The following is a 108,837-nucleotide window of genomic DNA, read 5'->3' as shown; positions in this document are numbered from 1 at the left end:
CTTCGTTCAGTTCAGATTTGGGTGTTTAACCGTTTTCGCATTTATCGTGAAACGCTTTCGCGTTTTTCGTGCGCCGCTTCACCGCGGAGCACAGCAGCGCTATCGACGCCGCCGCCACGTCGGAATACTAGTATTTTTGTTCTTTGCCCCGAATACGAGGACACGCCTAAGAAACGTGCTGTGGATCACTTTCGCCGGAGCTGGGGTGTGGATTGGCGACTTCGGGCTCTGCAGCGATCGCTTCGGAGGCAGTGGAATCGGATTCGTTCGCTTCCACCGACTAGGGCTGGATCGCTTTGACCAGCTCATACACCGCTCGTCCTACTGGAACGATCGGGAGCGGCTTCTTCTCCGAAGAAGCAATTTTCGCGCAGGGCCTGCTTCATCAAGACGGCTTTTCCAGGTTATTGACAACCACTTGATCTGGACGCTCGCAGTCAGCGGAGTGGTCGGTCTCGTGGGAATGGTCGGAGTATTTGCGATGTCCTGGTTGAGTCGAAACCGTCTCGGCAGAGCAAATCGCGTTAATGCTGACGATGTCGTTCTCCTTCGATCTGCTGACGTGGCTCGTGTCGGCATCGCTGTTCGTCGCAGTCGCTCCCCTCGCGACCTGGTCAAAAGCGCGGACATCGTCCCAACCTCGACGAGTCCTCACTGAGCAGCAAGCGAATTCATCAATCATTCGTGAATCATCGCGAACCCGACACCCATGGCGGCACCGTCAAGTGAATGCCCCGCCACTGAATCGCGCGACCGCTACACGTGGGAAAACTAACCGCACCCGCCGAAAGGCCGTCTGATGCCCTTTGGGAAAGATGCCGAAGTTTTTGTAATTGGCGACTCCATCAAAACGAATTCGCTCGGCCGCGCACTCAGCATGGCGATTACCGCGACACTGGTCGGTACTGTCAACGTGCTAGCTTTCGACGACGGCCCACAGTGGGCAGGCGCGCAGCAGTTCGGCTTTGAGGTCCGCCCTTTCCAAGAGCGCCATTTCGCTCACGATAGAGTCCGAGGTCCGTTCTGCCGCGGCAAGTCGGAGAGTCGTCATTTGGATCTCGAAGAGCACTGATCAATGCCGCAACTAGCACGTAGGCTCGCCGGTATTACGAACGTTACCCTCATCGCGGACTTCGACGACGACGATGTGTCGATCATGCAATCCTTCGTCTCGGAGTCACGCGTCAACGCTCTGAAAATGAACGTCATGCGTCCGGAAGTCTCCGCAGCGCCTGCGTCGGAGTCAAAGCAAAAATTGCCGCCATCGCTGACATCACCACCTTTTCAAGCAGCGGATTGCGTGGGGTCTGGCGCAGGTTCGGGTAGCTCGGACCATCGGCGATTGTTCCGCACACGCGCATAGAGTCCTCCGGGACCGAACTTACTCCTGCCGCCGATGAGCCGATCCGACTGGGCTTCATCGGCACCGTTCGTCGTTATAAAGGAGCCGACGCCCTCGTCGCAATACTTCGTGCTGATCCGTCCTCACTGTTGATCACGTTCTCGCAGAACTGGAGTCCGCCGGAGGACGTCTCAGATGGATCACCTACCCGTCGAACACTCCCCTTGGCGAGCTCTACGGCAAGATCGATATCCTCCTTCTTCCCATGGACTCCAGCGATGCGGCAGCCCGATATCAGCTTCCCGCCAAGCTGGTCGATGCGGCAGTATACGGAAAGGCAGGGCCAGCCTTGCATACAGAGCCGATTGAGGAGTTCGCCGCTGCCGCATATCTGCCCGTGGCCGACTGGACCAAACCTCCAGGTGGTGCTCGAAGCAATCCGTACTGCAGACCGGCAAGCGCTTGGCCGCGCGTTGCGGAGCCGTTTACGACCTCACCTTCTCCCCAGAAGCCACGGCAAGTCAGCTCAAAGAGATCCTGCGCGCAGGGCACACCCCCGCTAGACGAAGGAGAGCCGAATGATTGATGTACCTGCGGGAATCAACGTGCCCGTTTAGGGCGTTGTGACGCCTGACAGCCGAGAACGTGGCGGAGCTCGTTTCCCGGCCAGCCATCGCAGGCGACCCTCGTTCTCAACATAATCTTCACAGTACGTATTTCCACTATAAGCACGAGTGGTTCGGGAGTTTTATGCTGAGGGCCGCATCGTCGTCATTGATGGATGGCCAGTTCTCGCCCTTGCATCACTGCGCGCGAAGCTCGCTCCTGTCGTGCGTATCGGCTCCACCGACTGGATTCAAGCGTTATGGGAGCGGAAGGAATCCCAGCCGCTTCGGGTCTTCATTTTGGGCGGCTCCGTCCAGGTGAACGCGCGAGCTGTCAACGCTTGGCGGCAGGTTCGGCCATCGGATCGGGTCGCCGGCAGATCCGGATGCTTCTCTGCCTCGGACGAAGCGGATATCCTGCAATCGATTGTCTGATCACAATCCGACGCTCGTGCTGATTGGACTCGGTATGCCAAAGCAGAGGCCTTCCTTGACGGGTAGTGGGAGCGTCTCCCCACCGCTTACATTGCGACAGTTGGAGGTGCGATTGACTATCTGGCTGGCGCTGTGTCGCTAAGCCCTCGATGACTCGAATCCGAAGTCGGACTCGAAGGTGGGCTTGGCGGTTCATTCATGATCCCCGACGCCTCTTCACGCGCTATTTCATCGAGCCGTTCGGCCTTGCCATGATGATCGCGAAACGACGGACCGAATGGGTCGCAAATGACGCCGCAACACTCCGTGGGCAGTTGTGATCCCTACGCTCGGGCGGGATGGCCTTCGCAGGGCACTGGCCTCTCCAGTTCGCCGTCAAACGCACCCAGCGCGATCGACGATAGTGGTGCTCGACGACGCCTCACGAGTAGAAGCCGTTCGAGGGCTCCTCGCATCGAGGAGCTCGCGCCTAGCTCGTCACGAGCGGTGGTACCTGGCGCTGCAGAACGCACGCAACCTGGGAAGTGGCCAAAAGCTCGGAGCGACTTCGTCGCTTTCCTCGACGATGACGACTGGTGGGAGCCGGAGAAGCTGGCGCTGCAGATCTCTGACCTGCTTGCGGCCCGGAGGCGATGTTTCCTACACCGAGACCGTTTTCCATGAGACCGACGGAGATGTACGCGTACTGCCCGTCCGCCAGCGCCGTCGATTGGAATCCATCGCCAGTTATCTAGTCACTCGCCCCCGGCTGAAGCACGAGGACCGGCTACATCCAGACGGAGCGCGCTACTGGCGAGGACCGAACTTCTCCGGACACAGGGTTGGGATCCGGCGCTCGGTGAAAACATCAGGACTGGGATTTGATTGCCGAGGCTTCAGCCGCTCGAGGTCACTCCCCTTCGCGTTCTTGCCTCGGCCCAGCGAGGTGCATGTCCAGCAGGGCTCGGTGGGTTCGAGTCTCTAAATCAGCTGATTGGCGAGCGAGCAAGGTCACGGCTCGAGCGTCACCCGGGTTCGCCCTCGACAGGAGGTCCGAGGCGATTTCGCTGCCACGCAGTTGCTTTCGTAGCGCGGCTTCGACCTCGGGACGGTGCGGGGAGTTGCCGTCGTGGACGCTCAATGAGGTGGTCCGTCGCCCTCCTCACCTGGCTGCGGTCCTCGTCGGCCTTCACGGTTTCCTAGAGCGTTGATGCGAAGCAATCGCGGCCGTTCGACGCCTTCCGGTGCCGTGGCGCGGTTAGTCGGCTTCGCACTCATTCCGCTGGCAAGTGCCCTGAGCCCGTTGGTCGTCATCCCGGCGCTAACGGCCACCTTCGGCGCAGAAACGTGGGGTACGGTGGCGCTTGCTCAGTCCATCGGCTCCGCCGCAGCCGTCGTGATCGAACTCGGCTGGGGTCTGAACGGACCGCAACGGGTCGCGCGGGCCTCGGAGCGGGCCAGGCCACAGCTATACGCTCTCGCGTTGTCGACCAAATTGCTGATCTTCGTTCCGGTCGTCGTGCCAGCGGTTGTTCTCTGCGGTTCTTCTCGCGCAGACGGATCCGGTGGTTGCTGCGTTTATTGATACCAGCTTTGGCGACGGCCTTGAGCACCTTGTCGCCAAACTGGTTCTTCATCGGCACAGGCCAGCCACGCCGGACTCTACTCCTCGCGACGCCCCCACCGAAACTGCTCACGAACGTCGTCGCCTTCCTTTGCGATCAGTTTCGCGGGAGCTCCCCTGCTCGTGTATCCCGCTCTGCTATTCATTGGGACTGCGCTCCCTCCAGTTCTCGGGCGGGCGGCGGTCGGTTCTAGTGCGTCGATGGTTCGCTCTCCGTGGGTTTGAAGCGGGTAGTGCGTTGTATACGAGCGCAGAGCGTCGCACTGCAGGGACGACTGGCGAGCGCTTGTCCTACATCGCGCTTCCTATCTGCGATCGATCGGGGCGGCCTCGCCGTCCGCTCTCGTCTTGTTTTCCGCCGCCGAGAGGCTGCAGCGTCTCGTCCTCGCTCTGCTTGTCCGCGTTTCCAAATGCCATGCAGGGCTGGGTGGGAAGTTCTGACTCTCCAGTCGAGCCGACGTCGTCGGCTCACGGTCGCCTCCGTCTCAACATCGCTCTTGGACTTGTCGCTGGACTCGCCTTCTGGGCCTTTGGAGGACTGGCGTCCAGAATCCTTTTCAGCGGTGAAATCGATCTTCCACGTAGATCATATAGCTGCGCTGCGCGGTGGAGTAATCGCAATTACCCGCGTTTTCGCGGGCCACAGGCGGACTGGGCTTGAGTGGCAGTCCGCCGAATAGGCCGCACTCCGCAACAGTGCGCTCTGTCGGTGCGATGGTCGGGCCACTCGCGATCTGGGTTCTTGCAGCTTCTTTCGGGTCGACCGGCGGACTACTCGCAGAACTACTCACGGAGTCAATCGTGCTATCGGTGCAAGCGGTCATTCTGTATCGAGCGTTGCGACGGACGAGTAACGAGATGGATAGGATGACGTCGTACAGTCAAACGTTGGCTCGGCCTATGACTTCGGGTAGATAGAAATTGGAAAATAAAGCCTCCCGGCTTCTCGCAACAAAAAACGAACCGCCGCCTGGAGCGGCCAGCTCTGCGGGGCCCGACGTCGATGACACTATGCGGGCAAAAGACACTAATGCCGCCCAAGAAGCTGCCGACGGCCAATCCCTCTTGCGTACCTCCCGCCGGGGAACGCCTAAGCGTCGGCCAGTCGACCCGACCGCCCGCGGACTCGTTGCTTCTAGCACGGACACCGAATGACCGCCCCCGACCGAACATGGGTGCCGCCGGCGCTTGGCCCAAGCAGGACGACGCGTCGCTCCAAAGTCATCCGCCACCCGCGCTGCGCCCATAGCAGTGCTGAGGAGCGAGGGCGTGCTGGAGCTGCCGAGGACCAGGAAATGCGCTGGGTCTAGCGCGGACTCCCGTCGGTGACCTACAGCCTCCTGATTGCGCCGCCTCCACGGCTCGTTAGCGTTGAACCACCATGAGCTTGCAGGCGGCAAGTGATCGTCGTTGCAGGACCATCAGCAGCCTGACATCTCGGAAGCGGTCCGCCAGCCGGCGCCGGTCGACTCGCAGACGACGCTCACCCTCGGCGCGGAGCTTCGGGGTGCTGCAGCTTCACTGACACCCGTCCAGGGGAGGCAGCGTGCGGGGCATCTTCGGGCGCCTCGATGGAACCGATTGATTATGTACCGACTCGTGCGCCGACAATCGTCTTCTACCAGCCCACGAGAGCCGTCCATGAAGAGCATGCCCTCGTGTGATCGAGAAGCGAAGAAGAAACCACTTCGCCCGCTTGGTGAACTCGCTCAGCAAGCTACTTTTTGCGCCGGGGTGCAGTTCTCGTAGCAGCTGTTCTCGTGCTGGGAATCGTCTCGCCGATGTCAGCAAACGCGGCGGAGGTTGCGGTGCCCAGGGCAGCCTGATGTCCGGACCGACCACCCTGCACTGGGGCTGGATCAGCAGCGAGTCGCGGCGTTGAAGGCAGACATCGTCCGAGACCCAACTGGCGAAGGCCATCTACGAACGTGTTCGAGTGGAAGCCGACAAGCTCCTCGTCAAGCCAGTTCTCACCAAGTCCTCTCCCTGACGGAATCCGCATCCTCGATACAGCGCAGACGCTGACTCCGCAGGTCGAACGTCCCCGGGCTGGCATACCTACTCTCAGGCAATGGGAAGTATGCTGATCGTCTTTGGCAGGATCTTAAATGCGGCTACTCGTTTCTCGATAACTGGAATCCCGGATCACTTCCTCGATGCCGCCGAGATGACGCAGGTGCGCAGCAACCGGCTACGACTGGCTGTACGACAGATGGACTCCCGAGCAAAGAGGACGACTGACGGGCGCAACTCAGCGCTTCGGCCTCGAGCCCGCCCCTTCCCGTCTACTCTGCCCCGGCAGGCTCTTCTGGCCCGTACAAGTACGGCGGCAACTGGGCGAGAGTCGGCAACAACTGGAATGTCGTGGTGACTGGCGGCATGATTTCTGGGGCTCTGGCGATCGCGCGCGACAATCCTACGCTCTCGGACAAGATTCTGGCCTTCGCCGTCCCCAGCATGGCGGGATCGGACTCGCGAAATTCGCTCCCGACGGCGGATGCCGCCGAGGGCCCCCCTTTATTGGGGAGTACGCCACTCCGATACCTCGCATCATCCCTTAGTAGCCTCGATGTGGCAACTGGGAAGGATTGGCAGGACTGTCCTCGTTGCCCGGAATTAGCCAGACCGGATATTTTCCTTTCAACATGAAGGGCGCATCCGGATTGATGTACAACTTCGGGGACAGCGACCGCGAATCCTCATAGGAACTCCCCTTCCCAGGTATACTTGGCTAGGAAGTTCAACAATGCGGACTTCGTGCGGACCGACGCGATTCCGACAGGCAACGATGCGCAGCGTCTGATCTGGCTGGCAGCTCCGATCTCTCCCCTGCCACGTACTTTTAGTGCGGCTCGCGATCGTACCTACACAGCGGCCGGTGTCAGCACCATGCGAGTCCTCGTGGGATTCCGGACGCCTCGTCCGTTGCCTTCTCGCTCATCGAATACGCCGATGGAAGGACAATCCGGCATCTTGATGCGGGTTCGTTCATATTTGATGGCACTTGGACAGAGGTGGTCGTCGGACTCTGGAAGAGACAACTACAACCTCGACGGCTATTTCGATCAGAGCACCCGATGGGACATCTACCGCAATCGCTCAGAGGCCCACAGTACCCTCGTTCTTGACCCGATAGGTGCAGCGAAGGTGCGGAGCTACTGCCAAAGCATCGCCCGGGTCTCCGCGACGAATCCAACGCATCATCTGCTCTGGCGGTTGGCGACTTTTCAAGTCTCTCGACGCCGGGGACGTCTTGGAAGCGGGGCGTGAAACTGTTCGACGGACGACAGCAACTCCTCGTACAGGACGAGGTCCGCCGCCCCGGTCCTTTCGTTGGGATGTGGTCAATGAACACAGAAGCTCACATCAACGTCTCAGCGAGGACGGACGAAGCGCGGTCCTCTCCTCCGGCGGCAAGCAACTTCTCGCGAGAATCACCTCTGCGGATTCACACCACTTCACAATTGCTCCTGCGTCGCCTTTGGCGTCCTCTCCCAGTCCTGCAAGGAGCAGGCATCCAATGAGGGAAGCCAGAAGCTGACAATTTCGGCCTCCGCCATCGACTCCCTCACGATCGGGGTGCAACTCACCCCGCTGCACCAGGAGCCAGAGCCTCGGGGTCTCGAACCGCACATCGAACTCCAAAACTGGCACCTCGACCCCGCCGGAACATCGCGCGCTGCCAGCATCAAAATCGGCGGTTCCACGCTCAAAGATTTTGATCCATCGCGCGTCACATACCTTTGCAAGCGTCGATCCATCAGCACCAATTCCCTCAGTCGTCGCGCTCGGATCGACGAATGCGGTCGTGCAATCGACAACGCCCGCTCAGCTTCCGGTTGGGCGACGACGATGCGATAGCCGAGCCCGGTCAGACCCCGACCACGTATCGGGTGCTCATGACGAAGGGGTCTCTCACCATCTCCGGTGCGACAGCGTCCGGACGACCGGGCTGGGCCCCTGCTCTCACCTTCGACGGAGTGAACGGACCGTACTGGTCGACACGGGGGGAATGAACTCCATCACTCTGGGCAGCTGGCTCGTGCAAGCCCTGTCCAACGCGTGGCGATCTCATGGGTAGCCAATCCGAAGAACCTCACCTCCAACACGATCTACTCCAGTTCAGCTGACGGCTCGACGTGGGTTCCGCGGCATTCGGGGTCTTACACGGGTACTGGCGGATGGAGTACCGCGCGCGTCGTCCTCGATGCCGAGCGATACCTCCTTCGTACGACTGGTCGGGAATGGCGATGGCGCGACTGACGTATGGACTGCGCCGCGAGAAGCTGAGCTGTACAGCCACCTCGTCCGAGAGACCACAGACCCCCACCCAGCAAGGCCTTGCGACCGTGACTCTACCGTTTCTAGTGCAAGACGCTCAACGGCGGGCGAACGCGCTCAAGCTCGACGTTACGGGCAAAAAGCTCCGCAGGAATCACCGTTGCTGGTTCTCAAATGGGGCTCAATTGGGGTTCGTCGAATCCCGCGATCGCGAGTGTCGACGACAACGGTGTAGTGACAGCGCACGCTTCGGGAGAAGCGACAATTGAGCTCTCGGCGTCCTATGGCACCCAGACCAGATCGGCTGCGACCGCAGTGACGGTCGTGGACATGACGAAGGCGCGGCTTTTCCCGATGGCGGACACTCTACGTTCAGGGTGGCCTCGCTTGCCAACACCAACTACGGCTCGATCACGGGCGCGCTCGTGAAAACCAGTGCTTCCAACTCCACCGATGAAACGTATACGCGAATCGGATACATGCAGTTCGACCCCGGTCAGCCGAAGGGCAGAAATGTCACAGGAGCGACATTGACAACGACAGCCGCCATCACCGACGGAGGGACCAGCGTCCTTCGCGACGGCCACGACACAGCGACAAGCTGGACAGAAAAGACCCTGACCTTCGCGAACAAACTCCGCGCTCGGCAACATCCTCGGCAGCACCCTCGTCGACACGAACAAAACCACCCGCACCACCGACCTGACCACCGCGATTCGCCGCGAAAGCGGCCAGCATCCACACCCACGCTGTTCCCTCTGAGGTCAACCAGTCCCACCTCCCCGCCGGCAAACCTGGCAACATGGTCCGCATCGAAACCCGCGAATCCGAGACCATACCGCCCCATACCTCGACATCACGTTCGACAACCCGATCTCGACGGGGGCGGAGGCCGTTATCCCGGAAGTGTCGCCGTTTCTACCGGCTCCTAGCAACTTGAATGTCGGTGCGAAAGTTCAGCTGACTCCAGAAGTCAAAGACACCACTGCCTCCCTGCTTGCCGCAGGTGACACCGCATCCCTACACGTCGTCGAATCCGCTCGTTCTCGCCACCACGGCAACAGGAGAGCTCAGCGGTATCGCAACCGAGCACGGAGCACCCTCACTGTCAAAGCAACTCTCAATGGAGTGACTGCAACCCAGGCATACTCGAGCGACAGTGGTCGACGCGTCTCGGATGCGGCTTTTCCCGACGGCGGACACCACGTGTTCAGGGTGGCTCGTTTGCCACCACCAACTACGGCTCGATCACGGGCGCGCTCTCGTGAAACCGGATGCTTCCAACTCCACCGATGAAACGCGTACACGCGCGCGAATTCGGATACGTGCAGTTCGACCTCGGTCAGCTGAAGGGCAGAAATGTCGCAGGAGCGACATCGACCCGGCCAGCGACAGCCGCCATCACCGACGGAGGAACCAGCGTCCTTCTCGACTTCCACGACACAGCGACAAGCTGGACAGAAAGAGACCCTGACCTTCGCGAACAAACTCCGCGCTCGGCAACATCCTCGGCAGCACCCTCGTCGACACGAACAAAACCACCCGCACCACCGACCCGACCACCGCGATCGCCGCGAAAGCGACAGCATCCACACCCACGCTGTCCCTGGGAATCAACCAGGCCCCACCTCCCCGCCGGCAAACCTCGGCAACATGGTCCGCATCGAAACCCGCGAATCCACCCACCACCCCACGCCTCGACATCACGTTCTCGGGCCCCAGGTATCGGAGCCGTCGGCGCCCGTGCAACGCGACAGGCTTCTCGAAGAGGGCCTCGAGGAGGGCGCTCGCGGCTCACTGGGCGAAATTGAGCTACTGCGCTTCGACAGCGCAGGATCGGCAAACAGGTGTGCCAGACGGGGCGCTCGTCGGCGCCGGTCGATGTACGCCGTTCGAGTGCACCGCCACCGTCGAGCTCGATCCCGTCCCGTCAGGTCCCGCTGCGCCGTCGCCCCCCGCCACCCGTCCGCCGTCAGCAGCTCCCGGACTCGCCGCCCTGCAGCTCTCCGTGCTCGATCACGAGCACTTCTCCCGGCCGCAGCAGCCGTCGAGCAGTCATGGACGGCGGGCGCACCCTGCATCGAGCCCGTCACTCTCCTCCGTACAGCGCCGCCGGCGGGTCGTAGAGCCGCACCTCGGGGTCCCGCGGATCGCCGCTGGCCGGATATGCCGCGGCGGATCGACACGACGACCGGCACCGTCCCGTCGAGCTCAGCGGCAGCAGCGTCCTGCCAGATCCACGAACACGATCCGCGCGTGCCCGAGCCCGAGTCGATCGCGGTTCCCGCGCGCCCAGATGAACGCCTCCACCGAGTTCTCGACCGCGATGACGCGGGCGTGAGGGACCTCGTGCGCCAATGCGAGCGCGAGCGCGCCGCTGCTCGGTGCCCAGGTCGACCGCGAGGGTGACGGGTCGGCGACCGACCGCAGTGCGTCGATCGCGAGCAGTTGCGACGCCCTCCGTCTCCGGGCGCGGCACGAAGACGCCGGGGCCGACCGCGAGCTCGATGCTGCGGAACGGGGCGACTCCGCGTGATGTGCTGGAGCGGCTCGCGGGCCGAGCGGCGCTCGATGAAGCGGTCGAACGCGCTCGACCGTCGTCTCGTCGAGGGAGGAAGGCCGGTGATCGAAGGCGCGCCTGCAGTTCGCCTCGGCCGAGGCCGCAGGAGGTGGCCCAGCAGGAGCTCGGCGTCGATGTCGGGGTTGGGGACGTGCGCGCGGGTCAGACGCGAGACCGCGTCGAGCGAGCGGGAGGCGCGAGGCGGCCACGACGAGGTGGTCACCGCGGTCACGACTCCTCGGAGCCGATCTCGGCCAGGCGGGCCTCCTCGTCGGCCTGGATGGCGCTCTTCGACCACGGGGTCGAGCCGCTCCGTTCATGACGCCGCCGAGGTTGTACGCCTTGTAGCCGGTGCGGTGGTCGGCGATGCGGTTCTCGGGGAAGTTGTAGGTGCGGATGCGCTCGGAGCGGTCCATGGTGCGGATCTGCGTCTTGCGGGCGTCGGAGGCGGCCGCGGCGATCTCCTCCTTGCCGGCGGGCGAGGATGCGGGCGCGCAGCACGCGCATGCCGGCCTCGCGGTTCTGCAGGCCGGTCTCTTCTCGCTCTGCATCGAGACGACGATGCCGGTCAGGAGCAGTGGGTGATGCGCACCGCGGAGTCGGTCGCGTTGACCGGACTGGCCGCCGGGGCCGGACGAGCGGGAAGACGTCGATCTTGAGGTCGTTCTGGTTGATCGCGACCTCCTCGGGGGCGTCGACCTCGGGGAACACGAGCACACCGGTCGTCGAGGTGGTGGATGCGGCCCTGCGACTCCGCCACGGGCACGCGCTGCACGCGGCGCACCCCGCCCTCGTACATCGCCGAGGTGCGCCCACGCTCCATGCGAGGTGGTCGGTGGCGTTGCCCTTGATCGCGACCTGCACGTTCTTGTAGCCGCCGAGGTCGGACTCGTCGCGGTCGAGGATCTCGGTCTTCTCCGGCCCTTCGCCTCGGCGTAGTGCAGGCACGGGATGCGGAGCAGGTCGGCGGCGAACAGCGCGTCTCTCGGCTCCGCCCTCGCCGCCCTTGATCTCCATGATCACGTCGCGGCCGTCGCCGGGGCCTTGCGGGATCGGCGAGGCGGCGGAGCTTCTCCTGGGCGACGCGGAAGGCCTCCTCGGGCTCGGGACCTCCTCGGCGAACGCCTCGTCCTCGCGGGCGAAGCTCGCGGCCGGCCTCGAGGTCCTCTCCCGCCTGGATCCACGCGGCGTGGGCCGCCTTGACCTGGCTCAGCTCGGCGTAGCGGCGGTTGACCTTCTTCGCGCGAGCCGCAGTCGAGCGTGCGAGTGCCGGCTCGGAGAGCTGCGTCTGCAGATCCTCGTGCTCGGCGAGGAGGACGCCGACGGATTCGAACATGAAAGGGCCTGGCTTCCGGAGTGTGGCGGGAGAGGTGGGTCTCGATATCGCCGCCTTCGGCGCGGCTACTCGGCCAGCACGGTCGAGGGATGCGGTCGGCTGTTCATGGACGGGGGGGTCTCGATGCGCCGCCTTCGGCGGCTACTCGACCAGCAGGGTCGGGGTTGCGGTCGGCTGTTGAGGACGGTGTGATGCTTCGATATACGTCCGCTTCGCGGACCACGCCGACCAGCAGGGACGGGGCGAGGAGGCCCGCGGAGCCGGATCTACTCGACCAGCAGGGATGGGGCGAGAGGCCCGCGGAACGGGCTTCTCGACCAGCAGGGGGCTCAGACGGACACGTCCGCGTATCGCCCTGGCCGCCCGGGCGACCCGCGGACGTCGGGGCGCTAGTGCGTGGCCGTTGCCGCTGACCGGCGGTGGTCGGGCCGACGGCGGACTTCGAGACCCGCATCAGGAACTCGATCGTCCGAGGACGTCCCTTCCAGGCGGGACAGGCCGATCTCGGAGAGCCACTGCTGCTGGTCGAGGGAGCCGGCGAGGGCGCGACGGCAGCTTCCAGGTGACCTTGACCTCGTCCTGGCTGAGCGCATCTCCCTCGCGGCGGGTGCTGACCGACGCCGACGTCGGCCAGCCGGGAAGATCCGCTTGTCGGCGAGGTGGCGCAGGCAGGCGCAGCTCCATGTTGCGCGGTGCCCTTGAACTCCTCGAAGATCACCTCGTCCATCTTCGACCCGGTCTCGACGAGGCGCCGTGGCGAGGATGGTGAGCGAGCCGCCGTTCTCGATGCTGCGCGCCGCCGCCGAAGAACTTCTTGGGCGGGTACAGCGCCGAGGCGCTCGACACCACCCCGAGAGCACGCGGCCCGAGGGCGGCGCGGTAGGCGTTGCAGGCACGCCGAGGCGGGTGATCAGGGTCGAGCAGCACGACGACGTCGTGGCCCAGCTCGACGAGGCGCTTCGCACGCTCGATGGCGAGCTCGGCGACGGTCGTGTGGTCCTCGGCCGGGCGGTCGAAGGTGGAGGCGACCACGCTGCGCATCGGTGCTGCAAGGCCGCCGCCGCGCCAGGCCATGTCGGTGACCTCCTCCGGACGCTTCGTCGACCAGGACGACCATGGGGTGCCACCTCGGGGTTGTTCTGCACGATCGCGTTGGCGATCTGCTGCAGGACGATGGTCTTGCCGGCCGTGGGCGGCGCGACGATCAGGGCGCGCTGTCCCCCGCGGTCGGAGCGACGAGGTCGATGATCCGCCGGGTCAGCTTGCCCGGCTCGGTCTCGAGGCGCAGGCGCTCGGTCGGGTACAGCGGCGTGAGCTTCTGGAACTCGACGCGCGCGGCGGCCTCCTCGACGGTCTGGCCGTTGATCGAGTCGACGCGGACGATCGCGTTGTACTTCGGCGGCCGCCGCCCTCGCCCTCGCGGGGCTGGCGGATGGCGCCGACCACCGCGTCGCCCTTGCGCAGGTTGTACTTCTTGACCTGGCCGAGCGAGACGTAGACGTCGCTGACACCGGGCAGGTAGCCGGTCGTGCGCACGAAGGCGTAGTTGTCGAGCACGTCGAGGATGCCGGCGACGGGGATGAGGACGTCGTCCTCGCCGATCTCGGGCTCGAAGTCGTCTCCGACGGTGGTACCGCGGCGCTTGCGGTCGCGGTAGCGGCTGCGGCGGCCGTCCTCGCCCTCCGCCTGCTGGCCGTTCTGCGAGTTCTGGGCCGGGCCGTTCGACTGCGCGGGAGCGGCCTGGTTGCCCTGGCCGCCGTTCTGCGGCTGGTTGCCGCCCTGGCCGTTCTGGCCCTGCTGGTCGGCGCCCTGGCGGTCCTCGCCGCGGTTGCGGTTGCGGTTGCGGCGGTTGCGGCCGCGGCCGGTGCCCTGCTGGTCGCCGTTCTGCTGGTCGCCCTGGTTCTGATCGGAGTCGCCCTGCACGTTGGTCGATTCGTCGGAGGACGACTCGGCGGCGTCGGACTGCTCCGGCTGCTCGTTCTGCTCGGCGCTGCCACCGCGGCTGCGGCGACGGCCGCGACGCTCGCGCTGACCGCCCTCGCGGTTCGAGTCGTCGGACTCGGGCCCGTTGGGGAGCTCGATCTCGATGACCGGCTTCGCGGCCTGCTCGGCCTCGGTGGCCGGCTCGATCCTGAGGAGGTCCGGGATGAGCGACTCGACGCCGGTGCCGCCGGGGATGTTCACGTGCTCGCCCGCGGCGACCGTGCCGCTGGACGCGCGACGCGAGCTGCGGCGGCGAGGGTGCGCTCGGCGGGCTCGGCGACCGGCTCGGCGGCCGCGGGCAGCTCGATCTCGACCGGAGCCGACTCGACGACGGGCGCCGGCGCCTCGTCGGCGGTGGGAGCGGCCTGCTCGAGCACGTCGGCCGTGTCGGCCTCGGTCGCTCTCGACGGGCGGCTCGAGCTCGGCCAGGGCCTCGACGACCGGAGCGGCCTGCTCGGCCAGGTCGGCGGGCTCGGCCTCGACGCTGGTGGCGCACGACCGGCTCATCGGCCGCCGCGGCGGCGCGGAGGTCGGTGATCGCCTGGACGAAGACTCGCCCTTGCGGGCTGGAGGCTCCGCCGAGACCGAGGCTCGTGGCGAGCGCCCGGAGCTCCGCGACGCGGAGTGCCGACAGGTCGGCATTGAGTTCCACGGTGGAGCCGTGGGTGTTGACATCTGTCACTGGAGAGGGTTCCTTCCCCCGGGAACGACTGCTCACCGGGAGAGCTCATCGACCGTGCGGTTCCATCGCGTGTTCTGATCCACGCGATGCTCTCGGTCGAACGCGCGAACCCCCTCGGTACTCGCAGAGGGCACGATCGACCGGACGCTCAACTGCAAGAGAAGCAGGAGGACGCCCTTCACGATGGATGGCCGTGATTATCGGGACGATCCCTCGGACAGATTCCGCTCGTTACGCGGTTCCTCGGGATGCAATGCCCACTGCCAGCACCCTTGAAGTCGACGGCCAGCATGTGGGCGCGCCACGGCGAGTGCGCCTCCTTCTCGACCAGTTCGGCCGCCTCGGGCCTTGCGCGGGGTCGCTGCAGAGCACGAGGACGCTCGGGCCTGCACCCGAGACGACGGCGGCGTAGCCGTGCGAGCGGAGGAGCGCGATGAGCTCGGACGTCTGCGGCATCGCGGCGGCGCGGTAGTTCTGGTGCAGCTTGTCCTCGGTGGCCGCGAACAGCAGCTCGGGGCTCTGGATCAGCGCGGCGATCAGGAGCGACGAGCGCGACACGTTGAAGACCGCGTCCTCGTGCGGCACGCTCTGCGGCTGCAGGCTGCGGGCGAGCCGGGTCGACATCTGGTGCTCGGGCACGAAGACGACGGGCGACACTCCGCGGTGCACCATGAGTCGCTTCGAGCGCGGCCGCAGCGGGGCGTCGTCCGCGCCCGAGGGCTCGACCCACGCGATCGTCGAGACCGCCGAAGAGGGCGGGCGCGACGTTGTCGGGGTGCCCCTCCATCTCGGTCGCGATGCGGAGGAGGTCGTCGGCGTCGAGCTCGACGACACCGTCGAGCAGGCCCTTGGCGGCCATGATGCCCGAGACGATCGCGGCGCCCGAGGCCCATCCCGCGACCGTGCGGGATGATGTCCCGCGCCGTCACGTCGATGCCGGGCATCTCCTGCTGCTGGTCCTTGAACGTGTAGGCGATCGCCTGCACCACGAGGTTCGTCTCGTCGGTCGGGACCTCCCCCTCGCCGACACCGTGGACAGTCACCCGTGCGCCGGTGGCGGAGACCGCCGTCACGTCGAGCTCGTCGTACGCGACGAGCGCCAGCCCGAGCGTGTCGAAGCCCGGCCCCAGGTTCGCGGAGGTCGCCGGGACCTTGACGTGGACGGTGCGGCCGACGGGAACCGCCGAGGTCATGCGCCGGCCAGCCCCAGCACGTCCGCGATCGCGGCGGTGTCCACCGGCACGACGGTCGGGGTGATGTCGGAGCCGTCGGCGGTGCGGAGGGCCCACTGCGGGTCCTTGAGTCCGTGGCCCGTGACGGTGAGGACGACGGTCGCGTCCTTCGGGATCGCTCCGGCCTCGGCGCGCTCGAGGAGGCCCGCGACGCTGATGGCGGAGGCCGGCTCGACGAAGATCCCGACCTCGCCCGCGAGCAGGCGGTAGGCCTCGAGGATCTTCTCGTCGCTGATGGCGCCGAAGTAGCCGTCGCTGACGCTGCGCGCGTTCAGCGCGAGCTCCACGAGGCCGGGTTGCCGATGCGGATCGCGCTGGCGATGGTCTCGGGGTGGCGCGCAGGCGCGCCGTGCACGATCGGCGCGGAGCCCTCGGCCTGGAAGCCGAACATGCGGGGCAGCTTCGTCGCCTCGCCGCGCTCGAGCTCCTCGGGGTAGCCGCGGAAGTACGCGGTGTAGTTGCCGGCGTTGCCGACGGGGACGATGTGAAGTCAGGCGCGTCGCCCAGGACCTCGACGACCTCGTACGCGGCGGTCTTCTGACCGGCGATGCGGTCGGGGTTCACCGAGTTGACCAGGTGCACGGGGTAGTTCTTCGCGAGGTCGCGCGCGATGTCGAGGCAGTCGTCGAAGTTGCCCTGCACCTGGAGCAGCTGCGCGTTGTGCGCGATCGCCTGGCTGAGCTTGCCGAGCGCGATCTTGCCCTCGGGCACGAGCACCGCGGCGGTGATGCCGGCATGGGTCGCGTACGCGGCCGCGGACGCGGACGTGTTGCCGGTCGAGGCGCAGATGACAGCCTTCGCACCGTGCTCGACGGCCTTCGAGATCGCCATGGTCATGCCGCGGTCGCGGCTGAGGCCGGTGGGGTTCATGCCCTCGTACTTGACCCAGACCTTCGCGCCCGTGCGAGCCGAGAAGCCGCTGCCGGGATGAGGGGCGTGCCGCCCTCGCCGAGCGTGATGACGGGGGTCGCCTCGGTCACATCGAGGCGGTCCGCGTACTCGTGCAGGACTCCGCGCCACTGCTTCGCCATCTCAGGCTCCTTCAACTCGTAGAACTGACGTCACGGCGCCGACGAACCCGTGGGACTGCAGCGCGGTGACGGTGGCCGCGAGATCGGACTCTGCCGCCGCGTGCGTGCCGATGACCAGGGTAGCGGTCGGCTCGATGCGCTCCGCACCGGCCGGCGCCTCCTCGAGCGGATCGCTCGTGGGCGGGGTCTGCACGAGGGTCTCGACCGACACTCCGTGGTCGGCGAACACGCCGGCGATCTGGGCGAGCACTCCGGGGCGATCGAGCACCTCGAGCGTCACCTGGTAGCGCGTCGTGACGTGCCCGATGGGGAGGACGGGCGGCCCGGGCTCGCACTCGTGACCAACCCCGGGCCGCCGACGACGTGGCGGCGCGCGGCCGAGACGACGTCGCCGAGGACGGCCGAGGCGGTCTCGATGCCGCCGGCTCCGGCTCCGTAGAACATCAGGCTGCCCGCGGCCTCGGCCTCGACGAAGACGGCGTTGTTCGCGCCGTGGACGGCGGCGAGGGGTGCGAGCGGTGCACGAGCGCCGGGTAGACCCGGGCCGAGACGCCCTCCTCCCCCGTCTTCGCATCGATGAGGCGCTCGCAGATGGCGAGCAGCTCGACGACGTAGCCGGAGTCGCGGGCCTGATCGACCTGCTGCTTCGTGATGCCGGTGATGCCCTCGCGGTGCACCATCGTGACCGGCACGTCGGTGTGGAAGGCGAGGCGCGCGAGGATCGCCGCCTTCTGCGCGGCGTCGTAGCCCTCGATGTCGGCCGTGGGGTCGGCCTCCGCGTAGCCGAGCTCGGTGGCGCGCGCCAGCGACTCCTCGAGCGTGGCGTGCTCGGTGTCCATCCGGTCGAGGATGTAGTTCGTCGTGCCGTTGACGATGCCGAGGATGCGGTGGACGCGGTCTCCGGCCAGGCTGTCGCGCAGCGGGCGGATGATCGGGATCGCTCCGCCGACGGCCGCCTCGTAGTTGAGCTGCGCCCCCACCTGGTCGGCCGCCTCGAAGAGCTCGTTGCCGTGCGCGGCGAGCAGCGCCTTGTTGGCGGTGATGACGTCGGCTCCGGACGAGATCGCCTTGAGGATGTAGCTGCGCGCGGGCTCGGGCCGCCCATCAGCTCGACGACGATGTCGGCGCCGAGGATCAGCGCTTCGGCGTCGGTCGTCAGGTACTCGCGCGGGATGTCGGCGGTGCGGGGTGCGTCGAGGTCGCGCACGGCCACTCGGCGAGCTCCAGCGGAGCGCCCACGCGCTGGGCGAGCTCGTCGCCGTGGTCGAGAGGAGGCGCGCGACCTGGGCACCGACGGACCCGGCACCCAGGAGGGCGACCCGCAGGCTGCGGTCACTCGATCATCGGGTGGTGGCCTTTCGTTCGATGCCGGCATCGCGGCGGAGGAGGTCCTCCTCGGTCTCGCCGCGCACGATGACGCGGGCCTCCCCGTCGCGCACGGCGACGACGGGAGGGCGGCCGAGGTAGTTGTAGTTGCTCGGAGCGACCAGCGGTAGGCACCGGTCGCGGCGACGGCGAGCAGGTCGCCGGGGTGCACGTCGGCCGGCAGGTACTCGTCGTGCACGACGATGTCGCCCGACTCGCAGTGCTTGCCTGCCACGCGCACGAGCGCGGGCTCCGCGTCGGAGGCGCGGTTCGCGACGCGGGCGGAGTAGTCGGCGCCGTAGAGCGCGGGGCGGGCGTTGTCGCTCATCCCGCCGTCGATGCTGACGTAGCGGCGGACGCTCGTGGAGTGCTCGCCGCCGACGACGACGTCCTTGATGGTGCCGACCTCGTAGAGGGTGAGGCCGGCGGGGCCGATCAGCGAGCGGCCGGGCTCGATCGCGATGTGCGGCACGGGGATCCCGCGGGTGGCGCACTGCTCGGCCACCGCATCGGCGATGGCGGCGGCGATCTCCTCGATGGGGGTGGGGTCGTCGGCGCTCGTGTAGGCGATGCCGAAACCGCCGCCCAGATTCAGCTCCGGCACGGGACCGTCGGCGAGCAGCGCCGCGTGCACCTCGAGGAGCCGCGAGGCCGACTCCGCGAACCCGGCGGAGCCGAAGATCTGCGAGCCGATGTGGCAGTGCAGGCCCAGGAAGCGCAGGCTCGCGTGGGCGCGGATCCGGGCGACGACGGCGGGGCAGTCGGCGAGCGAGACGCCTGAACTTCTGGTCCTCATGCGCGGTGGCGAGGAACTCGTGGGTGTGCGCGTGCACGCCGCTGTTCACCCGGAGGCGCACGTTCTGCACGCGGCCGTGCCGCTCCGCCGCCGCAGCGATGCGCTCGATCTCGATGAGGCTGTCGATGACGATCGTGCCGATGCCCGCCGCGACCACGCGGTCGATGTCGGCGACGGACTTGTTGTTCCCGTGCAGACCCATGCGGGCGGGGTCGACACCCGCGGCCTGGGCGACGGCGAACTCGCCGACGCTGCAGGCGTCGATGTTCAGGCCCTCCTCGCGCATCCAGCGCGCGACCTCGGTCGAGAGGAAGGCCTTGCCCGCGTAGTAGACCGTGACATCGGTGCCGATGCGGCCGAGCTCGCGCTCGAAGGCCTCGCGCGTCCGCACCGCTCGACGGCGGGCGTCGGCCTCGTCGACGACGTAGAGGGGCGTGCCGAACTCCTCGGCGAGCCGATCGGCCGTGACTCCCGCGACCTCGAGGACACCGTCGGAGCGGCGCCGCGCGTTGTCGGACCAGACCGCCGGCGCGAGCGCATTCGCATCGTCCGGCTGCTCGAGCCACTCGGGCGCGAGCGGATGACGCGGGGCACGGACGTGCGCGTCGTCGTTTTCCACGGGTGAGACCTCACAGGAGAGAGTGGGAGCGTCACTGCGTGGCGAGCGAGTCCGGATTGACCCCTGAAGCCAGCAAGTTCGTTGAGTGCTGTCGGTGTTCGCCCGCAGGAGACGCGGGCACAGGGCTCCGATCCTACCGGGCGGGTGCGCCCGCCCGAGTGCGACCGAGCCGTCCGCTCAGGGGCAGACGCCGTTCTCCTGCTGCTCCGGGTCGCTGAGGAAGGTCGGAGCGAGCGCGAAGTCGGCGTTCAGCGACTCCGCAGCGACCTGCACGCCCGTGAGGGTGAGCCCCTGCGGCACGGAGTCGGCGATGCAGACGGAGCGAGGACCGAGGAGGCCGTCGGCCACTCCCCGAAACGCTGCTCGACATCGGCGGCGGTCAGCGTGGTGCCCGCGACGGTCACCTCGGACGGAGTGAGCTCGATCGCCCCGTCCGCCACGCCGAGCTCGATGCCCACTCCGGCCGCCAGCGAGAGTCCGAGCACCTCGACCGAGGTGTTCACCCGCACGAGCGGTGCATCGAGGGTCACGGAATCGATCGGCACCTCGCTGCGCGCGGAGACGAGGGAGGTGACGGAGGCGGCATCGAGCGCGACGGTCGCGGTGCCGGAATCGAGCGCACCGGTGCCGCTCGCGGGCACACCCTCGAGGGTCACGTCGATGTCCCCGTTCAGCTCGCCGAAGGCGACGCCGTCGCTGCGGACGTCGAGGCGGTCGAGCGTTCCGGGACGAGCTGCGGCAGCACCGCCCATCCGGCGACGTCGACCTCGACCGGGTGGTCGGCCGGCAGCGACAGCGCATCGCGGATGCTCGCCGCCGCGGTGTCGGCGACCGCGCGGCGGGCGAGCGCGTCGCCCAGCGACCGCCGCGACGACGAAGCAGCATGTAGCACGACGGCCACGACGACGACCGGTGATGAGTCCCCGACGTCGTCGGCGGGAGCTCTCCGAGGCGCTCACATGCGGTCCGGAGCGGTGACGCCCAGGGCGAGCCCGTTGCGCAGGACCTGGCCCGTGGCCTCGTTCAGGCGCAGCCGCGTGGAGTGCACGGCCTCGATCGGGTCCTCGCCCTGGGGCACCACGCGGCAGTTGTCGTACCAGCGGTGGTAGAGCCCGGCGATCTCCTCGAGGTAGCGGGCGATGCGGTGGGGTTCGCGCAGCTCTGCGGCGTGCGCGACGATGCGCGGGAACTCCTGCAGGCCGCCGAGCAGGGCCGACTCGGTCGCGTGCACCAGCGTCTCGGGAGAGAAGGGCTCGCGCGGCACTCCGGACGCCTCCGCCTTGGCGGCTACCTGGCGGGTGCGCGCGTGGGCGTACTGCACGTAGTAGACGGGGTTGTCATTGCTCCGCTTGGTCAGCAGATCGAGGTCGATGTCGAGCGTCGAGTCGGCGGAGGAGCGCACGAGCGAGTAGCGCGCGGCGTCGACGCCGACGGCCTCGACCAGGTCCTCCATCGTGACGACGGTGCCCGCGCGCTTGGACATCCCGCATCGCCTGCCCCTCGCGCAGCAGGTTGACGAGCTGGCCGATCAGGATCTCGAGGTTGACGCCCGGAGTGTCACCGAAGGCCGCGCACATCGCCATCATGCGGCCGATGTAGCCGTGGTGGTCGGCGCCGAGCATGATGATGGCCCGGTCGTAGCCCGCGCTCGCGCTTGTCGAGGTAGTAGGCAAGGTCGCCAGCGATGTAGGCCGCCTCGCCGTCGCTCTTGATGATGACCCGGTCGCGGTCGTCGCCGAAGTCCGTGGTGCGCAGCCACGTCGCTCCGTCGGCCTCGTAGATGTGGCCGAGGCCGCGCAGCCGCTCGATCGCGCGCTCGACGGCGCGCGACTCGTGCAGGGAGTTCTCGTGGAAGTAGACGTCGAAGTCGACGCCGAACTCGTGCAGGCTCTGCTTGATCTCGCCGAACATCAGCTCGACGCCGATGGAGCGGAACGTCTCGTGCAGCTCCTCCTCGGGCAGGACCGAGGTCGCCCGGGTAGGCGGCGACCACGCGGTCGGCGATGTCCCGCGATGTACGCGCCGCCGTAGCCGTCCTCGGGGGTGGGCTCTCCGCGGTGCGCGGCGAGGAGGCTGCGGGTGAAGCGGTCGATCTGCGCGCCGTGGTCGTTGAAGTAGTACTCGCGGGTCACCTCGGCGCCCTGCGCGAGCAGGACGCGGGCCAGGCTGTCGCCGACCGCGGCCCAGCGGGTGCCGCCGATGTGGATCGGGCCGGTGGGGTTCGCCGAGACGAACTCGAGGTTCATCTTCACGCCGGAGTAGAGGGAGCCGGTGCCGTAGGACTCCGCGGCGTCGACGATGACGCCGGCGAGGGCGCCGGCCGCAGCGGCGTCGAGCCGCACGTTGAGGAAGCCCGGTCCGGCGACCTCGACGGTGGCGACGCCGTCGACGGCTCCGAGCCCCTCGGCGAGCTCGGCGGCAGCTCGCGCGGGTTCGCTCCGAGCTTCTTCGCGAGCTTCATCGCGATGTTCGACGCCCAGTCGCCGTGGTCGCGGTTCTTCGGGCGCTCGAGGACGACGTCCGAGAGGGCGACCTCGGCGTCGCTCCCTCGTCGCTGCACGGCGTCGAGGACGAGGGCGTGCAGGGAGGCGGCGAGCTGTTCGGGAGTCACGGGGGTCGATTCTACCGGCCGGGTCCCGGGCCGACGGGGCGCCCCCGGCCCCGCCCGGCGAGCGCTTGCTAGGGTGCGACCCATGCGCCGCCCCGCCGCCCTCCTCCTCGCCGCCGCCGTCGGCGTCCTGGCGGGCTGCTCGGGAGCGCCCGAGCCCGCGCCGAGCGCCTCGACCGCGATCAGCGGCACTCCGGTCCCCCTGACCTGCGAGGAGCTCGTTCCCTCCTCGGCCCGCACCGGTCTCTGGTCAGGATTCGCGCCCGACGACTCCGTCGAGCGGACGGACGTCTCGACCGAGATCGCGGGCTACGACGGTCTGGTCTGCGGATGGTCCGACGATGCGGGGCCGCCTTCCAGCTGGCCGTGGCGCACCTCGACGCCTCGCTCGTCGAAGCGCTCAAGAACGAGTTCTTCCGCACGAGCAACGGCCGTCCCGACCTACGGCAAGCCGCCCGCTGTCGAGGGCTACTACGAAGTCGCGTCCGGCCGCGGAGTGGCGGACGTGCTGCTCGACGAGCACTGGATCGAGGCCTCGAGCGCCTCGTTCATCGAGCCGGGCGATCCAGGAGCCGCTCGTCCGCGCGGCGGTCGCCGCGCTCGCCGGCTGAGCTCAGCCCAGCCGGACGGGCGAGACGTGGTCGTCCTCGACGATCACGTCGCACTCGGCGTCGACGCTCCATCGCCGTGAGGGAGGGTCGGTGAGGTAGCTGCTGAGGAACGCGGTGTCGGCCGTGTCGCGGCCCGACGAGATCCGGAGCATCGAGCCGCGCGGAGCGAGCCGCGTCGCGTCGATCACGTGCCAGGCGCCGCCGACCCAGGCCTCGGTGACGGCGTGGAAGTCGCGCGGCTCGGGCCGGGAGCGTAGACGGCGGTGACGCGCGCCGGGATGTCGAGGGCACGAAGCAGCCCCGCGCAGGTGTGCGCGAAGTCGCGGCACACGCCCTGACCGCTCTCGATCACCTGGGCCGCTCCCCGGTGGCCACCGTCGAGCCGTAGACGTAGGAGAGGTGCCCGTTGACCCACGCCTCGACCGCGGTGAGCGCGTCGAAGCCTTTGGCCCGCCCGAACTCGCGCCGCGCGACGCCGCCGAGCGCATCGGCCTCGGCGTAGCGGCTGGGCCGCAGGTACTCGACCAGCTCGAGCTCGCTCGGCTCGTCGGGGGCGCCCCGGCCGGTCACGCTCGCGCGGTACGCGACCCGCATCTCGCCCTTGTTCGCCTCGACCCGGTGCACGCGGGCGCCGTGCCGCCCAGGGAACTCGCGGACGGGAAGCTCCTCGCCGTCGAGGCGGACCGAGAAGGAGTCGTCGAACGACTCGCCCGTCGCCGTCGCGGCGGCGGAAGATCAGGTCGGTCGGCCCGTTCAGAGCGCAGGTCCATCGAGGCGGAGACGGTGCGCAGCATGGCTCCATCGTGGCACGTCGTGCGGCACGTTCCGGCGTCGGATCGGCCCACGCCCGGGTGCTAATGTGGTCAGGCACTCTGGCCCCCATAGCTCAGGGGATAGAGCACTGCCCTCCGGAGGCAGGGGGCGTAGGTTCGAATCCTACTGGGGGCACCACTACGCCACGAACAGATGGCAGCGCTGGGCCCGAGTGACATCTCCGTGCTTGCGGTGCAGTGTGAGGTCGCTTCGCATGACCTCCAGCAATGAGCTGCTTGATGCAGGGAGAGCTCATTGCTTGTCTAATTCATCATTGGTGCGGTCGAGGAAGCGTGCGAGAACCGTGCATAGACGCGGTGTGGGGCGGGCAGACCGTTCTCGGACTTCGCCTAGCTGGAGACCCGGATAGCGAAAGCGCCATGACACGCAGAGGTCTACGAGCTCAGGCGCTTTCTCGCCATCCCATGTTTCACCTGCCCACGAAACGACCCGCAGAGATCGGCGGCCGCGGCTGCGTTCGCCTGAAGCACGCCAAGGAGCGGATCGCAGCGAAGCAGAGCACTAGAGGTGCTAGGAGTAGCCAGACGACGCCGGACAAGGCGACACGAGCCCAAATAGAAAGATTGATGCGCATTATTGTCCCGCCTTCGGGTGACGGCAATGAGTACTGTGGTGAATGTATCAGGGGCGCCTCGCAAGGGACAGAGCTGTCGCGACCTGCTGTCCGTCAGGCGCGACCCGAAACAAACAGCGACTTCTGGGAAAACATCAGATGCGTCCTCAGGAACCGCCGTTCCTGGAGAGCCGAGACCGTAGGGTGATCGGCGTGAAGATCCTTGTCGTGGAAGATGATCCGGCCATGGGCGAAGCTCTCGTGGGAGGCCTTGGCGACGCCGGCTACGAAGCCGTGCTCACCACGAACGGGGTGGACGCGCTCGTCGCGTTCACGAACGCCGAGTTCTCGGCGGCCATCGTCGATGTGATGCTGCCCGCGATGTCGGGCTTCGAGATCTGCCGCCGAATCCGTGAGCTCGGCCGGTCGACTCCGATCATGCTGCTCACCGCCCGGGACGCGATCGAGGACCGGGTGTTCGGCCTCGACGCAGGCGCCGACGACTACCTCACCAAGCCGTTCGCCTTCACGGAGCTCAACGCCCGGCTGCGCGCGCTGCTGCGTCGCAGCCCCTCGCTGATGTCGACGTCGATCGAGGTCGGCCGCATCACGGTCGACGGCTCGAGCATCAGGCGCACCGCCGACGGCAGCCGCATCCACGTCAGCCCGAAGGAGCTCGAGCTCCTGAAGCTCCTCATCACCCCGGTCGGGTCGGTCGTCACGCGCCAGCGCATCCTGTCCGAGATCTGGGGCGGCGGGGAGATCGTCGACAACAACATCGTCGACCAGTACGTCAGCTATCTGCGCAAGAAGCTGCCGACGGAGGAGACCGGAGTCGGCATCGTGACGGTGCGCGGCAAGGGCTACTTCCTCCGCCCGGTCGAGTAGCCGTGACCGCACCGGCGCAGCCCGCGGGCCTCGCCAGACCGCCCTCTCGATCCGTGCGCGCATCACGATCGGCAGCGTGGCGGTCGCCACGGTGCTCTTCGCTCTCGCGGCGCTCCTCTTCTACCAGGTCGTGTCGGGGATCGTGGAGCGCAGCGAGCGGACGATCCTGACCTCGATCGAGGACGAGATCCGCCGCGACATCTCAGCGGGGAACGTGCCCCGGGTGGAGGGCTCCTCCACCGGGCAGCTCTACCTCGCGCTCGATCCCGACGGGACGGTGAACGCGTCGACGATGCCCACCACCCTCGGCGACGCCGTCGTCGACGATCTGCGCGAGACGGGCGCTGACGCGACCGCCCGCTACACGAGCATCACGACGGGCAGCACGAGCTACCTCGTCCGCGTGGCCGCGGTCGACGACGACGGAGCGACGTGGTCGGTCGTCACCGCGCGCGACCAGGCCGCCTCGCAGCTGGTCCTCGACGACTTCGCGCACGTGCTCGTCTACGCCGCGATCTTCCTCGTCGTGACCTTCGGCCTCGCCTCGTGGATCCTGACCGGCACTGCACTGGCTCCGGTGCGGCGGATGCGCGCCCGGGCCGACGAGATCGCGGCCGACCCGGGTCAGGGTGATCAGCTGCCCGTCGTCGGCACGCGCGACGAGATCGACGAGCTGGCCGAGACGCTCAACGCGTTCCTGCAGAAGCAGACCGCCTCCCTCGCCCGCGAGAAGCAGATGGTGTCGGACGCGAGCCACGAGCTGCGGACGCCCCTGGCCGCGCTCTCGGCGCAGCTCGAGATCGCGCACCACCGCGTCGAGGACCCGGCGGCGGTCGATCGGGTGATCCTGGATGCGCGCAAGAGCGTCGACCGCCTCGTGCGCCTCGCCTCGGCGCTGCTCGACATCTCGCGGATCGAGAGCAGGTCGGTGCGGCCGACGTCCGCCTTCGCCGATCTCGTCGACGAGCTGGTCGGCGCGGTCGACCGCACCCGGCTGCTCGCCTCCGAGTCGGACGTCGAGATCGACTACGAGATCGACGAGCGGGAGCCCGCCCGCCTCTACGGAGTCGCGGCGCAGGACTTCGGGCGCGTGATCGACAACCTGGTCCGGAACGCGATCCAGGCGCTGCCCCGCGGCGGGATGGTCGTCGCAGCGCTCTCGCAGCAGGACGGACGGCTGCTCCTGTCGGTGGCGGACGACGGGCCGGGCATGCCGGACGAGTTCATCCCGGTGGCGTTCGACCGGTTCTCGCGGCCCGACGACTCCCGCACCCTCGCCTCGGGTGGCAGCGGCCTCGGGCTCGCCCTCGTCCACACGACGGTGCTGTCGGCGGGCGGCACGGCGGGTCTGCGGAACCGTCAGCCGCCACGGGCTGGTCGTGGAGATCGTGCTGCCGCCGGTGGGGTCGGCGGCGAAGTAGAGCGCCCCCTGCTGATCGAGTAGGCCCGCGGAGCGCTGCGAGTACGCAAGGCGCGGGGTCTCGATACGCCCTACGGGGCTACTCGACCAGCAAGGGGAAGACGGGCAGCACGCCTCCGCCCGCTGATCGAGTAGCCCGCACCGCGGGCGTGTCGAGATCCGCAGCCATCCGCAGACCCGGGGTCTCGACACGCCCCTGTGGGGCTACTCGACCAGCAGGGGGAAGAGGAGCTGCACGCCGCCCTCAGCTGATCGAGTGGCCCGCACCGCGGGCGTATCGAGATCCGCAGCACCACGAGACGCGGGGTCTCGATCGCCCCTGCGGGGCTACTCGACCAGCAAGGGGGAGGCGGGGGACGACGAACGCCCCCGGCCGGAGCCGGGGGCGTTCGAGGTGGATCAGCGTTGGTCGTCCTCGGGGCGGACGGGCACCGGGTCGCCGGCGTTGGCGGGTGGCGGCGCCCAGCTCGCCTGAGGCGCCTCGGCGGCGGCGCCCTGCCCGTCGAGCAGGTTGCGGCCGCGGTTCACGACCTCGGGGTCGGCGAGCACGGAGTAGCTGGTCGCGATGACCTGCATCGTCGACGTGAAATCGCGGCGCCGGCGGTTGACCGCGTACGACGCGAGACCGAACAGCATGCCGAAACCGGCGCCGAGCAGCACGGCCGCGATCAGGAACGAGAACTGCGTGGTCGGGGAGAAGATGATCAGGAGCAGGCCCAGGAAGATTCCGAACCAGGCTCCCGAGGCGGCTCCCGCCAGCGCCACGCGCCCCCAGGTGAGCTTGCCGGTGACGCGCTCGACGCTCTTGAGCTCGTTGCCGATGATCGCGAGCTGCTTCACCGGGAAGTCGGCACGGGCCAGCACGTCGACGGCGGCCTGCGCCTCCTGGTACGTGTCGAAGATCGCGAGGATCTCGCCGCGCGGGATGGTCGGGAAGACCGCCTTGCGGCCGTTGAACGGCGTCTGCTGAGTCACCCGCTCCAGACTGGCACAGGGTCTTGGAGGACTCTGGGCGGCGATGGTGAGCACGCCGAACGTCGGTCGGGAACGCTCGGCGGACATCCCGGTGGGCGGCACTAGGTTTGTAGCCGTGAGTTCCGCCAGAGTCTTCGTCGCGCGCTTGGTCGGATGCACCGTCTTCGACCCCGCCGGCGACCGCGTCGGCAAGGTCCGCGACGTGCTCCTGGTCTACCGCCAGAACGATCCGCCCCGCGTCGTCGGGCTCGTCGTCGAGATCCCCGGACGCCGCCGCGTGTTCGTGTCGATCGGACGCGTCACGAGCATCGGCAGCGGCCAGATCATCACCACCGGTCTGATCAACGTGCGCCGCTTCGAGCAGCGCGGCGGCGAGTCCCGCGTCATCGCCGAGCTGCTCGGCCGCCGCATGACGTTCGTCGACGGATCCGGCGACGCCGTCGTCGAGGATGTCGCGATCGAGGAGGTCGGACCCGGGGAGTGGCAGCTCGCGCAGCTGTTCGTCCGCCGTCCCAAGACGAGCCCTCCCCTTCGCCAAGGGCGCGACCGCGTTCGCCGGCTGGCGCGAGGTCCGCGAGACCGTCTCGGGCGAGGCGCAGTCGGCCGAGCAGTACGTCGCGAGCCTCGCCGAGCTCCAAGCCCGCCGACCTCGCGAGCACCCTGCTCGACCTGCCGACCCAGCGCATGCTCGAGGTCGCGGGCGAGCTCTCGGACGACCGGCTCGCGGACGTTCTCGAGGAGATGCCCGAGAGCGAGCAGGTCGAGATCCTCGGTCAGCTCGACGACGACCGCGCCGCCGACGTGCTCGACCAGATGCAGCCCGACGACGCGGCCGACCTGATCGCCCAGCTCTCGGACGAGCGCGGCGAGGCCCTCCTGGGCCTGATGGAGCCGGAGGAGGCGGACGACGTCCGCATGCTCCTCAGCTACGCACCCGAGTTCTGCCGGCGGCCTGATGACGACCGAGCCGATCATCGTGTCGTCCGAGGCGACCGTGGCCGAGGGCCTCGCCCTCATCCGCCGTCACGAGCTCGCTCCCGCCCTCGGAGCCGCGGTCTGCGTCACCCTGCCGCCGTACGAGCCGCCGACCGGCCGCTTCCTCGGCATGGTGCACTTCCAGCGGATGCTCCGCTACCCGCCGCACGAGCGCCTGGGCACCCTGCTCGATCAGAGCTTCGACCCGATCACGCCGGACACGTCCGCCGCCGAGAGTCGCCCGCATCCTCGCGAGCTACAACCTCGTGTCGGTGCCCGTGGTCGACGAGACGCACCGGCTGGTCGGCGTCGTCACCATCGACGACGTGCTCGACTACCTGCTCCCCGAGGACTGGCGCAGCCACGACGGCGACGACGAGCCCCGCTCACCGGTGAGCACGACCACGCGGGGCATCCCGCTGGTGCCGCCGCCCGCGAAGGCGGCGAACGGCGGACGACGACGAGGATGGAGGGGCGCGCGTGGCTAAGGACGCGAAGCAGGATCGGCGGCTCGACGCCCCGAAGGGACTCCGCACGCGCGTGCTGCCCCTGCGCAACCGCCAGAGCAGCGACCGCTTCGGGCGACTGACCGAGTCGTTCGCCCGCGGAATGGGAACCCCGTGGTTCCTGTTCGGCATGACGATCTTCTGCGTGTTCTGGCTCGTCTTCAACACCTACGGACCCGAGGACGCGCGCTTCGACTCGCAGGCCCTGGGCTTCACCGTGCTGACGCTGATCCTCTCGCTGCAGGCCTCCTACGCCGCTCCCCTGCTCCTGCTCGCGCAGAACCGGCAGGACGACCGCGACCGCGTGCAGATCGAGCAGGACCGCCAGCGCGCCGAGCGCAACCTGGCCGACACCGAGTACCTCGCCCGAGAGGTCGTGGCCCTGCGGCTCGCGATCCGCGACATGGCGAGCAAGGACTTCATCCGCTCGGAGCTGCGCAGCCTCGTCGAGGAGCTCGAGAAGGACCGGACGGAGACGAGCAGGTCCTCTTCGAGCGCGGCGATGTTCGGACCCGACTCCCCTCGGGAAGAGCGCGGTCCTCGCGTCGCTCGCGCGGGTCGTCCGATCCCGAGATCCGCAAGCCCATCACCGGGCTCGACATGGTCGAGTCCGTGACCTCGGCCGCGGACGGCTCGGTGGACGTCGCGATCCGGCTGACCATCGTGGGCTGCCCGGCGGCGTCCGCGATCGAGCGGGACGTGACGGAGGCGGTCGCCGGCACCCCCGGGGCGACCGGTGTCCGCGTCTCGGTCGGCGGGATGACCCCGCCCAGCGCACCGCGCTCACGAGAGCGGCTCCGCGGCCAGCGCAAGCATGCCCTTCGGGCCGGACTCGCTCACCCGCGTCTACGCCGTCACCAGCGGCAAGGGCGGAGCGGGCAAGTCGACGGTCACCGCGAACCTCGCCGTCGCCCTGGCGCAGCAGGGGCTCGCTGGTCGGGCTGATCGACGCCGACGTGCACGGGTTCTCGATCCCCGGGCTCCTCGGCCTGATGCACGACGGGCACGTCGACGGCCCCACCCGGGTGGGCTTGAGCCGATGTCTCCCGCCCGTGGCGCACGTGGGTCAAGGTCATCTCGATCGGGATGTTCCTCGAGGGCGACACGCGCGGAGCGGCCGTCTCCCTGGCGCGGTCCGATGCTGCACCGGACGATCTCGCGGTTCCTCACCGACGTCTACTTCGGCGATCTGGACGTGCTGCTGCTCGACCTGCCCCCGGGCACGGGCGATGTCGCGATCTCGATCGGCCAGCTCCTCCCGCACGCGGAGGTGCTGATCGTCACGACGCCGCAGCCCGCGGCCGCCGATGTGGCCGAGCGCAGCGGCGGCTGCTGGCGCGCCAGTCGGGTCGAGACTGATCATCGGCGTCGTCGAGAGACATGGCGGGTCTGCCGCAGCCCGACGGGTCCGTGCTCGACCTGTTCGGCACCGGTGGCGGGGCCGAGGTGGCGCGCCGTCTGGAGCGCCTCGGGGAGCGAGGTGCCCGTGATCGCGTCCCTGCCGATCAGCGACGCGCTGCGCTCCGGCGGAGACATCGGCGTCCCGGTCGTCGTCGGGGCACCGGAGGATCCGGCCGCGGTGGCGATCACCGGCGCTGGCGAGGACGCCAGCGGCTCGGCCGCGGGCCTCGACGGGGCGACGACTGCCGATGAGCGTCGGCTGACCCTCTGGCGGGACCGGCCCCGCTCACCCGTCGCCGACAGGGAGCCGCCCGGGTCAGGTCGCCTCGGAGTCGATGGGCGGCGGAGCGACGGTCGAGCGCCGCCTCGCCGTGCGAGCGCTTCATCGTCGTGTAACAGCTGTCCTGCGTCGAGGCCCGGCTGCCGGGTAGCCCCGTCGTGATGGGCGCGCCGACCTTCGTCGGAGGCTTCACGGTGGGCACGGGGTCGTCCTCGAGGAGGGCGTCGCGGATGATCCGGTGAGGGGTCGGTACTGGCGCGGATCGAGCTTCCGCCAATCGACCTCGTTGAACTCCTCGCCCATCTCGTCCTTGACCCGCTCGCGCGCCTGCGTGGCGAATCCGCGCACCTTGCGCACGAGCTGACCCAGCTGCGCGGCGTGGTGCGGGAGGCGATCAGGGCCCAGCACGAAGACAGCGATCACTCCGATGATGAGGGGCTCGTCGAACGTCGAACTCGAACACGGGACAAGAGTAACCCGCCGCGCCTGCGGCACCGACCCCGCGCGCCACCGTAGCCTTCGCCCTGCGCGGACGCGATCCGTCCACCGCACCGGACAAGAGGAAGCTCGGACCGTGTCCGACAAGGATGCCAACCGGAAGTACGCCGAGGACGCGGTCGTCGAGCCCGAGGCCATCGCCTCTCGCCCGCCGCCTCTCGGTCGAGCTGGGCATCGGCGCCGTCTCGCCGTCCATCGGGGCTAGCGTCCTCGCTCATCGCGGCCGCGGCGCGCGCCTCGCAAGATCATCGAGATCGGCACCGGCACCGGAGTGAGCGGCCCGTGGCCGCTCGGACGGGCGCCCCCGAGGCGATGCTGACCTCGATCGACTCGGAGGCGGTGCACCAGCAGCACGCGCGAGCGCAGTTCCACGAGGCCGGCGTGTCCCCCAACCGCCTCCGCCTCATCCCGGGACGAGCGCTCGAGGTGCTGCCCCGGATGAACGAGAACTCGCACGACATCGTCTTCGTCGACGGCGATCCGCTCCAGGTCATCGAGAACGTCGAGCACGCGCTGCGGCTCGTGCGCCCGGGCGGCACCGTGCTGATCCCTCACGCCCTCTGGCGGGGACGGGTCTCGAACCCGGCTCAGCGCGACGAGATCGCGTCGGCGTTCCTGCACCCTGGTCGCCGAGATCAGCGCGTCCCCCGCCGTGGTGAGCATCCTCTCCCCCATCGGAGACGGACTGCTCCAGGCCAACAAGCGCCGAGCCTGACGCGCCGATCCGTCCTGGAACGAGGGAACGCCCGCCGCACGGTGTGCGACGGGCGTTCTCGACGGTGCTGGTGGTGCCGCCGTCGGGCGGGGGTCACCACCGATGCGAGAGCATCGTGCAGCTCTTTCGCCTCTGCATCGTTGACCGAGACGACGAGTCGTCCGCCTCCTTCGAGCGGAACGCGCACGACGATGAGTCGACCCTCCTTAACAGCCTCCATCGGTCCGTCTCCCGGTCCTGGGCTTCATGGCCGCCATAGAGTTCCCCTTTCGTGACGTATCCCCCCTATTATCGTGCATCCGCGGTGTTCGAGAAATCGCGCTCTCCGGCGAGCCCGCGGGACGTCGATCACGGGGGGCGTCCAGTCGTAGCCGTCGACGGCCCAGCAGGCCGAGATCCAGAGGATCTGACCGCCGATCCCGGCCAGGACCAGTGCGACCCGGAAGAGCGGCGATCGGGGCGCGGCGAGTGCTCCGACCAGCGGGAACATCGGCCCGAGCAGCCGGAACGTGCTCGACTGCGGGAAGAAGAACGCGAACAGGTACACCGCGTAGCCCAGCGATCCACGCGCGGCTGACGAGGTCGAGCCGGCGCACCCACGGCGAGGCCATGACGCCGATGAAGGCGGCCACGAGCAGCACCACCAGGACGATGCCGATGGCCGGCGGCTGGAACCACCACTGGCCCCACCACGCCCCGCCCTGGAACCACGAGGTGAAGGGGAAGAGCTCCTGGTAGCCGATGTAGGAGGAGCGCCAGGCGAGCTCGGTGTCGGTGTAGGCGGTGATCGACCCGGTGACCGCCCAGGCCGCGATCGGCCAGAGGAAGCCGACCACGGAGGCCCCAGACCGTCAGCGCCACGGTGGGCAGCCAGTCGCTGCGCTCGAAGGGCTCGCGCGAGCGTCGGAGGAAGCGGACGAGGACGTAGAGCCCCATCGCCGCGGCGAAGGCCAGCCCGCTCGGCCGGGTGAGGCCCAGCAGCAGGACGACCGGGAAGACGAGCGCGTACCGCCCGCGCACGAGCAGCAGCAGGGTGATCGCGGTCAGCATCATCGCCGCAGACTCGGCGTAGGCCAGCTGCAGCAGCGGCGAGGTGGGAGCGACGCAGAAGAGCAGCACCGCGACCAGCGACTGCGTCTCGCTGAGCGAGTGCCGGAGGAGGCGGTAGAGGACCAGGGAGGTGACCGCTCCGGCAGGCGACCGAGACGGTGACGGCGGCGGGCGCCCATCCGAGGCCCGTGACCAGCATGAGTAGGCGGACCACCGCTGGGTAGAGCGGCATGAACGCCCAGGCGTTCTCGCCGATCTCGCCCGCCTCGGTGACCGGGAGGGTGGAGGGGTAGCCGGAGAGGGCGATGATCTCGTACCAGCGCCCGTCCCACATCGAGGCGAAGGCGGAGTAGGAGGACGGGCCGGTCCAGGTTGGCGGCCTGGTTCGCGGCGAACTGCAGCAGGATCACGGTGGTGACCAGGCGCGTGAGCACGAAGGCGGCGAGCACCCGCGCCCACCACGGGACGAGTCGGAGCCGGGCCCGTCGACGCGCCGTCGACGCCGGAGCGACGGCGGTCACGCGGGGGTGCTCAACCAGCCGCGGAGACCGTCGGCGCAGGCCGCGATCTCGTGCACCGCGACGCGCTCGTCGTCGGCGTGGGCCTTGAGGGGGTCGCCGGGGCCGTAGTTCACGGCCGGCACCCCATCGCCGAGAAGCGCGCGACGTCCGTCCATCCGTACTTCGGCTTCGCCTCGGCGCCGACGGAGGAGAGGAAGGCCTGAGCGAGCGGCGCGTCGAGGCCGGGGCGGGCGCCCTCGGCGAGGTCGACGACCTCGACCTCGAAGCCGTGGAAGAGCTCGCGGAGGTGCTCGACGGCCTCGGCACCGGTGCGGTTCGGAGCGAAGCGGTAGTTGACGTGGACCGTGCAGAGGTCGGGGATGACGTTGCCGGCCACTCCTCCCGAGATCCGCACGGCGTTGACGCCCTCGCGGTAGACGGAGGCCCTCGACCTCGACCTCGCGCGGCTCGTAGGCGGCGAGCCGATCGAGGATCGGTGCGGCCGCGTGGATGGCGTTCTCGCCGACCCAGCTTGCGGGCGGAGTGGGCGCGGAGTCCGCGGGTCACGACGTCGACGCGCAGGGTGCCGTTGCAGCCGCCCTCGACCTCGCTGCTCGTCGGCTCGCCCAGAACGGCGAAATCGGCGGCGAAGAGGTCGGGGCGGTGGCGGGCCAGCCGTCCGGGGCCGTTGAGGTCGGAGGCGACCTCCTCGTTGTCGTACCAGATCCAGGTGACGTCGACCGCGGGCTCGACGAGCTCGGCGGCGAGGACGAGCTGCACGGCGACCCCCGCCTTCATGTCGACGGTGCCGCGCCCGACCAGGTACTCGACTCCGTCGATGCTCTCGTCGACGACGGGCAGGTTGCCGTTGATCGGGACGGTGTCGAGGTGACCGGCGATGACGACGCGCTGCGCTCGGCCGAGCGAGGTGCGCGCGACGACCGTGTCCCCGTCGCGGATCACCTCGAGGTGATCGCAGGCGGACAGCGCCGCCTCGACCGCGTCGGCCAGTGCCGACTCCTCCCCCGAGACGGACGGGATGTCGCACAGCACCCGCGTCAGCGCGATCGGATCGGACGCGAGATCCAGCCTCACGAGGGGCGGAGCGGCGGGGTCCGGAGCGGCCATGGCACCCAGGGTAGCGGCCGCGGGCCGCCGCGCTACCCTGGGTGCCATGACCCCGAGCACTCCGCCGACTCCTCCGCGCCCGCACCTCCGCCTGGGGCTACGGGCTCGCCACGATCGCCTCCGACGGCACCGTCCTCGACACCTGGTTCCCGGAGCCGCGCCTGGGCACGATCCCCGCCGGCCGCGACCCGTGGATCGTCCCGGCCGAGTTCGAATCGCTCGCGGGAGAGGACCCCCGGCGCGAGGTGCGCATCGACGTGGTGACCCTGCAGATCGACCTCTCCTCGCCGCCGGCCTCGACGTCGGACGCCTACCTGCGCCTGCACCTGCTCTCGCACCTGCTCGTCCAGCCGAACACGGTGAACCTCGACGGCGTCTTCGCGCACCTGCCGAACGTGGTCTGGACCAACGCCGGACCGGTGTCCCCCGACTCGTTCACGCGACTCCGCCCGTCGCTGCGCCGGCACGGCATCCAGGCCGCCGGGATCGACAAGTTCCCCCGGCTGACCGACTACGTCACTCCGGCCAAGGTGCGGATCGCGGACACCTCGCGCGTGCGCCTGGGCGCGCACCTCGCTCCGGGCACGACCGTGATGCACGAGGGCTTCGTGAACTTCAACGCCGGGACGCTCGGCAGCTCGATGGTCGAGGGTCGGATCTCGCAGGGCGTCGTCGTCGGCGACGGCTCCGACATCGGCGGCGGTGCGTCGATCATGGGCACGCTGTCGGGCGGAGGCAGCAGCGGATCTCGATCGGCGCCCGCGCCCTGCTCGGGGCGAACTCGGGCATCGGGATCTCGATCGGGACGACTCCGTCGTCGAGGCGGGGCTGTACGTCACGGCGGGCACGAAGGTCGTGGTGGTCGGAGGAGCGCCCCGGTCCGACGGGCGCCCGCAGACGGTGAAGGCCGTCGAGCTGTCGGGCGTGCCGAACCTGCTGTTCCGCCGCAACTCGCTGACGGGCGCGGTGGAGGTGCTCCCCCGCACCGGTGCGGGCATCGAGCTGAACACGGCGCTGCACGCCTGAGGCCGGGTTGCAGGGGGTCTCGATACGCCCGCGAGCGGGCTACTCGACCAGCAGAGAGTTCTCCCGCTGCTGACCCCCGCTGGTCGAGCAGCCGTCGCAGACGGCGTATCGAGACCACCTCCTGGAGACCGGGGTCTCGATACGCCCGCGAGCGGGCTACTCGACCAGCAGAGGGTGAACGGACGATGCCGCCTCCGCAGGGCGGAGACGGCATCGGGGCGGCGGGTCAGCTGCCGGTGGGCCAGTGGCGCTCGGAGGCGCCCATGTAGAGCTGCTGGGGGCGGCCGATCTTGGTCTGCTTGTCGATGTTCATCTCGCGCCAGTGGGCGATCCAGCCGGGCAGGCGGCCGATCGCGAACAGCACGGTGAACATGCGGGTCGGGAAGCCCATCGCCTTGTAGATGACCCCGGTGGTAGAAGTCGACGTTCGGGTAGAGGCGGCGCTCCTTGAAGTAGTCGTCCTCGAGCGCGAGGGCCTCGAGGCTCCATGGCGATGTCGAGCAGCGGGTCCTTCACTCCGAGCGCCTGCAGCACCTCCGAGGCGCTCTCCTCGACGAGCTTCGCGCGCGGGTCGTCGTTCTTGCACACCCGGTGGCCGAAGCCCATCAGGCGCACGCCCTCCTCCTTGTTCTTCACCCGCTCGACGAAGGTCTGGACGCTCTCGCCCGACTCGCGGATGCGGCCGAGCATCGTCAGGACGGCCTCGTTCGCTCCGCCGTGCAGCGGGCCGAAGAGCGCGTTGATGCCGGCGGAGACGGACGCGTAGAGGTTGGCCTCGGTCGAGCCGACCAGGCGCACGGTCGAGGTCGACGCGTTCTGCTCGTGGTCCTCGTGGAGGATCAGCAGACGGTCGAGCGCCTTGGAGAGGACCGGGTCGACGTCGTACCGCTCGGCCATGGTGCCGAAGTTCAGTCGGAGGAAGTTGTCGACGAAGCTCAGCGAGTTGTCGGGGTACAGGAACGCCTGGCCGATGCCTTCTTGTGCGCGTACGCGGCCATGACCGGCAGCTTCGCGAGCAGGCGGATCGTCGTCAGCTCGACGGCCTCGGGATCCTTGGGGTTCGAGCTGTCCTCGTAGTAGGTGGACAGGGCCGAGACTCCCGCGGAGAGCACCGACATCGGGTGCGCGCTGTGCGGGAGCGCGTCGAAGAAGCGCTTGAGGTCCTCGTGCAGGAGCGTGTGGCGGCGGATGCGCTCGTCGAAGCCCGCGAGCTCGTCGGCGGTGGGCAGCTCACCGTAGATGAGGAGCCAGGCCACCTCGAGGTACGTCGCGTTCGTCGCGACCTCCTCGATCGGGTACCCGCGGTACCGCAGGACGCCCTTGTCGCCGTCGATGTACGTGATCTGCGACTTGGTCGCCGCCGTGTTGACGAAGCCGTAGTCGAGCGACATGAAGCCGGTCTGCTTCGTCAGGGTCGAGAAGTCGATGCTCGAGGCGCCGTCGACGCTGCGGAGGATCGGGAAGTCGGCGGTGCGGTCGCCGAAGGTGAGCGTCACCTTCTCGGGCTGGGCCTCGGCCGCAGCCGGCGCGCTCTCCGTGGCGGGCTCCGGTGCCTCCACCGTCGCGGTTCCGTCGCTCTGCGTGCCGGATTCGGTCACAACGCCTCCCAGGTCGTCACGGTCGCTCCCTCGGGCAGCGCGCTCGCACGGAGCAGGCGGCGCCGGGTGTGGGCGGTGCAGTCGGCGCCGTTGTGTGGCGACATCGACCGAACCTCCTACAGCCTCAAGGGCACAGCAGGGGACCTGCTGCACCGGCCAGTGCTCCGGGGCGCGCGTTGTGGGATACCGCCATGACCCGCCCTGGGAGGGAGGCGGGACGCCCGCGGCGGCGGTCTAGGAGAGGCCGGCGGAGAGGCGCGACGCGGCCGCGTCGATCCGCTCGTCGCCGGCGGTCAGCGACAGCCGCACATGCTCGGTGAAGTGGTCGCCGTAGAAGACGCCCGGTCCGGCGAGCACGCCGATCCGCGCGAGGCGCTCGATCGACTCCCAGGCGGGCCGCCCCTCGGTGGCCCAGAGGTACAGGCCGGCCTCGCTGCGGTCGATGCGGAAGCCGGCGGCCTCGAGCGCGGGGCGCAGGCGGTCGCGACGGGCGCGGTACCGCTCCTTCTGCTCGGCCACGTGCGCGTCGTCGCCCAGGGCGGTGATCATCGCCTCCTGCAGCGGACCGGGCACGATCATGCCGGCGTGCTTGCGCACGGTGACGAGGCGGGCGATGAGCGGAGTCGCCCGCGACGAACGCGGCGCGGTAGCCGGCGAGGTTCGACTGCTTGCTGAGCGAGTAGACGCCCAGCACGCCCTCGCGGCTGCCGCCGACGACCCGCGGATCGAGGATGCTCGGGATCGGCTCGTCGGCCCAGCGGCCGTCCCAGCCGAGTTCGGCGTAGCACTCGTCGCCGGCGATGACGGCGCCGAGCTCGCGTGGCACGGGCGACGGCCCTCTGCAGAGCGGGGACGTCGAGCACCGCGCCGTCCGGGTTGCCGGGAGAGTTCAGCCAGACCAGGCGGGTCCGCTCGGGCCACTCGTCGGGGTCGTCGGAGGCCAGGACGGAGGCACCCGCGATCGAGGCCCCCATCGCGTAGGTGGGGTAGGCCGCGCGGGGATGGACGACGACATCGCCGTCGCCCAGGCCCAGCAGGAACGGCAGCCAGGCGACGAGCTCCTTGGAGCCGATGGTCGGCAGGACCTCGTCCACTCCGAGCCCCGGGACCGCCCGGCGACGCGCGAACCACGCCGCGATCGCCTCGCGCAGAGCCGGGGTGCCGACCGTCGTCGGGTACGAGTGCGCGTCCGTCGCCCGCGCGAGGGCGTCGCGGATGAGCGGGGCGTCGGGTCGACGGGCGAGCCGATCGAGAGGTCGACGAGGCCGTCGGGGTGCGACGACGCGAGCGCCGTCGCGGGACCCATCAGGTCCCAGGGGTAGTCGGGCAGGGCTCCGAGCGCCACCGGAGGGCCGCTCAGTGGCCCTGGGGCGGGAGGACCGCGATGACCGGGTGATCCTTCGCGATCACGCCGACCTTCGCCGCTCCGCCCGGGAGCCGATCTCGTCGAAGAACTCGACGTTGGCCTTGTAGTAGTCGGACCACTCCTCGGGGAGGTCGTCCTCGTAGTAGATCGCCTCGACGGGGCACACCGGCTCGCAGGCACCGCAGTCGACGCACTCGTCGGGGTGGATGTAGAGCGAGCGCTCGCCTTCGTAGATGCAGTCGACCGGGCATTCGTCGATGCAGGCGCGGTCTTTGACATCGACGCACGGAAGTGCGATCACGTAGGTCACGGTCGTGGCGTCCCTTCGAACAGAGGCTTCTATCGTACGCGGAGCGACGGGGCGTCGAGTCCCGCGGCGGGCTTCCGCGGCTCCGAGAGCGCTGGGGACGCCGGACCCAGCCGCGGCCAGGCGATCACCACGAGGGCGATGAGCGCGGGGACGAAGGTCCACGCGATGCCGAGGCCGTTCGCGGGCACCAGGACGGATCCTCCGGCGCTGCGCAGCGCCAGCAGCCCGATGACCCCCAGCAGCCCCATGGCCGTGCAGAAGGCGACGAAGCGGTCCACCATCACGATCCGCAGGCCCAGGAGCAGCAGCAGCACCGCGACGAGGGACGCGGCGAGGCCCACGGGCAGCACGGCGTCGCCGACGACGACGGTGCTCTGGTGGGCGACGGTGGTGATCGCTCCGACGACCGCGCCGACGAGCACCGAGAGGGCGCCGGACACGACCCGCGAGCGCAGATCGGGGCGCTCCTCGGCCACCGGCTCCTCGACCGCGGCCGCGGGAGCCGGGCGGAAGCGCTCGATACGGGCGATGGGGAACGCGGGACCGCTCGAGAGCCTCGCCGTCCCGTCCTCGACGACGATCTGGGTGCCGTGGGCCTCGAGTGCGGCGCGCTTGCGGGCCCAGTCGTCGGCGCTGAGCTCGAGGACGACGTCCCCGGGTGCGGGCGGAGCGTCCTCGGGCAGGACGGCAAGGAAGCGCAGGCCGAGCAGCTCGGCCGCCTGCCGGGCGATGGCCGCGGTGCGAACGTGGTCCGGGTGCCCGTAGCCGCCCCCCGCGTCGTACGAGAGGACGACCTCGGCCCGGGTCTGCTGCAGCACGGCGATCAGGTCGGCGATCTGCTCCTCCTCCGAGCCGGCGGTGAGGGCCGCCGGGTGCACGGGCTCGAGCGGCTCGGGGACGCGGCCGGGCCCCACTGCATGCCGGAGTCGCGGTAGACGCGCGGCGAGAGGCCGCGCGCCCGAGCGCCCTCGGCGCCGAGGAAGCGGTGGTCGGCGACTCCGAGCGCCGTGAGTGCGACGACCAGCTCGGACGTGCGGTGGGAGGCGAGATCCTCGGAGCTCTCGAGTGACGCGAGGTCCTCCGGGATGACCTCGCCGCACTCCCCGCGCGTGGCGGTGACCACCGTCACCGAGGCGCCCTGCGCCACGAGGTGCGCGAGAGTCCCGCCCATGGTGATGCTCTCGTCGTCCGGATGCGCGTGGACGGCCACGATCCGCTCGTCCGCTCCGACTGGGCTCGCGTCCACACTCCTACCTTCCGTTCGGCGCGCCGGTGCGTCCCGCGCCGCTTCTGGACAGGCGATCGGGCAGAGCACTACAGTCGACTCCGGTAAGGCAAGGCTTACCGAAGGTTCGGGCCCGGGGCGGGGGTCGTCCCCGTCCCTCCCCGCGATCGACCGAGAGAACACGCGTGCTCGCAAATTACCTCATCGGCCTCCGCGAAGGCCTCGAAGCGGGCCTCGTGGTCGGCATCCTCGTCGCCTACCTGACCAAGCTCGGGCGCCGCGACGTGCTGCCGCGCCTGTGGACCGGCATCGCCGCGGCCGTCGCGATCTCGCTCGTGACCGGGGCGATCCTCACCTGGGGACCGTACGGACTGTCGTTCCAGGCGCAGGAGCTGCTCGGCGGCGGGCTCTCGATCCTCGCGGTCGGGCTCGTCACCTGGATGATCTTCTGGATGGGCGCGAACGCCCGGAGCCTCAAGGGCGAGCTGGAGTCGCGGCTCGATGCGGCCGTCGGCGGATCCGCCCTCGGCATCGTGGTCCTCGGCTTCGTCAGCGTGGGGCGTGAGGGCATCGAGACGGCCCTGTTCGTCTGGGCGAGCGTGTCCTCGAGCAGCGCCTCCTCGGGGCGGACGCCTGGATCGGCACGATCGGCGCACTCCTGGGCATCCTCTCGGCGGTCGTCATCGCCTACTTGATCTTCCGCGGCTTCGTCCGGATCGATCTCGGCCGGTTCTTCACCTGGACCGGCGGCTTCCTCATCCTGGTCGCCGCAGGCGTGCTCTCGTACGGCGTCGGCGACCTGCAGGAGGCGGCCCTGCTGCCCGGCTGGGGCGCTCCGCTCTTCAGCCTCGGCCCCGTGGTTCCCGCACCGATCGCCGCGATCCTCGGCGGGCTCTTCAACTACACCCCCGAGCCGACCGCGCTGCAGTTCGCCGCATGGCTGCTCTACCTCGCCGTCGTCGGCCTGCTCTTCGTCCGCCAGGTCCGGCTCCGCCGACCGCGTCGGGGCAGCGCGGCCCCGGTCGCGACCCCCGCTCCCACCTCCGTCTGACTCCCGGCTCCGCCGGTGCGTCCTGCCCTCTACTCCAGGAGAACCATGCCCTCGCGCGCACTCCCCCGTCGCTCCCCGCTCCCCCGCGCCCTGTCCGGCCTCGCCGGCGCCGGTGTCCTCGCGCTCGCGCTCTCGGGCTGCGTCCCGAACACCGCCGCCTCCTCGTCCGCGGCTCTCGACGTCGCGATCAGCGACGAGTCGTGCGATGTCTCGGCCGCGACCGCCGAGGCCGGCGCCGTCACCTTCTCGCTCGCGAACGACGGCTCCGACGTCAACGAGTTCGAGATCCTCGCTGACGACAAGCTGCGCATCGTCGGCGAGAAGGAGAACGTCACTCCCGGCCAGACGGTGTCGTACGTCGCCCAGCTCGAGCCGGGCACCTACTACACCGCGTGCAAGTTCCAGCAGGTCGGTGCTCCCGTGGGACTGGCGGAGTTCACGGTCACCGGCGAGGCGACCGAGCAGTCGGCCGACGAGAAGGCGGCGACCGAGTCGGCCGTGACCAACTACGTCGCCTACGTGAAGTCGCAGGCGGGCGAGCTCCTCCCCGCTGTGCAGGCCTTCGCCGATGCCTACACCGCCGGCGACGACGAGACGGCCCGCGGCCTCTTCGCCTCCACCCGCGTCTTCTACGAGCGCATCGAGCCGACCGCGGAGGCCTTCGGTGACCTCGACCCGAAGATCGACTACCGCGAGGTCGACGCAGTCGCGGAGGGACTGGACTGGACGGGCTTCCACCGCATCGAGAAGGATCTGTGGGTCCCGGCGCAGGACGCGCTCAACTCCGACGGCACCAGCGCGTACCTCGACTGGGCTCCGTCGACTCCGAGCAGCGCGCCGAGTTCGGCCGGGGTCTCGTGGACGACGTGCAGAGCCTCTACGACCTCGTGAACGCCGACGACTTCACCGTCTCGGTGGGCGACATCTCGAACGGCGCCATCGCGCTGCTCGACGAGGTCGCCGCCGGCAAGATCACCGGCGAGGAGGACTGGTGGTCGGGCACCGACCTGATGGACTTCGCCGCGAACGTGCAGGGCGCCGAGGTGGCCTTCGGCAACGTCGAGCCGATCGCGTCCGCGTCGGGCGACGACGGCGCCGACCTGACCGCCGACATCACGACCCAGTTCACCGCTCTCGACTCGCTGCTCGCGCAGTACGGCTCGATCGACGCGGGCTTCGTCTCCTACTCCTCGGTGACCGACGAGCAGAAGAAGGAGCTCGGACCAGGTGAACGCCCTGTCCGAGCCGCTCTCGCAGCTGACCCACACGGTGCTCGGCGTCGAGGAGCCCGCGGAGTAGATGGACGACCAGCAGAACGCCGCGGCCGACATCGACTCCGACGCCGCCGACCCCGTCGAGCAGCCCCGCCGCCTGTCGCGGCGCGGGCTGCTCGGCCTCGTCTCCGCGGGGACGGCCGGCATCGCGGCGGGAGTGGGCGGTTCCGTCGCCGTCGCCTCCGCGACGAGCGCCACCGCCTCCGGGGCGTCGAGCACCGTGCCGTTCTTCGGTGCGAATCAGGCCGGCATCACGACCGCCGCGCAGGACCGGCTCCACTTCGCGGCCTTCGACGTCGCCTCGGGCACCTCCCGCGAGGACCTGATCGAGCTGCTGCAGGACTGGACGCTCGCGGCGTCGCGCCTGACACGCGGGCTCGACGTCAGCGAGGAGGGCGCCGTGGGCGGCCCCGACACCGCCCTCCGGACGACACGGGCGAGGCGCTGGGGCTCGACGCGACAGCTCTGACCATCACCTTCGGCTTCGGTCCCGGCCTCTTCGCCGACGCGGACGGCGTCGATCGCTTCGGGATCGCGGACCGGCGGCCGCCCGCCCTCGAGACGCTCCCCCGGTTCCGGGGCGACGCGCTCGTCCCGGCTGCGAGCGGCGGCGATCTCTGCATCCAGGCCTGCGCGAACGACCCGCAGGTCGCGGTGCACGCGATCCGCAACCTCAGCCGCATCGCCTTCGGACGGGCGTCGCTGCGCTGGTCGCAGCTCGGCTTCGGCCGCACGTCCTCCACGTCGACCGCGCAGGCCACTCCGCGGAACCTCTTCGGGTTCAAGGACGGCACGGCCAACGTGAAGTCGGAGGAGACCGACGCGGTCCAGGAGCACGTCTGGGTGCAGGAGTCGGACGGGCCGGACTGGCTCGTCGGCGGCAGCTACCTCGTGGCGCGCAAGATCCGCATGATCATCGAGACGTGGGACCGCAGCCAGCTCGGCGAGCAGGAGCGCGTGATCGGCCGCAGCAAGGGCTCGGGGGCGCCCTCTCGGGCGGCGACGAGTTCGCGGAGCCGGACTTCGCCGCGACCGGCGCCACGGGGCGCCGCTCGTCGACGAGGCCTCCCATGTGCGGCTCGCGCATCCGTCGGTCAACAACGGCGCGCGGCTGCTGCGTCGCGGCTACAACTTCGTCGACGGCAACGACGAGCTCGGACGCCTGAACGCGGGACTGTTCTTCCTGTCGTTCCAGCGGTCACCGGAGCAGTTCGTCACGGTGCAGCGCTCGCTCTCGGGGGATGCGCTGAACGAGTACATCAAGCACGTCGGCTCGGCGGTCTTCGCGGTGCCGCCCGGCGCGCGGGGCGAGGGCGACTTCGTGGGGTCGGCGCCTTCGCCTGACGCAGAGGGGGCGCCCCTCCCCGCTGATCGAGTAGGCCGCGCAGCGGCCGTATCGAGATCCGCGACCCCCGGAGCACGTGGGTCTCTAGACGCCGCCGCGCAGCTGCTCGACGGGCTGGGGGGACGAGACGCAGAAGACCGGCCGGAGGTGGACCTCCGACCGGTCCGAGCCGAGCGGGCGCGCAGGGCGCCCGACGGGATCAGCCCTGCTTCTTCAGACGGCTGGTCTGACGGGCGCGCGCGTTGGCGTCGAGCTCGACCTTGCGGATGCGCACGATCTCGGGGGTGACCTCGACGCACTCGTCCTCGCGGGCGAACTCGAGGCACTCCTCGAGCGTCAGCTGACGCGACGGCGTCATCGACTCGAACGTGTCGGAGGTGGACTGACGCATGTTGGTCAGCTTCTTCTCCTTGGTGATGTTCACGTCCATGTCGTCGTTGCGCGAGTTCTCGCCGATGACCATGCCCTCGTAGACCTCTTCCGTGGGGTTCACGAAGAAGGTCATGCGCTCCTGGAGCGCGATGATGGCGAACGGAGTGACGACACCGGTGCGGTCGGCCACGATCGAGCCGTTGTTGCGGGTGACGATGGCGCCGGCCCACGGCTCGTAGCCGTGCAGGATCGCGTTCGCGATGCCGGTGCCGCGCGTGGTGGTGAGGAACTCGGTGCGGAAGCCGATCAGACCGCGCGAGGGGACGATGAACTCCATGCGGACCCAGCCGGTGCCGTGGTTCGCCATGTTCTCCATGCGGCCCTTGCGGGCGGCGAGGAGCTGCGTGATGGCGCCGAGGTACTCCTCGGGGGCGTCGATCGTCAGGTGCTCGAACGGCTCGTGCGTCTTGCCGTCGACCTGGCGGGTGACCACCTGGGGCTTGCCGACGGTGAGCTCGAAGCCCTCGCGGCGCATCTGCTCGACGAGGATCGCCAGCGCGAGCTCGCCGCGGCCCTGGACCTCCCACGAGTCGGGGCGGCCGATGTCGAGGACCTTGAGCGACACGTTTCCGATGAGCTCGCGGTCGAGGCGGTCCTTGACCATGCGCGCGGTGAGCTTGTGGCCCTTGACCTTGCCGACGAGCGGCGAGGTGTTGGTGCCGATGGTCATCGAGATCGCCGGGTCGTCGACCGTGATGGCCGGCAGCGGGCGGATGTCCTCCGGGTCGGCGATGGTCTCGCCGATGGTGATCTCGGGGAAGCCCGCGATCGCGACGATGTCGCCGGGGCCGGCGGACTCGGCCGGGTAGCGGTCGAGCGCCTTCGTGATCAGCAGCTCGGTGATGCGGGCGTTCGTGTGCGTGCCGTCGTGGTGGACCCAGGCGACCGTCTGGCCCTTCTTGATGTTGCCGTTGAAGACGCGCAGCAGCGCGAGGCGGCCGAGGAAGGGCGAGGCGTCGAGGTTCGTGACGTGGGCCTGGAGGGGCGCCTCGTCGTCGTAGGTCGGCGCCGGGATGTGCTTCAGGATCGCCTCGAACAGCGGCTCGAGGTCCTCCGCGTCGGGCAGGGTGCCGTTCTCGGGCTTGTTCGAGGACGCGCGGCCCGCCTTGCCGGAGGCGTAGACGACGGGGACGTCGAGGATCGCGTCGAGGTCGAGGTCGGGGACGTCGTCCGCCATGTCGGAGGCGAGGCCGAGGAGCAGATCCTGGCTCTCGGCGACGACCTCGTCGATGCGCGCATCGGGGCGGTCGGTCTTGTTGACCAGCAGGATCACGGGCAGCTTGGCCTCGAGCGCCTTGCGGAGCACGAAGCGGGTCTGCGGGAGGGGGCCCTCGGACGCGTCGACGAGGAGGCAGACGCCGTCCACCATCGACAGGCCGCGCTCGACCTCGCCGCCGAAGTCGGCGTGGCCCGGGGTGTCGATCACGTTGATCGTGATGGGGCCCTCGGTCGCGTGCTTGCCGCGGTACGAGACCGCGGTGTTCTTCGCGAGGATCGTGATGCCCTTCTCGCGCTCGAGCTCGTTCGAGTCCATCGCGCGCTCGTCCACGTGGGCGTGCGCGTCGAAGGAGTTCGTCTGCTTGAGCATGGCGTCGACCAGGGTGGTCTTGCCATGGTCGACGTGGGCGACGATCGCGACGTTGCGCAGGTCGGAGCGGGTGGCACTTGCCATGTGAACGGACTCGTCTCGTGTTCTCGTGCATGAAGGGGGACCCTCCATCGTACCGCAGGCGCGCCGCGGAACGACGGAGGGCCCCGATCCGGTCCGATCACCCCGCGGAACACCGGACTCTCGGGCGCGGAACGGGGCCCTCGGCGGCGGCGGATCAGACCGCGAACTCGATCCCGGCGCCGGGGATCGCCGCGAGCAGCTCGCGGGTGTACTCCTGCTCCGGGGAGTCGAACACCGTGTCGGTCGGCGCGTGCTCGACGATGCGACCCTTCTGCATCACGCAGACGTCGTCCGCGATCACGCGGACCACGGCCAGGTCGTGCGTGATGAACAGGTAGGTCAGTCCGAGCTCGGCCTGCAGATCCGCGAGCAGGCGGAGGATCTGCGCCTGCACGAGCACGTCGAGCGCCGAGACGGCCTCGTCGAGCACGACGATCTCGGGCTTGAGCGCGAGTGCCCGGGCGATGGCGACGCGCTGGCGCTGACCACCGGAGAGCTCGTTCGGGTAGCGCCCGGCGATGACGCGCGGGAGCGAGACCTGGTCGAGCAGCTCGAAGACGCGCTCGCGCTGCGAGGCGCGGTCGCCGACCTTGTGCACCCGCAGCGGCTCCGAGATCGTGTTGCCGATGTTGTGCAGCGGGTCGAGCGAGCCGTACGGGTCCTGGAACACGGGCTGCATCGACCGGCGCAGCGCCAGCATCTCCTTGCCGCGGAGCTTCTCGGTGCGACGTCCGTCGATCGAGATGGCCCCCTTGGTGGCGGTCTCAAGACCGAGCACGAGGCGCGCGATCGTCGACTTGCCCGAGCCCGACTCGCCCACGAGGGCGGTGGTGGTGCCCTTGGGGATCGAGAACGAGACGTCGTCCACGGCCGTGAAGTCCTCGGCCTTCAGCCCGCCGCGGCGGATCTTGAAGACCTTGGTCAGGTTCTCGACCTCGATCATCGGCTTCGTCGTCGTGGGGGCGCCCGTGCGGGTGCCCGCCGCGCGGACGAGGTCGACCTCGGCGACGGCGGCGGACTCGCCGGGCACCGACTCCTCGCGGCTCCGGCGGTCGACTGGATGCGGCGCGAGGCGAGGCTCGGGGCCGCGGCGATCAGGCGCTGCGTGTAGGGGTGCTGCGGGTTCTGCAGCACCTCGACCGAGGCGCCGGACTCGACGATGCGACCCTTGTACATGACGATGAGCTTCTCGGCGCGCTCGGCGGCGAGGCCCAGGTCGTGCGTGATGAAGAGCAGCGCGGTGCCGTCGGTCTTCGTCAGCGTCTCGAGGTGGTCGAGGATCCGCCGCTGCACCGTGACGTCGAGAGCCGAGGTCGGCTCGTCGGCGATGAGGAGCTGGGGCGCCGCGGCCAGGCCGATGCCGATCAGGACGCGCTGGCGCATGCCTCCGGAGAACTGGTGCGGGAACTGCTTCAGCCGCTTCTCCGCGTCAGCGAGACCGGCGTTCTGCAGCACCTCGATCGCCTTGGCGCGCACCTCCTTGCGGCCGGTCGCGAGACCGTTCGCCCGGATGGTCTCCTCGACCTGGAAGCCGACCGACCACACGGGGTTGAGGTTCGACATCGGGTCCTGCGGCACGTAGCCGATGCGGCGGCCGCGGATGTCCTCGAGCTCGGAGCGCGTCGCCTTCGCGAGGTCCTTCCCGTCGAAGAGCACGGAGCCGCCGGTGACCTTGCCGGAACCGGGGAGCAGGCCGATGATCGCCGCGGCGGTCGTCGACTTGCCCGAGCCCGACTCCCCCACGATGGCGACGGTCTGGCCGTGCTCGATCGTGAGGCTGACACCGCGCAGGGCGGGCACCAGGCCGCTGCCGGTCTGGAAGCCGACCTCGAGGTCGGTGACCTGGAGCAGGGGCCCCTTCGGAGTGGTCGAGTCGGTCATCGGAGGGCCCTCGCCTTCGGGTCGAGCGCGTCGCGCAGGGCCTCGCCCATGAGGATGAAGCTCAGCACGGTGATGGTCAGCGCGGCGGACGGGTAGATCAGCGTCTGCGGGTTGGTCCGCAGGTCGCGCTGGGCCTGGCTGATGTCGTTGCCCCACGACATCACGGAGCCGGGGAGGCCGACGCCGAGGAACGACAGGGTCGCCTCCGCGGTGATGGCCGCGCCGAGCGAGATCGTCGTGACGACGATCACGGGGGCGATGGAGTTGGGCATGACGTGGCGGAACAGGATCGCCATGCGGGACAGACCCGTGGCGGTCGCCGCTCCGACGAAGTCCGACTGCTTGACCCGCAGGACCTCGGACCGCAGGACGCGGGCCGTGGTCGGCCACGCGAACGCGCCGATCGCCAGGGCGATGACGAACACGTTCCGGTGGGCCGAGAAGACCGACATGATGACGACGGCGGCGAGGATGTAGGGGATCGAGAAGAAGATGTCGCCCGCGCGCATGATCACGGTGTCGACCCAGCCGCCGAAGAAGCCGGCGAGTGCGCCTCCGATGACACCCGTGATCGTGGTGATCAGGATGACGATCAGACCCACCGTGAGCGACGTCGACGTGCCGTGGACGATGCGCGCGTAGACGTCGCAGCCCTGCTTCGTGTAGCCGAGGAGGCTGCCGTCGCCGGGGCCCTGGTTGCTGAAGCCGAGGTCGCAGGCGCGGGGGTCGATCGAGGTGAAGAGGTTCGGGAGCAGCGCGACGGCGACGATCAGCACGATCAGGGCGCCGGAGATCCAGAACATCGGCCGGCGGCGCAGGTCCTGCCAGGCGTCGGTCCAGAGGTTGCTGGGCTTCTCGTCGAGCGAGACGGCGTCGACCGAGGCGATCGGGGTCTCCTCGAGCGGTGCCACGAAGTGATCGATGCGACGGGGGGCGTCGCGGTTCATCTCATTTGGCATAGCGGATCCTCGGGTCGAGTACGGCGTAGAGCAGGTCGACGAGGATGTTCACCACGAGGTAGAACAGCACCATGACCGTGACGAAGGAGACGACGGTCGGCCGCTCCCCTCGATGATCGCCTGGTAGAGCGTGTTCCCGACTCCGGGAACGTTGAAGATGCCCTCGGTGACCGTGGCGCCCACGATCAGCAGGCCGAAGTCGGCGCCGAACTGGGTCGTGACCGGGATCAGCGAGTTGCGCAGGATGTGCACGGGCACGACGCGCTTGCGCGAGAGGCCCTTGCTGTACGCGGTGCGCACGAAGTCGGAGCCCGCGGTCTCGATGACCGAGCCGCGGGTGAGCCGGATGGCCGAGGCGACGACGAACAGGGCGAGCACGATGGCCGGGAGCAGGAGCCGCTCGAACGTCGGCGAGCCGCCCACCGTCGGTGAGAACCAGCCCAGCTGCACCGCGAAGAAGGACTGCGCGATGAAGCACAGCACGAAGATCGGCACCGAGACCAGGAGGAGGCTCACCACGAGCGCGCTGGCGTCGAAGAACGAGCCCTTCCGCAGACCGCTGATGAGGCCGATCGTGAGAGCGACGACGATCTCGATGACGATCGCCATCATGGCGAGGGTGAGCGTGACCGGGAACGTGCGGGCGAGGATGTCGTTCACCGACTGGCCCGAGAAGGAGATGCCGAAGTCGCCGCGGACGACGCCGCCGAGGTAGTAGAGGTACTGCACGATGAACGGCTCGTTCAGGTGGTACTGCTCCTCGAGGCGCGCGAGCAGCGCGGCGTTCGGGGTCTTGTCGCCGAAGAGGGCGAGGAGGGGTTCCCCGGCATGGCGAAGACCATGAAGTAGATCAGGAACGTCGTCCCGATCAGGACGGGGACGGCTTGCAGGATGCGTCGGACGATGTAGGCGAGCACGTCAGCCCTGCCTGTTCCGGTGTCGCATGGTGGACCTCATTCGATCGTGACCGAACAGAGCGCTCCGCCCGCGGGAACGGTCGTGCCGTCCCCGCGGGCGAAGCGCCCGTCGTGTCTGATGTCAGCTCTTGGTGATCTGGTAGAACAGCGGAACCGAGTTCCATCCGAACTCTACGTCGGACACGGTCTCGCTGTAGCCGCCGGTCACGTTGGCGTACCAGAGCGGGATCGACGGGAGGTCCTGGAGCAGGACCTCCTGAGCCTTCTGGTAGTCCTCGTTCGCGGTCGCGAGGTCGGTCTCGGCCGAGCCGTCGGCCAGGAGCTGGTCGAACTCGGCGCTGGAGTAGTCACCGTCGTTCGACGAGGCGTTGGTCGCGTACAGCGGGCCCAGGAAGTTGTACAGACCCGGGTAGTCGGCCTGCCATCCGGTGCGGAACGCGGTCTCGATCGAGCGGTCGACGATCTTGGTGCGCGCCTCGGCGAAGGTCGGGTAGGCCTCGCCCACGGCCTCGATGCCGAGCGTGTTCTTGACCGCGTTCGACACGGCGTCGACCCAGCCCTGGTGTCCGCCGTCGGCGTTGTAGGCGATCGAGAAGGTGCCCGTCCACGGGGAGATCGCGTCGGCCTCGGCCCACAGCTTCTTCGCCTCGTCGGGGTTGTACTCGAGCACCTCGGCGCCCTCGAGGGAGTCGCTCCAGCCGTCGATCACCGGGGAGGTGAAGTCGGACGCGGGGGTGCGGGTGCCCTCGAAGATGACGTCGGTGATCTGCTCGCGGTCGAAGGCCATCGAGATGGCCTGGCGGCGCAGCTTGCCCTCTTCACCGCTGAAGTGCTCGAGGCGCTCCGGGATGGTGAAGGACTGGAACACGGCGGAGGCCTGGTTGACCGCACGGTCGCCGAGGTCGCTCTCGAAGGTGCCGAACGCGGAGTCCGGGATCTGGTCGATGACGTCGACGTTGCCCGCGAGCAGGTCGGCGTACGACGCGTCCTGGGTCGCGTAGAACGTGATCGTGATGCCGCCGTTGACCGGGACGCGGGGTCCGTCGTAGTCGGGGTTCAGCGACCAGGTCGATCTGGACGTCGTGCTGCCACGCGCCCTCGCCGTCGAGCATGTACGGGCCGTTGCCGATCGGGTTCTCACCGAAGGCGTCCATGTCGTCGTAGGCGACGCTGGGCAGCGGGTAGTAGGCCGAGTAGCCCAGGCGCTGCGGGAAGTCCGACTTGGGAGCCGAGAGCGCGACGGTGAAGGTGGTGTCGTCGACGACCTTCAGACCGGTGAGCTCGGTGTCCTCGTCGTAGCTGAAGCCCTCGATGTCCTCGAAGAAGTAGCTCTGGAGCTGCTCGTTCGAGTACTTCGCGCCGTAGTTCCAGGCGTCGACGAAGGACTGGGCCGTGATCTCCTCACCGTTGGTGAAGGTGCGACCGGGCTCGATCGTGATGGTGTAGTTCTGCGCGTCGTCCGACTCGACCGACTCGGCCAGGTCGGGCTGCGCCGCGCCCTCGGCGTCGTAGTAGTAGAGACCGGCGAAGATCTCGTCGAGGATCTTGCCGCCGCCGACCTCGTTGGTGTTGGTCGGGACCAGCGGGTTCTGCGGCTCGGAGCCGTTGGTGAGGATGATCGCGGCGGAGTCTCCGGCCGCATCTCCCCCACCGTCGTCGTTCGAGCTGCTGCAGCCGGCGAGGACCAGGGTGCTCGCGGCGACGAGCGCCAGAGCTCCGAGGCCGAAACGTCTGATTTTCACTATTCCTCCAGTGGTGTGAGGGCGCACGGGAAGTGATTTCCCGGATGCTGTGGTCGCCGCGCGCGTGGCGACGGCCTCGGCGCACGGGAGACTGTTGGCCCCCGCGCAAGTGCCATCGACGAGACTATGTATCGGCTCGCTATCTGCACAAAAGCATGTGGAAACCGTTACACAGCGGTAACCGGGAGGTGGAATCCTTGCGCGATTCCGCACGAAACCTGCGTGATGGGCCGTCTTCGCGCAACGCATCGATTCAGAGGAGCTCCACGCAGTGTCCACCACGCTGACAGGATCCATGCAGCCACTGAGGGCGGATCCGGACAGAGATCCTGCTCGTCCTGGGCCTCTCGCTCGGCGCCTCCGCGATCTACTCCGTCGTGTCGATCACCAACCGGCTGACGCGTGACATCGCTCTCTCGGAGCAGACGGCGACGCTGAACGGAGCGCTCAGCGACCGGCCCGCGTTCGACCTGATCTACCAGCTGCTGGCGCTGTTCTTCGATCTGGTCCCGGTGGCGCTCTGCGCGTTCCTGCTCTGGCAGAGCTCCGGACGGCCTCTGGGGCGGCTGGGGCTCGACCTCCGGCATCCGCTGCGCGACCTCGGTACCGGGACCGTGCTCGCGGTCGCGATCGGTGCGCCGGGGATCGCGCTCTACGCCCTCGGCCGCGCGCTCGGAGTGACCGTGGCGGTGGTCGCCTCACCGCTCGACACGTACTGGTGGACCGTGCCCGTGCTCGTGCTCTCGGCGATCCGCGCCGGGATCCAGGAGGAGGTGATCGTCGTCGGCTACCTCTTCGCGCGGCTCCAGGATCTGGGCTGGGGGCAGCGGCGGATCCTCTTCGCCAGCGCGCTGCTCCGGGGCAGCTACCACCTGTACCAGGGCATCGGGCCGTTCATCGGCAACGTGATCATGGGCGTCGTGTTCGGGCTGTTCTACCAGCGCTTCGGCCGCACGCTGCCGCTCGTGATCGCGCACTCGATCATCGACATCGTGTCGTTCGTGGGGTATCCGCTGGCGGTGGCGCTCTGGCCGGAGCTGTTCGCGGCGCCGGAGCCGCAGAAGTAAGGCTGATCCGACCGATCCGCGCAGTCTCATTCGTAATCCGTCGGCCACCCTTCTTCTGCAGTCGGGCGCGCTGAGATGGACTCCACACGTGCTGTCGGCGTCCGACGAGACGGGCGAGCGCGGTCTCGGTCTCGGTCCACTGGTGCAGCACCTGACGGGACGACAGCCGCACGACGACGAAGCCCCTCGCCTGCAGAGCGAGGGTGCGTCGGTGAGTCCTCCTCGAGCTGCGCCGAGCCGCTGTGGAACGCGCGGCCGTCCGTCTCGACGGCGAGGCAGTCGCCGAAGACGTTGTCGACCAGGCCGACACCGGCGACGGACACCTGCGCACGGACTCGGACCCTGAGTCGGACTCCTGCCAGACGCGCCCTCGTCCCGAGACCCGACTGGCATCCCGGCACGACGAGATCGAACACGCGCCGCCGACCGACAGGTGGCACGTGGGCGGAGGTCCATGAGCTCTCCGTAGGGCAGGAGCTCTCCTCGACGACGGAGTCGAGAGCCATCACGGCCTCCTCCTCCGGCAAGCAGGAGACCACGTGCAGGACGCTCGAACGGGACGCCGTCCCGCGATGACGTCTCCGGACCGCATCCGGGCCACTCCCGCCAGTGGAGGCGCACGCCGCGCGAAGGCGAACGCACCGCATTCGGACGAACGGCGACGTGCAGCGCGTCCTCAGCCAGAACCCACACCCGTCGAGTCGCGAGCGCTGAGACGCAGGTGAGGAGACCGCCTGCGGCGACAGCGGCGATCTCGCCTGGTTCGATGCCCCGGAGAGCGAACCACCCGCGCCGGACGCGGAGCACAGAGCCCTCGCGTACCGCCGTCCTCGAGATGGTGCCGCGTGCAGCCGGCAGCGGCGAGCTGCGCGGCGGAGCCGACACCGCCGAGGCCGGTGAGAACGAGGTGCACAAGGTCCATGCAGCGAGGATGCGCCGCGGGCGATCTCGACGGGCGAGGCCGCGGTCGAACTGTGGAGGACGTGAGGGATCAGGAGGGAGGTGAGGGAGAGAGGATCCGCACAGTAAGGCTGAGAGGCCGCGATTCCCGAGATATCGGGATGTCGCGCCTCTCAGCCCCAGTTGCGCCGGGCCGATCAGGCGAAGGCCTCGATCGGCGGGCAGGCGCAGACCAGGTTGCGGTCGCCGAAGGCCTGGTCGACCCGGCGGACCGGCGGCCAGTACTTGCCGCGCACGAGCGAGCGGACGGGGTAGACCGCCTCCTCGCGCGAGTACGGGTGCGTCCACTCCCGTGACCAGGCACTCCGCCGTGTGCGGGGCGTTGCGCAGCGGGTTGTCGTCCACCGGCCACTCCCCCGCACCGACGCGGTCAGCCTCGGCCTTGATGCCGATCATCGCGTCGATGAAGCGGTCGATCTCGGCGAGGTCCTCGCTCTCGGTCGGCTCGACCATCAGCGTTCCCGCGACGGGGAAGCTCATGGTCGGGGCGTGGAAGCCGTAGTCGACGAGGCGCTTCGCGACGTCATCCACGGTCACTCCGGTCGCCGCGGTGAGCGGGCGGATGTCGAGGATGCACTCGTGCGCGACCAGGCCGTTCTCACCCGTGTAGAGCACCGGGAAGTGCTCGCGCAGACGAGCGGCGACGTAGTTGGCCGAGAGCACCGCGGCACCGGTGGCGGCTCGCAGGCTGTCCTCGCCCATCATGCGGGCGTACGCCCACGAGATGGGAAGGATGCCGGGGCTGCCGTAGGGGGCCGCCGAGACCGGGACGCCGCCGTGCACGACCGTCTCCCCGTTCTGGCCCAGGGCGTGCTCGAGGCGCTGGGCGAGCGGGTGCCCGGGCAGGAACGGCGCGAGGTGCGCCTTGGCCGCGACGGGTCCGACTCCGGGGCCGCCACCTCCGTGCGGGATGCAGAACGTCTTGTGCAGGTTGAGGTGCGAGACGTCGCCGCCGAAGTCGCCGAAGCGCGCGAAGCCCAGCAGCGCGTTGAGGTTGGCACCGTCGACGTAGACCTGCCCGCCGGCCTCGTGGACGAGGCGGCAGATCTCGGAGACCTCGTGCTCGTAGACGCCGTGCGTCGACGGGTACGTGATCATGAGCGCCGCGAGGGCCGGGGCGTGCTCCCCGATCTTGGCGCGCAGGTCGTCGAGATCGACGTTGCCGAGCTCGTCGCAGGCGACGACGACGACCCGCATGCCCGCGAGCACCGCGCTGGCGGCGTTGGTGCCGTGCGCGCTCGACGGGATGAGGCAGACGGTGCGCTCCAGGTCGCCGTTCGCGCGGTGGTAGCCGCGGATCGCGAGCAGTCCCGCGAGCTCCCCCTGCGAGCCCGCGTTGGGCTGCAGCGAGACGGAGTCGTAGCCGGTGAGGTGCGCGAGCCAGCGCTCGAGCTGGTCGATGAGGGCGAGCGAGCCCTGCACGTCGGCCTCGGGGGCGAACGGGTGCAGATTCGCGAACTCGGGCCAGCTGACCGCCTCCATCTCGGCGGCGGCGTTGAGCTTCATCGTGCAGGAGCCGAGCGGGATCATGCCGCGGTCCAGCGCGTAGTCGGCGTCGGCGAGGCGCTTGAGGTAGCGCATCATCGATGTCTCACTGCGGTGGGTGTTGAACACCGGGTGCACGAGGAACAGGGTGGCGCGCTCGAGCGCGACGGGGATCGAGCGCGAGGAGGCGGCGAGGAAGCCGTGCGCCGAGTCGAGGTCGCCGATCGCGACGGCGAGTGCGACGACCTCGGCGGTCGTCACGGTCTCGTCCAGCGAGACCGCCACCGTGTCGGCGTCGACGAGGCGCACGTCGAAGCCGGCATCGCGGGCGCGGGCGACCGCCGCCTCCGCGCCGTGCGGCACGACGACCGCGACGGTGTCGAAGAAGTCGGCGTGGCGGAGGGAGTGGCCCCGGTCGAGCAGGAGGCGCGCGAGCAGCGCGGCCCGCGAGTGCACCTGCTCCGCGATCCGCGCCAGGCCGTCAGGACCGTAGTAGACCGCGTACATGGCCGCCATGACGGCGAGGAGGACCTGCGCCGTGCAGATGTTCGACGTGGCCTTCTCTCGGCGGATGTGCTGCTCGCGGGCCTGGAGGGACAGGCGGTAGGCGGGATGGCCGTCCGCGTCCTGGCTGACGCCGACGAGGCGGCCGGGCAGCTGGCGCTCGAGTCCCTTGCGGACGGCCAGGTAGCCGGCGTGCGGTCCGCCGAAGCCCATCGGGACGCCGAAGCGCTGCGAGGTGCCGACCGCGACGTCCGCCTCGAGCTCGCCCGGCGAGCGGACGAGGGTGAGGGCGAGCAGGTCGGCGGCGACGACTCCGAGGCCGCCGTGGGCCGTGACCGCGGCCAGCACGGCGGAGGGGTCCCAGAGGTGCCCGGAAGCGCCGGGGTACTGCACGAGCGCGCCGAAGCACTCGGGCACGTCCTCGGCGTCGGTGCGCGAGAGCGGCAGCTCGACGATGCGGATGCCCACCGCCTCGGCACGGCCGCGCAGGAGCGCGAGCGTCTGCGGCAGCGCGTCGGAGTCGACGAGGAAGACATCGGTGCGCGCCTTGGAGGCCCGGCGGGCCAGGAGCATCGCCTCGACGACGGCCGTGCCCTCGTCGAGCATCGACGCGCCGGCGGTGTCGAGACCGGTGAGGTCCGACACCATCGTCTGGAAGTTGATCAGCGCCTCGAGGCGTCCCTGCGAGATCTCGGGCTGGTAGGGCGTGTAGGCCGTGTACCAGCTCGGGTTCTCGAGGACGTTGCGCTTGATCACCGCGGGCGTCAGCGTGCCGTGGTAGCCGAGGCCGATCAGGGGGCGGCGCACCGTGTTGCGGGAGGCGAGGGCGCGCAGCTCGGCCAGCGCCTGGGTCTCTGTCGCAGGGGCGGGCAGCACAGGCGCGAGGTCGCGCACGCGGATCGACTCGGGGACGGCGGCGGTGACCAGCGCGTCGACGGAGTCGTAGCCGAGGGCGGCCAGCATCCTGCGCTGGGCGTCGGCGTCGGTCCCGATGTGGCGGGACTCGAACTCGGAGGGGGTCCGGACGGTCGACATCTACTCTCCGACCAGCTCGCCGTAGGCCGCGGCGTCGAGCAGGCCGTCGGGCAGCGCCTCGAAGCGCACCTTGATCAGCCAGCCCTCGCCGAACGGGTCGGAGTTGACGAGCTCGGGGCTGTCGACGACTCCGGAGTTGGTCTCGAGGACCTCGCCGTCGACCGGAGCGAAGAGCTCGCCCACAGACTTCGTCGACTCGATCTCGCCGACGACGCTGCCGCCCTCGACTCGGGAGCCCGCGTCGGGCAGCTCGACGAACACGACGTCGCCGAGCTTGTCCGCGGCGTAGGCGGTGATGCCCACCGTCGCGACGTCACCGTCGACGGAGATCCACTCGTGATCGGAGGTGTACTGCAGGTCGGAGGGGACGGCCATGTCAGATCTTCTTTCTGGAGTAGAAGGGGAGGGCGGTGACGGTCATGGGGAGGCGGCTGCCGCGGATGTCGACGGAGACGGTGGTGCCCGGCTGCGCCTGGGCGGGGGCGACGTACGCCATGGCGATGGGGACGCCGAGCGTGGGCGAGAGGACGCCGCTGGTGACGACTCCGATCTCGTCGCCGCTGTCGGAGAAGACGGTGTAGTCGGCGCGGGCGGCGCGGCGCCCCTCGCCGACGAGGCCGACGAGCACGGGGGCGTCCCCGGCCGGGCCCTCCTCGCTGGCGGCACGGCCGACGAAGTCGATCGGCTTGCCGAAGGCGACGACGCGGCCGAGGCCGGCCTGCGCCGGGAAGATCTCGCGGGAGAGCTCGTGGCCGTAGAGCGGCATGCCGGCCTCGAGGCGGAGGGTGTCGCGAGCGGCGAGGCCGGCCGGGACGAGTCCCGCTCCGGCTCCGGTCTCGGCGAGCGCCTCCCACAGGGCGGGGGCGGTGTCGGGGGCGACGTAGATCTCGAAGCCGTCCTCGCCGGTGTAGCCGGTGCGGGCGATGAGGATCGGATGCGCCTCGAAGGTCGCCGGCACCGCGCGGTAGTAGCGCAGCTCCTCGAGCAGGCGCGCGGCGTCGTCGGTGTCGAGCACCGCCTCCGCTCCCCGCTCCGTCTCGACGGCGAGGCCCTGCACGTTCTGCAGGATCTCGAGCGACTTCGGGCCCTGGATCGCGATCAGCGCGACGTCGTCGCTCTCGTCGAACAGCTCGCAGTCGAACATCGCCGTGCGGTCGCGCAGCTGCTCGGCGACCACGTGCCGGTTGGAGGCGTTCGCGACGACCATGAAGCGGTCCTCGCCCGTGCGGTAGACGACGAGGTCGTCGATGACGCCTCCGGTGCGGTCGAGCAGCAGGGTGTACTTCGCCCGGCCGACGGCGACGGCGCTCAGATCGCTCGCGAGGGCGTAGTCGAGCGCGTCCACCGCCTCGGGGCCGACGACCAGGATCTCGCCCATGTGGGAGAGGTCGAAGAGGCCGGCGGCGGTGCGCACCGCGTGGTGCTCGGCCAGATCGCCGGAGTAGCGCACCGGCATCCACCAGCCGGCGAAGTCGGTGAAGGAGGCGCCTGCCGCCGCGTGCACGTCGTGCAGCGGGGAGTAGCGCGGTTCGGGGGTCTCCGCGGGAGGGGTCGTTCGGTTCTCGGACATGAGTTCTCCAATTCGTCGCAGTGCTGCGCACGCGCCCGCACAGGTCGATGGTGCGAGGCACAGCAGTGCCGTGGGAACTCCCCTCTGTCGGGATGCCTGAGAGGTTCACGTCGCTCGGAGCGGCGCTTTCACCGTGGGCTGCCTCGTCGGAGTGATCGCACCGCGCAGGCGGCTCGTCGCTCCGCGACGCATTTCCAGAGTGGCCAGTTCGACGCGGTACAAGACCTGAGAGATTGGCGGGGAGGCTTGCTCCTTCGGTGCCGACGGAGTCGGCTCTCCCGCGTCGCGTATGCGGCCCGGTATTCGGTTGTCCGCTCACCCTAGCGGGGTGCTGCTTGCGCTGTCCCCTCCCCCGAGATGCCACTCCGGTTCGGCTCCCTCGGCGTGTCCCGTTCCGGAGTGGCATCTCCCGGAGACCGACCTGGGGTTTGGTGTTCGGGTCGGAGTGACACTAAGCTCGGCGCAGCACTTACAGTCAGTGTGACTCTTAGTAGGGATCCGCCATGGATGCAGCCGTACCGCAGCTCGCGGTCTCGACCGTCATCTTCGCGCTGCGCCCGCATCCCGAGACCGGGGCGAGCACCGTCTGGATCCCGGTCGTCCGCCGGATCCGGGAGCCGTTCGAGGGCCTGTGGGCCCTGCCGGGCGGGCCGCTGCGCCCGGACGAGGACCTGGCCGAGGCCGCCCGTCGGACGCTCCGAGAGACCACCGGACTCGCTCCGCGCTACCTCGAGCAGCTCTACGCCGTGGGCGGGCCCGACCGCTCCCCGGCGAGCGCCGAGTCGTCTCGATCGTCTACTGGGCGCTCGTGCGCACCTCAGAGGCCGACGAGGCGATCGTGGGCGAGAACGTCACCTGGCTGTGCACCGACCTGCCGCTCGAGCTGGCCTTCGATCACGGGCTGATCGTCGACTACGCCCTGTGGCGCCTGCGCAACAAGATGGAGTACTCCCGCATCGCGCAGGCCTTCCTCGGCGGGACCTTCACCCTCGCCCAGCTGCGCGAGGTGCACGAGGCCGTTCTGCAGAAGCCCCTCGATCCGGCGAACTTCCGCCGCTCGATCGAGGCGTCCAAGACCGTGGTACCCACCGAGCAGCGCCTGGCGGGCACCCGCCACCGCCCTCCGCGGCTGTACCGCTACGACGAGTCCGTGGCACTCGTCGACAACGGGCCGCTGCCGGTCTGAGCACCGGCACCGCCCGTCCGTCCGCACCATCCGAGGAGAGACACGTGACATCCGTCGACAGCACCATCCAGCTCATCGAGCGCGGAGCCCCGGGCGAGACCTGCGCCCCGAGCTCGCCGACGCGCCCTGGTCGTTCGACCTCGGGTTCCCCGCCTACGGCCCCGGCGCGTCCCAGGCCGATCCGATCCCCGCCGAGGCTCCCGTCCAGGGCCGCCTGCCCGACGCGTACACCGCGGCGAGCGCCGACGAGCTGCACCACCGCATCCTCGCTGCGAAGCAGACGCTCGGCGAGCGGGTCGTCGTGCTGGGGCACTTCTACCAGCGCGACGAGGTCGTGCAGTACGCCGACTTCGTGGGCGACTCCTTCCAACTCGCGAAGGCGGTCGCGAGCCGTCCCGACGCTGAGGCGATCGTCTTCTGCGGCGTGCACTTCATGGCCGAGACCGCCGACATCCTGTCGCGGCCCGACCAGGCAGTGATCCTGCCGAACCTCGCTGCGGGCTGCTCGATGGCCGACATGGCCGACATCGACTCCGTCGAGGACGCGTGGGCCGAGCTCACCGAGCTCTACGGCACCGAGCCGGACGCCGATGGGCGCGTCCCGCTGATCCCGGTCACGTACATGAACTCCTCCGCCGCGCTCAAGGCGTTCTGCGGGCGCAACGGTGGAGTGGTCTGCACGTCCTCCAATGCGGCGACCGTGCTCGAGGACGCGTTCGCGCGCGGGCAGAGGGTGCTCTTCTTCCCCGACCAGCACCTCGGTCGCAACACGGCGAAGGCGATGGGGGTGCCGCTCGAACGCATGCCCATGTGGAACCCGCGGAAGGCGCAGGGCGGCTCGGACGTGCAGACCCTCCTGGACGCGCAGGTGATCCTCTGGCACGGCTTCTGCTCGGTGCACAAGCGCTTCACCGTCGGGCAGATCGAGAAGGCGCGCGCCGAGCACCCCGGTGTCCGTGTGATCGTGCACCCCGAGTGCCCGATGGCGGTCGTCGACGCCGCCGACGAGTACGGATCCACGGACTACATCGTGAAGGCGATCCAGGCGGCCCCCGCGGGAACGACCTTCGCGATCGGCACCGAGATCAACCTCGTGCAGCGCCTCGCCGCGCAGTACCCGCAGCACACGATCTTCTGCCTCGACGACGTCGTCTGCCCGTGCTCGACCATGTACCGCATCCACCCCGGCTACCTCGCCTGGGTGCTCGAGGGGCTGGTCGAGGGCACCGTCCACAACCGCATCTCGGTCGACGACTCGGTCCAGGCCGAGGCCAAGGTCGCCCTCGAGCGGATGCTCGCGGCCGTCCCGCCCACCGGCCCGACGGCTCCGACGGCGGCCTGACGTGTCGCGCGTCGTCGTCGTGGGCAGCGGCATCGCCGGGCTCGTGACCGCCCTGCTCGCCTCCCGCCGCCACGAGGTGGTCCTGGTCACCAAGGGCGCGATCGAGGAGTCGAGCACGCGCTGGGCGCAGGGCGGGATCGCCGCGGTCACAGCCGCGGACGACTCCGTCGCCCTGCACGTCGAGGACACCCTGACCGCCGGTGCCGGGCTCTGCTCGCGCTCGGCCGTCGAGGTGCTCTGCTCCGAGGGTCCCGCCGCCGTGGCCGCGCTGCTGGCCTGGGGGGTCGCGTTCGACCGCGACGGCGGCGACCTCGCGCGCGGACTCGAGGCGGCGCACTCGCGCTCGCGCATCCTCCACGCCGGCGGTGACGCGACCGGCGCCGCGATCGAGGGGGCGCTCGTGTCCGCGGTGCGCGCCGCCTCCGTCACGGTGATGGAGCGGACCGCGCTCGTGGATCTGGTGCGCCGGGGTGCCGCGATCGTAGGGGCCGACGTGCTGCGGGGCGGCTCCGTCGAGCGGATCGACGCCGACGCCGTCGTCCTCGCGACCGGCGGCGCGGGCCGGCTGTTCAGCCACACCACGAACCCCGAGGTCGCCACCGGCGACGGGCTCGCCGCCGCTCTGCGCGCGGGAGCCGAAGCCGCGGACCTGGAGTTCTACCAGTTCCACCCGACCGCCCTCGCGCTGCCCGGCGGCTTCCTCGTCTCGGAGGCCGTCCGCGGCGAGGGAGCGGTGCTGCGCGACGCCGCGGGCGAGCGCTTCATGACCGCCGTGCACCCCGACGCCGAGCTCGCTCCCCGCGACGTCGTCGCCCGGGCGATCGCCGAGCGGATGCGGCAGCAGGGCGGACTGCCCGTGCACCTCGACGCCCGGCACCTCGACCCCGCGGTGCTCGCGAAGCGGTTCCCGAGCATCTCGGCCGCCTGCCGGGCGAACGGCCTCTCGCTCGCCGAGGACCTCGTGCCCGTGACGCCTGCCGCGCACTACTGGATGGGCGGCATCGCGACCGATCTCGACGGACGCACGAGCCTCCCGGGGCTCTTCGCCGTCGGCGAGATCGCCTGCACCGGCGTCCACGGCGCGAACCGGCTGGCCTCGAACAGCCTGCTCGAGGGCGTGGTGTTCGCCCGGCGGGTGGCCCGGGCCCTGGACGCGCCCGCCCCGGCGACTGCTCCCGCGACGGAACCCCGCCCCGTCACTCCGCTCTCCCTCGACCGCTCGGCGCTGCAGGCGGCCCTGTGGGCGGGCGCCGGGGTGTCGCGCGACGCGGCGGGGCTCCTGGCGGCTCGCTCCGCGCTCGTCGGAGTCGCCGCCCCCCTCTCGCTCCGCACCCTCGAGGACGCGAACCTCGTCGAGTGCGGCCTGGCCCTGATCGACGCGGCCCTCGCGCGCTCGGAGTCCCGCGGCGCCCACCACCGCACCGACCACCCCGGAACCGAGGCGACCGCTTACCGCGTCGCCGGAAGAAGAAAGGTCGCCGTCCCGTGCTGACCCGTCAGAGCATCGAACGCCTCGTCACCCTCGCGCTGGAGGAGGACGCCCCCTGGGGCGACATCACGACCGAGACGCTGATCCCGGCCGACGCCACCGCCTCGGCGCGCCTGGTCGCGCGCGAGCCCGGCGTCTTCAGCGGCGGGGCCGTCCTCGTCGGCACGATGCTGCAGGCCGACTCCCGCATCCGGACGAGCGTCCTCGTCGAGGACGGGGCCTCGTTCACCGCCGGCGCCCTGCTCGCCGAGATCTCGGGCCCCGCCGCGGGCGTGCTGCGCGGCGAGCGCGTCGCGCTGAACCTGGTGCAGCGGATGAGCGGCATCGCCACCCTGACCGCCCAATACGTGAAGGCGGTCGAGGGCACGCGGGCGCGGATCGTCGACACCCGCAAGACCACCCCGGGCTCCGTGCCCTCGAGCGGCACGCGGTGCGCAGCGGCGGCGGACGCAACCACCGGTTCTCCCTGTCGGACGCGATCCTCGCGAAGGACAACCACCTCGCGATCCTCGCCCAGCGCGGGATCGACCTCACCGCCGCGCTCCGGGCCGCCCGCGCGGCCGTGCCGCACACCACGCACATCGAGGTCGAGGTCGACCGCTTCGACCAGATCGAGCCGGCGCTGGCGGGCGGGGCGGACACGATCATGCTCGACAACTTCACCCCGGAGCAGCTCGCCCAGGGTGTCGCGCTGATCGGCGGCCGCGCGGTCGTCGAGGCCAGCGGCGGCGTGAACCTCGAGACGGTGCGCGCGATCGCCGAGTCCGGCGTCGACGTGATCTCGGTCGGTGCGCTGACCCACAGCGTCCGCTCGCTCGACCTGGGGCTCGACATCGAGGTCGAGGCGCCGCGTCCGTGATCTACCTCGACCACGCCGCCACGTCGCCGGTGCGCCGCGAGGTGCTCGAGGCGATGTGGCCGTTCCTGACCGGCGAGTTCGGCAACCCGTCCAGCAGCCACGCGCTGGGCGACGCCGCGGCGCGCGCGCTCGAGCAGGCGCGCGGCCGCGTCGCCCGGTTCCTCGGCGGGCGCGCCTCCGAGACGCTCTTCACCTCGGGCGGCACGGAGTCGATCAACACCGCGGTGAAGGGCATCGCCCTCGGCGATCCGCGCGGGCGGAGGATCGTGATCTCGGCGATCGAGCACGAGGCCACGGTGGAGTCGGCCGAATTCCTGCGCCGTCTGCACGGGTTCGAGGTCGCCGTCGCCCCTGTCGACTCCGACGGACGCCTCGATCTCGAGGCGCTCGCAGAGCTGCTGACGCCGGAGACGGCACTGGTGTCGGTCCTGGCGGCCAGCAACGAGATCGGGACCGTGCAGGACGTGCCGGCGGTCGCCGCGATCTGCCGCGAGCGGCGCATCCCGCTCCACGTCGACGCGGTGCAGGCGGCGGGCTGGGTCGACCTGCCCGCGATGGGAGCCGACGCGGTGTCGATCTCGGGGCACAAGCTCGGCGCCCCGAAGGGCGTCGGCGCGCTGATGCTGCGCAGCCGCCTCGCCTTCGAGCCGCTGGTGCACGGCGGGGGGCAGGAGCGCTCGCGGCGCTCCGGGACCGAGAACGTGGCGTCCGCCGTCGCGCTCGGCACGGCGGTGACGCTGCTCGATCCGCTCAGGTCCGAGCGCGTCGCCGCGGTGCGCGACGCGTTCGCCGGGCGCGTCGCCTCGCTCGTGCCGCGGGCAGTGCCGACGGGGTCGGTGCAGCACCGGCTGCCGTCCATCGCGTCCTACGTGGTGCCCGGTCGCAGCGGCGAGTCGATCCTGCTGGCGCTGGAGGAGCGCGGGGTGGTCGTGTCGAGCGGCTCGGCCTGCGCGGCGGGCCGCGACGAGCCGTCCGAGGTGCTGCTGGCGCTGGGGATCGAGCCCGCTGTCGCCCAGACGGCCGTGCGGTTCAGCTTCGGAGCGGAGTCGTCCGCCGAGGACGCCGAGCGGGCCGCATCGGCGTTCGCCGAGGTCGTCGAGCGGACCTGATCGCACGGATCCGCGACGGATGTCGCAGGATCGGGAATGTCGGGGGCACCTGGGAGAGTTCTGACACCTCGAACCTCCGCATCCGGTTCCGACGGCGCCGCCGCGATGCGTACCCGCTCCTGAGCCCTTCAGGAGCCTTCACGACACGACGCACGACCGGAGAACCGCCTGTGACCGAGCGCACCCTTCCCGAGACGCGGGAGTCCGCCGCACCCCGAGACCGCACGCCGGCGCCGTCGGCCGTGCTCGAGCCGCGCAGCCGCCTCGTCATCAGCCTGCTGCTGGTGTCGGCGTTCGTCGTGATCCTCAACGAGACGATCATGAGCGTGGCCCTGCCCGACCTCATGGCCGACTTCGGCGTCGAGGCGCACGTCGGCCAGTGGCTGTCGACGGCGTTCATGCTGACGATGGCCGTCGTGATCCCGATCACCGGCTACCTGATCCAGCGCCTGCACACCCGCACCCTCTTCGCGGCCGCGATGTCGCTCTTCAGCCTCGGCACGCTCAGCGCCGCGCTCGCCCCCACCTTCGAGGTGCTGCTCGCCGCCCGCGTCGTGCAGGCGAGCGGCACGGCGATCATGATGCCGCTGCTCATGACCACGGTGATGACGCTCGTCCCGCCGTCGATCCGCGGACGGATGATGGGCAACATCTCGATCGTCATCTCCGTCGCCCCCGCGGTCGGCCCGACCATCTCCGGCGTCATCCTCAACTTCCTCAGCTGGCGCTGGATGTTCTGGATCGTCCTCCCCATCGCCGTCGGCGCGCTGCTCCTGGGCCTCCGCAAGGTCGAGAACGTGACGGAGCCGAGGAAGATCCCGATCGACGGTCTCTCGATCGTGCTCTCGGTGCTCGGATTCGGCGGACTCGTCTACGGTCTCAGCTCGCTCGGCGAGGGCGGCGAGGCGGTCGTCGCTCCGTGGGTGCCGTTCGTCGTCGCGGCGATCGGCCTCGCGGGCTTCATCGCGCGCCAGCTCTCCCTGCAGAAGACCGATCGCGCGCTGCTCGATCTCCGCACCTTCACCTCCGGCGGCTTCACGATCGCGATCGTGATGATGGCCGTCAGCATGTCGGCGCTCTTCGGCACTCTGATCCTCCTGCCGCTCTACACTCAGAACGTCCTGGGCCTGACGCCGCTCGAGACCGGGCTGCTGCTGCTCCCGGGCGGCCTGCTGATGGGACTGCTCGCGCCGTTCGTCGGCCGCGGCTACGACCGCTTCGGCCCGCGCGTGCTGCTGGTGCCCGGCTCCGTGATCGTCGCCGCCGCGCTGTATGGCTTCACCGCCCTCGACGAGAACTCGTCGTCCTGGTTCATCCTGACGCTGCACATCGTCCTCAGCCTCGGACTCGCCTTCGTCTTCACTCCGCTGTTCACAGCGGGACTGGGCTCCGTGAAGCCCCGGTTCTACTCGCACGGCAGCGCCATCATCGGCACCGTGCAGCAGCTCGGAGGCGCGGCCGGCACGGCGCTGTTCGTCACGGTGCTCTCGATCCAGTCGGCCGCGCTCGCCCGCGAGGGCGCCGACCAGGTCGCCGCGTCGGCGGGCGGCATCCACGCGGCCTTCGTCTGCGGTGCGTCCATCGCCACCCTCGCGATCGTCGCGGCGTTCTTCGTCCGTCGTCCGACGGAGTCCGACGCGCCGCTGCCCGTCGGTCACTGATCCGCCTCCCCCGCCGTGCCCGGCGGCCGCCCGCACGCCGGGTCGGCTGCCGGGCACGACGTGTTCACCCGCCGGACACCCGGTGGTCCTACCGTGACGCCCCGGCCGTGGCGATCACTCCGCTCGGCCGGAACGGAGACCGGACGTGGAGACGACCCTCGCGCAGGACCACCTCGACGCCGGCGCCCTCGCGGCGCCGCCTCGGACGCTCATCGATGTCCTCCGCGAGACGGCCCGACTGCACCCCGACGCGTCCGCGCTCGAGGACGCGGCCGGAGCGCTCAGCTACCGGGAGCTCCTCGCCCGCGTCGTCGGCGCGGCCGGCGAGCTGACCGCGGCGGGAGTCCAGCGCGGCGACCGCGTCGGCGTCCGCATGCCGAGCGGATCGCGCGAGCTCTACCTCTCGATCCTGGCAATCCTCGCGGCCGGCGCCGCCTACGTCCCCGTCGACGCCGACGACCCCGAGGAGCGCGCGCAGCTGGTGTTCGGCGAGGCGCGCGTGCGGGGCGTCGTGACCAGATCCGGCCGCTTCGAGCGGATAGACGACGGCGTCGACGCACCGGCGCGCCTCTTCGCCCCCACCGCCCCGCACCCCAGCACCGCCTCGATCCCGCTGCTCCAGCCCCCGCGCTCGAGGACGACGCGTGGATCATCTTCACCTCCGGCTCCACGGGCACTCCCAAGGGCGTCGCCGTCAGCCACCGCTCCGCCGCCGCGTTCGTCGACGCGGAGGCGCGGGTGTTCCTGCAGAAGGAGCCGCTGGGTCCGGGGGACCGAGTGCTCGCGGGCCTCTCGGTGGCGTTCGACGCCTCCTGCGAGGAGATGTGGCTGGCGTGGGGTCACGGGGCCTGCCTCGTGCCGGCTCCCCGGTCCCTCGTGCGCAGCGGCATGGACCTCGGCCCCTGGCTCACCACCCACGGCATCACCGTGGTCTCGACCGTGCCGACGCTCGCCGCGCTCTGGCCCGCCGAGTCGCTCGAGAACGTGCGCCTGCTCATCTTCGGCGGCGAGGCCTGCCCGCCCGAGCTCGCCGAGCGCCTGGCCGTCGACGGCCGCGAGGTGTGGAACACGTACGGGCCCACCGAGGCCACCGTCGTCGCCTGCGCGGCCCCGCTCGGCGGCCCGGGACCGGTGCGCATCGGCCTCCCGCTCGACGGCTGGCGGCTCGCGGTCGTCGACGCCGACGGCCACCGGGTGGAGGAGGGCGGCGTGGGCGAGCTCGTCATCGGCGGAGTCGGCCTCGCGCGCTACCTCGACGCCGCGAAGGACGCCGAGAAGTACGCTCCCGCGCCGCTGCTCGGCTGGGAGCGCGCCTACCGCTCGGGCGACCTCGTCCGCTACGAGGCCGAGGGCCTCGTCTTCCAGGGGCGCGCCGACGACCAGGTCAAGCTCGGCGGCCGTCGCATCGAGCTCGGCGAGGTCGAGGCCGCACTGCAGGGGCTCCCCGGCGTCTCCGGAGCGGCGGCGGCCGTCCGCACGACGTCGGCCGGCAACCAGGTCCTGGTCGGCTACCTCGCCCTGGCCGCGGGACGGCCGCTCGACCGCGATGCCGCCCTCGCCCGACTGCGCGAGGAGCTCCCGGCGGCGCTGGTGCCCCTCCTGGCCGTGGTCGACGAGCTGCCCACCCGCACGTCCGGCAAGGTCGACCGGGCAGCGCTGCCCTGGCCGCTCGAGGACACCGCACCGGCCGACGACGCGCTCGACCCCGAGACGGCCTGGCTCGCCACCCGCTGGCGCGAGGTCCTGGGCGTCCCGGTCGACGAGAGCGCCAATTTCTTCGACCTCGGCGGCGGTTCGCTGGCCGCCGCGCAGCTCGTCGCCCGGATCCGGGAGCGCGACCCGGAGTTCACCGTCGCCGACGTCTACGCCCACCCCCGTCTCGCTGCGATGGCGGCCGAGATCGCGAGCCGTGGTGCCGGCCCGGGTGCCGTGTCCGATCACCGCATCGCACCCGTCCCCCGGCGGATGCAGGTGCTGCAGACCGTGCTCGGCGCACCCCTCCTGATCCTCGGTGGCACGCGCTGGCTCGTCGCGCTGCTCACCGTCTGCTCCCTCCTCGACCTGCTCCCGGGCTTCGGGTTCCTGCCGACCGTCGAGCTGCCGGTGCTCGTGCCCGCGTTCGTGCTGTTCTGCACGCCGTTCGGACGGATGGGCCTCACGGTCGTCGCGGCACGCCTGCTCCTGCGCGGCGTCCGCGCGGGCGACCACCCGCGGGGCGGAGGGGTCCACCTGCGGCTGTGGCTCGCCGAGCAGGTCGCGCACCAGCTCGGCGCCGTCAGCCTCGCGGGCGCGCCCTGGGTGTCCTACTACGCCCGCGCGCTGGGCGCCCGCATCGCCGACGACGTCGACCTGCACTCCCTGCCCCCGCTCACCGGCATGCTCACGCTGGGCCGTGGCGCGGCGGTCGAGCCCGAGGTCGACCTCTCGGGCTACTGGATCGACGGCGACGTGGTGCGCATCGGCGCGGTGCGCGTCGGAGCCGGCAGCACCGTCGGTGCCCGCAGCACGCTCCTCCCCGGCGCGAGGATCGGCAAGAACGCGCAGATCGAGCCGGGCTCCGCCGTCTTCGGACGCGTGCCCGCCGGTCAGCGCTGGGGCGGCTCGCCCGCCCAGCGCCTGGGCAAGGCGAACGCCGGCTTCCCCGCCGAGCGCCCTCCGAAGGCGACCGGGTGGGTCTGGGCCTACGGACTGGCCGCCGTGGGTCTCGCGGCCGTCCCGATCCTCTCCTTCGGCGCGGGGGTCGGAGTGATCGCCGTCGCCGTGCAGGGCTCCCCGGGTCTGGGCGACGCCGTCGGGCGCGCGCTCGCCGCGCTGGTCCCCGCTGTCGCCCTCACGGGAGCAGCTCTCGCGGGTCTCGTGGTCCTCCTCGTCCGCCTGCTCGGCCGGGGCGTCGTGCCGGGCACGCACGCGGTCCGCGGACGGATCGGCTGGCAGGTCTGGTCGACGGAGCGCCTGCTCGATCAGGCCCGCACGCTGCTGTTCCCCCTCTACTCCGGCCTCTTCACCCCGGTCTGGCTCCGGCTGCTCGGTGCGCGGGTCGGCCGCGACGTGGAGGCGTCCACCGTGCTCCTCCTGCCCGCGATGACGACGATCCGCGACGGGGCGTTCCTCGCCGACGACACCCTCGTCGCCTCCTACACCCTCGGCCGCGGCTGGATGCGGCTCGCCCGCGCCGAGATCGGCGAGCGCGCGTTCCTCGGCAACTCCGGCATGGCCGCACCGGGGCACACAGTGCCGGCCGGCGGTCTCGTCGCGGTGCTCTCCTCGGCCCCGCGCAAGTCCAAGCCGGGGTCGTCCTGGCTCGGCTCGCCGCCCGTGCGGCTGCGGCGCACCGTCGTCGAGGCGGAGTCGGCGCGCACCTTCCGCCCGCCGACGCGGCTGCGGGTCGCGCGCATCGTCTGGGAGCTGTTCCGCTTCGTCCCCGTCGTCGTCTCGGTCGCGCTCGGCTTCGGCGTCGTCGTCGCCCTGCTCGCGCTGGTCGGGACGTTCGGCGCGATCGTCACCGCGCTGCTGAGCGGAGTCGTCCTGCTGGCCGCCGGCGCGGTCGCCGCCACCGTCAGCACCGCGGCGAAGTGGCTCCTGATCGGGCGCGTGCGCGCGGGCGATCATCCGCTCTGGTCGTCCTTCATCTGGCGCAGCGAGCTCGCCGACACGTTCACCGAGATGGTCGCGGCGCCCTGGTTCGCGCATGCGGCGGCGGGGACCCCCGCGCTCGTCTGGTGGCTCCGGAGCCTCGGCGCCCGCATCGGGCGGGGCGTCTGGTGCGAGAGCTACTGGCTCCCCGAGGCGGATCTGGTGGATCTGGGCGACGGAGCGGCCGTCAACCGCGGGTGCGTCGTGCAGACCCACCTGTTCCATGATCGAATCATGAGCATGGATGCCGTCAGCCTGGACACCGGAGCGACCCTCGGACCGCACAGCGTGATCCTGCCCGCGGCCCGCATCGCCGCGCACGGCACGGTCGGCCCCTCCTCGCTCGTCATGCGCGGCGAGCTGGTGCCCGCAGGGAGCCGCTGGAGCGGCAATCCGATCGGCCCGTGGCGCGAGGTGCGCGTCGCCGATTACCACGCGCCCGTCGCGTGAGCCCCGCCCAGCTCGGTCTCGAGACCGCCGGCGACACCTACGTCCCCGGGATCGGGAACGGCGGCTACCGCGTCGAGTCCTACGAGCTCGAGCTCGACTACCGCGTGTCGAGCAACCGCCTGGCCGCACGCGCACTGATCCGCGCCGTCGCCCTCCAGCCGCTGCGCCGCTTCACCCTCGACCTCAGCCGGCTCAGGGTCGGCCGGGTCCGGGTCGACGGACGCCGGGCCCAGTACGCGCAGACGCCGCACAAACTCCGCGTCACCCCGGAGACCCTGCTGCGCCCCGGCGAGCCGTTCGTCGTCGAGGTCGAGTACAGCGGGCATCCCGGGCCCCGCGGGAGCCACTGGGGCGAGCTCGGCTGGGAGGAGCTCACCGACGGCGTGCTCGTGGCGTCGCAGCCGACCGGAGCGTCGACCTGGTTCCCCTGCAACGACGACCAGGCCGACAAGGCCGCGTACCTCGTCCGCGTCACGGCGGAGGAGGGCTACACGGTCGTCGCGAACGGGGTGCTGGTCGGGTCGAGTGCCCGGTCGGGCCGGCGCACCTGGGTGTACGAGCAGCGCGAGCCCACGGCGACCTACCTCGCGTCGGTGCAGATCGGGCGCTACGCCCTCGAGGATCTCGTGCTCGCCGGGGTGCCCGTGACCATCGCCCGTCCGGCCGCGCTCGCCACACGCGCCCGCCACGATTTCGCCCGGCTCGGCGCGATGCTGGAGCTCTTCGTGCGCCTCTTCGGCCCCTATCCGTTCGCGCGGTACTCCGTGGTCGTCACAGCCGATGTGCTCGAGGATCCCACTCGAGGCGCAGGCCATGGCGGTGTTCGGCGCCAACCACGTCGACGGCCGCGGCGGCTCGGAGCGGCTGATCGCCCACGAGCTCGCGCACCAGTGGTTCGGCAACAGCGTCGGCGTCGCCCGCTGGCGGCACATCTGGCTCAACGAGGGCTTCGCCTGCTACGCCGAGTGGCTCTGGTCGGAGCACGCGGGCGGACCCTCCGCCGACTCGCTCGCCCGGCGCCACCACGCTCTGCTGCAGGTCCAGCCCGAGGACCTCGTCCTCGCCGACCCCGGTCCCGTGTCGCTCTTCGACGACCGCGTCTACAAGCGCGGTGCGCTCACGTTGCACGCGCTGCGGCTGAGGGTCGGCGACGACGCGTTCTTCGACCTCGTGCGCGAGTGGACCCGGCGGTTCGCCTCCGCCGCGGTCACCGACGAGGACTTCCGCGAGCTCTGCACCGAGCTGCTCGACGACCCGGTCGACGAGCTGCTCGACACGTGGCTCCTCGACGAGGAGCTGCCGGAGCTACCGGCCCGCTGAGACGAGGGACTCGGCGAGCGTGTCGGAGTGCTCGCGGCGCCAGCCGATGATGGGCCCGGTGCCACGACCCTGAACCGGACCGAGCGCGACGCTGACGCGGAACGCCGGGTCGAGCCGCGGCTCGGCGAGGCGGAACCGGACGCCGTCGAGGCGCGCCTCGGCGGCGATCCGCGACTCGTGGACGAGGACGCGGTGCGGATCGACCTCGAGGCCGCGCCCGTCGGCCTTCAGCACCGCCTCGATCCGGGTCCAGTGCAGGATCGGATCGGCGGGTCGCGCCGCGCCGACCCAGAAGGGCGCCCCGGCGACCCGGGTGATCTGCGCGCTGCGCTCTGCGGACCCGGCCGTCGGCTCGATGTCGACCCCGACCGTCCCCGCGGTGCTGGCCGCGACGACCACAGCGCCCGCGCAGTGCGCGATGCTGACCGACAGGCTCGCGAGGAGCGGATCCGCTCCCTCCAGCCGCGGGCGCCCGTGCGGACCGGAGCAGCCGGCGCAGTTCGCCACCACGTCGATCGCGGCCGCGTCGCCGCCGGTGAGCTCGGCCGCGAGCATCCGCAAAAGCACGCGTCCGAAGACGAAGCGCTCGGCGACGGACGCGGCCGGAGTGCTCGCGTAGCGCTCGCGCTCCGCTCCGGTGAGCAGCGGGAGCAGCCGCTCCGCGTCCAGGCTCTGCTCGTCGAGTGAGAGCCAGCGCAGATGCACTCCGGGCAGATCGTGCCCGCCGTCCCTCGTGGCCGCCCCCGGCGCCGTCCCCCGCACGCCCGTCCCCCTCAGAACCGTCTCGGGGCGGTGATGTGCTCGCCCCGCTCGTAGACCTCGCCCGCCGGGCCCACGATGAGCGGGTCCGGTCCGTGAGCGCCGACGACCTCGTCGTCGCGGCCGTCGTACTCGTGCAGGCTCAGCACGTGGCGCATCGCCTCGAGGCGGGCGCGCTTCTTGTCGTTGCTCTTCACGACCGTCCAGGGAGCGTCGTCGGTGTCGGTCGCTGCGAGCATCGCCTCCTTCGCCGCGGTGTAGTCGTCCCACTTGTCGAGCGAGGCGAGGTCCATCGGCGAGAGCTTCCACTGGCGCACCGGATCGATCATGCGGATCGTGAAGCGCGTGCGCTGCTCCTCCGCCGACACCGAGAACCAGAGCTTGACCAGGTCGATGCCGTCGCCGGTGAGCATGCTCTCGAAGAGCGGCGTCTGGCGGATGAACTCGTCGTACTGAGCCGGGGTGCAGAACCCCATCACGCGCTCGACTCCGGCGCGGTTGTACCAGGAGCGGTCGAACAGCACGATCTCGCCCGCGGCGGGCAGGTGCGAGACGTAGCGCTGGAAGTACCACTGCGACGCCTCGCGCTCGGTGGGCTTCTCCAGCGCGACCACGCGCGCGCCACGGGGGTTCAGGTGCTCCGTGAAGCGCTTGATCGTGCCGCCCTTGCCTGCGGCGTCGCGGCCCTCGAAGACGACGACCAGGCGGCGCCCGTGCTTCTTGATCCAGTTCTGCAGCTTCAGCAGCTCGATCTGCAGGAGGCGCTTGCCCGCCTCGTACTCCTCGCGCGACATCCGCTCGTCGTAGGGGTAGCCCTCGCGCCAGGTGTCGATGCGCGTGCCGTCGCGGCGCAGGAGCACCGGGTCGTCGTCGTCCTCGTCGAGCACCACGAGATCGCGGGCGTCGTCGGGGGTCAGGGTGCGGAGGAGCTCGGGGTCGACGCGAGCGGTCTCGGAGGCGGCGGTCACGCGCCGACGGTAGAGGGCTCGGGCGACGCGGGAGTGAACAGCCGGTGTCCTGGCGCGGGGCCCGTGCCGGACGTACCCTCGTCGCATGTGCCGGAACATCCACACGCTCCACAACTTCGAGCCCGCCGCCACCGACGACGAGGTCCAGGCCGCCGCGCTCCAGTACGTCCGCAAGATCAGCGGGACCACGAAGCCCTCGAAGGCCAATCAGGAGGCGTTCGACCACGCCGTCGCCGAGATCGCCCACATCACGGGGCACCTCCTCGAGGACCTCGTGTCGGCCGCTCCGCCGAAGGACCGCGAGGTCGAGGCGGCGAAGGCGCGCGAGCGCTCGGCGAAGCGGTTCGCGACGGCCTGAGAGTCAGGCGCCGAACGCGGCGGGCGGCAGGTCCGTCTCGCCCGACTCGAGCGCGTCCACGATCCGCTTCGCGACGGCGTCCGGAGCGAGCCCGGCCCCGAAGCGAGGGGCCTCGCCCGCCAGCGGATGCTGCGACAGCTCGGTCTCGGTGTGGCCAGGTCGTGCGTCCAGGAGCAGGATGCCCGCCTTCCTGTACTCGCGCGCGGAGGCCTTGACGAAGGAGTGCAGTGCCGCCTTGGACGCGGAGTACGCGGCGAGACCGGCGGTCGGCGCCTCGGCGACGACTCCGCTGATCGTGACGGCGAACGGCTCCCGGCCCTCGGAGGCCGAGGCCGCCAGCGGGGCGAAGGCGGCGGTCAGCACGCGGATCGGCGCCAGGGCGTTCACCTCCACGAGCTCCTCGAGCACGGTCTCGTCCAGTTCGGCCGACGGCCCGAAGGCGACGACGCCCGCGGCGATCACGACGCCGTCGAGACGCCCGTGGCGCTCGAGAGCCTCCGCGATCAGCCGGCGGGGCGCGTCCTCCCCGCGGAGATCGGCGACCAGCGGTCGCCCGCCCAGGGCGTCGGCGTCACGGCCGGACCGGACGGTGCGGGCTCCCCGGCTCTCGAGCTCGTCGGCGATCAGCCGGCCGAGCCCTCCCGAGGCGCCGAGGACGAGGACGACAGCGTCGTCGAATCTGCTCATGGCCGGAGCCTATCCGGGCGCTCTGGCGCGGATCGCTACTTCCGCGTCGACTCCCTCGCCCTTACCCTGGGCGCCATGCCGCGACCCGAGACACGTACCGTGCTGCGGAGCCTCGTCGACGTCCTCGAGGATCCCGCCCCGATCAACGCCGGCCACGCCCGCCACGTCGCGGAGCTGATCGAGGACGTCCTCGAGGAGTCCGTGCACACCGGCAGCACCCCCGTGGCTCTCGCCGCGATCGTCCTCGAGGACGAGTCCGCGGAGGACCCCGGGCGCTGAGCGCGGCGGCGCACCTGCACAGCTGAGGCTGCGAGCCGCGATGCACGGGCGAACTCCGCATTCCTGCCGCTGAGCCTCACTTCCGCGGGCCTCGCTCCGCAGACCCGCGCCGGCGGGCCTCTCCATCCCCGGGCCCTCCTCACCGCGCCGGTAGACTCGTCGGGCTGAGACGAGGGGGGCTCCGGTGCAGCAGGACTCGACGGCCGCGGCCGGCTGGTATCCCGACGGTGTCGGCGCGTTGCGCTGGTGGGACGGCGAGCGCTGGATCGGGGACCGGAAGTCGGCGAGCGACCACTCCCCCGCCCGGATCGTCGACGGAGAGGCACCCCGCTACCGGCTCCCGAACGCCGACGGCACTCCCATTGTCGACGTCGTCGGCGAGTCGGACCGCCTCGAGGAGATCGCTTCGCTCCTCGGCCGCGCCCTGAAGAAGGACGAGCGGCACGAGCAGCGGATCGACGTGCAGCTGGTGCCGGAGCCCGACCGCCCCGGCGACCCCACCTCCGTCTCCGTCCGCGCGCAGGGCCGTGTGATCGGCTACCTCCCCGACTCCGCGGCGTACCAGCCCGCTCTGGCCCGGATCACGGCCAGCGGCCTCGTGCCGACGACCGGCGCGCACCTCAGCGCGACGCGGACGACTCGCGGACTGCGCGCCTCCGTCCGCCTCGCGCTGGTCGACCCGGAGCTGCTGACCCCCGTCAACGCCCTGCCGACCGGCCCGTACTCGCTCATCCCCTGGGGCCGCGGCCTGCAGGTGCTGCGCGAGGACGAGCACTTCGCCCGGCTCGTCGACGTCCTGCCCGGCGGTGGCCGCGGACTCGTCATCGTGACGCTGCATGCTCTCGACGACCGCATCGAGGTGCTTCTGGACGGCGCCCGCGTCGGCGAGCTCTCCCCCGCCGTCTCGCAGCAGTTCGCGCCGACCGTGCGGCACCTGACGAGTCTCGGCCTGACCACGGCCGCGTACGCCGCGCTGCGCAGCTCCCCGCTGCAGGCCGAGCTGACCCTGCAGGCGGCTCGCGCCTCCGAGCTGCCCGAGCACTGGGTCGACGGGCCTCCCGTGACCCTTCCACCGCTGCTGCCGCGCACCTCCGCCTACGACCTGCCCGCCGCATACGTGAAGCCGCTTCGCCCCACTCCACTGACCTCGGAGGAGGCCGCACGCGCGACCCGGAGGCTGGTCGCGTGGATCGTCGTCGGCACCTCGCTGCTGGTAGGCCTCTCGAGCTGGATCCTCGGCGACCTGCTGAACTGAGGCGATTGGCCGCGTCATCGGCCAAGCTACAGCTACGACCGAAGCCGTCGCCGTTACGTCAATGTCCGAATGAGCGCGCGACCCTGAGAGAAGGACGGCCTTGCGTGCGGTGCCGTGCCGAGCGACATTAGGACCCGCACGAGTCGGACGTAAACGTTCTTCTAGGTCGCTAGCGTGGGCCGTAAGCGCGAGGTGGCGCGCTAAACCGCAGAACGGTCGAGCAATGCCGCATACCATTCCGCCCACTTGTTGTGAAATCTGCCCTCCGCATACCGCCGTCGGTAGCCTCAGGAGTCGGTCGCACCGTCGCCTCTTATTTGCTGACCCTGCGCGAGTCGGTAACGGTCGCCAGAGTGCGCGCTTCTTCGATCAGTCGAATCTTTATCGCCATCCTTTAACGGCGACGGAAGGACGGCACCTTGCCAAGCAAACGCGAACTGCCTCACGGCTTCGCCCGCAACACCAAGCAATGAGCCCGCTAGTCACGAATGGCGAGTCGGCCGGACTCTTTCAGAATGGCCCCAGGAGTTCCCATCGGCCCTCGATTAAAATAATCAAAATTGTCCTCCGTCTTTTCGAAAGCACGAAAATTGGTACATTCACGGAGCGGGTGACTAGGAAACGCTCTTGCAGCATATTCAAAGCAAAACTTCGACATCAGGGGCCCACGTTGGGCGCAGCGTTGACAGTCTTACTTGCCGTAAAATCTGATGCACGCCTTACGGCAGAGTCGCTCAACGTCCTAGTCCTGCCACACGGTACTGATTAGCCGACCTGGCGAATCCAGTCGCGCAGGTAAAGGGTAATCCGGCCGACTTCGTGCATTTCCAACAGGTTGTTGTGCGCTACTATATTCCGGCTCTTCTCCAACTCGTCGAATCGACTTACGACCCAATTGATATCGGGGAAAAGGTCCTCAAACTCCTCCCAATTGTTTCGGATGAGCGAGGCGAGGTCACCAAAGTCAGTGTAATAGATTTCAGTCGCACCACGACGCATGTGCCACCGGTCCTTGCCTTCCGCCTCCTGCCGCTTCTCGACCTTCGCTTTCAGTCCGCTGGTGGCGGAACGATCCCACCATTCGGACCCGCGCCGCTCGGACAGCCTCTCGCTAACGACCTCGCGAACCGAGTTCTCAAAAACAAAAAAGCGAGGTACGCCGGGAGCGCCTTCATTGCCGAAGCGCGAAGCTCGGCAGAGTAGTCCTCCAAAGGCATCACCCGCTGAAGTGCCAGCGGATCGGTGGCGGCGCGAACTGCGATGCCGTCAGACTCGAGATCGTTCAGAGCGGACTCAACGGTGAGTCCCGCAAAAAGCCATTCTCTCAATGACGACTCGGTCACATCAATTCCGCCCTAATCGCTTGAAAGATTGCGCGATAAACGCTGACATCATTGGTTGGAGGAAGATGTATGTGGATGTCATGGTGCAATTGAAATGACTCGACACCAACCCCGTTCCCGATGCTACGACCTTGACCGATGAATTCGCCACCGCCGTTTCGATTTCCTCCGCTACCACTCTGATCGCCCGCATTCTCCGGCACCGCAGAGTCCTCAACTTCAACAGCTACGGGATCCTGGAGAGACGGGGCCCAGTCTGCTTTTGCCGCGAGAGCGTGAAATGTCGACGCCATTTTCGCCGCTACCGAGTCGCCCGCTCCTGTGAGGTTCTTGGCGATAGCTTGAATCTGCCCTTTAGATTTCTCGTACACCCGTTCGTCTGCAAGGAACAATTCCGGCCACCCGTCCCGCAGTCCCTGCGCCAATACTCTCCTAGGCTGTGTGCCCCGGTAATCGTTGTAGCGCTGAGTTGGCGATCCGTCAGCCGTCAGGAACCCGAGTTGCCGCAGAACTTTGATGAACGGTCGATCGTTTGACGACCCGAACCCGAGAGTCGACTTCAGGAAATCGTGCGTGAATTTAGGTGGAGTCCCAGCAGTCTGAATTTTGTCAAGAATTGCATTAACATTCACAACCGACGGCATGTACGGTATTTCGGCAGGCACTTGTTCCTCTTCGATTTTCGCAGGCGAGATGCATCAACTGTGCCAGACAACTTGCGAGGGCGGAAGGCTCGAAAATAGGTCGAGTCTTGATTGCGGCCCGTTGCGAACCGGTCCTCACGACGGCGACCCGTCATGCCGTGGGGTTGGTCGCGTGGGCGAGCGAGAGCAAAGTAGGGAGGACGCAGTCAGCTCTATGGTGGAAGATCGAGTAGCCCAGGGGCGATTTTTGCGCCCTCGCAAGCGGTCCTACCGAGGTCTCACGTTCGAGGTCACGTCCCGGCCGTACGCGACAGTCGCGGGAACCGGCACCCGCTGGCGACTCACGCTGGCATCTCTAAGTACCTGCGTAGGGGCTACAGATATCTTTCGCGTTGGCCCCAGACGGCGGCGACGTGAGTGACGCAGTTCATCCCGCCACGTCGGTAACCTCGCAGGGGTCTCGCCTCTACTGACGCCCGACGTCCGTTCGAGCCTGCTCGTGATGCAGCATTCGCCCGCACGACGGGCGAAATTGACCTGAACCACGACGAGCAGGACCGTAGTTGGCCGCGACAAGCATTGCCCACTGATCGCGGACCGACCAATCTACTGAGACCGGCGAACGCTCCTGAGACCGACGAACGGCCCTATCGGTAGCGCAAGTTCGCAAGCACGGACTCGAGCGTGGTTGACGACGCTCCCGCGCATGAAGTAGATTCCAAGAGCGCGCGTGGCACTCCGGCTGAGTGTAGGCCTTAGGTCTGGACGAGGACATCGCTCCTCTCCCTGGGTTCGACTCCCTCGCGTGAGTACTTACGGAGTTAGCGCCGTCGGTAGTCACGCGAGGGGGTCATCGACTACATTCGCCATTTCTCGAGGTAACACGTGATGAGCCGACCGAAACGCGGGAGCTTCCCTCGCTCCGAGGACTATTCTCGGCACTCGGAAAACCTCCGCGCCATCCGCGCGACCTGGCGGCAGCTAGACCGGCTGCACAAAGCCGCTATCCGACGCAATGCTCAACCCGAGATCCATGCACTGGCCGAATGTCAGTACCTTTACTTGGGTATCGAAGCCGAAGCGCGCTTGCGAAAGACCCTTTTCGACCCGACTGGATTCACTGAAGCGCAAAGACAATTGGTCCTCGGTGAAAAAACGCAAATAGATCGCTGGTTGCGCGCCGTAAAGGTCGCCTTTGGGATTCATTACCACAAAGCAGCTGTCGTAGAGTTCGACCGAAAACTGCTTGATTCGGTTGCTCAACATCGATACGACCAAATCGCAAGTATTTTGAATTCAGAACTTCGGCCCGTCATCGAAAATCGGAATAAGATCGCTCACGCTCAGAGCGTATGGCAATTGAAGTCGATGTCAGACGGAAATTTCAAAGCAGGAAGTACTCGGATAGACTTCGGCGACTATTGGGATCTGAAGAATCTCCGCAATGCCCTTGAGGCGATCGGAGAGATCGTCCTTACTTTGGTCGTGTCGCTTCCGACATTTGAACGCGATTTCGATAGTCACTACACCAGACTTACACTCGCCCGAGCGAACATAGACGCAAACTTGAATGGTTCCGAGTACCAAAAGTTTGCACTGGAGTTGGCCCGCACCATAGTGCGCACTGGCGCAGCCGACTAGCGCTCGAAATATCGGTATTGCAGCGACTCATCTAGTCGCGACGGGTGGAAATAGAAACTTCTCTACGGAAGTTGAGAACGATGACAGGCTCAGCGGACGTGTTGGCAGGAAAGATCGGGTATCCCCGGGATACCGATACAAGTCACACGTTGAAGCGGAACTCCACCACGTCGCCGTCCTGCATCACGTAGTCCTTGCCCTCGATGCGGGCCTTGCCCTTCGAGCGGGCTTCGGCGATCGAGCCGGTCTCGACCAGGTCGTCGAACGAGATGATCTCGGCCTTGATGAAGCCCTTCTGGAAGTCGGTGTGGATCACGCCGGCCGCCTGCGGAGCGGTCCAGCCCTTCCCGATCGTCCAGGCGCGGGTCTCCTTCGGGCCGGCCGTGAGGTAGGTCTGCAGGCCCAGCGTGTCGAAGCCGATGCGCGCGAGCTGGTTGAGGCCCGACTCCGTCTGACCGGTCGACTCGAGCATCTCGGCCGCGTCGGCCTCGTCGAGGTCGATCAGCTCGGACTCGATCTTGGCGTCGAGGAAGATCGCCTGAGCGGGAGCGACGAGTGCCGAGAGCTCGGCCTTACGGGCGTCGTCGGTGAGCACGGCCTCGTCGACGTTGAAGACGTAGATGAAGGGCTTGGCGGTCAGGAGCCCGAGCTCGCGGATCGGCTCGAGGTCGATCGTGGTCGCCGAGAGCGGCTTGCCGGAGTCGAGGAACTCGCGCGCCTTCTTCGCGGTCTCGAGCACGATCGGCTCGATCTTGCGGCCCTTGAGCTCCTTCTCGTACCGCGCCTCGGCCTTCTCGAGGGTCTGCAGATCGGCGAGGATCAGCTCGGTGTTGATCGTCTCCATGTCGCTCGCGGCGTCGACCTTGCCGTCGACGTGCACGACGTCCGAGTCCTCGAAGCCGCGGATGACCTGCGCGATCGCGTCGGCCTCGCGGATGTTGGCGAGGAACTTGTTGCCGAGACCCTCCCCCTCGGACGCGCCGCGGACGATGCCGGCGATGTCGACGAACGAGACGGGCGCGGGCAGGATGCGCTCCGAGCCGAAGATGCCGGCGAGCACCTCGAGGCGCGGGTCGGGCAGGTTCACGACTCCGACGTTCGGCTCGATCGTCGCGAACGGGTAGTTCGCCGCGAGCACCGTGTTCTTGGTCAGCGCGTTGAAGAGCGTCGACTTGCCGACGTTGGGGAGACCGACGATTGCGATAGTGAGAGCCACGGGCATCCATCCTACGGCGTGGCGGAGCGGGACCCGCGTGCCGCTCGCGGACGGCGTCGGAGGTGCGTGAGAGGGTGAAGAGGTGCCCATCGACTTCACCGCCATCGACTTCGAGACCGCCAACTCGCACGGAGCGTCCGCCTGCTCGGTCGGGCTCGTGAAGGTCCGCGACGGCCGGGTCGTCGACCGGGCGGGCTGGCTCATCCGCCCGCCGCTCGGCTACGACGACTTCCTCGAGTGGAACACCCGGATCCACGGCATCCGCAAGGCGGACGTGCGCGACGCACTCGGCTGGAGCGACCAGTTCGCCGATCTCGCCGCCTTCGCCGACGGCGACGTCTTCGTCGCGCACAACGCCGGCTTCGACATGGGCGTCATCCGCGCCGCCTGCGCCGCGACGGCGCTCGAGCACGCCGAGTACGACTACCTCTGCTCGCTGCAGCTCGCTCGCAGAACGTACGAGCTCGAGTCCTACCGCCTGCCGTTCGTCGCGCGGGCCGCCGGCTTCGACGAGTTTCGCCACCACGACGCGTCCGCCGATGCCGAGGCGTGCGCCGCGATCGTCGTGCACGCCGCCCGGCGCCACGGCGCGGGAAGCATGGCCGAACTCGGAGAGCTGGCCGGAGTCGCGCTCAAGCGCCTGCGCCCGGCCGCGCCCGTCGCCGCCTGACCGGGGTCAGGCCCCGGCACGCGGGTCGCCGAACCAGTTGCTGAACAGGCGCCAGAAGTTGCGGTTGCCGTACGCCGAGCACGCATCGCCCTCGCCGTACAGGTTCGCGAGCGCCGCCTCGTTCGGCTGGTAGGGCGTGTAGTAGTAGAGACCCGCCGTCGCCGCGTTCTCGATCAGCACCGGGGCGGTGCCGCACGAGGCGTCCGGCGAGTACTGCACCTCGCTCGTCTCCCCTACGGGGTACCAGTCGAAGCTACTGTCCGGGTTCGCGTAGCGCTGGAACTGCCACGCCGCTCCGTAGACCTGCCCGAAGAAGCCGAAGTAGTCGCTGTCGCAATCGGCCGTGTCGGGGCAGCCGTAGCCCGTGGCGCTGCGGAACTGCCGCTCACTCGGGGCGCTGTCCGTGACCAGCGACTGCTCCTTCTGCAGGAGCACCAGGAGCACTGCCGGGCTCACGTCGCAGGCGGCGGCGACACCGCCGATGATCTCGGCGGCGGACTGCGACGCTCCGCCCGCGTAGTCAGCGCACTGCTCGTCCGCGGCGAGGTCGCCCGTGTCCTCCGCGTAGTCGCGGAGACACGGCACGCTCTCACCCGCGCACTCGAGGACCCGGGCGTCGAGGAACGCCTGGATCGCGGTCGGCGCCAGCGCATCGCCGTCGAAGAAGACGGCGTCCGAGACGATCTCGCCCGGATCGAACCCCGATCCGTCGACTCCTCCCGAGAGGTCCGTCCACATCCGCACGCTCGCGGCCCGGACGGGCCCAGCGGCGCTCGCCCCGAGATCGCTGGACCCGGTCAGCAGCACCGCCGCGACGAGGGCCGCGAGGATCGCCGCCCCTCCCCGCCGACGTCGCACGTCGCGCGGGGAGGGATCGGCCGAGCTCATCCCTCCACGCTAGCGGGCACCCTCGACGCGCTCAGCCGCAGGACGTGAGGCGCGCCACGGAGTCGGAGAGCGTGCCGGGTCCGCCGAGCAGGACGACCTTCTTCGTGCCGAAGCGCGTGAGATCGTCGAGCACCGCCTGGGGCACGCAGTCCTTCCGGACCGCGAAGAGCGGGCTCGAGGTGTAACCGGCCGCGGTGGCGCCCGCGAGGGCGTCCGGGAAGTTCTCCCCGTGGCGAAGTACACCGTGCGCGCGGTGCCGAAAGCGGCCCGGTTGAGCTTCTCGGAGGTGTCGTAGCGGTCGCTGCCGCCGATCCGCGTCGAGGCGATCGGGAGGGAGTTCTTGATCCCCTCGCTGACCGAGAGGGCGCTGCCCGCGATCGTGAGCGTCTTCACGCCGAGCCTCGTGATGAGGCTCTTCGTCGTCGCGTCCGCGGCGGGCAGGCCGCCGTTGACCAGGATCACCGGCGCCTTCGCCGAGCCGGCCGCGGCTCCGGCACTGAGAGCGTCGGGGAAATTCTCGCCCGTCGCCATCCACGCCTTCGACGAGCCCTGCGGGAAGGCGTACTCGATGATCTTCCGCGAGGTGTCGTAGCGGTCGCTGCCGCCGATGCGCTGGATCGAGCCGGTGTAGCGGGCGAGGTCGTTCTTGAGAGCCTCGCTCACGCTCAGCGGCGAGCCGACGACGACGATCTTCGCGGGCTTGAGGCGCGACAGCTCGTCGCGGACCGGCTGCGTCATGGAGTCGCGGTCGACCAGGAGCAGGGGGCCACCCTGCTTCGCGGCAGCGGGTCCCGCGCTCAGCGCGTCCGGCGCGGAGGCCCCGGTCGCGATGTAGACGACCGGGACTCCGGCCGCGAACGTGGACTGCGAGACCTTGACCGCCGTCTCCTGGCGGTCCTTGCCCGCGAGGCGGTCGACCTGGATCGAGCCCTGGCTGCTGGCCGTCGAGCAGCCGAGATCCTTCGAGCCGGGGCCGCGGGCGTCGCCCGTGCCCACCCAGCGGTTCCACTCCACGGAGGCCGCGCTGACGCAGACCGTGTACGTGCCGGCGGCCGACGCCGGTGCGCTGACGGTGAAGCCGTGGTTCGGACCGGCGGCGGGGTACTCGCCCGGGATGTCGCTGCGAGCACCGTTCGCCGTCGCCGTGCGGACCGTCTTCGACCCGTCGGGCGCGGTGATGGTGACGGTCGTCGCGAGGGCGGCGCGCTGGGTCGTGGGGTCGACGGTCCAGCCGGCGGCGGTGAGCACGCCGCCCGAGATGCGGGCGTGTCGACGCGACCGGCGGGCGCGACTCCGGCGTTCGCGAGGGAGCCGTTCCAGTCGCTGAAGATGTACCAGAAGTTGATGTTGCCGTAGGTGGCGCAGGCCTGGTTGCCCGTGTTCGTCAGTGCGTAGTCGTTGGGCTGGTAGGGCGTGTAGTAATAGAGGTTCGCCGTGGCCTGGTTGCGGATGGCGACCTCCGTCGAGCCGCACGAGGTGTCGGGGTTGAACTGGATGCGGGGAGAGGTCCCCGCCGCGTAGGCGGTGAACCTCTGGTCCGAGCCGGGCGGGTTCGCGTACTTCTTGAACTGGCGCGCCGCTCCGTAGACCTGGGTGAAGAATCCGGCGGAGCCGTTGTCGCACCCGGTCCCGTCCGGGCAGTTGAAGCCGGTGGCGCGGTTGTAGAGGCGCTCCGTGGGGCTCGTGGTCGAGACGAGGCTCGTCTCCTTCTGCACGAGCACCGCGAGGACCAGCGGATTGATGCCGCAGGCCTCGCCGACGCGGACGAAGATCGTCGCCGCCGACTCGCGCGCGCTGCCGCGGTACTCCTTGCACATCGGGTCGGCGGCCTTCGTCGGCGTCGCCTGGCTGAACGCCTTCAGGCACGGGACCCCGTTGGGCGTGCCGGAGCAGTTGCGCCCCTTGTCGTCCAGCGTCGCCTGGATCTGCGCGACGGTCTTCGCGTCGCTGTCGAAGAAGTTCGCGTCGCTGAAGATGAAGCCCGCGCGGAAGCTCTTCGTGCTCTCGGCGGCGTACTGCACCTTCACGTCGCCCGGATCCTCGTCGGCGACCGCCACGGAGGCGTCGACCGTGCCGGGCTCGACGAGCACCGAGGCGGGAGGCAGGACGTCCTCCGCCGCGGAGGCCGCGGTGACCGGGACGAGAACGGTGCCGAGCCCGACGGCGACGGCGAGGACGGCGGTGAGCAGGCGCGATGGACGGCGGTGATTCCCCATGATTGCGAAGCCTATTGGCACCGGGAGGCCCCCTTTGGCCCTCGTCCGGGCGCCGCGCCGCTGACGTCCCGCTCGGATGTCGGACGTCCGTGGTGTCATCGCCGCATGGACACCTCCTTCCTCGTCGGGCTCGTCATCGGCGCCCTGCTGGCCGGTCTCGCCGTCGCCCTGTGGGCCCGCTCCCGCACGCCCGATCAGGCGATCGCCCTCGAGCTCGCCACCGCGAGCGCCCGGGCCGACGGCCTGGAGGAGCGCCACGAGGCCGTGGTGGAGCAGTACCGCGAGCAGCTGGGCGGCGCCCGCGACCAGGTGCGCGAGCTCCAGGAGCAGCTGCGCGCGGTCGCCGAGCGCGAGCGGCACGACGCCCGCATCCTGCAGACCCTCTCCCCGTCGCCGAGAGCCTGCGCGGCATGCAGGAGGCGGTCCGCCGGCTCGAGAGCGAGCGGGCCGAGCAGTTCGGAGCGATCACCGAGCAGCTCGAGGGCCAGCGGGCGGCGGGCGAGCGGCTGCGCTCCACGACCGAGACCCTCGCGTCGGCCCTGCGCTCGAACTCCAGCCGGGGCGCCTGGGGCGAGACGCAGCTGCGCAACGTCGTCGAAGCGGCCGGTCTCGTGCAGCGGGTCGACTTCGACGTGCAGTTCGGCCTCGAGGGCGAGGCGGGCCGCGGCCGGGCCGACATGGTGGTGAGGCTCCCCGGGGGCAAGGCGATCGCCGTCGATGCGAAGGTGCCGTTCGACGCCTACCTCGAGGCGAGCGCGATCCCGGCGGGAGCCGGCGCCGACGAGGAGGCGCGCCGTGCCGCCCTCCTCCGGGCGCACGTGCGTGCGCTCCGGGGCCACGTCGACGCCCTCGCCGCGCGGTCCTACTGGTCGGGCCTGCCCGCCAGTCCCGAGTTCGTCATCGCCTTCGTGCCGAGCGAGCCCCTGCTCGCGAGCGCTCTCGACGCCGATCCGACCCTGCTCGAGTACGCGTTCCGCAAGCGGGTCGCCCTCGCCTCCCCCGTCACGCTCTGGTCGGTGCTCAAGACCGTCGCGTACACGTGGCAGCAGGACGTCCTGACGGACGACGCGAAGCGCCTGCTCGATCTCGGCAAGACGCTGTACTCGCGGCTGAGCACGCTCGCCGATCACGCGGAGGGACTGCGCCGCTCGATCGAGAAGACGGTCGACTCCTACAACGCCTTCGCCGGCTCCCTCGAGTCGCGCGTGCTCGTCACCGCCCGGCAGTTCGACTCCCTCGACGAGACGCGCGTGATCGCTCCCGCCCAGGGCGTGAGCTCCTCGCCCAGGCGCCTCACGGCCGTCGAGCTCGTCGAGTCGGAGAGCCTCTCGGACGAGCGCACCGCCTGAGGTCCGCACCGCGGACGACGGAGGGGCCCGGCGCCGCAGCGCCGAGCCCCTCCGGAGGGAACTGCCCCGAGTCCTAGATCCACTTCTCCGCGAGGTGCTGCGCGGTGACGCGGCGGATGGTGCCCGAGCGCGAGCGCAGGACGATCGACTCCGTCGTGATGACGTGGCCCTCCTTGCGCACGCCCTTCACGAGCCCGCCGTTGGTCACGCCCGTCGCCACGAAGTAGGTGTTGTCACTGCGGACGAGGTCGTTCGCGTGCAGGACGCGGTCGAGGTCGTGTCCGGCGTCGAGTGCGCGCTGGCGCTCGTCGTCGTCCTTCGGCCGCAGGATGCCCTGGATCACGCCGCCGAGAGCTCGGATGGCGCAGGCGGTGATGATGCCCTCCGGCGTCCCTCCGATGCCGACGCACATGTCCAGTCGCGAGTCGTGCCGGGCCGCATTGATGCCGCCCGCGACGTCGCCGTCGAGCAGCAGTCGCGTCCCCGCGCCCGCGGCGCGGATGTCCTCGATCAGCTTGGCGTGGCGCGGGCGATCGAGGACCGCGATGCGCATCTCGTCGACCGGCTTCCGCTTGGCGCGGGCCAGCGCCCGGATGTTCTCGCCGATCGGTCGCTCGATGTCGATGATCCCGACGCCCTCGGGCCCGGTGACGATCTTCTCCATGTAGAAGACGGCCGACGGATCGAACATGGCGCCGCGGTCGGCGACGGCGATCATCGAGAGCGCGTTCTGGCGGCCGGCCGCGGTGAGCGACGTGCCGTCGATCGGGTCGACGGCGATGTCGGCCGCCGGTCCCGAGCCGTTGCCCACGTGCTCGCCGTTGTAGAGCATGGGCGCGTTGTCCTTCTCGCCCTCGCCGATCACGACGACCCCGTCGAAGTTGACGGTTCCGAGGAAGGTGCGCATGGCGTCGACGGCGGCGCCGTCGGCGGCGTTCTTGTCGCCCTTGCCGATGAACGGCACGGCGCGGATGGCCGCGGCCTCGGTGGCCCGGACGAGCTCCATGCCGAGGTTGCGATCAGGGTGGAGGTAGAGCGAGTCGTTGTCGGTATCGGTCACAGCGCGGAGTCCTTCGCGTTCGATGTTCGTGCAGACGGCGTCGTCGCAGGACCCGCGAGAGCGGGTCCCCATCCCGCTCGAAGCCTAGCGGAGGCACCGCTCGGCGCCCCGGGGAAGGCCCGCACCGGCCTCGCTAGACTCGACCGCGACGCGGGCCTCGCCCGACCCCTCCCGTTCATCCGTCAAAGGAGATGCCATGCCCGTCGCTACCCCGGACCAGTACGCAGAGATGCTCGACAAGGCGAAGGCCGGCGGTTTCGCCTACCCCGCCTTCAACGTGTCGTCGTCGCAGACGATCAACTCGGTCCTGCAGGGCCTCACCGAGGCGGGCTCGGACGGCATCATCCAGGTCACCACGGGAGGCGCCGACTACTTCGCCGGCCACACCGTGAAGAACCGCGCGGCCGGAGCGATCGCCTTCGCGAAGTTCGCCACCGAGGTCGCCAAGAACTACCCGGTCACGGTGGCGCTGCACACCGACCACTGCCCGCAGAACGCGCTCGAGGGCTTCGTCTACCCGCTGATCGCCGCCTCCGAGGAGGAGGTCAAGGCCGGTCGCGAGCCCCTGTTCCAGTCGCACATGTGGGACGGATCGGCCGTGCCCTCGACGAGAACCTGGCCATCGCCAAGGAGATCCTCCCCCGCGTGAAGAACATCAACGCGATCCTCGAGGTCGAGATCGGCGTCGTCGGCGGCGAGGAGGACGGCGTCTCCCACGACATCAACGAGCACCTGTACACCACGCTCGACGACGCGATCGCGACCGTCGAGGCGCTCGGCTTCGGCGAGCAGGGCCGCTACATGGCCGCTCTCACCTTTGGCAACGTGCACGGCGTCTACAAGCCCGGCAACGTGCGTCTGCGCCCCGAGCTCCTCCGCGAGATCCAGGACGGCCTGCAGGCGAAGTACGGCACCGCGGCCCTGCCGCTCGACCTCGTCTTCCACGGCGGGTCGGGCTCGACCGACGAGGAGATCGCCGAGGCGGTCCGCAACGGCGTCGTGAAGATGAACATCGACACCGACACCCAGTACGCCTTCAGCCGCTCGATCGCCGACACCGTGCTGAAGAACTACGACGGCTTCCTCAAGGTCGACGGCGAGGTGGGCAACAAGAAGATCTACGACCCGCGCGCCTGGGGCAAGATCGCCGAGACCGCCATGGCCGCCCGTGTCGCCGAGGCGACCCGTCAGCTCGGCTCCGCCGGCAACTCCGGGAAGTAGGACTCCGCTCCGTGACGAACGCACACGACCAGTCGGGCGGCTCCGAGCGCCCGAAGCCGCAGTACGGCGAGTACGCGCCTCCCGGCTGGTCGTGGAACCCTCCGGCCGACACGGTGGTCCCGGATCCCCGCGGCTCCGAGACCGAGCCCCGTCCCGCCACGGCTCCGTCCAAGCCCACGGCCGCGCACCCGGTCGACCGGCTGCTGACGATCGTCCTGCTGGCGCTCGGCGTCTTCTTCGCCGTGCCGACGCTGCTCGATCCCTCGAGCTTCGCCACGACGCTCGAGGACCTCTACACGAGTCAGGGCATCGGCACGTACGCGTCCCCGGATCTGGCCCGCACGCTCGGAGTGGCGATCGCGCTCGCGCAGTCGCTCATCGTGGCCTTCGCCGTCTGGATCTCGATCCGCCGTCTCCGCGCGGGCAAGCGCGCTGTACTCGTCCCGATCCTCGGGATCGTGGCCACGGTGGTCCTCTCGATGATCGTCGCCGGCATCGCGATCCTGGGCGACCCGACGTTCGCCGACTACGTCTCGCGCATGTCGAGCCAGGGCGCCGCCGGCCTCGACGCCTGAGCCCCGCGCACGGAAGAGGCCGCCCTCCCTCGGGGAAGGCGGCCTCTCGTACGTGAGGGAGCGGTCAGCCGCGGACCGGCGCCGTGGTGCGGCCACCGATCGCACGGGCGTCGCGCTTGCCTGCGACGTCCTTCCGGAGCTCCTTGGGCAGCGAGAACATGAGGTCCTCCTCCGCCGTCTTGACCTCCTCGACGTCGCCGTAGCCCGCGGCCGCGAGGTCGTCGAGGACCTCGCGCACGAGGACCTCGGGCACCGAGGCGCCGCTGGTGACGCCGACGGTGCGGATGCCCTCGAGCCACTCCTGCTTGATCTCGCTCGCGTAGTCGACGCGGTACGCGGCCTTGGCGCCGTACTCGAGGGCGACCTCGACGAGGCGCACGGAGTTGGAGGAGTTGGCGGATCCGACGACGATCACGAGCTCGGCGTCGGCGGCGACCTTCTTGATCGCGACCTGGCGGTTCTGCGTGGCGTAGCAGATGTCGTCGCTCGGCGGGTCCTGCAGGTTCGGGAAGCGCTCGCGGAGGCGGCGGACCGTCTCCATCGTCTCGTCGACCGAGAGCGTTGTCTGCGAGAGCCAGACGACCTTGTCCGGGTCCTTCACGACGATGGTGTCGACCTCGTCGGGGCTGCCGACCAGGGTCACGTGATCGGGGGCCTCTCCGGCGGTGCCCTCGACCTCCTCGTGGCCCTCGTGGCCGATCAGGAGGATCTCGAAGTCGTCGCGGGCGAAGCGGACGGCCTCGCGGTGCACCTTGGTGACGAGCGGGCAGGTGGCGTCGATCGCCTGCAGACCGCGGTCGGCCGCTCCCTGCACGACGGCGGGCGACACCCCGTGCGCGCTGAAGACGATGTGGGAGCCCTCGGGGACCTCGTCGACCTCGTCGACGAAGATCGCCCCCTGGCTCTCGAGCGTCGAGACGACGTGCACGTTGTGCACGATCTGCTTGCGCACGTAGACCGGGGCGCCGTAGTGCTCGATGGCCTTCTCGACGGCGACGACCGCGCGGTCGACTCCGGCGCAGTAGCCGCGCGGAGCGGCGAGGAGCACGCGCTTCGCGCCGTCGACGGGGACGTCGCGGAGGCGCCCGGTGGCGCGGGGCATGCGCGGCATGGGCAGGCTGATCGAGACTTGACTCACCCCCTGATTCTATGCGCTCGCAGCTGAGCAGGGGCCGATGCGCTGTCGGAGGCATCCCGTACGGTGGTCGACGCGGGAGCGCCCCCGCTCCCCACCGCCCGCCCGAGCGAAGGCACCGATGACAGACGCCCCTCCCACCGCAGAGAACCCCTGGCCGGTCGGCCTGCTCGCGAGCAAGCTCAAGGGCTGGATCGAGCGCCTGGGCACGGCGTGGGTCGAGGGCGAGATCACCCAGTGGGGCGTCTCGGGCGGGAACGTCTACGGCAAGCTGAAGGACGTCTCGGGCGATGCCACTGTCGGCTTCACGATCTGGTCCTCCGTGCGCTCGCGCATCCCGGCCGATCTCGCGCAGGGTGCGCGCGTGATCGCGCTCGTCAAGCCGAACTACTGGCTCAAGGGCGGCACGCTCACCATGCAGGTGTTCGAGATGCGCCACGTCGGCCTCGGCGACCTGCTCGAGAAGCTCGAGCGCCTGCGCCGGCAGCTCGCCTCCGAGGGGCTGTTCGAGCCGGGGCGCAAGAAGCGGCTCCCCTTCCTCCCCCACGGCGTGGGCCTCATCACCGGCAAGGACTCGGACGCCGAGAAGGACGTGCTGCGGAACGCCCAGCTGCGCTGGCCCGCCGTCCGCTTCCGCGTCGTGCACGCGGCGGTGCAGGGCGAGCGCACGGTGGCCGAGGTCACCGCCGCTCTGCGCGTGCTCGACGCCGACGAGGGGATCGACGTCATCGTGATCGCCCGCGGCGGCGGCGATTTCCAGAACCTCCTCGGCTTCAGCGACGAGTCGCTCGTGCGGGCCGTCGCCGCCTGCGCGACCCCGTCGTGAGCGCGATCGGCCACGAGGCCGACCGCCCGCTGCTGGACGACGTCGCCGACCTGCGCGCCTCCACGCCGACCGACGCGGCCAAGCGCGTGGTCCCGGACGTCTCCGACGAGCTCCTCCGGGTGCAGCAGGCGCGACTGCGGATGACCACCCGGGTGAGCGGTCTCGTCTCGCACGAGGTCGACCGGCTCTCGCAGCTGCGCTCCCGGCCCGTCCTCGCGAATCCCCGGGTCCTCGTGGACCAGCGCTCCGAGGAGCTCACCCGCTGGGTCGCCCGCGGGGCCGAGCTCGTGGAGCGGCGGATCGAGCGCGCCCACCTCGAGGTCGAGCGCCTGCACGGGCACCTGCGCGCCCTGTCGCCGCAGCACACGCTCGACCGCGGCTACGCGATCGTGCAGAACGCGTCTGGCCACGTCGTCCGGTCGCCCGGCGACGCCGAGGCGGGCCAGGCGCTCGTCCTGACCCTCGCCGAGGGAGCCGTCGCAGTCCGCTCGGAGGGCCCAGCGGACGATCCCGCCGGTCGCGGCTCGACCCCTCGCCGACCTCCTGCACCGCGCCTCCCCCGCATGCCCCGATCGATAGGATCAACACCATGGCCGACGCCCGCACCGACTCCCCGCTCCCGAGGGACTCGACTCCGACGTCTCCGAGTTCAGCTACGAGCAGGCCCGCGACGAGCTCGTGCGCGTCGTGTCCGAGCTCGAGCAGGGCAGTTCCACCCTGGAGCGCTCCCTGGCGCTCTGGGAGCGCGGCGAGGCTCTCGCGGCGCGGTGCGAGGAGTGGCTGATCGGCGCACGCGCCCGCCTCGAGGCCGCCCGCTCCGGATCGAGTGCCGGATGAGCCGCCGCAAGGAGCCGCGCGTCGTCGCCGAGCTCGGCCGTCCCGAGACGCCCGCCGAGATCGCCGCCCGCAAGGCCGAGAACTCCCGGCTCTACCGCCAGCGCAAGACGGTGAACAACCTCGTCTTCTCGCTTCTCGCCACCGTCGGAGTCGTCGCTCTGATCGTCCTGATCGTCCCGCGCGGCGACGGCACGGAGCGTCCGGCCATCGACGTCCCGCTCGTCGCCTCGCAGCTCCAGCTCGGCGAGACCGAGACGCTCGCCGTGCCCGACATGCCGGAGGGCTGGTCGGCCAACGCCGCCGAGCTCCGCACCGACGGCGGCATCGACTACTGGTACGTCGGCCTGCTGACCCCCGCTCCCGACTCCGGCTACATCGGCGTCAGCCAGGGCTTCGACGCCGACGAGGCGTGGGTCGCCCGCCAGCTCGACCGCGCCGGAGCGACCGGGGTCGAGCAGATCGACGGCCGGGAGTGGACGGTCTACGACCGCCGCGACTCCGGCCAGGACACCGGCAACACCCCGTACGCGCTCGAGACGACCGAGGGCGCCAGCACGTACCTCGTCTACGGCACGGCACCCGTGGAGCGCATCCGCGAGGTCGTCGACGCCGTCTCGCCCCAGATCGGCCAGGAGGAACAGTGACGAACCACGACGACAGCCCGAGAGCGGCGCTCCGCAGACCATCCCGGTGCCGCGCGAGTCGCGCCCGCCCGCCTGGGTGTGGAAGGAGATGCTGCGCGGCAATCAGCGCTTCGTCGCCGGCGAGCCCCGTCACCCCCGCCAGGACGTCGAGCGCCGTGCGGAGCTCGCCTCCGAGCAGCGCCCGCTGGCCGCTCTCTTCGGCTGCAGCGACTCCCGCCTCGCAGCCGAGATCATCTTCGACCTCGGTCTCGGCGACCTCTTCGTCGTCCGCAACGCCGGCCAGGTCATCGCCGACTCGATCCTCGGCTCCCTCGAGTACGCGGTCGCCGTGCTCGGAGTGAAGCTGATCCTCGTCCTCGGGCACGACGAGTGCGGAGCGGTGAAGGCCGCGATCGAGTCGCAGGCACCGGGCGCCCAGCGCCTCCCCCCGCACATCGAGCACCTCATCGAGCCGATCATCCCCGCAGTGCGCCGCGTCGTCGGGCCGCAGCCCGACGGTCGCGTGCTCGTCGACCCTCGGCCACCGACACCCTCGTGGTCGGCCGTGAGCACCTGCGCGACACGGTCGCCGAGATGCTGCAGCGCTCACCCTCATCGCCGATGCGGTCGCCACGGGCGCCCTGGCCGTGGTCGGAGCGAACTACCGGCTGTCGGACGGCACCGTCGTCTCGGACGTCGTGCTCGGCATCGACCCGCCGCAGTTGAGCCCCTACCTCTCGGAGCAGGAGCGAACGCTCAGCCCCCTCCAGTCCGCCGCGTCCTCCGACGCGGCGGTGCCCGGCGCCGAATGACCGGCTCCGGCGAACCGCACCGACGATCAGACAAGGACGAACACAGCGTGGTGGATCACCTCCCGACCGACTCCGGCGAATTCCGCATCGAGCACGACACGATGGGCGAGGTGCGCGTCCCGCGCGATGCCCTCTACGCCGCGCAGACCCAGCGCGCCGTCGAGAACTTCCCGATCTCGGGGCCGGACTCGAGTCCGCCCAGATCAAGGCGCTCGCGCGGATCAAGAAGGCGGCGGCGCTCGCCAACGCCGAGCTGGGCGTGCTCGACGCGGACATCGCCCAGGCGATCGCCGAGGCGGCCGACCTGATCGTGGCCGGCGGCTACGACGAGCACTTCCCGATCGACGTCTACCAGACCGGCTCGGGCACGTCCTCGAACATGAACATGAACGAGGTGCTGAGCAGCCTCGCGACGACGGCGCTGGGCCGCCAGGTCCACCCGAACGACCACGTGAACGCCTCGCAGTCCTCGAACGACGTCTTCCCGACCTCGGTGCACGTCGCCGTCACCGGTGCGCTCATCGAGAGCCTCATCCCTCGCTCGAGCACCTCGCCGAGGCGCTCGAGGCCAAGGCCGAGCTCTGGAGCGAAGCGGTCAAGTCCGGACGCACGCACCTGATGGACGCCACGCCCGTCACCCTCGGCCAGGAGTTCGGCGGCTACGCCGCGCAGATCCGCCTCGGCATCGAGCGGGTGCAGTCGGCACTCCCCCGCGTCGCGGAGGTCCCGCTCGGCGGCACCGCCGTCGGCACCGGCATCAACACGCCTGCCGGATTCCCGCAGAAGGTCATCGCGCGCCTCGCGGAGGAGACCGGGCTGCCCGTCACCGAGGCCCGCAACCACTTCGAGGCCCAGGGCGCCCGCGACTCGCTCGTCGAGGCGTCCGGCGCGCTGCGTGTGCTCGCCGTCAGCCTCACCAAGATCAACAACGACCTGCGCTGGATGGGCTCCGGACCCAACACCGGTCTCGGCGAGCTGCACATCCCCGACCTCCAGCCCGGCTCCTCGATCATGCCCGGGAAGGTGAACCCCGTGATCCCCGAGGCGGTGCTCATGGTCTGCGCCCGGGTCATCGGCAACGACGCCACCATCGCGTGGGCGGGCGCCTCGGGCGCCTTCGAGCTCAACGTCGCCATCCCCGTCATGGGCACGGCGCTCCTGGAATCGATCCGCCTGCTCTCCACGTCGTCCGTCCTGCTCGCGGACAAGACCGTCGACGGGCTCGAGGCGAACCTCGAGCGCGCTCGTGCCCTGGCCGAGTCGTCGCCGTCGATCGTCACTCCGCTGAACAAGGTGATCGGCTACGAGGCCGCCGCCAAGGTCGCGAAGAACTCCGTCGCCAAGGGCATCACGGTCCGCGAGTCCGTCGTCGACCTCGGCTTCGTCGAGCGCGGCGAGGTCACCGAGGAGCAGCTGGATGCGCTGCTGAACGTGATGAGCATGACCCACCCCGGCTGAGTTGTTTGGTCGGCTTTCCGAGGTGGGCGCGTTCCGTAGAGCGTCCTCCGTTCGGCTAGCGCGAAACGCTGGCACGCGCCGGCGTTCTCTTGGTCGTCCCGCGCCCGTGGCGCAGGACGACCCGCAGTCGGCCCTCCGAGGTGGCCGCGTTCCGTAGAGCGTCCTCCGTTCGGCTAGCGCGAAACGCTGGCACGCGTTCCGCACGTTCGCCTCGCGGACCGTCGGCTGGTCGTCCACTGATCTGGGGAATCAGTGGAGGGCGAGGACGAGCCAGAAGGCGGTGAGCTGGAAGGGGCCGAAGGGGATCCGGGAGGAGTCGCCGTGGAGCAGGAACGGCAGGGTCCAGGCGCCGGCCAGGAGGAACGGGAGCAGCACTCCTACGATGACCGCCTCCGGCGGGAGCGCGGAGAGAGGTAGCGCGAGTGCGCTCCCCAGCTTCACATCGCCCATACCCAGGCCGCCCCCCATGTGCAGGGCCCCGAGCACGACGGACGCCGTCAGAGCGGCGAGTGCCGACCGATCCCCGCGCCCCGACAGCATGTCCCCGACCACCGAGGCGGCACCCGCCGCGAGCAGCGGCAGGGTCAGCGCGTTCGGCAGGCGGTGCTCTCGGACATCCCCGAGGACGAGCGGGACCGAGATCGCCGCGATGAGCACCGCGACGGCGAGCGACCCCACGGGCAGAGGCGAGGTCACCGCGACCGCGATCAGCGCACTCGCTCCGAGGGCTGTCGCGGTGAGATCGCGCAGGGGAAGGGTCGCCGACAGCATCCGCAGACCGTAGCCGCCCGCGGACCGATCCCGTCGGCACTCTCCACAGGCGCCGGGTCACTCCGGCGCGGGCACCGGTCCGAGCCAGGCGTTCGCGAAGGTCGAGTGGGCGGACTCGTCGTCGGACGGGTGGAACAGCCCGGCGAGCACGTCCCGGTACAGGCGCGACAGCTCCGAGCTCCGCGAGTAGGCCGAGCCGCCCGCGACCCGCACGGCGCTCTCCACGATCCGCAGCGCTGCCTCCGTCGTGCGGATCTTCACGCCGACGAGGGAGGGTAACCACGCGGCACCGCGGTCGACGAGGGCGTCGACGTCGGCCGCGGCCGAGCGCAGCGGAGCATCCAGGCCGTCGAGCAGGATCGCCGCGTCCGCGATGCGCCAGCGGATGTCCGGGTCGTGCGCGAGGGCGCGTCCGCTCGCTTTCAGCGACGTGCGGCGGTGGGCCGCCTCGACGGCCAGGGCGAGCGCGCGCTGCGCGATGCCGAGGTAGACCGAGGCGATCAGCAGCTCGAACGCCGAGAAGATCGCGAACACCAGCGGATCCGCGTTCGGCCCGACGGGCAGCGAGCGCACCATCCGAGACGCCGGGATGCGCACCCCGTCCAGCACCGTGGTGCGGCTCTGGGTGGCCCGCATGCCGAGCGTGTCCCAGTCGTCGCGCACGCTCAGACCGGCGACGGGGTCCGACGGAGCGTCCCGGTCGATGAAGCCGTGCACGAGCCGGGGCTCGGCTCCGCTGTCGTCCCTGCCGAAGACCCCGAGTCGCGTCCACGCCGGCGAGAGGGAGGTGAAGATCTTGGTGCCCGTGAAGCGATATCCGCCGTCGGGCTGCCGATCCGCGCGGACGAGGGAGTCGAAGAGGACGAGGTCGTTGCCCGGCTCGCTGTTGCCGAAGGCGAAGACGTGCCCCGCGGCGGCGTCCGCGAGCACGTGCTCGAGGGAGGCATCGCCCCGATCGCGGAGAGCCTTCGCCACCCCGGTCCAGACGAGGTGCATGTTCACGGCGAGCGCCGTCGCCGGAGCGGCGGTCGCGAGCCGGGTCTGCTCGGCCGCCGCCTGCTCGAGGCCGAGGCCGCGCCCGCCCAGCTCCTCGGGCACGAGCAGCGCCAGGTAGCCGATCGCGCGGAGCTCCTCGAGGTCGTCGGCGAAGAAGACGTTGCGCTCGTCGTAGTCGGCGGCGCGTAGGCGGAAGCGCTCGAGGAGCGCGTCATCGAGGATGCTCACCCGGGCCACGCTACGCCCGTCGGCCGGCGCTCCCCTCCTCGTGTCGTCCTCGGCTCGCAGAACCGCGTCCGGCGCGCAGGAACCCGAGGATCCTGCGCGCCGGACGCGGCTGAGAGATCGGCTCCTACGCCAGCTCGTTCGACTCCAGCATCTCGGTCACCAGTGCCGCGATCGCCGAGCGCTCGGAGCGCGTGAGCGTGACGTGCGCGAACAGCGGGTGCCCCTTCAGCGTCTCGATCACCGACGCGACTCCGTCGTGCCGGCCGACCCGCAGGTTGTCGCGCTGGGCGACGTCGTGGGTCAACACGACCCGCGAGTTCTGCCCGACCCGCGAGAGGACTGTCAGCAGCACGTTCCGCTCGAGCGACTGGGCCTCGTCCACGATCACGAACGCGTCGTGCAGCGAACGACCGCGGATGTGCGTGAGCGGCAGCACCTCGAGCATCCCGCGCTCGATCACCTCGTCGAGCACGTTCTGCGAGACCAGCGCGCCGAGCGTGTCGAAGACCGCCTGCGCCCACGGGTTCATCTTCTCGGCGGCGTCGCCGGGCAGGAAGCCGAGGTCCTGGCCGCCGACCGCGTACAGCGGACGGAAGACCATGATCTTCTTGTGCTGGCGCTTCTCGAGCACCGCTTCCAGCCCGGCGCAGAGCGCGAGAGCCGACTTGCCGGTGCCGGCGCGGCCGCCGAGCGAGACGATCCCCACCTCCTGGTCGAGGAGCAGGTCGATCGCGAGCCGCTGCTCGGCCGAACGGCCGTGCAGCCCGAAGACGTCGCGGTCCCCGCGCACCAGCGTGATCTGCCGCTTGCCGGTCACCCGAGCGAGAGCGGAGCCCCGGTCCGAGTGGACCACCAGTCCCGTGTTGATGGGGATGCCCTCGACCGCGTCGGTGAAGAGGCGCTCCCGGTCGTAGAACTCGCTCATCGCACCGCCCTCGAGCGTGATGTCGTCCATCCCGGTCCAGCCCGACTCCGGCGCGAGCTCGGCGAGGTACTCCTCGGCGGCGAGACCGATCGACGCGGCCTTCACGCGCATCGGCATGTCCTTGGAGACGACGGTGACGGTCGAGCCCTCGTTCGCCAGGTTCATCGCGACGGCGAGGATCCGAGCGTCGTTGTCGCCCAGCTGCAGCCCGCTGGGCAGGACCGACATGTTCGAGTGGTTGAGCTCGACCCGCAGCGTGCCCCCGTTGCCGACGGCGATCGGGAAGTCGAGGCGCTCGTGCTTGACGCGCAGCTCGTCGAGGTGCCGCAGCGCCTGGCGGGCGAAGTAGCCGATCTCGGGATCGTGGCGCTTGCCCTCGAGCTCGCCGATCACGACGATCGGCAGGACGACCGCGTGCTCCGCGAAGCGGAACATGGCCATCGGGTCCGACAGCAGCACCGACGTGTCGAGCACGTACGTGCGCAGGAGCTGATCGAGGAGCCGGCGGACCCGTGCTGCGCTCGGCGGTGGATGCCGCCCTGCGCTCCGGCCTGCTGGTCCATACCCTGGGGAACTGTCACGACGACTCTCCACACCCCGGGGCTTCGACACCCCCGGCTCACTGTGCGAGCCGGCCATCGGTGCGTTCCCGCACCGCGCAGTTCCCTTCACTGGTCTGCGCGATATCGAGCCGTACTTGTGTGGCCGTCTCGACCAGGCGCTTCACCTGATGTCTCGAACATAACCCCGCGAATGACATCCGTGTGCTTCCCACCGCTACGAATGTGTAACCAGTGTGTGAACGCGCGGCTCCGCTCAGAACGCGGCGCCCGTGCCCGCCGAGACGAGAGCGGCCCGCAGTGCCGCGAGCGTCTCGTCGGTGGTGCCGGCGTGAGCGCTGAAGCGCACGGTTCCGGGGCGCAGCCGCGCCGTCACTCCGTGGACGTCGAGGGACGCGCTCAGGGGTGCGAGCTCCTCGGCGGCCGGCTCGACCACGACGATGCCCGCGCGCTCCCTCTCGTCTCGAGAGCTGATGAGGGCGAGCCCGAACTCGTCGGCGAGGTCGACGATCGCGCTGACCCGCTCGGCGATCCGCGCGGCGATGGCCGTCACTCCCACTGCGGCGATGTCCTCGAGCGCGCCGGCGAAACGCGCCTGGGCGATCGGATCGGGGTTGGTCACGCTGAACGCGCCCGCGCCGGATCGGGGCGGTGCCACCTCGTCCCACGGCTCGACGGCGTCCGCTCCGGTCCATCCGGAGAGCACCGGCGAGAGCCGCTCGAGCGCGCGCTCGCTCAGCGCGAGGAAGCCCGTGCCCCAGCCCGCCCGCACCCACTTCTGCCCGCCGGACACGACGACGTCGGCCGCGGACCAGGTGCGTCGACGACGCCGAACCCCTGGATGGCGTCGACGATCAGGAGGCGATCGCCGATGACGTCGCGCAGGCCCTCGAGATCGGCGAGATGACCCGTGCGGGAGTCGACGAGGCTGACCGCGACCGCCGTCACCTCCGGGGTGAGGTGCTCGCGCACCGCGTCGGGAGTCACCCGGCCCGGCCCGCCCGGCAGCCACACCGGCGTCACGGCTCCCAGCGCCTGCTGGGCGCGCACCGCGGCGAAGGGCAGGCTCGGGAACTCCCCCGCCGACAGCAGCACTCCCCGGTGGCGCCGAACATCGTGTGCAGAAGGCCCGTCGAGGTGTTCGGCTGGAAGACGATCTGCTCGGCCGGGAGGCCGACGAGTCCCGACACGGCGGAGCGGACGCGCGCGTCCTGTGCCGCCAGCTCGCCGAGCGCCCGCCCTGTCTGCAGCAGCCGGGTCGCGGCGTCCTGCTCGGCGACGGCGGTGGCCGAGATCGGACCGATGCGGGCGAAGTCGAGGTATCCCGTCTGCTCCGAGAAGGTGCCGAGGAAGTCGTCGATGCCCAGGGTGCTCGTCGTGCTCATGCCGGCCCTTCCGATGAGTGGTGCAGCGGTGATCAGCTGCCGAAGCGGCGGTGCCGCCCCGCGTAGTCGCGCAGAGCGCGGAGGAAGTCGACCTCGCGGATGTCGGGGCCGAGCGCCTCCATGAAGTAGAACTCGCTGTGCGCGCTCTGCCAGAGCATGAAGTCCGAGAGGCGCTGCTCCCCGGAGGTCCGGATCACGAGGTCCGGATCGGGCTGACCGCTGGTGTAGAGGTGCTCGCCGATGAGCTCGGGGGTGAGCAGCTCGGCGACGTCCTCGATGGAGGACCCGCGCTTGCCGTGCTCGTCGAGGATACTGCGCACGGCCTGGGCGATCTCGTGGCGACCGCCGTAGCCGACCGCGAGGTTCACGTGCAGGCCGGTGTGCCGCGCCGTCCGCTCCTCGGCCGTGTCGAGCGCGGTGATCAGCGACTCCGGCAGACCGTCGTCGGAGCCGACGTGCTGCACCCGCCAGTCGGGCTGCTGCGAGACCTCCTCGGCGAGATCGGCGATGATCGCGATCAGCTCGGTGAGCTCGGAGCTCTCACGGCCGACGAGGTTGTCCTGCGAGAGCAGGTAGAGGGTGACGTGCCGGATGCCGAGCTCGTCGCACCACTGCAGGAACTCGTGCACCTTCGCAGCCCCCGCGCGGTGCCCGTGCGCGGCGGTCTCGAGCGCCCGCTGACGTGCCCACCGACGGTTGCCGTCGATGATCATCGCGACGTGGTTCGGCAGCGTCCCAGGAACGAGGCTCGACCGCAGGCGCTTCTTGTAGACGCCGTAGAGGAGGTCCCTCCCCACAGGCAGTCTCGGCTTCGGCACATCGCTACGGTAGTCGATGCCCGGGGCGCCGAAGGGTCACCGCGTACCGAGCGGCGCTCGGCGGGGTCACCGGAGCGAGCCGTATCCTGAGCCGTATGAGCCACCGGCCGACGCCCCCCGCCCCCGATCCGGCTCGCCGGTCCTCGCCCGCCGGGGACGACGCGGTGGCGCGGGACGACGCCTCAGGACCGGATCTCCCGAACGTCCCGCTCGTCGACGACGAGATCGAGAACGGCGCGGTCCTCGACGCGAAGCCCACCTGGCGCGGCTGGATCCACGCGGGACTGTTCCCGCTCGCGATCGTCGCGGGCGCCGTCCTCGTCGGGGTGGCGGACGGCGCGGCGGCCAAGTGGGCGGCGGTCGTGTTCGCGACCTCCTCGCTGCTCCTCTTCGGGAACTCGGCGCTGTACCACCGCTTCGACTGGCGGCCGAGGACGAAGATGATCCTGAAGCGGATCGATCACGCCAACATCTTCCTGCTCATCGCGGGCACCTACACGCCGCTCGCCGTGCTCGCCCTGCCGCCCGAGCAGGGCACGCTGCTCCTCGTGCTCGTCTGGTCGGGCGCGCTGCTGGGGATCGGCTTCCGGGTCTTCTGGATCTCGGCACCGCGCTGGCTCTACGTGCCGCTCTACCTCCTCCTGGGCTGGGCGGCCGTGATGTACCTCGGACCCCTGCTCGAAGCGAGCGCGACGATGATGGTCCTCGTCATCGTCGGCGGGCTCTGCTACACGGTCGGAGCCGTCGTCTACGGGATCAAGCGGCCCAACCCCGTTCCCGGGGTCTTCGGCTTCCACGAGATCTTCCACGCTCTCACCGCGGTGGCGTTCCTGTGCCACTGGACCGCGGCGCTGCTGATCTCGATCGACCCCGCGTACAACGGGGGCTGAGTCCGCGTCAGCGGTCGGAGGAAGAGCCCCAGGTCGCTCCCGGGCCGCTGCGGCGTCGCGCTCGCGCTCCTCGGCGTCGAGCCGCTCCGCCACCTGCTCGCGGTAGGTCGTCCGGCGCACGCGGCGCACCATGTCCAGGGCGAGGAGCACCGCGGCCACGGCGATCACGAGCATCGTGATGAAGCCGAAGAGACCGGGCGTCACCGTGTCCTCGTTGAAGTCCGGAGCCGGGGACGGGGTCGCGGCGGCGACGCGGGCCAGCGCGAGACCGGCCGCGTCGACGACGGTGGAGACGGCGGCGGGGATCATGCGGGTCCCTCCTTCTGCTCATCGACGGGGTAGGCGACGTCGACTCCGGCGAAGAGATCGGTCTCGGGGGTCGGCGCCTCCACGCGCGACTGCACGAGCTGGAAGTCGTCGGTGGGCCACGCGGCGTCGATCGCCTCGTGCGGGAGGAAGAAGAACGCGTTGTCGGGAGCGACCTGGCTGGCGTGCGCGCGCAGCGCGGCGTCCCTCCGGTCGTGGAACCCCGAGATCAACACCTGGGTCGTCGCGAGGTAGGGCGCGTCGTCCGTCCAGCGCTTCATCTCCTCGAAGGTCGCCAGGCGCGGGTCCTCGGGGTCGAGGGAGCGCAGGTGCTCGGCGATCGCCCGCAGCTTCTGACCGCTGAAGACGCGGTCGTAGTAGAGCTTCGCGACCGACCACGGCTCGCCGAGCCCCGGGTACTCGTCGGGCTCCCCGGCGGCGCGGAACGCCTCCATCGCGACCTGGTGCGCCCGGATGTGGTCCGGGTGCGGGTAGCCGCCGTTCTCGTCGTAGCTGATGATCACGTGCGGCTTGAAGCGGCGGACGAGTCGCACGAGCGGAGCGGACGCCGTCTCGAGCGGGAGCGCCGCGAAGCTCGACGGCGGCACGGAGCCGTCCTCCTCCATGCCGGAGTCGACGAAGCCGAGCCAGGTGTGCTGGACGCCGAGGATCCGCTGAGCCTCGGCCATCTCGAGGCGGCGCAGGCCGCCCATGTCCCGCTCGGCGTGCGCGCGGGCGGCGAGCGCCTCGTTGAGCACGGAGCCGGCCTCGCCCCCGGTGCAGGAGACGACCATCACCTCGGCGCCCCGGTCGGCGTAGGCCGCGAGGGTCGCGGCGCCCTTGCTCGACTCGTCGTCGGGGTGGGCGTGCACGGCGAGGAGGCGCGGGACCTCCCGCACCTCCGAATCGACGGAGACCTCGGCGGCCTGGGACACGATCGCTCGATTCCTCGGGGTTTAATGGGGTCGACGCGGCGGCTCTTCGAGCGCGCGTCGTCCGTCAAGAGTAGACGCAACATCCAGGGAGTTCCGTGGTCGCCCGCACGTCCGACAGCTCCGAGCGGAGCGACGAGATCGCGGAGGGCGCCGAGGGCACCGCTCCCGAGCCGGACGGGTTCCCCGAGGCCGGTCCCCTCGCCTCGCGTTACGGACGCACGCCCCGCACCCGCCGCGGAAACCGCTGGCTGTTCGGCGCCGTCGCTCTGGCCTTCGTCGCCGTCTTCGCCGCCTGGGTGGTCTGGGCGGGTCTGGACAGCGGACGCGACGGCGTCGACGTCCAGGACACGGCGCACCAGGTCGTCGACGACCGCACCGTGACCGTCTCCTTCGACCTCACCGCGCCGGTCGGCACGGAGGTCGCGTGCGCCGTCCAGGCGCTCCAACGAGCAGTCCGCCGTAGTGGGCTGGCTCGTCGTCGAATACCCCGCCTCGGACGACCGCTTCCGCTCCTTCACCGAGACCGTGCGCACCACCGAGCTCGCGAACACAGGTTTGATCTCGTCCTGCTGGCTCCCGTAGGGTTGCCGGGTGCCCTGACGGACTCGTCGGGGCCTTGTCTTTTCCCGCCGCCGCCGGGCGCCGGGCGGAACGGACGACGGGGTGCGAGCTCCTCGGCCCGCCGCTCGGACGCGCTGCACGCGGCAGTCACGTGAGGAGCCCACCATGGCCGACCAGCCTCAGGTCACCTGGATGACCCAGGAGTCGTACGACCGCCTCCAGGCGGAGCTGAACGAGCTGTCCACCGCCGGACGCGAGGAGATCGCGAAGCGGATCGAGGTCGCTCGCGAGGAGGGCGATCTCAAGGAGAACGGCGGCTACCACGCCGCCAAGGACGAGCAGGGCAAGATCGAGGCGCGCATCAGGCAGCTGACCTCGCTGCTGCGCGAGGCCGAGATCGGCACGCCCCCCGAGAGCCACGGAGTGGTCGAGGCCGGCACGATCATCACCGCCGAGATCGCGGGCGACGAGTCGCGCTTCCTGCTCGGCAACCGCGAGATGGCGGGCGAGAGCGACCTCGACGTCTACAGCCCCCAGAGCCCGCTCGGCTCGGCGATCATGGGCCTGAAGCTCGACGACTCGACCAGCTTCGAGGCTCCCAACGGCCGGACCATCACGGTCCGGATCGTGAACGTCGAGACCTGGAACGGCCACTGATCGTCCTCCGGTCGCCCGTCCGCGGTGTTGTCGTCCGTCGCCGTACCTGACGGTACGACTCCCTCCTCCGCCTCGCGGACGCGGTGTTGTCGTCGATCGCCGCACCTGACGGTACGACTCCCTCCTCCGCCTCGCGGACGCGGTGTTGTCGTCGATCGCCGCACCTGACGGTACGACTCCCTCCTCCGCCTCGCGGACGGACGACCGGGTAACGATCCGCCGACCGAGACGCCACCTGTGAGGCCCCGGAGGCGCCGGCGGGTGGCGTCTTCCGTCGGCGCAGGTCAGTTCTGAGACACCCTGGGCTCGTAGCCGGCGTCGCGGAGGACCTGGAGGACGCGCTCGGCGTGCTCGGGTCCGCGGGTCTCGACGCTGATCTCGAGCTCGACCTCGCTGATCTGCAGGCCCCGCCCGTGCCGGGTGTTCAGCACCTCGACGACGTTCGCGTTCGCCTCCGAGATCAGCTCCGAGATGCGGGCGAGCTGGCCCGGGCGGTCCGGCAGCCCGATGCTCATCTTGAGGTAGCGCTCCGACGCGGCGAGTCCGCGGCTGATCACGCGCTCCATCATGAGCGGGTCGATGTTGCCGCCCGAGAGGATCACGGCGGTCGGTCCAGCATCGCGGATCTTCCCGGTGAGGATCGCGGCGATGCCGACCGCGCCGGCGGGCTCGACGACGAGCTTCGCGCGCTCGAGCAGGACCAGAAGGGCGCGGGCGATGTCGTCGTCCTCGACCGTGACGACCTCGTCGACGACGTCGCGGATGATCTCGAAGTTGAGCGTCCCGGGCATCGCCACCGCGATGCCGTCCGCGATCGTCGGAGTGATCGTGATGAGCGTCGGCTCGCCGCTCGCGAGAGACAGCGGTGCAGGGCCGCGTTCGCCGCCTGCACCCCGATGACGCGCAGGGTGCGCCCCTCGCGGGCCGCCTTCTGCTTGGCGGCCGAGGCGACGCCCGCGATCAGACCGCCGCCTCCGATCGGCACGACGATCGTCTCGACGCCCGGAGCCTGCTCGAGGATCTCGAGGCCGATGGTCCCCTGCCCCGTGACGACGTCGGGGTGGTCGAACGGCGGGATGAAGACCGCTCCGGTGCGCTCGGCGAACTCGATCGCGGCCGCGAGGGCCTCGTTGAAGATGTGGCCGCTCAGCACGACGTCCGCGCCGTAGTCGCGGGTCGCGGCCAGCTTGGGCAGGGCGACTCCGATGGGCATGAAGATGGTGGCGTCGATGCCGAGCTCGCGGGCGGCGTAGGCCACGCCCTGCGCGTGATTGCCGGCCGAGGCCGCCACGACGCCGCGTGCGCGCTCCTCGGGCGAGAGGCGCGACATCCGGAACACCGCTCCGCGGATCTTATAGGAGCCCGTGCGCTGCAGGTTCTCGCACTTGAGGAAGACGGGCGAGCCCAGCACCTGGGCGAGGAAGGTGCTCGTCTCCATGGGGGTGTTCGCGATCACGGGGGCGATCACGCTGCGGGCCTCCTCGAACTCGAGGAGGGACGGTCCGACGACGCGGCTAGTCTGCATGCTCTGCGGCAACTTTCTCGGGGGTTCGGGTGGGCGAGCGCCAGGCACCGCTCGCGACGTAGTTGACCATGACGTTGAGGGTCGCGACGAAGGGGACCGCGAAGAAGGCACCGGCGATGCCCGCGACGATGGAGCCGCCGGCGACCGCGAGGACGACCGCCAGGGGGTGGATCTTGATCGCCGATCCCATCACGAGCGGCTGGAGGATGTGCCCCTCCAGCTGCTGCACGCCGAGGACGACGATCAGCAGGATCAGGGCGATGAGCGGACCGTTGTAGACGAGGGCGATGAAGACCGCGAGAGCTCCGGTCGCCACCGCGCCGATCACGGGCACGAAGGAGCCCAGGAACACGAGGACGCCGATCGGGATGGCCAGCGGCACCCCGAGGAGTGCGGCGCCGACGCCGATGCCGACGGCGTCGATGAACGCGACGAAGATCTGCACCTTCACGAAGTTGGTGAGGGTGACCCAGCCGGCGCGTCCCGCGCCGTCGACGGCGGGGCGCGCGCGGTGCGGGAAGAGGCGCACGACCCAGCGCCAGATGTTCGGGCCGTCGATGAGGATGAACAGGGTCGAGAAGAGGGTCAGCAGCACGCCGGTGAGCACGTGGCCGATCGTCGATCCGACGCTGAGGGCCCCGCTGACGAGCATCCCCGAGTCCTGCTGCAGAGCAGTGAGCGCCTGCTGCGCGTACTGGTTGATCTCGCCCTCGGTGAGGTGCAGCGGCGACTCGAGGAGCCAGGCCTTGAGGTCGTCGTAGGACTCGACCGTCTGGCGGCTGAGATCGTCGAAGCCCTGGTACACCTGCGTGACCACCAGGAAGAGCAGCCCGCCGATGATCACGATGATGCCGAGCTCGGCGACCGTGATCGCGAGCCACTTGGGCCACCGGTGCCGCTGGAGGAAGCCCGAGAACGGCACGAGGAGCGCGGCGATGACGATCGCGACCAGAAGCGGGATGACGATGAGACGCAGCTCGATGATCAGGAGCGCCAGCACCGCGAGGGCGGCGACGACCACGAGGACGCGCCACGCCCAAGCCCCGGCGATGCGCATCCCGTCGCTCACGAAGGCCGAGTCGGGACCCGGACGGGACGTCCCCGGCACGCGCTGAACGGGCGGCGGCGCGGTGTCGACGACGCGGGGGCCGGAGGAGCGGCGGGACCTGCCGAGTCTCATCTGCCCAGACTAGGCCCCGGTGCATTCCGAGGCGGTATCGACTGCGAGGACTCAGGAGGAGGCCCTCACGGCCACCGGGCGGGACGGTGCGGAGTCGCCGTCGATCATGATCGGCCCCCGCGGCCCCGCGCCGGGAACCGGTGGGGAACGCCGGGCGGCGTCCGCAGACGATGTCGGAGGCCTTCGCTAGCGTGGTCGGACCATGACCGAGCAGCTCTCCCCCGCCCTCGCGCGCCGCATCGCCCTCGCCGCGCAGGGCTTCGGAGCGCCGCGGCCGCCGCGCGTCGGCACGCGGCAGATCGTCCAGGCCGTCGACCGCATCCGGCCCCTGCAGCTCGACTCGGTCAACGTCTTCGAGCGGAGCCACTACCTGCCGCTGCTCGCGCGCCTGGGACCGTACGACCGGGCCCTGCTCGACGCCGTCGCCTTCACGCCGAGAGGGCACTACCTCGAGTACTGGGCGCACGAGGCCGCGCTGATCCGCCGGGCCGACGTCCCGCTCTACCGCTGGCGGATGGAGCACTACCGCCGCACCGCGCTCCCCGAGCACGAGGGGTGGGCCGCCGAGAACAGGTCCACGCTCGACTGGCTGAGGGCGGCTCTGGCCGACGGGCCCCTGCGCGCCTCCGAGATCGAGCACGAGTCGAACACCCGCACGGGCCCGTGGTGGGGCTGGTCCGACATCAAGCGCGGCCTCGAGGTGCTCTTCCGCTGGGGCGAGGTGGTGAGCGCCGGCCGGACCCGGTTCGAGCGCTCCTACGCCCTCGCCGATCGGATGCTGCCGCGCGAGGTCCTCGAGACCGAGGTCTCCGAGCAGGACGCCGTCCGCGAGCTCGTGCGCCGCTCGGCCGTCGCCCACGGCATCGGCACGCTCGGCGACCTCGCCGACTACCACCGTCTGCGGCAGGCACCGGCGCTCGCCGCGGTCCGCGACCTCGTCGACTCCGGAGAGCTCGTCCCCGTGGAGGTGCGCGGGTGGGAGCGATCCGGTCGCCCGATGGCCCTCTGGCGCCACACCGCCGCCCGACGGCCGCGCACGCTGCGAGCCGACGCGCTGCTCTCCCCCTTCGATCCCCTCGTCTGGCATCGCCCGAGAGCCGAGCTGCTCTTCGGCTTCCACTACCGGATCGAGATCTACACGCCCGCCGAGAAGCGCGTGCACGGGTACTACGTCCTCCCGGTGCTGCTCGACGACGTCCTCGCCGCCCGGGTCGACCTCAAGAGCGACCGGCAGAGGAGGGTGCTGCGGGTGCAGGCCGCGTGGCTCGAGCCCGGCGCCCCCGCCGACACGGCCGAGCGGCTCGCCGTGCTCCTCGTCGAGGCCGCGGCCTGGCAGGGGCTCGAGGGCGTCGAGGTCGTCGAGCGGGGCACGCTCGCGACGGCGCTGCTCGCCGCGCTCCGCACCGGGCACGCGGATGTCCTAGCGTGAGCGGCATGGTGGACGAACGCTCCGGATCGATCGCGCTCGCCCTCTCCGAGAAGTGCGTGGGGCTCCTCCTCGAGCGCGGCACGGTGAAAGGCGTCAGCTCGATCGACCTCGCGCACGCCGCCGGCATCTCGCTCCGGACCTTCCACCGCTACCTCGGCGGCAAGGAGGACTGCGTGCGGCCCGTGCTCTACGCGGCCATCGCGGCGATGGGCCGCGAGCTCCTCGCGCGCCCCGCCGACGAGCCGCTGCACCGCGCCCTCGGCGCCGCCTTCGCCGCCGCCGCGTCCGGGCCGCAGCTCGATCGCACGCTCCGGCTGATCCCGCTGCTCACCGAGACCCCCGCCATGCGCGCGGTCTGGGCGCAGTCCCTCCACGACGGCGAGGCGGCCCTCACCCCCTCGATCGCCGAGCGGATGGGGATGGAGCCCGAGGAGACCCCCCGGGCGGCGGTCCTCGCCACGGTCGTGATGGCGCTGGTGCGCCGAGCGCTCGTCGACGCCGTCGCCACCGGAGTCGATCCCGCGCCCGTGTTCGACGAGTACCTGACGACGCTCGGCGGCGGACCGCTCGCCGCGCCGACCGGGCGCTGAGGCCGCCGCACGGCCCCGCTCAGGCGGCGGTCACCGGCCTCCGCATGGGGAGCTCCAGAACTGGACGCGCGGCGGCTCCGAGATCGCGGCGAGGTTGTCCACCTCGAAGAAGTCCCGCTCCGAGAAGCCGAGCCGCCGCGAGAAGAGCGTGTTGGGGAACACCTTCACCTTGGTGTTCATCTCGCGCACGCCGCCGTTGTAGAACCGGCGGGCCGACTGGATCTTGTCCTCGGAATCGACGAGCTCGCCCTGGAGCTGGAGGAAGTTCTGGCTCGCCTGCAGCTGCGGGTACGCCTCCGCGACGGCGAAGATCGACTTGAGCGCCTTCTGCATGTGGTCCTCGGCGACGGACGCCTCCGCCGGCCCCTGGGCGGACAGCGTCTCGGCCCGGGCGCGCGTCACCTGCTCGAACACCTGGCGCTCGTGGGAGGCGTAGCCCTTCACCGAGTCGATGACGTTCGGGATCAGATCCGCGCGCCGCTTCAGCTGAACGGTGATGTCGCTCCACGCCTCGTCGACCCGGACATTCAGGGTGACCAGGGAGTTGTAGGTCGCCCAGAGGTAGATCCCGAGGATCACCACGAGGGCCACGACGACGATGAGCGGGACCAGCCATTCCATGCCGACAAGTGTAGGGAACACGGGTCGGCCGCTCTCACGGGCACGGCGCTTTCGCAGTGTCCGTGAGGACGTCTACTTCAGCGTCTTCTGCAGCAGCACCGTGCTGAGCCAGCGGTTGAACTTGAAGCCGACCCGGCCCATCCGCCCCACCTCGACGAAGCCGTACTGCGCGTGCATCGCCAGCGACGCCTCCGCGCCCTTGTCGGCGATCACGGCCATGATCTGCCGGATGCCCACGGCCTTCGCCCGCTCCAGGAGCTCGGTCATCAGCGCCTTGCCCAGGCCCTTGCCGGTGGAGGCCGCGCGGAGGTAGATCGAGTTCTCGACCGTGAAGCCGGTACGCGCGCTTCGAGGACCACG

General features: G+C 70.0%; 69 protein-coding genes, 1 tRNA gene, 36 pseudogenes and 1 riboswitch (1 of these 107 running past the window's edge). Of the genes and pseudogenes, 48 read left to right on the top strand and 58 right to left on the bottom strand.

Annotated elements, in window-relative coordinates; translation table 11 throughout:
- Positions 1–2,076 precede the first annotated feature (2,076 nt).
- The 3 genes from AC0CII_RS02705 (at position 2,077) to AC0CII_RS02695 (ending at position 9,198) form a co-directional block, all read left to right on the top strand.
- Positions 2,077–2,382: a WecB/TagA/CpsF family glycosyltransferase gene (locus AC0CII_RS02705; protein ID WP_465228586.1), complete on the top strand. Its 306-nt coding sequence runs from the start codon at positions 2,077–2,079 to the stop codon at positions 2,380–2,382.
- A gap of 6,037 nt (positions 2,383–8,419) precedes the next feature.
- Positions 8,420–8,695: an Ig-like domain-containing protein gene (locus tag AC0CII_RS02700; protein ID WP_465228613.1), complete on the top strand. Its 276-nt coding sequence runs from the start codon at positions 8,420–8,422 to the stop codon at positions 8,693–8,695.
- Positions 8,644–9,198 (top strand): CBM96 family carbohydrate-binding protein, encoded by a 555-nt coding sequence (locus AC0CII_RS02695; protein ID WP_465228585.1) that lies wholly within the window; start codon positions 8,644–8,646, stop codon positions 9,196–9,198. The genes AC0CII_RS02700 and AC0CII_RS02695 overlap by 52 nt, the downstream gene beginning before the upstream one ends.
- Positions 9,199–9,969: 771 nt before the next feature.
- Here the strand turns inward: AC0CII_RS02695 and AC0CII_RS02690 are convergent.
- The 13 genes and pseudogenes from AC0CII_RS02690 to AC0CII_RS02630 all read right to left on the bottom strand — a co-directional run.
- Positions 9,970–11,049 (bottom strand): hypothetical protein, encoded by a 1,080-nt coding sequence (locus AC0CII_RS02690; RefSeq protein ID WP_465228612.1) that lies wholly within the window; start codon positions 11,047–11,049, stop codon positions 9,970–9,972.
- Between the two features lie 5 nt (positions 11,050–11,054).
- Positions 11,055–12,162 (bottom strand): annotated as a pseudogene (locus AC0CII_RS02685) (PCRF domain-containing protein).
- A gap of 427 nt (positions 12,163–12,589) precedes the next feature.
- Positions 12,590–14,827, bottom strand: a pseudogene (rho, locus tag AC0CII_RS02680) (transcription termination factor Rho); the annotation flags it as partial.
- 178 nt (positions 14,828–15,005) lie between these two features.
- Positions 15,006–16,020 (bottom strand): annotated as a pseudogene (gene thrB, locus AC0CII_RS02675) (homoserine kinase).
- A pseudogene (gene thrC / locus AC0CII_RS02670) lies at positions 16,017–17,090 on the bottom strand (threonine synthase). Before thrC ends, thrB begins: the two co-directional pseudogenes overlap by 4 nt.
- Position 17,091: 1 nt before the next feature.
- Positions 17,092–18,415: pseudogene (locus tag AC0CII_RS02665) on the bottom strand (homoserine dehydrogenase).
- Between the two features lie 15 nt (positions 18,416–18,430).
- Positions 18,431–19,870, bottom strand: a pseudogene (lysA, locus tag AC0CII_RS02660) (diaminopimelate decarboxylase).
- A 248-nt stretch (positions 19,871–20,118) separates the two neighbouring features.
- Positions 20,119–20,526, bottom strand: coding sequence for a hypothetical protein (locus tag AC0CII_RS02655; RefSeq protein WP_465228584.1), 408 nt, complete (start codon positions 20,524–20,526; stop codon positions 20,119–20,121).
- Positions 20,527–20,540: 14 nt separating this feature from the next.
- Complete coding sequence (locus tag AC0CII_RS02650; protein ID WP_465228583.1) at positions 20,541–20,771, bottom strand: hypothetical protein; 231 nt, start codon at positions 20,769–20,771, stop codon at positions 20,541–20,543.
- 54 nt (positions 20,772–20,825) lie between these two features.
- On the bottom strand, positions 20,826–21,353 hold the full coding sequence (locus AC0CII_RS02645; RefSeq protein ID WP_465228582.1) for a DALR anticodon-binding domain-containing protein: 528 nt from the start codon (positions 21,351–21,353) through the stop codon (positions 20,826–20,828).
- Positions 21,354–21,427: 74 nt separating this feature from the next.
- Complete coding sequence (locus AC0CII_RS02640) at positions 21,428–21,781, bottom strand: hypothetical protein (RefSeq protein WP_465228581.1); 354 nt, start codon at positions 21,779–21,781, stop codon at positions 21,428–21,430.
- Positions 21,781–22,212, bottom strand: a complete 432-nt coding sequence (locus tag AC0CII_RS02635; protein WP_465228623.1) for a hypothetical protein — start codon at positions 22,210–22,212, stop codon at positions 21,781–21,783. Before AC0CII_RS02635 ends, AC0CII_RS02640 begins: the two co-directional genes overlap by 1 nt.
- A gap of 51 nt (positions 22,213–22,263) precedes the next feature.
- A pseudogene (locus tag AC0CII_RS02630) lies at positions 22,264–22,565 on the bottom strand (hypothetical protein); the annotation flags it as partial.
- Between AC0CII_RS02630 and AC0CII_RS02625 the strand changes: the two are divergent.
- Positions 22,564–23,169 carry a hypothetical protein gene (locus tag AC0CII_RS02625; protein WP_465228580.1) on the top strand — a complete coding sequence of 202 codons (606 nt, stop codon included), beginning with the start codon at positions 22,564–22,566 and terminating at the stop codon, positions 23,167–23,169. The pseudogene AC0CII_RS02630 and the gene AC0CII_RS02625 overlap by 2 nt on opposite strands.
- Positions 23,170–23,273: 104 nt before the next feature.
- Here the strand turns inward: AC0CII_RS02625 and AC0CII_RS02620 are convergent, their stop codons facing one another.
- Together AC0CII_RS02620 and AC0CII_RS02615 are read right to left on the bottom strand one after the other, a co-directional pair.
- Positions 23,274–23,420 carry a transglutaminase domain-containing protein gene (locus tag AC0CII_RS02620; protein ID WP_465228579.1) on the bottom strand — a complete coding sequence of 49 codons (147 nt, stop codon included), beginning with the start codon at positions 23,418–23,420 and terminating at the stop codon, positions 23,274–23,276.
- A 17-nt stretch (positions 23,421–23,437) separates the two neighbouring features.
- Positions 23,438–23,713 carry a hypothetical protein gene (locus AC0CII_RS02615; RefSeq protein ID WP_465228578.1) on the bottom strand — a complete coding sequence of 92 codons (276 nt, stop codon included), beginning with the start codon at positions 23,711–23,713 and terminating at the stop codon, positions 23,438–23,440.
- Between the two features lie 251 nt (positions 23,714–23,964).
- On the opposite strand from AC0CII_RS02615, the gene AC0CII_RS02610 reads away from it, so the two are divergent.
- From AC0CII_RS02610 to AC0CII_RS02600, 3 genes are all read left to right on the top strand, one after another.
- Positions 23,965–24,040 (top strand) — tRNA-Arg (locus AC0CII_RS02610).
- Positions 24,041–24,689: 649 nt separating this feature from the next.
- A complete protein-coding gene (locus AC0CII_RS02605; RefSeq protein ID WP_465228577.1) occupies positions 24,690–25,364 on the top strand; it encodes a response regulator transcription factor in 675 nt (224 codons plus the stop codon).
- 76 nt (positions 25,365–25,440) lie between these two features.
- Positions 25,441–26,808: a sensor histidine kinase gene (locus AC0CII_RS02600; protein ID WP_465228576.1), complete on the top strand. Its 1,368-nt coding sequence runs from the start codon at positions 25,441–25,443 to the stop codon at positions 26,806–26,808.
- 375 nt (positions 26,809–27,183) lie between these two features.
- Here the strand turns inward: AC0CII_RS02600 and AC0CII_RS02595 are convergent, their stop codons facing one another.
- Positions 27,184–27,759, bottom strand: a complete 576-nt coding sequence (locus AC0CII_RS02595; RefSeq protein WP_465225535.1) for a YflT domain-containing protein — start codon at positions 27,757–27,759, stop codon at positions 27,184–27,186.
- A gap of 115 nt (positions 27,760–27,874) precedes the next feature.
- Between AC0CII_RS02595 and AC0CII_RS02590 the strand changes: the two are divergent.
- The 4 genes and pseudogenes from AC0CII_RS02590 (at position 27,875) to AC0CII_RS02575 (ending at position 31,083) form a co-directional block, all read left to right on the top strand.
- Positions 27,875–29,222, top strand: a pseudogene (locus tag AC0CII_RS02590) (magnesium transporter MgtE N-terminal domain-containing protein).
- Positions 29,215–29,856 (top strand): DUF1003 domain-containing protein, encoded by a 642-nt coding sequence (locus tag AC0CII_RS02585; protein ID WP_465228575.1) that lies wholly within the window; start codon positions 29,215–29,217, stop codon positions 29,854–29,856. Before AC0CII_RS02590 ends, AC0CII_RS02585 begins: the two are co-directional and overlap by 8 nt.
- Positions 29,841–29,933 (top strand): annotated as a pseudogene (locus AC0CII_RS02580) (hypothetical protein); the annotation flags it as partial. The gene AC0CII_RS02585 and the pseudogene AC0CII_RS02580, both read left to right, overlap by 16 nt.
- 121 nt (positions 29,934–30,054) lie before the next feature.
- A complete protein-coding gene (locus AC0CII_RS02575) occupies positions 30,055–31,083 on the top strand; it encodes a P-loop NTPase (protein ID WP_465228574.1) in 1,029 nt (342 codons plus the stop codon).
- 27 nt (positions 31,084–31,110) lie between these two features.
- Here the strand turns inward: AC0CII_RS02575 and AC0CII_RS02570 are convergent, their stop codons facing one another.
- A complete protein-coding gene (locus AC0CII_RS02570; RefSeq protein WP_465228573.1) occupies positions 31,111–31,344 on the bottom strand; it encodes a twin-arginine translocase TatA/TatE family subunit in 234 nt (77 codons plus the stop codon).
- Positions 31,345–31,495: 151 nt separating this feature from the next.
- Between AC0CII_RS02570 and AC0CII_RS02565 the strand changes: the two genes are divergently transcribed.
- Positions 31,496–31,624 (top strand): hypothetical protein, encoded by a 129-nt coding sequence (locus AC0CII_RS02565; RefSeq protein ID WP_465228572.1) that lies wholly within the window; start codon positions 31,496–31,498, stop codon positions 31,622–31,624.
- A gap of 107 nt (positions 31,625–31,731) precedes the next feature.
- Positions 31,732–31,953: pseudogene (locus tag AC0CII_RS02560) on the top strand (O-methyltransferase); the annotation flags it as partial.
- 272 nt (positions 31,954–32,225) lie between these two features.
- Here AC0CII_RS02560 and AC0CII_RS02555 read toward each other — a convergent pair.
- From AC0CII_RS02555 to dapE, 4 genes and pseudogenes are all read right to left on the bottom strand, one after another.
- A pseudogene (locus tag AC0CII_RS02555) lies at positions 32,226–32,391 on the bottom strand (DUF3117 domain-containing protein); the annotation flags it as partial.
- Positions 32,392–32,482: 91 nt separating this feature from the next.
- Positions 32,483–33,253 (bottom strand): hypothetical protein, encoded by a 771-nt coding sequence (locus AC0CII_RS02550; RefSeq protein ID WP_465228571.1) that lies wholly within the window; start codon positions 33,251–33,253, stop codon positions 32,483–32,485.
- Positions 33,184–33,705, bottom strand: coding sequence for a hypothetical protein (locus AC0CII_RS02545; protein ID WP_465228570.1), 522 nt, complete (start codon positions 33,703–33,705; stop codon positions 33,184–33,186). The genes AC0CII_RS02550 and AC0CII_RS02545 overlap by 70 nt, the downstream gene beginning before the upstream one ends.
- Positions 33,702–34,812, bottom strand: a pseudogene (gene dapE, locus AC0CII_RS02540) (succinyl-diaminopimelate desuccinylase). The gene AC0CII_RS02545 and the pseudogene dapE overlap by 4 nt, the downstream one beginning before the upstream one ends.
- Positions 34,813–34,925: 113 nt before the next feature.
- On the opposite strand from dapE, the pseudogene dapD reads away from it, so the two are divergent.
- Positions 34,926–35,838 (top strand): annotated as a pseudogene (gene dapD / locus AC0CII_RS02535) (2,3,4,5-tetrahydropyridine-2,6-dicarboxylate N-succinyltransferase).
- Positions 35,839–36,064: 226 nt separating this feature from the next.
- Here dapD and AC0CII_RS02530 read toward each other — a convergent pair.
- The 5 genes and pseudogenes from AC0CII_RS02530 to AC0CII_RS02510 all read right to left on the bottom strand — a co-directional run bounded on the left by AC0CII_RS02530 (position 36,065) and on the right by AC0CII_RS02510 (position 40,322).
- Positions 36,065–37,334, bottom strand: a pseudogene (locus AC0CII_RS02530) (citrate synthase).
- A 336-nt stretch (positions 37,335–37,670) separates the two neighbouring features.
- Positions 37,671–38,781, bottom strand: a pseudogene (gene dapC, locus AC0CII_RS02525) (succinyldiaminopimelate transaminase).
- An 11-nt stretch (positions 38,782–38,792) separates the two neighbouring features.
- A pseudogene (fdxA, locus tag AC0CII_RS02520) lies at positions 38,793–39,112 on the bottom strand (ferredoxin).
- Between the two features lie 29 nt (positions 39,113–39,141).
- Positions 39,142–39,990 (bottom strand): PIG-L family deacetylase, encoded by an 849-nt coding sequence (locus AC0CII_RS02515; RefSeq protein ID WP_465228569.1) that lies wholly within the window; start codon positions 39,988–39,990, stop codon positions 39,142–39,144.
- Positions 39,936–40,322 carry a PIG-L family deacetylase gene (locus AC0CII_RS02510; protein WP_465228568.1) on the bottom strand — a complete coding sequence of 129 codons (387 nt, stop codon included), beginning with the start codon at positions 40,320–40,322 and terminating at the stop codon, positions 39,936–39,938. The genes AC0CII_RS02515 and AC0CII_RS02510 overlap by 55 nt, the downstream gene beginning before the upstream one ends.
- Positions 40,323–40,522: 200 nt before the next feature.
- Here AC0CII_RS02510 and AC0CII_RS02505 point away from each other — a divergent pair, with 200 nt between their 5' ends.
- From AC0CII_RS02505 to efeB, 5 genes and pseudogenes are all read left to right on the top strand, one after another.
- Positions 40,523–41,032: an FTR1 family iron permease gene (locus tag AC0CII_RS02505; protein ID WP_465228567.1), complete on the top strand. Its 510-nt coding sequence runs from the start codon at positions 40,523–40,525 to the stop codon at positions 41,030–41,032.
- Positions 41,029–41,388: an FTR1 family protein gene (locus tag AC0CII_RS02500; protein WP_465228566.1), complete on the top strand. Its 360-nt coding sequence runs from the start codon at positions 41,029–41,031 to the stop codon at positions 41,386–41,388. The genes AC0CII_RS02505 and AC0CII_RS02500 overlap by 4 nt, the downstream gene beginning before the upstream one ends.
- 45 nt (positions 41,389–41,433) lie before the next feature.
- Positions 41,434–42,279, top strand: coding sequence for an imelysin family protein (locus tag AC0CII_RS02495; RefSeq protein ID WP_465228565.1), 846 nt, complete (start codon positions 41,434–41,436; stop codon positions 42,277–42,279).
- Positions 42,246–42,545, top strand: a pseudogene (locus tag AC0CII_RS02490) (imelysin family protein); the annotation flags it as partial. The gene AC0CII_RS02495 and the pseudogene AC0CII_RS02490, both read left to right, overlap by 34 nt.
- A 142-nt stretch (positions 42,546–42,687) precedes the next feature.
- Positions 42,688–43,992: pseudogene (gene efeB / locus AC0CII_RS02485) on the top strand (iron uptake transporter deferrochelatase/peroxidase subunit); the annotation flags it as partial.
- A 214-nt stretch (positions 43,993–44,206) separates the two neighbouring features.
- Here efeB and typA read toward each other — a convergent pair.
- The 5 genes and pseudogenes from typA to AC0CII_RS02460 all read right to left on the bottom strand — a co-directional run bounded on the left by typA (position 44,207) and on the right by AC0CII_RS02460 (position 51,610).
- Positions 44,207–46,111, bottom strand: a complete 1,905-nt coding sequence (gene typA, locus AC0CII_RS02480; RefSeq protein ID WP_465225527.1) for a translational GTPase TypA — start codon at positions 46,109–46,111, stop codon at positions 44,207–44,209.
- Between the two features lie 154 nt (positions 46,112–46,265).
- Positions 46,266–47,992 (bottom strand): annotated as a pseudogene (locus tag AC0CII_RS02475) (dipeptide ABC transporter ATP-binding protein).
- A complete protein-coding gene (locus tag AC0CII_RS02470; protein WP_207403033.1) occupies positions 47,989–48,939 on the bottom strand; it encodes an ABC transporter permease in 951 nt (316 codons plus the stop codon). Before AC0CII_RS02470 ends, AC0CII_RS02475 begins: the two are co-directional and overlap by 4 nt.
- 1 nt (position 48,940) lies before the next feature.
- Positions 48,941–49,868 (bottom strand): annotated as a pseudogene (locus tag AC0CII_RS02465) (ABC transporter permease).
- 121 nt (positions 49,869–49,989) lie between these two features.
- A pseudogene (locus tag AC0CII_RS02460) lies at positions 49,990–51,610 on the bottom strand (peptide ABC transporter substrate-binding protein).
- A 377-nt stretch (positions 51,611–51,987) separates the two neighbouring features.
- On the opposite strand from AC0CII_RS02460, the gene AC0CII_RS02455 reads away from it, so the two are divergent.
- Positions 51,988–52,677: a CPBP family intramembrane glutamic endopeptidase gene (locus tag AC0CII_RS02455; protein ID WP_465228564.1), complete on the top strand. Its 690-nt coding sequence runs from the start codon at positions 51,988–51,990 to the stop codon at positions 52,675–52,677.
- Between the two features lie 1,097 nt (positions 52,678–53,774).
- On the opposite strand, the pseudogene gcvP reads toward AC0CII_RS02455, so the two are convergent.
- The 3 genes and pseudogenes from gcvP to gcvT all read right to left on the bottom strand — a co-directional run bounded on the left by gcvP (position 53,775) and on the right by gcvT (position 58,231).
- A pseudogene (gcvP, locus tag AC0CII_RS02450) lies at positions 53,775–56,661 on the bottom strand (aminomethyl-transferring glycine dehydrogenase).
- Entirely contained in the window at positions 56,662–57,036 is a 375-nt protein-coding gene (gene gcvH / locus AC0CII_RS02445; protein WP_207403022.1) for a glycine cleavage system protein GcvH, read from the bottom strand.
- Between the two features lies 1 nt (position 57,037).
- Complete coding sequence (gene gcvT, locus AC0CII_RS02440) at positions 57,038–58,231, bottom strand: glycine cleavage system aminomethyltransferase GcvT (RefSeq protein ID WP_465225522.1); 1,194 nt, start codon at positions 58,229–58,231, stop codon at positions 57,038–57,040.
- 204 nt (positions 58,232–58,435) lie between these two features.
- Positions 58,436–58,522: riboswitch (glycine riboswitch) on the bottom strand.
- Positions 58,523–58,734: 212 nt separating this feature from the next.
- Here gcvT and AC0CII_RS02435 point away from each other — a divergent pair.
- The 10 genes and pseudogenes from AC0CII_RS02435 (at position 58,735) to AC0CII_RS02390 (ending at position 71,280) form a co-directional block, all read left to right on the top strand.
- Positions 58,735–59,417 (top strand): annotated as a pseudogene (locus tag AC0CII_RS02435) (NUDIX hydrolase).
- Positions 59,418–59,461: 44 nt separating this feature from the next.
- A pseudogene (gene nadA / locus AC0CII_RS02430) lies at positions 59,462–60,759 on the top strand (quinolinate synthase NadA).
- Position 60,760: 1 nt separating this feature from the next.
- A complete protein-coding gene (gene nadB, locus AC0CII_RS02425; RefSeq protein ID WP_465225520.1) occupies positions 60,761–62,251 on the top strand; it encodes an L-aspartate oxidase in 1,491 nt (496 codons plus the stop codon).
- Positions 62,245–63,107: pseudogene (gene nadC, locus AC0CII_RS02420) on the top strand (carboxylating nicotinate-nucleotide diphosphorylase). Before nadB ends, nadC begins: the two are co-directional and overlap by 7 nt.
- Positions 63,104–64,216, top strand: a complete 1,113-nt coding sequence (locus AC0CII_RS02415; protein WP_465225518.1) for a cysteine desulfurase family protein — start codon at positions 63,104–63,106, stop codon at positions 64,214–64,216. The pseudogene nadC and the gene AC0CII_RS02415 overlap by 4 nt, the downstream one beginning before the upstream one ends.
- Positions 64,217–64,386: 170 nt before the next feature.
- On the top strand, positions 64,387–65,877 hold the full coding sequence (locus AC0CII_RS02410; protein ID WP_465225517.1) for a DHA2 family efflux MFS transporter permease subunit: 1,491 nt from the start codon (positions 64,387–64,389) through the stop codon (positions 65,875–65,877).
- A gap of 145 nt (positions 65,878–66,022) precedes the next feature.
- A pseudogene (locus AC0CII_RS02405) lies at positions 66,023–66,361 on the top strand (AMP-binding protein); the annotation flags it as partial.
- Positions 66,262–69,960 carry a Pls/PosA family non-ribosomal peptide synthetase gene (locus AC0CII_RS02400; RefSeq protein ID WP_465228611.1) on the top strand — a complete coding sequence of 1,233 codons (3,699 nt, stop codon included), beginning with the start codon at positions 66,262–66,264 and terminating at the stop codon, positions 69,958–69,960. The pseudogene AC0CII_RS02405 and the gene AC0CII_RS02400, both read left to right, overlap by 100 nt.
- Positions 69,915–70,487, top strand: a pseudogene (locus AC0CII_RS02395) (gluzincin family metallopeptidase); the annotation flags it as partial. The gene AC0CII_RS02400 and the pseudogene AC0CII_RS02395, both read left to right, overlap by 46 nt.
- Positions 70,488–70,740: 253 nt before the next feature.
- A complete protein-coding gene (locus AC0CII_RS02390; protein ID WP_465228610.1) occupies positions 70,741–71,280 on the top strand; it encodes a M1 family aminopeptidase in 540 nt (179 codons plus the stop codon).
- Here the strand turns inward: AC0CII_RS02390 and AC0CII_RS02385 are convergent.
- Both AC0CII_RS02385 and ppk2 read right to left on the bottom strand, forming a co-directional pair.
- Entirely contained in the window at positions 71,266–71,985 is a 720-nt protein-coding gene (locus AC0CII_RS02385; RefSeq protein ID WP_465225515.1) for a 4'-phosphopantetheinyl transferase family protein, read from the bottom strand. The genes AC0CII_RS02390 and AC0CII_RS02385 overlap by 15 nt on opposite strands.
- A gap of 68 nt (positions 71,986–72,053) precedes the next feature.
- Positions 72,054–73,007 (bottom strand): polyphosphate kinase 2, encoded by a 954-nt coding sequence (gene ppk2 / locus AC0CII_RS02380; protein ID WP_465225514.1) that lies wholly within the window; start codon positions 73,005–73,007, stop codon positions 72,054–72,056.
- 85 nt (positions 73,008–73,092) lie between these two features.
- Here ppk2 and AC0CII_RS02375 point away from each other — a divergent pair, with 85 nt between their 5' ends.
- Positions 73,093–73,365: a DUF2277 domain-containing protein gene (locus tag AC0CII_RS02375; RefSeq protein ID WP_465225513.1), complete on the top strand. Its 273-nt coding sequence runs from the start codon at positions 73,093–73,095 to the stop codon at positions 73,363–73,365.
- Positions 73,366–73,368: 3 nt separating this feature from the next.
- Here AC0CII_RS02375 and AC0CII_RS02370 read toward each other — a convergent pair whose 3' ends face one another.
- Positions 73,369–74,052, bottom strand: coding sequence for an SDR family NAD(P)-dependent oxidoreductase (locus AC0CII_RS02370; RefSeq protein WP_465225512.1), 684 nt, complete (start codon positions 74,050–74,052; stop codon positions 73,369–73,371).
- A 99-nt stretch (positions 74,053–74,151) separates the two neighbouring features.
- Between AC0CII_RS02370 and AC0CII_RS02365 the strand changes: the two genes are divergently transcribed.
- Positions 74,152–74,331 (top strand): hypothetical protein, encoded by a 180-nt coding sequence (locus AC0CII_RS02365; protein ID WP_465228563.1) that lies wholly within the window; start codon positions 74,152–74,154, stop codon positions 74,329–74,331.
- Between the two features lie 184 nt (positions 74,332–74,515).
- The gene (locus AC0CII_RS02360; protein ID WP_465225510.1) at positions 74,516–75,586 is read left to right on the top strand and encodes a DUF2510 domain-containing protein; all 1,071 of its coding nucleotides are present in this window, start codon (positions 74,516–74,518) and stop codon (positions 75,584–75,586) included.
- A 765-nt stretch (positions 75,587–76,351) separates the two neighbouring features.
- Here the strand turns inward: AC0CII_RS02360 and AC0CII_RS02355 are convergent.
- A pseudogene (locus AC0CII_RS02355) lies at positions 76,352–76,723 on the bottom strand (Swt1 family HEPN domain-containing protein); the annotation flags it as partial.
- A 202-nt stretch (positions 76,724–76,925) separates the two neighbouring features.
- On the bottom strand, positions 76,926–77,573 hold the full coding sequence (locus AC0CII_RS02350) for a DUF5343 domain-containing protein (RefSeq protein WP_465228023.1): 648 nt from the start codon (positions 77,571–77,573) through the stop codon (positions 76,926–76,928).
- Between the two features lie 885 nt (positions 77,574–78,458).
- Here AC0CII_RS02350 and AC0CII_RS02345 point away from each other — a divergent pair.
- On the top strand, positions 78,459–79,214 hold the full coding sequence (locus tag AC0CII_RS02345; protein ID WP_465228562.1) for a hypothetical protein: 756 nt from the start codon (positions 78,459–78,461) through the stop codon (positions 79,212–79,214).
- Between the two features lie 142 nt (positions 79,215–79,356).
- Here AC0CII_RS02345 and ychF read toward each other — a convergent pair whose 3' ends face one another.
- Positions 79,357–80,430 (bottom strand): redox-regulated ATPase YchF, encoded by a 1,074-nt coding sequence (ychF, locus tag AC0CII_RS02340; protein ID WP_077221952.1) that lies wholly within the window; start codon positions 80,428–80,430, stop codon positions 79,357–79,359.
- Between the two features lie 82 nt (positions 80,431–80,512).
- Here ychF and AC0CII_RS02335 point away from each other — a divergent pair, with 82 nt between their 5' ends.
- Positions 80,513–81,100: an exonuclease domain-containing protein gene (locus AC0CII_RS02335; protein WP_465225507.1), complete on the top strand. Its 588-nt coding sequence runs from the start codon at positions 80,513–80,515 to the stop codon at positions 81,098–81,100.
- Between the two features lie 6 nt (positions 81,101–81,106).
- On the opposite strand, the gene AC0CII_RS02330 is transcribed toward AC0CII_RS02335, so the two are convergent.
- The 3 genes and pseudogenes from AC0CII_RS02330 to AC0CII_RS02320 form a co-directional block, all read right to left on the bottom strand.
- Entirely contained in the window at positions 81,107–81,988 is an 882-nt protein-coding gene (locus tag AC0CII_RS02330) for a hypothetical protein (protein ID WP_465225506.1), read from the bottom strand.
- 31 nt (positions 81,989–82,019) lie between these two features.
- A complete protein-coding gene (locus AC0CII_RS02325; RefSeq protein WP_465228609.1) occupies positions 82,020–82,523 on the bottom strand; it encodes a cell wall-binding repeat-containing protein in 504 nt (167 codons plus the stop codon).
- Positions 82,505–82,984, bottom strand: a pseudogene (locus AC0CII_RS02320) (cell wall-binding repeat-containing protein); the annotation flags it as partial. The pseudogene AC0CII_RS02320 and the gene AC0CII_RS02325, both read right to left, overlap by 19 nt.
- A 1,630-nt stretch (positions 82,985–84,614) precedes the next feature.
- On the opposite strand from AC0CII_RS02320, the gene AC0CII_RS02315 reads away from it, so the two are divergent.
- Positions 84,615–85,553 carry a DNA recombination protein RmuC gene (locus tag AC0CII_RS02315; RefSeq protein WP_465228561.1) on the top strand — a complete coding sequence of 313 codons (939 nt, stop codon included), beginning with the start codon at positions 84,615–84,617 and terminating at the stop codon, positions 85,551–85,553.
- Between the two features lie 73 nt (positions 85,554–85,626).
- On the opposite strand, the gene glpX is transcribed toward AC0CII_RS02315, so the two are convergent.
- Positions 85,627–86,559: a class II fructose-bisphosphatase gene (gene glpX / locus AC0CII_RS02310; RefSeq protein WP_242683115.1), complete on the bottom strand. Its 933-nt coding sequence runs from the start codon at positions 86,557–86,559 to the stop codon at positions 85,627–85,629.
- Positions 86,560–86,809: 250 nt separating this feature from the next.
- Between glpX and fbaA the strand changes: the two are divergent.
- Positions 86,810–87,834 (top strand): annotated as a pseudogene (gene fbaA / locus AC0CII_RS02305) (class II fructose-bisphosphate aldolase).
- Positions 87,835–87,845: 11 nt separating this feature from the next.
- Positions 87,846–88,409, top strand: coding sequence for a DUF6264 family protein (locus AC0CII_RS02300; RefSeq protein ID WP_465225503.1), 564 nt, complete (start codon positions 87,846–87,848; stop codon positions 88,407–88,409).
- Between the two features lie 64 nt (positions 88,410–88,473).
- Here AC0CII_RS02300 and AC0CII_RS02295 read toward each other — a convergent pair whose 3' ends face one another.
- A complete protein-coding gene (locus AC0CII_RS02295; protein WP_207404909.1) occupies positions 88,474–89,520 on the bottom strand; it encodes a 4-hydroxy-3-methylbut-2-enyl diphosphate reductase in 1,047 nt (348 codons plus the stop codon).
- Between the two features lie 145 nt (positions 89,521–89,665).
- Between AC0CII_RS02295 and xseA the strand changes: the two are divergent.
- The 5 genes and pseudogenes from xseA to AC0CII_RS02270 form a co-directional block, all read left to right on the top strand.
- Positions 89,666–90,921: pseudogene (gene xseA / locus AC0CII_RS02290) on the top strand (exodeoxyribonuclease VII large subunit); the annotation flags it as partial.
- Positions 90,922–91,003: 82 nt separating this feature from the next.
- Positions 91,004–91,207: pseudogene (locus AC0CII_RS02285) on the top strand (exodeoxyribonuclease VII small subunit); the annotation flags it as partial.
- A complete protein-coding gene (locus AC0CII_RS02280; protein ID WP_465225501.1) occupies positions 91,204–91,851 on the top strand; it encodes a DUF4245 domain-containing protein in 648 nt (215 codons plus the stop codon). The pseudogene AC0CII_RS02285 and the gene AC0CII_RS02280, both read left to right, overlap by 4 nt.
- Before the next feature lie 88 nt (positions 91,852–91,939).
- Positions 91,940–92,642: pseudogene (locus AC0CII_RS02275) on the top strand (carbonic anhydrase).
- A 101-nt stretch (positions 92,643–92,743) separates the two neighbouring features.
- Positions 92,744–94,100 (top strand): annotated as a pseudogene (locus AC0CII_RS02270) (class II fumarate hydratase).
- A 249-nt stretch (positions 94,101–94,349) separates the two neighbouring features.
- Here AC0CII_RS02270 and AC0CII_RS02265 read toward each other — a convergent pair.
- The 7 genes from AC0CII_RS02265 to AC0CII_RS02235 all read right to left on the bottom strand — a co-directional run bounded on the left by AC0CII_RS02265 (position 94,350) and on the right by AC0CII_RS02235 (position 99,762).
- On the bottom strand, positions 94,350–94,871 hold the full coding sequence (locus AC0CII_RS02265) for a prepilin peptidase (protein ID WP_465225499.1): 522 nt from the start codon (positions 94,869–94,871) through the stop codon (positions 94,350–94,352).
- Positions 94,872–94,928: 57 nt separating this feature from the next.
- A complete protein-coding gene (locus AC0CII_RS02260; protein WP_465228560.1) occupies positions 94,929–96,104 on the bottom strand; it encodes an acyl-CoA dehydrogenase family protein in 1,176 nt (391 codons plus the stop codon).
- Between the two features lie 115 nt (positions 96,105–96,219).
- Positions 96,220–97,659 carry a PhoH family protein gene (locus tag AC0CII_RS02255; protein ID WP_465228559.1) on the bottom strand — a complete coding sequence of 480 codons (1,440 nt, stop codon included), beginning with the start codon at positions 97,657–97,659 and terminating at the stop codon, positions 96,220–96,222.
- 177 nt (positions 97,660–97,836) lie between these two features.
- Complete coding sequence (locus AC0CII_RS02250) at positions 97,837–98,373, bottom strand: aminotransferase class V-fold PLP-dependent enzyme (protein WP_465228558.1); 537 nt, start codon at positions 98,371–98,373, stop codon at positions 97,837–97,839.
- Entirely contained in the window at positions 98,316–98,630 is a 315-nt protein-coding gene (locus tag AC0CII_RS02245) for a hypothetical protein (protein WP_465228557.1), read from the bottom strand. The genes AC0CII_RS02250 and AC0CII_RS02245 overlap by 58 nt, the downstream gene beginning before the upstream one ends.
- Positions 98,600–98,965, bottom strand: a complete 366-nt coding sequence (locus AC0CII_RS02240) for a hypothetical protein (protein ID WP_465228556.1) — start codon at positions 98,963–98,965, stop codon at positions 98,600–98,602. Before AC0CII_RS02240 ends, AC0CII_RS02245 begins: the two co-directional genes overlap by 31 nt.
- A gap of 32 nt (positions 98,966–98,997) precedes the next feature.
- Complete coding sequence (locus tag AC0CII_RS02235) at positions 98,998–99,762, bottom strand: isoprenyl transferase (protein WP_307786127.1); 765 nt, start codon at positions 99,760–99,762, stop codon at positions 98,998–99,000.
- 116 nt (positions 99,763–99,878) lie between these two features.
- Between AC0CII_RS02235 and trhA the strand changes: the two genes are divergently transcribed.
- Entirely contained in the window at positions 99,879–100,673 is a 795-nt protein-coding gene (gene trhA / locus AC0CII_RS02230) for a PAQR family membrane homeostasis protein TrhA (protein ID WP_465225496.1), read from the top strand.
- A gap of 7 nt (positions 100,674–100,680) precedes the next feature.
- Here the strand turns inward: trhA and AC0CII_RS02225 are convergent, their stop codons facing one another.
- Together AC0CII_RS02225 and mca are read right to left on the bottom strand one after the other, a co-directional pair.
- Positions 100,681–101,004, bottom strand: a complete 324-nt coding sequence (locus AC0CII_RS02225; protein WP_465228555.1) for a hypothetical protein — start codon at positions 101,002–101,004, stop codon at positions 100,681–100,683.
- Complete coding sequence (gene mca / locus AC0CII_RS02220; protein WP_465228554.1) at positions 100,979–101,878, bottom strand: mycothiol conjugate amidase Mca; 900 nt, start codon at positions 101,876–101,878, stop codon at positions 100,979–100,981. The genes AC0CII_RS02225 and mca overlap by 26 nt, the downstream gene beginning before the upstream one ends.
- 131 nt (positions 101,879–102,009) lie before the next feature.
- Between mca and AC0CII_RS02215 the strand changes: the two genes are divergently transcribed.
- Together AC0CII_RS02215 and greA are read left to right on the top strand one after the other, a co-directional pair.
- Entirely contained in the window at positions 102,010–102,630 is a 621-nt protein-coding gene (locus AC0CII_RS02215) for a DUF4307 domain-containing protein (protein WP_465228553.1), read from the top strand.
- Positions 102,631–102,640: 10 nt separating this feature from the next.
- Positions 102,641–103,132, top strand: a complete 492-nt coding sequence (greA, locus tag AC0CII_RS02210; RefSeq protein WP_207404859.1) for a transcription elongation factor GreA — start codon at positions 102,641–102,643, stop codon at positions 103,130–103,132.
- A 284-nt stretch (positions 103,133–103,416) separates the two neighbouring features.
- On the opposite strand, the pseudogene ilvA reads toward greA, so the two are convergent.
- Both ilvA and AC0CII_RS02200 read right to left on the bottom strand, forming a co-directional pair.
- A pseudogene (gene ilvA / locus AC0CII_RS02205) lies at positions 103,417–104,657 on the bottom strand (threonine ammonia-lyase).
- A complete protein-coding gene (locus AC0CII_RS02200; RefSeq protein ID WP_465225492.1) occupies positions 104,647–105,837 on the bottom strand; it encodes an AI-2E family transporter in 1,191 nt (396 codons plus the stop codon). Before AC0CII_RS02200 ends, ilvA begins: the two are co-directional and overlap by 11 nt.
- Before the next feature lie 202 nt (positions 105,838–106,039).
- Here AC0CII_RS02200 and AC0CII_RS02195 point away from each other — a divergent pair, with 202 nt between their 5' ends.
- Together AC0CII_RS02195 and AC0CII_RS02190 are read left to right on the top strand one after the other, a co-directional pair.
- Entirely contained in the window at positions 106,040–107,266 is a 1,227-nt protein-coding gene (locus AC0CII_RS02195) for a winged helix-turn-helix domain-containing protein (protein WP_465228552.1), read from the top strand.
- Between the two features lie 5 nt (positions 107,267–107,271).
- Positions 107,272–107,856, top strand: coding sequence for a TetR/AcrR family transcriptional regulator (locus AC0CII_RS02190; protein WP_465225491.1), 585 nt, complete (start codon positions 107,272–107,274; stop codon positions 107,854–107,856).
- A gap of 30 nt (positions 107,857–107,886) precedes the next feature.
- Here the strand turns inward: AC0CII_RS02190 and AC0CII_RS02185 are convergent, their stop codons facing one another.
- Entirely contained in the window at positions 107,887–108,477 is a 591-nt protein-coding gene (locus tag AC0CII_RS02185; RefSeq protein ID WP_465228551.1) for a LemA family protein, read from the bottom strand.
- 72 nt (positions 108,478–108,549) lie between these two features.
- Positions 108,550–108,837 (bottom strand): annotated as a pseudogene (locus AC0CII_RS02180) (N-acetyltransferase family protein); it runs 292 nt beyond the window's last position.

The sequence above is a fragment of the Rathayibacter sp. AC182 genome (genome assembly GCF_979253875.1).
The sequence above is the reverse complement of the archived record's forward strand: the minus strand, read 5'-3'. Positions and strand labels throughout refer to the sequence as shown.

Excerpts from the sequence above, each read along its gene's own strand:
- gcvH (WP_207403022.1), bottom strand. The coding sequence starts at position 57,036 with ATGGCCGTCCCCTCCGACCTGCAGTACACCTCCGATCACGAGTGGATC.
- AC0CII_RS02225 (WP_465228555.1), bottom strand. The coding sequence starts at position 101,004 with ATGAGCAGAAGGAGGGACCCGCATGATCCCCGCCGCCGTCTCCACCGT.
- AC0CII_RS02200 (WP_465225492.1), bottom strand. The coding sequence starts at position 105,837 with ATGAGACTCGGCAGGTCCCGCCGCTCCTCCGGCCCCCGCGTCGTCGAC.
- AC0CII_RS02390 (WP_465228610.1), top strand. The coding sequence starts at position 70,741 with ATGTGCTCGAGGATCCCACTCGAGGCGCAGGCCATGGCGGTGTTCGGC.
- AC0CII_RS02255 (WP_465228559.1), bottom strand. The coding sequence starts at position 97,659 with ATGGCCGGCTCGCACAGTGAGCCGGGGGTGTCGAAGCCCCGGGGTGTG.
- AC0CII_RS02240 (WP_465228556.1), bottom strand. The coding sequence starts at position 98,965 with ATGAGCACGACGAGCACCCTGGGCATCGACGACTTCCTCGGCACCTTC.
- trhA (WP_465225496.1), top strand. The coding sequence starts at position 99,879 with ATGAGCCACCGGCCGACGCCCCCCGCCCCCGATCCGGCTCGCCGGTCC.
- AC0CII_RS02190 (WP_465225491.1), top strand. The coding sequence starts at position 107,272 with ATGGTGGACGAACGCTCCGGATCGATCGCGCTCGCCCTCTCCGAGAAG.
- AC0CII_RS02470 (WP_207403033.1), bottom strand. The coding sequence starts at position 48,939 with ATGAACCGCGACGCCCCCCGTCGCATCGATCACTTCGTGGCACCGCTC.
- AC0CII_RS02575 (WP_465228574.1), top strand. The coding sequence starts at position 30,055 with ATGCCCTTCGGGCCGGACTCGCTCACCCGCGTCTACGCCGTCACCAGC.
- AC0CII_RS02640 (WP_465228581.1), bottom strand. The coding sequence starts at position 21,781 with ATGTTCGGCGAGATCAAGCAGAGCCTGCACGAGTTCGGCGTCGACTTC.
- typA (WP_465225527.1), bottom strand. The coding sequence starts at position 46,111 with ATGGCAAGTGCCACCCGCTCCGACCTGCGCAACGTCGCGATCGTCGCC.
- glpX (WP_242683115.1), bottom strand. The coding sequence starts at position 86,559 with ATGGAGCTCGTCCGGGCCACCGAGGCCGCGGCCATCCGCGCCGTGCCG.
- AC0CII_RS02645 (WP_465228582.1), bottom strand. The coding sequence starts at position 21,353 with ATGTCCAAGCGCGCGGGCACCGTCGTCACGATGGAGGACCTGGTCGAG.
- AC0CII_RS02280 (WP_465225501.1), top strand. The coding sequence starts at position 91,204 with ATGAGCCGCCGCAAGGAGCCGCGCGTCGTCGCCGAGCTCGGCCGTCCC.
- AC0CII_RS02625 (WP_465228580.1), top strand. The coding sequence starts at position 22,564 with ATGCGCCGCCCCGCCGCCCTCCTCCTCGCCGCCGCCGTCGGCGTCCTG.
- AC0CII_RS02495 (WP_465228565.1), top strand. The coding sequence starts at position 41,434 with ATGCCCTCGCGCGCACTCCCCCGTCGCTCCCCGCTCCCCCGCGCCCTG.
- AC0CII_RS02195 (WP_465228552.1), top strand. The coding sequence starts at position 106,040 with ATGACCGAGCAGCTCTCCCCCGCCCTCGCGCGCCGCATCGCCCTCGCC.
- AC0CII_RS02370 (WP_465225512.1), bottom strand. The coding sequence starts at position 74,052 with ATGAGCAGATTCGACGACGCTGTCGTCCTCGTCCTCGGCGCCTCGGGA.
- AC0CII_RS02375 (WP_465225513.1), top strand. The coding sequence starts at position 73,093 with ATGTGCCGGAACATCCACACGCTCCACAACTTCGAGCCCGCCGCCACC.
- AC0CII_RS02185 (WP_465228551.1), bottom strand. The coding sequence starts at position 108,477 with ATGGAATGGCTGGTCCCGCTCATCGTCGTCGTGGCCCTCGTGGTGATC.
- AC0CII_RS02295 (WP_207404909.1), bottom strand. The coding sequence starts at position 89,520 with ATGCCGCGCATGCCCCGCGCCACCGGGCGCCTCCGCGACGTCCCCGTC.
- gcvT (WP_465225522.1), bottom strand. The coding sequence starts at position 58,231 with ATGTCCGAGAACCGAACGACCCCTCCCGCGGAGACCCCCGAACCGCGC.
- AC0CII_RS02265 (WP_465225499.1), bottom strand. The coding sequence starts at position 94,871 with ATGCTGTCGGCGACCCTTCCCCTGCGCGATCTCACCGCGACAGCCCTC.
- AC0CII_RS02330 (WP_465225506.1), bottom strand. The coding sequence starts at position 81,988 with ATGAGCTCGGCCGATCCCTCCCCGCGCGACGTGCGACGTCGGCGGGGA.
- greA (WP_207404859.1), top strand. The coding sequence starts at position 102,641 with ATGGCCGACCAGCCTCAGGTCACCTGGATGACCCAGGAGTCGTACGAC.
- AC0CII_RS02315 (WP_465228561.1), top strand. The coding sequence starts at position 84,615 with ATGCAGGAGGCGGTCCGCCGGCTCGAGAGCGAGCGGGCCGAGCAGTTC.
- AC0CII_RS02350 (WP_465228023.1), bottom strand. The coding sequence starts at position 77,573 with ATGCCGTCGGTTGTGAATGTTAATGCAATTCTTGACAAAATTCAGACT.